The sequence below is a fragment of the Priestia sp. ST2 genome, from assembly GCF_055810735.1.
In genome coordinates this window covers 230,686-346,028 of sequence record NZ_JBVVNT010000001.1, presented here as the reverse complement: position 1 = coordinate 346,028, position 115,343 = coordinate 230,686, and the positions used below count along the sequence as shown (strand labels likewise).

General features: G+C 38.9%; 120 protein-coding genes, 1 other RNA gene and 2 other annotated features (2 of these 123 only partly in view). Of the genes, 14 read left to right on the top strand and 107 right to left on the bottom strand.

The features are described from left to right. From floA to gpr, 15 genes are all read right to left on the bottom strand, one after another. Window positions 1-867, bottom strand: partial view of a flotillin-like protein FloA gene (gene floA, locus AC0KUU_RS01725; protein ID WP_237074124.1) — the 5' portion only. The gene continues 117 nt to the left of window position 1, outside the view; 867 of the gene's 984 nt are visible here — the first part of the coding sequence; its start codon is at window positions 865-867; its stop codon lies off the left edge, out of view. Next, entirely contained in the window at window positions 867-2,198 is a 1,332-nt protein-coding gene (locus AC0KUU_RS01720; RefSeq protein WP_162214976.1) for an NfeD family protein, read from the bottom strand. The genes floA and AC0KUU_RS01720 overlap by 1 nt, the downstream gene beginning before the upstream one ends. 178 nt (window positions 2,199-2,376) lie before the next feature. After that, window positions 2,377-2,820, bottom strand: coding sequence for a GatB/YqeY domain-containing protein (locus AC0KUU_RS01715; protein ID WP_013059236.1), 444 nt, complete (start codon window positions 2,818-2,820; stop codon window positions 2,377-2,379). A gap of 15 nt (window positions 2,821-2,835) precedes the next feature. Then, window positions 2,836-3,009: a 30S ribosomal protein S21 gene (rpsU, locus tag AC0KUU_RS01710; RefSeq protein WP_013059237.1), complete on the bottom strand. Its 174-nt coding sequence runs from the start codon at window positions 3,007-3,009 to the stop codon at window positions 2,836-2,838. A 226-nt stretch (window positions 3,010-3,235) separates the two neighbouring features. Then, entirely contained in the window at window positions 3,236-4,594 is a 1,359-nt protein-coding gene (gene mtaB, locus AC0KUU_RS01705) for a tRNA (N(6)-L-threonylcarbamoyladenosine(37)-C(2))-methylthiotransferase MtaB (RefSeq protein ID WP_025750549.1), read from the bottom strand. Between the two features lie 5 nt (window positions 4,595-4,599). Further along, window positions 4,600-5,352: a 16S rRNA (uracil(1498)-N(3))-methyltransferase gene (locus AC0KUU_RS01700; protein WP_473451237.1), complete on the bottom strand. Its 753-nt coding sequence runs from the start codon at window positions 5,350-5,352 to the stop codon at window positions 4,600-4,602. 19 nt (window positions 5,353-5,371) lie between these two features. Further along, window positions 5,372-6,313 carry a 50S ribosomal protein L11 methyltransferase gene (gene prmA, locus AC0KUU_RS01695; protein WP_043976702.1) on the bottom strand — a complete coding sequence of 314 codons (942 nt, stop codon included), beginning with the start codon at window positions 6,311-6,313 and terminating at the stop codon, window positions 5,372-5,374. A 117-nt stretch (window positions 6,314-6,430) separates the two neighbouring features. Further along, window positions 6,431-7,561, bottom strand: a complete 1,131-nt coding sequence (dnaJ, locus tag AC0KUU_RS01690) for a molecular chaperone DnaJ (RefSeq protein ID WP_013059241.1) — start codon at window positions 7,559-7,561, stop codon at window positions 6,431-6,433. 235 nt (window positions 7,562-7,796) lie between these two features. Beyond that, a complete protein-coding gene (gene dnaK, locus AC0KUU_RS01685) occupies window positions 7,797-9,614 on the bottom strand; it encodes a molecular chaperone DnaK (RefSeq protein ID WP_013059242.1) in 1,818 nt (605 codons plus the stop codon). Window positions 9,615-9,644: 30 nt separating this feature from the next. Continuing rightward, window positions 9,645-10,205 (bottom strand): nucleotide exchange factor GrpE, encoded by a 561-nt coding sequence (gene grpE / locus AC0KUU_RS01680; protein ID WP_013059243.1) that lies wholly within the window; start codon window positions 10,203-10,205, stop codon window positions 9,645-9,647. A 105-nt stretch (window positions 10,206-10,310) separates the two neighbouring features. Further along, window positions 10,311-11,339: a heat-inducible transcriptional repressor HrcA gene (hrcA, locus tag AC0KUU_RS01675; protein WP_043976185.1), complete on the bottom strand. Its 1,029-nt coding sequence runs from the start codon at window positions 11,337-11,339 to the stop codon at window positions 10,311-10,313. 91 nt (window positions 11,340-11,430) lie between these two features. Further along, window positions 11,431-12,570, bottom strand: a complete 1,140-nt coding sequence (hemW, locus tag AC0KUU_RS01670) for a radical SAM family heme chaperone HemW (RefSeq protein ID WP_025750551.1) — start codon at window positions 12,568-12,570, stop codon at window positions 11,431-11,433. A gap of 175 nt (window positions 12,571-12,745) precedes the next feature. After that, on the bottom strand, window positions 12,746-14,569 hold the full coding sequence (lepA, locus tag AC0KUU_RS01665; RefSeq protein ID WP_013059246.1) for a translation elongation factor 4: 1,824 nt from the start codon (window positions 14,567-14,569) through the stop codon (window positions 12,746-12,748). A 128-nt stretch (window positions 14,570-14,697) separates the two neighbouring features. Continuing rightward, the gene (locus tag AC0KUU_RS01660; protein WP_013085063.1) at window positions 14,698-15,033 is read right to left on the bottom strand and encodes a DUF3679 domain-containing protein; all 336 of its coding nucleotides are present in this window, start codon (window positions 15,031-15,033) and stop codon (window positions 14,698-14,700) included. A gap of 84 nt (window positions 15,034-15,117) precedes the next feature. Next, window positions 15,118-16,230, bottom strand: coding sequence for a GPR endopeptidase (gene gpr / locus AC0KUU_RS01655; protein WP_237074123.1), 1,113 nt, complete (start codon window positions 16,228-16,230; stop codon window positions 15,118-15,120). 256 nt (window positions 16,231-16,486) lie between these two features. On the opposite strand from gpr, the gene rpsT reads away from it, so the two are divergent. Beyond that, complete coding sequence (rpsT, locus tag AC0KUU_RS01650) at window positions 16,487-16,753, top strand: 30S ribosomal protein S20 (RefSeq protein WP_013059249.1); 267 nt, start codon at window positions 16,487-16,489, stop codon at window positions 16,751-16,753. A 34-nt stretch (window positions 16,754-16,787) separates the two neighbouring features. On the opposite strand, the gene holA is transcribed toward rpsT, so the two are convergent. Continuing rightward, the gene (holA, locus tag AC0KUU_RS01645; RefSeq protein ID WP_043976175.1) at window positions 16,788-17,804 is read right to left on the bottom strand and encodes a DNA polymerase III subunit delta; all 1,017 of its coding nucleotides are present in this window, start codon (window positions 17,802-17,804) and stop codon (window positions 16,788-16,790) included. 326 nt (window positions 17,805-18,130) lie between these two features. Here holA and AC0KUU_RS01640 point away from each other — a divergent pair, with 326 nt between their 5' ends. Next, the gene (locus tag AC0KUU_RS01640; protein ID WP_013059251.1) at window positions 18,131-18,265 is read left to right on the top strand and encodes a YqzM family protein; all 135 of its coding nucleotides are present in this window, start codon (window positions 18,131-18,133) and stop codon (window positions 18,263-18,265) included. Between the two features lie 57 nt (window positions 18,266-18,322). Here the strand turns inward: AC0KUU_RS01640 and AC0KUU_RS01635 are convergent, their stop codons facing one another. The 3 genes from AC0KUU_RS01635 to AC0KUU_RS01625 all read right to left on the bottom strand — a co-directional run bounded on the left by AC0KUU_RS01635 (window position 18,323) and on the right by AC0KUU_RS01625 (window position 21,981). Continuing rightward, window positions 18,323-20,614 (bottom strand): DNA internalization-related competence protein ComEC/Rec2, encoded by a 2,292-nt coding sequence (locus AC0KUU_RS01635; protein WP_237074121.1) that lies wholly within the window; start codon window positions 20,612-20,614, stop codon window positions 18,323-18,325. Window positions 20,615-20,682: 68 nt separating this feature from the next. Further along, window positions 20,683-21,249 carry a ComE operon protein 2 gene (locus AC0KUU_RS01630; protein WP_025750557.1) on the bottom strand — a complete coding sequence of 189 codons (567 nt, stop codon included), beginning with the start codon at window positions 21,247-21,249 and terminating at the stop codon, window positions 20,683-20,685. Window positions 21,250-21,345: 96 nt separating this feature from the next. Next, window positions 21,346-21,981: a helix-hairpin-helix domain-containing protein gene (locus AC0KUU_RS01625; RefSeq protein WP_043976171.1), complete on the bottom strand. Its 636-nt coding sequence runs from the start codon at window positions 21,979-21,981 to the stop codon at window positions 21,346-21,348. A gap of 96 nt (window positions 21,982-22,077) precedes the next feature. On the opposite strand from AC0KUU_RS01625, the gene comER reads away from it, so the two are divergent. Further along, complete coding sequence (gene comER / locus AC0KUU_RS01620) at window positions 22,078-22,908, top strand: late competence protein ComER (protein ID WP_025750559.1); 831 nt, start codon at window positions 22,078-22,080, stop codon at window positions 22,906-22,908. Between the two features lie 40 nt (window positions 22,909-22,948). On the opposite strand, the gene AC0KUU_RS01615 is transcribed toward comER, so the two are convergent. From AC0KUU_RS01615 to AC0KUU_RS01580, 8 genes are read right to left on the bottom strand one after another with little or no spacing between them, the layout of a single operon-like run. Beyond that, on the bottom strand, window positions 22,949-23,707 hold the full coding sequence (locus AC0KUU_RS01615) for a class I SAM-dependent DNA methyltransferase (RefSeq protein ID WP_322552436.1): 759 nt from the start codon (window positions 23,705-23,707) through the stop codon (window positions 22,949-22,951). Further along, on the bottom strand, window positions 23,704-24,057 hold the full coding sequence (gene rsfS / locus AC0KUU_RS01610) for a ribosome silencing factor (RefSeq protein WP_013085071.1): 354 nt from the start codon (window positions 24,055-24,057) through the stop codon (window positions 23,704-23,706). Before rsfS ends, AC0KUU_RS01615 begins: the two co-directional genes overlap by 4 nt. Further along, window positions 24,050-24,622 carry a bis(5'-nucleosyl)-tetraphosphatase (symmetrical) YqeK gene (gene yqeK, locus AC0KUU_RS01605; RefSeq protein WP_034648849.1) on the bottom strand — a complete coding sequence of 191 codons (573 nt, stop codon included), beginning with the start codon at window positions 24,620-24,622 and terminating at the stop codon, window positions 24,050-24,052. The genes rsfS and yqeK overlap by 8 nt, the downstream gene beginning before the upstream one ends. Then, window positions 24,609-25,181 (bottom strand): nicotinate-nucleotide adenylyltransferase, encoded by a 573-nt coding sequence (locus AC0KUU_RS01600; protein WP_162214982.1) that lies wholly within the window; start codon window positions 25,179-25,181, stop codon window positions 24,609-24,611. Before AC0KUU_RS01600 ends, yqeK begins: the two co-directional genes overlap by 14 nt. Before the next feature lie 60 nt (window positions 25,182-25,241). Beyond that, window positions 25,242-25,541 carry a ribosome assembly RNA-binding protein YhbY gene (gene yhbY / locus AC0KUU_RS01595; RefSeq protein WP_043976166.1) on the bottom strand — a complete coding sequence of 100 codons (300 nt, stop codon included), beginning with the start codon at window positions 25,539-25,541 and terminating at the stop codon, window positions 25,242-25,244. An 18-nt stretch (window positions 25,542-25,559) separates the two neighbouring features. Beyond that, window positions 25,560-26,399: a shikimate dehydrogenase gene (aroE, locus tag AC0KUU_RS01590; RefSeq protein ID WP_080781554.1), complete on the bottom strand. Its 840-nt coding sequence runs from the start codon at window positions 26,397-26,399 to the stop codon at window positions 25,560-25,562. 19 nt (window positions 26,400-26,418) lie between these two features. Continuing rightward, entirely contained in the window at window positions 26,419-27,525 is a 1,107-nt protein-coding gene (yqeH, locus tag AC0KUU_RS01585) for a ribosome biogenesis GTPase YqeH (RefSeq protein ID WP_043976164.1), read from the bottom strand. 3 nt (window positions 27,526-27,528) lie between these two features. Next, complete coding sequence (locus tag AC0KUU_RS01580) at window positions 27,529-28,041, bottom strand: YqeG family HAD IIIA-type phosphatase (RefSeq protein WP_322552479.1); 513 nt, start codon at window positions 28,039-28,041, stop codon at window positions 27,529-27,531. 549 nt (window positions 28,042-28,590) lie between these two features. Between AC0KUU_RS01580 and AC0KUU_RS01575 the strand changes: the two genes are divergently transcribed. Then, the gene (locus AC0KUU_RS01575; RefSeq protein WP_013059264.1) at window positions 28,591-28,731 is read left to right on the top strand and encodes a sporulation histidine kinase inhibitor Sda; all 141 of its coding nucleotides are present in this window, start codon (window positions 28,591-28,593) and stop codon (window positions 28,729-28,731) included. A 73-nt stretch (window positions 28,732-28,804) separates the two neighbouring features. Here the strand turns inward: AC0KUU_RS01575 and AC0KUU_RS01570 are convergent, their stop codons facing one another. Then, complete coding sequence (locus tag AC0KUU_RS01570; RefSeq protein ID WP_028410606.1) at window positions 28,805-29,587, bottom strand: phosphatidylserine decarboxylase; 783 nt, start codon at window positions 29,585-29,587, stop codon at window positions 28,805-28,807. A gap of 114 nt (window positions 29,588-29,701) precedes the next feature. Between AC0KUU_RS01570 and pssA the strand changes: the two genes are divergently transcribed. Beyond that, window positions 29,702-30,241, top strand: a complete 540-nt coding sequence (gene pssA, locus AC0KUU_RS01565; RefSeq protein ID WP_013059266.1) for a CDP-diacylglycerol--serine O-phosphatidyltransferase — start codon at window positions 29,702-29,704, stop codon at window positions 30,239-30,241. A 175-nt stretch (window positions 30,242-30,416) separates the two neighbouring features. On the opposite strand, the gene AC0KUU_RS01560 is transcribed toward pssA, so the two are convergent. Continuing rightward, complete coding sequence (locus tag AC0KUU_RS01560) at window positions 30,417-30,566, bottom strand: hypothetical protein (protein WP_014458166.1); 150 nt, start codon at window positions 30,564-30,566, stop codon at window positions 30,417-30,419. A gap of 216 nt (window positions 30,567-30,782) precedes the next feature. Between AC0KUU_RS01560 and sigK the strand changes: the two genes are divergently transcribed. Then, window positions 30,783-31,511, top strand: coding sequence for an RNA polymerase sporulation sigma factor SigK (gene sigK / locus AC0KUU_RS01555; protein ID WP_013059268.1), 729 nt, complete (start codon window positions 30,783-30,785; stop codon window positions 31,509-31,511). Window positions 31,512-31,681: 170 nt separating this feature from the next. On the opposite strand, the gene AC0KUU_RS01550 is transcribed toward sigK, so the two are convergent. The 6 genes from AC0KUU_RS01550 to AC0KUU_RS01525 all read right to left on the bottom strand — a co-directional run bounded on the left by AC0KUU_RS01550 (window position 31,682) and on the right by AC0KUU_RS01525 (window position 36,080). Beyond that, window positions 31,682-31,822 carry a YrzI family small protein gene (locus AC0KUU_RS01550; RefSeq protein WP_013059269.1) on the bottom strand — a complete coding sequence of 47 codons (141 nt, stop codon included), beginning with the start codon at window positions 31,820-31,822 and terminating at the stop codon, window positions 31,682-31,684. Window positions 31,823-32,212: 390 nt separating this feature from the next. Next, on the bottom strand, window positions 32,213-32,443 hold the full coding sequence (locus AC0KUU_RS01545; RefSeq protein ID WP_043976163.1) for a YrhC family protein: 231 nt from the start codon (window positions 32,441-32,443) through the stop codon (window positions 32,213-32,215). An 81-nt stretch (window positions 32,444-32,524) separates the two neighbouring features. Continuing rightward, window positions 32,525-33,658: a bifunctional cystathionine gamma-lyase/homocysteine desulfhydrase gene (locus tag AC0KUU_RS01540; protein ID WP_043976162.1), complete on the bottom strand. Its 1,134-nt coding sequence runs from the start codon at window positions 33,656-33,658 to the stop codon at window positions 32,525-32,527. A gap of 1 nt (window position 33,659) precedes the next feature. Beyond that, window positions 33,660-34,583 carry a PLP-dependent cysteine synthase family protein gene (locus AC0KUU_RS01535; protein WP_043976161.1) on the bottom strand — a complete coding sequence of 308 codons (924 nt, stop codon included), beginning with the start codon at window positions 34,581-34,583 and terminating at the stop codon, window positions 33,660-33,662. Window positions 34,584-34,725: 142 nt separating this feature from the next. Then, complete coding sequence (mtnN, locus tag AC0KUU_RS01530; protein WP_028411671.1) at window positions 34,726-35,421, bottom strand: 5'-methylthioadenosine/S-adenosylhomocysteine nucleosidase; 696 nt, start codon at window positions 35,419-35,421, stop codon at window positions 34,726-34,728. 17 nt (window positions 35,422-35,438) lie between these two features. Then, entirely contained in the window at window positions 35,439-36,080 is a 642-nt protein-coding gene (locus AC0KUU_RS01525) for a class I SAM-dependent methyltransferase (protein ID WP_013059274.1), read from the bottom strand. 139 nt (window positions 36,081-36,219) lie between these two features. Between AC0KUU_RS01525 and AC0KUU_RS01520 the strand changes: the two genes are divergently transcribed. Beyond that, the gene (locus AC0KUU_RS01520) at window positions 36,220-36,435 is read left to right on the top strand and encodes a DUF2536 family protein (RefSeq protein WP_013085082.1); all 216 of its coding nucleotides are present in this window, start codon (window positions 36,220-36,222) and stop codon (window positions 36,433-36,435) included. Window positions 36,436-36,448: 13 nt separating this feature from the next. Here the strand turns inward: AC0KUU_RS01520 and AC0KUU_RS01515 are convergent, their stop codons facing one another. The 21 genes from AC0KUU_RS01515 to cymR all read right to left on the bottom strand — a co-directional run bounded on the left by AC0KUU_RS01515 (window position 36,449) and on the right by cymR (window position 57,619). After that, window positions 36,449-37,114 carry a YrrS family protein gene (locus tag AC0KUU_RS01515; RefSeq protein ID WP_013059276.1) on the bottom strand — a complete coding sequence of 222 codons (666 nt, stop codon included), beginning with the start codon at window positions 37,112-37,114 and terminating at the stop codon, window positions 36,449-36,451. 117 nt (window positions 37,115-37,231) lie between these two features. After that, a complete protein-coding gene (locus AC0KUU_RS01510; RefSeq protein WP_043976159.1) occupies window positions 37,232-38,998 on the bottom strand; it encodes a peptidoglycan D,D-transpeptidase FtsI family protein in 1,767 nt (588 codons plus the stop codon). 122 nt (window positions 38,999-39,120) lie between these two features. Next, on the bottom strand, window positions 39,121-39,678 hold the full coding sequence (locus tag AC0KUU_RS01505) for an isochorismatase family protein (RefSeq protein WP_026106703.1): 558 nt from the start codon (window positions 39,676-39,678) through the stop codon (window positions 39,121-39,123). Window positions 39,679-39,797: 119 nt separating this feature from the next. Next, on the bottom strand, window positions 39,798-40,274 hold the full coding sequence (gene greA / locus AC0KUU_RS01500) for a transcription elongation factor GreA (protein WP_013059279.1): 477 nt from the start codon (window positions 40,272-40,274) through the stop codon (window positions 39,798-39,800). A 218-nt stretch (window positions 40,275-40,492) separates the two neighbouring features. Then, complete coding sequence (gene udk / locus AC0KUU_RS01495; protein WP_013059280.1) at window positions 40,493-41,128, bottom strand: uridine kinase; 636 nt, start codon at window positions 41,126-41,128, stop codon at window positions 40,493-40,495. 7 nt (window positions 41,129-41,135) lie between these two features. Next, window positions 41,136-42,398 carry a peptidase U32 family protein gene (locus tag AC0KUU_RS01490; protein ID WP_013059281.1) on the bottom strand — a complete coding sequence of 421 codons (1,263 nt, stop codon included), beginning with the start codon at window positions 42,396-42,398 and terminating at the stop codon, window positions 41,136-41,138. Between the two features lie 39 nt (window positions 42,399-42,437). After that, window positions 42,438-43,367, bottom strand: a complete 930-nt coding sequence (locus AC0KUU_RS01485; protein ID WP_028410597.1) for a peptidase U32 family protein — start codon at window positions 43,365-43,367, stop codon at window positions 42,438-42,440. After that, the gene (locus AC0KUU_RS01480; RefSeq protein WP_013059283.1) at window positions 43,364-44,020 is read right to left on the bottom strand and encodes an O-methyltransferase; all 657 of its coding nucleotides are present in this window, start codon (window positions 44,018-44,020) and stop codon (window positions 43,364-43,366) included. Before AC0KUU_RS01480 ends, AC0KUU_RS01485 begins: the two co-directional genes overlap by 4 nt. Before the next feature lie 181 nt (window positions 44,021-44,201). Next, window positions 44,202-45,305 carry an endolytic transglycosylase MltG gene (gene mltG, locus AC0KUU_RS01475; RefSeq protein ID WP_013085087.1) on the bottom strand — a complete coding sequence of 368 codons (1,104 nt, stop codon included), beginning with the start codon at window positions 45,303-45,305 and terminating at the stop codon, window positions 44,202-44,204. A gap of 412 nt (window positions 45,306-45,717) precedes the next feature. Beyond that, window positions 45,718-46,002 (bottom strand): DUF1292 domain-containing protein, encoded by a 285-nt coding sequence (locus tag AC0KUU_RS01470; protein ID WP_013059285.1) that lies wholly within the window; start codon window positions 46,000-46,002, stop codon window positions 45,718-45,720. A 154-nt stretch (window positions 46,003-46,156) separates the two neighbouring features. After that, entirely contained in the window at window positions 46,157-46,573 is a 417-nt protein-coding gene (gene ruvX, locus AC0KUU_RS01465) for a Holliday junction resolvase RuvX (protein WP_013059286.1), read from the bottom strand. After that, a complete protein-coding gene (locus tag AC0KUU_RS01460; RefSeq protein WP_013059287.1) occupies window positions 46,574-46,843 on the bottom strand; it encodes an IreB family regulatory phosphoprotein in 270 nt (89 codons plus the stop codon). It abuts the gene before it with no gap. 84 nt (window positions 46,844-46,927) lie between these two features. After that, window positions 46,928-49,561, bottom strand: coding sequence for an alanine--tRNA ligase (alaS, locus tag AC0KUU_RS01455; protein ID WP_097824621.1), 2,634 nt, complete (start codon window positions 49,559-49,561; stop codon window positions 46,928-46,930). Window positions 49,562-49,949: 388 nt separating this feature from the next. Continuing rightward, window positions 49,950-51,011, bottom strand: a complete 1,062-nt coding sequence (locus AC0KUU_RS01450; protein ID WP_013059290.1) for an AI-2E family transporter — start codon at window positions 51,009-51,011, stop codon at window positions 49,950-49,952. Window positions 51,012-51,125: 114 nt separating this feature from the next. Continuing rightward, window positions 51,126-51,260, bottom strand: coding sequence for a YrzQ family protein (locus tag AC0KUU_RS01445; RefSeq protein ID WP_013059291.1), 135 nt, complete (start codon window positions 51,258-51,260; stop codon window positions 51,126-51,128). Between the two features lie 25 nt (window positions 51,261-51,285). Continuing rightward, the gene (locus AC0KUU_RS01440; protein WP_013059292.1) at window positions 51,286-51,477 is read right to left on the bottom strand and encodes a hypothetical protein; all 192 of its coding nucleotides are present in this window, start codon (window positions 51,475-51,477) and stop codon (window positions 51,286-51,288) included. Window positions 51,478-51,618: 141 nt separating this feature from the next. Then, the gene (recD2, locus tag AC0KUU_RS01435; protein ID WP_013059293.1) at window positions 51,619-53,976 is read right to left on the bottom strand and encodes an SF1B family DNA helicase RecD2; all 2,358 of its coding nucleotides are present in this window, start codon (window positions 53,974-53,976) and stop codon (window positions 51,619-51,621) included. 24 nt (window positions 53,977-54,000) lie between these two features. Further along, window positions 54,001-54,660, bottom strand: coding sequence for a tetratricopeptide repeat protein (locus AC0KUU_RS01430; protein ID WP_013085089.1), 660 nt, complete (start codon window positions 54,658-54,660; stop codon window positions 54,001-54,003). Window positions 54,661-54,817: 157 nt separating this feature from the next. After that, a complete protein-coding gene (mnmA, locus tag AC0KUU_RS01425; protein WP_043976151.1) occupies window positions 54,818-55,930 on the bottom strand; it encodes a tRNA 2-thiouridine(34) synthase MnmA in 1,113 nt (370 codons plus the stop codon). A 106-nt stretch (window positions 55,931-56,036) separates the two neighbouring features. Continuing rightward, window positions 56,037-57,179, bottom strand: a complete 1,143-nt coding sequence (locus tag AC0KUU_RS01420) for a cysteine desulfurase family protein (protein WP_165575794.1) — start codon at window positions 57,177-57,179, stop codon at window positions 56,037-56,039. A gap of 23 nt (window positions 57,180-57,202) precedes the next feature. After that, a complete protein-coding gene (cymR, locus tag AC0KUU_RS01415) occupies window positions 57,203-57,619 on the bottom strand; it encodes a cysteine metabolism transcriptional regulator CymR (RefSeq protein WP_013059297.1) in 417 nt (138 codons plus the stop codon). Window positions 57,620-57,845: 226 nt separating this feature from the next. Here cymR and AC0KUU_RS01410 point away from each other — a divergent pair, with 226 nt between their 5' ends. Next, window positions 57,846-59,123 carry a replication-associated recombination protein A gene (locus AC0KUU_RS01410; protein WP_013085092.1) on the top strand — a complete coding sequence of 426 codons (1,278 nt, stop codon included), beginning with the start codon at window positions 57,846-57,848 and terminating at the stop codon, window positions 59,121-59,123. A gap of 46 nt (window positions 59,124-59,169) precedes the next feature. Here AC0KUU_RS01410 and pstA read toward each other — a convergent pair whose 3' ends face one another. The 8 genes from pstA to AC0KUU_RS01370 form a co-directional block, all read right to left on the bottom strand. Continuing rightward, the gene (gene pstA, locus AC0KUU_RS01405; protein ID WP_043976149.1) at window positions 59,170-60,099 is read right to left on the bottom strand and encodes a phosphate ABC transporter permease PstA; all 930 of its coding nucleotides are present in this window, start codon (window positions 60,097-60,099) and stop codon (window positions 59,170-59,172) included. Then, window positions 60,096-60,983, bottom strand: a complete 888-nt coding sequence (gene pstC / locus AC0KUU_RS01400) for a phosphate ABC transporter permease subunit PstC (RefSeq protein ID WP_165575793.1) — start codon at window positions 60,981-60,983, stop codon at window positions 60,096-60,098. Before pstC ends, pstA begins: the two co-directional genes overlap by 4 nt. A gap of 124 nt (window positions 60,984-61,107) precedes the next feature. After that, window positions 61,108-61,992: a phosphate ABC transporter substrate-binding protein PstS family protein gene (locus AC0KUU_RS01395; protein ID WP_043976147.1), complete on the bottom strand. Its 885-nt coding sequence runs from the start codon at window positions 61,990-61,992 to the stop codon at window positions 61,108-61,110. Between the two features lie 423 nt (window positions 61,993-62,415). Beyond that, window positions 62,416-63,180, bottom strand: coding sequence for a tRNA threonylcarbamoyladenosine dehydratase (locus tag AC0KUU_RS01390; RefSeq protein WP_043976145.1), 765 nt, complete (start codon window positions 63,178-63,180; stop codon window positions 62,416-62,418). Between the two features lie 162 nt (window positions 63,181-63,342). Further along, window positions 63,343-63,524, bottom strand: a non-coding RNA gene (gene ssrS / locus AC0KUU_RS01385) — 6S RNA. A 118-nt stretch (window positions 63,525-63,642) separates the two neighbouring features. Beyond that, window positions 63,643-65,421 carry an aspartate--tRNA ligase gene (aspS, locus tag AC0KUU_RS01380; RefSeq protein WP_043976143.1) on the bottom strand — a complete coding sequence of 593 codons (1,779 nt, stop codon included), beginning with the start codon at window positions 65,419-65,421 and terminating at the stop codon, window positions 63,643-63,645. Window positions 65,422-65,433: 12 nt separating this feature from the next. After that, window positions 65,434-66,702 carry a histidine--tRNA ligase gene (hisS, locus tag AC0KUU_RS01375; RefSeq protein ID WP_280560332.1) on the bottom strand — a complete coding sequence of 423 codons (1,269 nt, stop codon included), beginning with the start codon at window positions 66,700-66,702 and terminating at the stop codon, window positions 65,434-65,436. Between the two features lie 68 nt (window positions 66,703-66,770). Beyond that, window positions 66,771-67,003 (bottom strand) — a binding site (T-box leader). An 87-nt stretch (window positions 67,004-67,090) separates the two neighbouring features. Continuing rightward, on the bottom strand, window positions 67,091-67,267 hold the full coding sequence (locus tag AC0KUU_RS01370) for a hypothetical protein (RefSeq protein ID WP_013059305.1): 177 nt from the start codon (window positions 67,265-67,267) through the stop codon (window positions 67,091-67,093). 166 nt (window positions 67,268-67,433) lie between these two features. On the opposite strand from AC0KUU_RS01370, the gene AC0KUU_RS01365 reads away from it, so the two are divergent. Further along, entirely contained in the window at window positions 67,434-68,318 is an 885-nt protein-coding gene (locus tag AC0KUU_RS01365) for an N-acetylmuramoyl-L-alanine amidase (RefSeq protein WP_322552437.1), read from the top strand. Here the strand turns inward: AC0KUU_RS01365 and dtd are convergent. The 6 genes from dtd to AC0KUU_RS01335 all read right to left on the bottom strand — a co-directional run bounded on the left by dtd (window position 68,309) and on the right by AC0KUU_RS01335 (window position 76,849). Continuing rightward, the gene (gene dtd / locus AC0KUU_RS01360; protein WP_043976137.1) at window positions 68,309-68,770 is read right to left on the bottom strand and encodes a D-aminoacyl-tRNA deacylase; all 462 of its coding nucleotides are present in this window, start codon (window positions 68,768-68,770) and stop codon (window positions 68,309-68,311) included. The genes AC0KUU_RS01365 and dtd overlap by 10 nt on opposite strands. 15 nt (window positions 68,771-68,785) lie before the next feature. After that, window positions 68,786-70,984: a RelA/SpoT family protein gene (locus AC0KUU_RS01355; RefSeq protein ID WP_013059308.1), complete on the bottom strand. Its 2,199-nt coding sequence runs from the start codon at window positions 70,982-70,984 to the stop codon at window positions 68,786-68,788. 185 nt (window positions 70,985-71,169) lie between these two features. Continuing rightward, entirely contained in the window at window positions 71,170-71,682 is a 513-nt protein-coding gene (locus AC0KUU_RS01350) for an adenine phosphoribosyltransferase (protein WP_013059309.1), read from the bottom strand. Window positions 71,683-71,697: 15 nt separating this feature from the next. After that, window positions 71,698-74,040: a single-stranded-DNA-specific exonuclease RecJ gene (recJ, locus tag AC0KUU_RS01345; protein ID WP_237074118.1), complete on the bottom strand. Its 2,343-nt coding sequence runs from the start codon at window positions 74,038-74,040 to the stop codon at window positions 71,698-71,700. A 140-nt stretch (window positions 74,041-74,180) separates the two neighbouring features. Next, complete coding sequence (secDF, locus tag AC0KUU_RS01340) at window positions 74,181-76,418, bottom strand: protein translocase subunit SecDF (protein WP_237074117.1); 2,238 nt, start codon at window positions 76,416-76,418, stop codon at window positions 74,181-74,183. 137 nt (window positions 76,419-76,555) lie between these two features. Continuing rightward, complete coding sequence (locus AC0KUU_RS01335; RefSeq protein ID WP_025750585.1) at window positions 76,556-76,849, bottom strand: post-transcriptional regulator; 294 nt, start codon at window positions 76,847-76,849, stop codon at window positions 76,556-76,558. A 64-nt stretch (window positions 76,850-76,913) separates the two neighbouring features. Here AC0KUU_RS01335 and spoVB point away from each other — a divergent pair, with 64 nt between their 5' ends. Continuing rightward, window positions 76,914-78,524 carry a stage V sporulation protein B gene (gene spoVB / locus AC0KUU_RS01330; protein ID WP_162214989.1) on the top strand — a complete coding sequence of 537 codons (1,611 nt, stop codon included), beginning with the start codon at window positions 76,914-76,916 and terminating at the stop codon, window positions 78,522-78,524. A gap of 20 nt (window positions 78,525-78,544) precedes the next feature. Here the strand turns inward: spoVB and AC0KUU_RS01325 are convergent, their stop codons facing one another. Continuing rightward, window positions 78,545-79,198, bottom strand: coding sequence for a DUF421 domain-containing protein (locus AC0KUU_RS01325; RefSeq protein ID WP_405105263.1), 654 nt, complete (start codon window positions 79,196-79,198; stop codon window positions 78,545-78,547). 146 nt (window positions 79,199-79,344) lie between these two features. Here AC0KUU_RS01325 and AC0KUU_RS01320 point away from each other — a divergent pair, with 146 nt between their 5' ends. Further along, window positions 79,345-79,728, top strand: coding sequence for a TIGR04086 family membrane protein (locus AC0KUU_RS01320; protein WP_014458132.1), 384 nt, complete (start codon window positions 79,345-79,347; stop codon window positions 79,726-79,728). Window positions 79,729-79,763: 35 nt separating this feature from the next. On the opposite strand, the gene yajC is transcribed toward AC0KUU_RS01320, so the two are convergent. From yajC to AC0KUU_RS01285, 7 genes are all read right to left on the bottom strand, one after another. After that, window positions 79,764-80,027, bottom strand: coding sequence for a preprotein translocase subunit YajC (gene yajC, locus AC0KUU_RS01315; protein ID WP_013059316.1), 264 nt, complete (start codon window positions 80,025-80,027; stop codon window positions 79,764-79,766). Window positions 80,028-80,099: 72 nt separating this feature from the next. After that, window positions 80,100-81,239, bottom strand: a complete 1,140-nt coding sequence (tgt, locus tag AC0KUU_RS01310; protein WP_013059317.1) for a tRNA guanosine(34) transglycosylase Tgt — start codon at window positions 81,237-81,239, stop codon at window positions 80,100-80,102. A gap of 23 nt (window positions 81,240-81,262) precedes the next feature. Further along, the gene (gene queA / locus AC0KUU_RS01305; protein ID WP_043976128.1) at window positions 81,263-82,291 is read right to left on the bottom strand and encodes a tRNA preQ1(34) S-adenosylmethionine ribosyltransferase-isomerase QueA; all 1,029 of its coding nucleotides are present in this window, start codon (window positions 82,289-82,291) and stop codon (window positions 81,263-81,265) included. A 23-nt stretch (window positions 82,292-82,314) separates the two neighbouring features. Next, window positions 82,315-82,515, bottom strand: a complete 201-nt coding sequence (locus tag AC0KUU_RS01300; protein WP_013059319.1) for a DUF2905 domain-containing protein — start codon at window positions 82,513-82,515, stop codon at window positions 82,315-82,317. After that, window positions 82,512-83,513, bottom strand: coding sequence for a Holliday junction branch migration DNA helicase RuvB (gene ruvB, locus AC0KUU_RS01295; RefSeq protein WP_013059320.1), 1,002 nt, complete (start codon window positions 83,511-83,513; stop codon window positions 82,512-82,514). The genes AC0KUU_RS01300 and ruvB overlap by 4 nt, the downstream gene beginning before the upstream one ends. Window positions 83,514-83,529: 16 nt before the next feature. Further along, a complete protein-coding gene (gene ruvA / locus AC0KUU_RS01290) occupies window positions 83,530-84,141 on the bottom strand; it encodes a Holliday junction branch migration protein RuvA (RefSeq protein WP_013059321.1) in 612 nt (203 codons plus the stop codon). A 297-nt stretch (window positions 84,142-84,438) separates the two neighbouring features. Beyond that, entirely contained in the window at window positions 84,439-84,975 is a 537-nt protein-coding gene (locus AC0KUU_RS01285) for a BofC C-terminal domain-containing protein (RefSeq protein ID WP_052500271.1), read from the bottom strand. Between the two features lie 291 nt (window positions 84,976-85,266). Between AC0KUU_RS01285 and AC0KUU_RS01280 the strand changes: the two genes are divergently transcribed. Beyond that, a complete protein-coding gene (locus tag AC0KUU_RS01280; protein ID WP_013085108.1) occupies window positions 85,267-86,346 on the top strand; it encodes a YsnF/AvaK domain-containing protein in 1,080 nt (359 codons plus the stop codon). A gap of 104 nt (window positions 86,347-86,450) precedes the next feature. Here AC0KUU_RS01280 and AC0KUU_RS01275 read toward each other — a convergent pair whose 3' ends face one another. From AC0KUU_RS01275 to nadB, 6 genes are all read right to left on the bottom strand, one after another. Then, a complete protein-coding gene (locus AC0KUU_RS01275; RefSeq protein WP_013059324.1) occupies window positions 86,451-87,110 on the bottom strand; it encodes a YhcN/YlaJ family sporulation lipoprotein in 660 nt (219 codons plus the stop codon). A 94-nt stretch (window positions 87,111-87,204) separates the two neighbouring features. Then, window positions 87,205-88,170: a phosphotransferase gene (locus tag AC0KUU_RS01270; protein WP_241771328.1), complete on the bottom strand. Its 966-nt coding sequence runs from the start codon at window positions 88,168-88,170 to the stop codon at window positions 87,205-87,207. Continuing rightward, entirely contained in the window at window positions 88,160-89,440 is a 1,281-nt protein-coding gene (gene safA / locus AC0KUU_RS01265) for a SafA/ExsA family spore coat assembly protein (RefSeq protein WP_043976124.1), read from the bottom strand. The genes AC0KUU_RS01270 and safA overlap by 11 nt, the downstream gene beginning before the upstream one ends. 214 nt (window positions 89,441-89,654) lie before the next feature. Beyond that, on the bottom strand, window positions 89,655-90,755 hold the full coding sequence (gene nadA, locus AC0KUU_RS01260) for a quinolinate synthase NadA (RefSeq protein WP_165575785.1): 1,101 nt from the start codon (window positions 90,753-90,755) through the stop codon (window positions 89,655-89,657). Next, a complete protein-coding gene (nadC, locus tag AC0KUU_RS01255) occupies window positions 90,712-91,605 on the bottom strand; it encodes a carboxylating nicotinate-nucleotide diphosphorylase (RefSeq protein WP_237074115.1) in 894 nt (297 codons plus the stop codon). The genes nadA and nadC overlap by 44 nt, the downstream gene beginning before the upstream one ends. A 36-nt stretch (window positions 91,606-91,641) precedes the next feature. Next, complete coding sequence (gene nadB, locus AC0KUU_RS01250) at window positions 91,642-93,186, bottom strand: L-aspartate oxidase (RefSeq protein WP_043976120.1); 1,545 nt, start codon at window positions 93,184-93,186, stop codon at window positions 91,642-91,644. Window positions 93,187-93,275: 89 nt separating this feature from the next. On the opposite strand from nadB, the gene AC0KUU_RS01245 reads away from it, so the two are divergent. Beyond that, complete coding sequence (locus tag AC0KUU_RS01245; RefSeq protein WP_322552439.1) at window positions 93,276-94,412, top strand: IscS subfamily cysteine desulfurase; 1,137 nt, start codon at window positions 93,276-93,278, stop codon at window positions 94,410-94,412. A 15-nt stretch (window positions 94,413-94,427) separates the two neighbouring features. Further along, a complete protein-coding gene (locus tag AC0KUU_RS01240; RefSeq protein ID WP_043976116.1) occupies window positions 94,428-94,973 on the top strand; it encodes a transcription repressor NadR in 546 nt (181 codons plus the stop codon). Between the two features lie 28 nt (window positions 94,974-95,001). On the opposite strand, the gene pheA is transcribed toward AC0KUU_RS01240, so the two are convergent. From pheA to AC0KUU_RS01125, 23 genes are all read right to left on the bottom strand, one after another. Next, on the bottom strand, window positions 95,002-95,874 hold the full coding sequence (gene pheA, locus AC0KUU_RS01235; RefSeq protein ID WP_280560349.1) for a prephenate dehydratase: 873 nt from the start codon (window positions 95,872-95,874) through the stop codon (window positions 95,002-95,004). Window positions 95,875-95,902: 28 nt separating this feature from the next. Next, a complete protein-coding gene (locus AC0KUU_RS01230; RefSeq protein WP_013059332.1) occupies window positions 95,903-96,352 on the bottom strand; it encodes an ACT domain-containing protein in 450 nt (149 codons plus the stop codon). A gap of 33 nt (window positions 96,353-96,385) precedes the next feature. Next, window positions 96,386-97,672 carry a GTPase ObgE gene (obgE, locus tag AC0KUU_RS01225; RefSeq protein ID WP_013085117.1) on the bottom strand — a complete coding sequence of 429 codons (1,287 nt, stop codon included), beginning with the start codon at window positions 97,670-97,672 and terminating at the stop codon, window positions 96,386-96,388. Between the two features lie 51 nt (window positions 97,673-97,723). After that, entirely contained in the window at window positions 97,724-98,260 is a 537-nt protein-coding gene (locus AC0KUU_RS01220; protein ID WP_013085118.1) for a Spo0B C-terminal domain-containing protein, read from the bottom strand. 171 nt (window positions 98,261-98,431) lie between these two features. Further along, window positions 98,432-98,725 carry a 50S ribosomal protein L27 gene (gene rpmA / locus AC0KUU_RS01215; protein ID WP_013059335.1) on the bottom strand — a complete coding sequence of 98 codons (294 nt, stop codon included), beginning with the start codon at window positions 98,723-98,725 and terminating at the stop codon, window positions 98,432-98,434. 16 nt (window positions 98,726-98,741) lie between these two features. Further along, the gene (locus tag AC0KUU_RS01210) at window positions 98,742-99,074 is read right to left on the bottom strand and encodes a ribosomal-processing cysteine protease Prp (RefSeq protein ID WP_013059336.1); all 333 of its coding nucleotides are present in this window, start codon (window positions 99,072-99,074) and stop codon (window positions 98,742-98,744) included. Window positions 99,075-99,083: 9 nt separating this feature from the next. After that, window positions 99,084-99,392: a 50S ribosomal protein L21 gene (rplU, locus tag AC0KUU_RS01205; RefSeq protein WP_013059337.1), complete on the bottom strand. Its 309-nt coding sequence runs from the start codon at window positions 99,390-99,392 to the stop codon at window positions 99,084-99,086. A 14-nt stretch (window positions 99,393-99,406) separates the two neighbouring features. Beyond that, window positions 99,407-99,478, bottom strand: a sequence feature (ribosomal protein L21 leader region). A gap of 78 nt (window positions 99,479-99,556) precedes the next feature. Next, a complete protein-coding gene (locus AC0KUU_RS01200) occupies window positions 99,557-101,026 on the bottom strand; it encodes an Rne/Rng family ribonuclease (RefSeq protein WP_280560353.1) in 1,470 nt (489 codons plus the stop codon). Between the two features lie 81 nt (window positions 101,027-101,107). After that, complete coding sequence (locus tag AC0KUU_RS01195) at window positions 101,108-101,974, bottom strand: M50 family metallopeptidase (protein ID WP_280560354.1); 867 nt, start codon at window positions 101,972-101,974, stop codon at window positions 101,108-101,110. Then, on the bottom strand, window positions 101,967-102,749 hold the full coding sequence (locus AC0KUU_RS01190; protein ID WP_043976110.1) for a M23 family metallopeptidase: 783 nt from the start codon (window positions 102,747-102,749) through the stop codon (window positions 101,967-101,969). Before AC0KUU_RS01190 ends, AC0KUU_RS01195 begins: the two co-directional genes overlap by 8 nt. A gap of 120 nt (window positions 102,750-102,869) precedes the next feature. Then, entirely contained in the window at window positions 102,870-103,670 is an 801-nt protein-coding gene (gene minD, locus AC0KUU_RS01185) for a septum site-determining protein MinD (RefSeq protein WP_013059341.1), read from the bottom strand. Between the two features lie 2 nt (window positions 103,671-103,672). Beyond that, on the bottom strand, window positions 103,673-104,356 hold the full coding sequence (gene minC, locus AC0KUU_RS01180; protein WP_013059342.1) for a septum site-determining protein MinC: 684 nt from the start codon (window positions 104,354-104,356) through the stop codon (window positions 103,673-103,675). Window positions 104,357-104,472: 116 nt separating this feature from the next. Next, a complete protein-coding gene (gene mreD, locus AC0KUU_RS01175; protein WP_013059343.1) occupies window positions 104,473-104,991 on the bottom strand; it encodes a rod shape-determining protein MreD in 519 nt (172 codons plus the stop codon). Further along, window positions 104,991-105,872 (bottom strand): rod shape-determining protein MreC, encoded by an 882-nt coding sequence (gene mreC / locus AC0KUU_RS01170; protein ID WP_013059344.1) that lies wholly within the window; start codon window positions 105,870-105,872, stop codon window positions 104,991-104,993. The genes mreD and mreC overlap by 1 nt, the downstream gene beginning before the upstream one ends. A gap of 19 nt (window positions 105,873-105,891) precedes the next feature. After that, complete coding sequence (locus AC0KUU_RS01165; protein ID WP_013059345.1) at window positions 105,892-106,917, bottom strand: rod shape-determining protein; 1,026 nt, start codon at window positions 106,915-106,917, stop codon at window positions 105,892-105,894. 229 nt (window positions 106,918-107,146) lie between these two features. Further along, window positions 107,147-107,833: a RadC family protein gene (gene radC, locus AC0KUU_RS01160; RefSeq protein ID WP_013059346.1), complete on the bottom strand. Its 687-nt coding sequence runs from the start codon at window positions 107,831-107,833 to the stop codon at window positions 107,147-107,149. A gap of 15 nt (window positions 107,834-107,848) precedes the next feature. Next, a complete protein-coding gene (locus tag AC0KUU_RS01155) occupies window positions 107,849-108,418 on the bottom strand; it encodes a Maf family protein (protein ID WP_043976108.1) in 570 nt (189 codons plus the stop codon). Between the two features lie 110 nt (window positions 108,419-108,528). Beyond that, window positions 108,529-109,602, bottom strand: a complete 1,074-nt coding sequence (locus AC0KUU_RS01150) for an SPOR domain-containing protein (RefSeq protein ID WP_322552440.1) — start codon at window positions 109,600-109,602, stop codon at window positions 108,529-108,531. A gap of 118 nt (window positions 109,603-109,720) precedes the next feature. After that, window positions 109,721-110,476 carry a prepilin peptidase gene (locus AC0KUU_RS01145; RefSeq protein ID WP_340596358.1) on the bottom strand — a complete coding sequence of 252 codons (756 nt, stop codon included), beginning with the start codon at window positions 110,474-110,476 and terminating at the stop codon, window positions 109,721-109,723. Then, window positions 110,473-110,664 (bottom strand): hypothetical protein, encoded by a 192-nt coding sequence (locus AC0KUU_RS01140; protein WP_097824636.1) that lies wholly within the window; start codon window positions 110,662-110,664, stop codon window positions 110,473-110,475. Before AC0KUU_RS01140 ends, AC0KUU_RS01145 begins: the two co-directional genes overlap by 4 nt. 185 nt (window positions 110,665-110,849) lie before the next feature. Beyond that, window positions 110,850-111,407, bottom strand: a complete 558-nt coding sequence (locus tag AC0KUU_RS01135; RefSeq protein WP_013059351.1) for a DUF420 domain-containing protein — start codon at window positions 111,405-111,407, stop codon at window positions 110,850-110,852. Window positions 111,408-111,563: 156 nt separating this feature from the next. Beyond that, window positions 111,564-112,862 (bottom strand): bifunctional folylpolyglutamate synthase/dihydrofolate synthase, encoded by a 1,299-nt coding sequence (locus tag AC0KUU_RS01130; protein ID WP_322552443.1) that lies wholly within the window; start codon window positions 112,860-112,862, stop codon window positions 111,564-111,566. A gap of 96 nt (window positions 112,863-112,958) precedes the next feature. Then, on the bottom strand, window positions 112,959-115,343 hold the 3' portion of the coding sequence (locus tag AC0KUU_RS01125; protein WP_013059353.1) for a valine--tRNA ligase. The gene runs 258 nt beyond the window's last position; the window shows 2,385 of its 2,643 coding nt (coding positions 259-2,643); its start codon lies off the right edge, out of view; the stop codon is at window positions 112,959-112,961.

Here is a 115,343-nt window from a genome sequence, read left to right as displayed (position 1 = left end):
TTCTGCCATCGCTAACGGTACTTCTGCTTCTGCTTCTACTACTTTTGCACGCATTTCTTCTACTTTTGCACGCATTTCTTGTTCTTGAGCAACGGCCATAGCACGACGTTCTTCGGCTTTTGCTTGTGCAATATTTTTATCTGCTTCCGCTTGGTCTGTTTGAAGAACTGCCCCAATATTTTTACCAATATCGATGTCAGCAATATCAATGGATAAGATTTCAAACGCTGTTCCTGAATCCAGTCCTTTTCCTAACACCGTTTGAGAAATCATATCGGGATTTTCCAATACTTTTTTGTGATCTTTTTGCGAACCGATTGTAGAAACAATCCCCTCGCCAACACGGGCAATAATCGTTTCTTCTCCAGCTCCCCCTACTAGTCGATCAATGTTTGCACGAACAGTAATTCGAGCTTTTGCTTTGACTTCGATTCCATCCATAGCCACCCCTGCAATAAAAGGTGTTTCAATAACTTTTGGATTAACGCTCATTTGTACAGCTTCTAGCACATCACGGCCCGCTAAGTCGATAGCTGCTCCGCGCTCAAATGTTAACTCAATATTTGCTCGGTGCGCTGCAATCAGCGCATTTACCACACGGTCAACGTTACCGCCTGCTAAATAGTGGCTTTCTAATTGATTAATGGTAATACCTAAACCTGCTTTACTTGCTTTAATTAACGGGTTCACAACGCGAGATGGTATCACTCGACGAAGTCTCATTCCGACCAGTGTGAAAATACTAATACGAACACCTGCTGCTAATGCTGAAATCCATAGCATAATCGGTACAAAAGTGAAAAAAACAGCTAAAGCAACAATTGCTAGACCAATAACTACAAAAAACAATACGCTACCTACTTCCATTAATTAAGGTCCTCCTTTTTCAAAGGCTCTGTAAGCTTCCGCACCACAACCCTTGATCCCTCTACTTTTATAATATTTACTAACACATCTTTGTCTAAATATCCGCCTTCAGTGACTACATCCACATACTCTTCATCGATGAGCACGGTACCTGAAGGACGAAGAGGTGTTGTTGTTTTACCTTGTTTTCCTATTAATTCATAACGATTTTGATTCGACACGTAGCCAGATTCAGTATTAAGTGAATCATTAAGCACCATTTTTTTGAAAGGTGTAAGCTTCCTTTTAAAAAATTTCATCATCACCAACGCACCTCCCAGTGCCACCACTATTGCAATTACAAGAGAAATTCCCATTTCGACATTATTATCTGTTGACATAAAAAAACTTAAAATGATAGCTCCAAGTCCTAGTAGTCCTAAAACTCCGCCTGGTACTACAATCTCTAACAGAAGCAATATAATTCCTGCTATAAATAAAACGAGCGCTTCCATGCCAGCTAATCCTGCTACCATATGACCATAGAAAAATAAAAGAAGTGAAGCTATTCCAATAGAGCCCGCAATACCAAATGAAGGCGTAAACAATTCAATTACAATTCCTAAAGCACCAATGGATAATAAAATGGGAACAACAAGCGGATGGGTAAGAAAACGAGCAATTTGTTCACTTACACTCATTTTCGCATACGTCAGTTTAGCATCTTCATAGCCAAATACGCTTAGGAGACCGTCTAAATTTTTTACAGTCCCTTCTGAATAACCAACTTGCTCGGCTTGCTTCGGAGTGAGCGTCAGCAATTCATTTCCTTTTAAGTTGAGCTCAGGTATTACCATCTTGGTATTTGCCATCGCTTCTGCATATTTAGGGTTTCGGTTATTTTGTTCTGCTGCGCTCTTCATAGCCGATAACCAGTAGGACTGAGCTTTTTTTCCTGCGGCATTTCCCTGTTGGTCAATCACTGCTGCCGATCCCATTGTAGAACCGGGTGTCATATAAATTTGATCGGCGTTAAGTGCAATATACGCTCCGGCTGATAATGCTTTTTTATCGACAAAAGCAGCGGTAGGAATAGGTGTTGAGGTTAAGCTTTTAGCTATTTCAGAAGCTGCATCTACAGCTCCTCCAGGAGTATCTATGTCCAATATAATCAAATCTGCACCGTCATTTTCCGCATCTTTAATGGATCTGTTTAGAAAAGAAAGCAGTCCATTTTCTACCGTTTTATTTACAGGAATAACGTGTACACGCTTCACGTCAGCGGTGCTAATAGTGGGGAATAACCCAGTGGCTAAGATAAGAAAGCACACGAAAGAAAATAAGGTTTTCACCGAATACACTTCCCTCCTTCCATAGATAGTATGAGCATGTATCTGTATATACGAATAACTTTAACAATAGTTTCAAATTTTTTAAAATTTATCTATTTTATTCTTTGCACAAGAAAAATAAAACATACGTTCGATTATTATCCATATAAAAAACACCTTACACAAGGTAAGGTGTTTTTTATGATAAGTGTTGAAGGACAAGCTTATTAACAAGAGAGCCATCCGCTTTGCCTTTTACTTTCGGCATAAGCGCTCCCATAACTTTCCCCATATCAGCTTTAGAGGAAGACTGCGTTTCTTCAATCGTCGTTTTAATAATTTCAGATAACTCTTCTTCAGTTAGCTGTTTAGGAGCGTAAACTTCTAAAACCGCTAATTCAGAATGAATTTTATCAACAAGATCTTGACGACCTGCTTTCTCAAATTCATGGAGGGAGTCTTTACGTTGTTTGAATTCGCGAGAAATAACCGTCAACTCGTCTGCTTCAGTTAGGTCGGTTCCTAACTTAATGGCTTCGTTTTGAAGAGATGCTTTGACCATACGAATGACCCCAAGCTTCTCTTTCTCTTTGTTTTTCATCGCTTGTTTCATATCACTATTTAAACGCTCGAGAAGACTCATAAATCCACCCTCTTATTAGAACTTGCGTTTTCTAGCAGCTTCAGATTTCTTCTTACGCTTTACGCTAGGCTTTTCATAGAATTCGCGCTTTCTTGCTTCTTGTAACGTACCAGTTTTTGAAACTGAACGTTTGAAGCGACGAAGAGCATCTTCAAGCGATTCGTTTTTACGAACAACTGTTCTTGACATTCTAATTCCCTCCCTCCGAACAAAACCACTAACATCATAATGAAATGACATGTTAGACATGTCTTTTGCAATTATAATATAATGATTCCTTAAGGTCAACCGCTTTACATAAAGTAATGCAGTTATTCCCCCTTTATTTTATGAACTTTCTTGATAAAACATTACTCGTTCAGCTTTTTTACACGTATGAAAAAAGCTGCGTATACACGCAGCTTTCCAATAAGTGTTATGAGCTCATTTTCACCTGATCTTGAAGATGAACCTCATCTAGCACGCGAACAAACTCACCTTCATTATAAGGATATCCAGCTTTTGAAATTTTCACTTTTACAAGCTTTCCAACCATTTCTTCAGACGCTTTAAACACAACCTTTAAGTAGTTATCAGTATATCCTACATATAAACCACTTTCAGGATCTTCTTTATATTTTTCTTCCGGAATTACTTCTAGTACTTCTCCTTCAAACGTTGAAGCATATTCTTTTGCCAATTGATTCGAAAGTTCGATTAAACGATGCACACGTTGATTTTTTACTTCTTCATCAATTTGGTCGGTCATACGAGCCGCTGGCGTACCTGTACGTTTAGAATACGGGAATACATGAAGCTCTGAAAAACCGTGCTCTTTAATAAAGTTATACGTCTCCATAAACTCTTCTTCTGTTTCACCTGGGAAGCCAACAATAACATCTGATGTAATCGCTAATCCAGGAAGAGCTTCTTTCAGACGGTTTAAGCGCTCACCAAAGAACTCCATTGTATACTTACGACGCATGCGCTTCAATACCGTATTTGAACCTGATTGAAGAGGAATATGCAAATGACGTACAACCATTTCTGATTGATCTAGTACCTCAATCACTTCGTCCGTAATTTGACTTGCTTCAATTGACGAAATACGAATGCGTTTTAATCCTTTTACTTGAGACTCTAAATCACGAAGAAGCTGGGCAAGATTGTAATCTTTCATGTCTTCTCCGTATCCGCCAGTGTGAATACCTGTTAACACGATTTCTTTATAGCCCGCATCCACTAGCTGCTGTGCTTGTGCTACTACTTCTTTAGGATCACGAGATCGCATTAAACCGCGCGCCCATGGAATAATACAGAATGTACAGAAGTTGTTACAGCCTTCTTGAATCTTTAACGAAGCACGCGTACGGTCTGTAAAAGCCGGTACATCTAGCTCTTCATATACGCGTGTTTTCATAATGTTTCCTACGCCGTTAATCGGCTGACGCTCTTTTTTAAATTGTTCAATATAATCAAGCATCTTAACGCGGTCTTGTGTACCTACTACGATATCAACACCAGGAATGGCCATAATTTCAGCTGGCGAAGTTTGAGCATAACACCCAGTTACACAAATAACCGCATCTGGATTTTTCCGCACAGCTCTACGAATAACTTGACGGCTTTTTTTATCTCCTGTATTTGTTACCGTACATGTATTAATTACATATACATCGGCAGTTTGTTCATATTCAACACGCTCATAGCCTTGGCCTTTGAACAATTGCCAAATTGCTTCTGTTTCATAGTGATTTACTTTACACCCTAGCGTGTGAAAAGCAACTGTTGACATAATCGTCACCTCATTAACTCAGTTTGATAAGATATAGCAGACAGCGCATATAAAGGAGCTGTTTCTGCTCGTAAAATCCGCGGACCAAATCCGCTTATTGTAAATTCATTTTCTTCTAATACTTCTACTTCCTGCTCGGTCAAACCACCCTCGGGGCCTACAACCACAAGCACGGAATGGCCCGGTTTTAAAGCCGAAAGAACAGCGTGCAGATGAGATGTTTCTCCTTGCTTTGCTCTTTCTTCATAGGCTACAACTTTATGAGTATAGTCACCGCTAATTTCTACTAGCTTTTTAAAAGAAATTGGGGCTTCTACTGCTGGTACAATCGTACGATGAGATTGTTCTGCAGCCTCTTTAGCAATCTTGTTCCAGCGATCTACTTTTTTTTGACTCTTTTTATCATCCCATTTAACAACTGAACGAGCCGCAATAAAAGGGATAAACTTATACGCCCCAAGTTCTGTCCCTTTTTGGATAATAAGCTCGAGCTTATCCCCTTTAGGCAGACCGTTCACAATTGTAACATGGACTGGAAGCTCTTTTTCTTCGCTTATCCATTCTATAATAGATGCTTTCACTTCGTTAGCGGAAATATTTTCAATTTCACACAAAGCAGCTTGCCCCTGTTCATTACAGGCAATAAACTGTGGTCCTTCATTCATTCTCATGACGCGTGAGATATGATGGGCATCATCCTGTGTCACTATGACACTTTGCTCTTGAAATTGATCATTTGGCAGAAAATAACGTTGCATCTTGACACCTTCTCACTTGTTAAGCTTGTTTTTGCGCAATAATTGCTACCCAGTCTTCCATAAGCGTTACTTCTTGAATAACAAAGCCCGCTCCCGTTAGCGCTTTTTTGACATCTTCTTTTTTCGCACTAATAATACCTGATGTAATGAACATGCCTCCTGGCTTTAATACCTTTGCAGCATCGTCTACAAAACGAACGATTACTTCAGCTAGAATATTCGCCACAACAATGTCAACAGGTCCTTCTATACCTTGCAATAAGTTGTTTTGACCTACTGTTACGACGTTCCCAACTTGATTCAGTTCAATATTTTCGCGAGCAGAACGGACGGCTACTTCATCAAGGTCTAGAGCTTGTACATTACTTGCTCCTAACAGAGCTGCGCCAATGCTTAGCACTCCTGAACCTGTACCCACGTCAATAACAGTATCTCCTGCTTTCACTGTTCTTTCCAATGCTTGAAGAGACATAACCGTTGTTGGATGCGTACCTGTCCCAAAAGCCATTCCGGGATCAAGCTCGATAATCAATTCATCTGTGCTGACTTTTTCATAGTTTTCCCAAGTTGGTACAATCGTAAAACGCTCTGAAATTTTCACGGGATGGTAATATTTTTTCCAAGCAGTGGCCCACTCTTCCTCGTTCACTTCACTGATCGTAACTTTGTTAGCTCCTAAATCAAAGTCGTAAACAAGCAGTCCATTAATTTCTTTTTTGATACCATCCACAGTTTCTGCTAAAAAGCTGTTAACTGGAAGATATGCTTTAATCACTACACCTTCTTCTGGGTAGTCTTCTACGTTTAAATCGTAGATTTCACCAAAAGTTGTATCTCTTTCTTTCACTAAATCAGCAGGATCTTCAATGACTACCCCGCTAGCTCCTGATTCATGTAAAATATGAGAGATGGGTTCAATTGCTTCTTGCGCTGTATGAATACAAATTTCAGACCATTTCATTGCTACCAACTTCATCCTTTCTGCCTTCAGTAATATAGGATTTTAAATATGAACATGACAGATGACAGGTTGGCAAAGTACCTTTACCAACCTGTCTCTGTTTACTATGAAAGACAATTATTCTCCTTTAATTGCTCGTTTTACTTTTGCAAAAAAGGAATCATGCTGCTCATCAACGGCTTCTTGACCGCTCAGTTCAGCGAACTCACGCAATAATTGTTTTTGTTTTTCTGATATTTTTGTGGGAGTTACAACTCGAACGTGAATATGCTGATCTCCTTGACCATATCCTCGTACGTTTGCCACACCTTTTCCTTTTAAACGGAATTTCGTTCCCGTTTGTGTACCAGCAGGAATCTTCAACTTCACCTTGCCGTGTAGAGTTGGTACTTCTACTTCATCACCTAGCGCTGCCTGAGCAAACGTTAAAGGCATTTCGCAGTAGATATCGTCTCCATCACGTTCAAAGAATTCATGAGTGCGCACGTGGAACACTACGTATAAATCTCCCGGAGGACCACCATTTACCCCTGGTTCTCCTTGAGCACTTACGCGCAGCTGTTGACCATCATCTACACCAGCTGGAATTTTAACATTAATTTTACGTCGTTTTGTTACTTTACCGTCACCGTGGCACGTTGCACATTTGTCTTTAATGATTTTTCCTGTACCATTACAATGATGACACGCACGTCGATTTACCACGCGGCCAAACGGCGTGTTTTGTTCAACGTTTAACTGACCTGAACCATTACAGTGCGAACATGTATCGACTTTTGTTCCAGGTTTTGCACCTGAACCGTGACATGTTTCACACGTTTCTTCACGTGGAATTTCAATTGTTGTTTCTTTTCCGAAAACAGCTTCTTCAAAAGAAAGTGTCATCGTGTATTGTAAATCGGCACCTTGTCTCGGAGCATTAGGGTCACGTCTGCGACCACCACCACCAAAGATCGAGCTGAAAATATCTTCAAAGCCGAAGCCGCCAAAGTCTGAGCCGCCTCCACCAAAGCCGCCAAAGCCTTGATTTGGATCAGTATGACCAAATTGATCGTATTGTGCTTTTTTTTGGTCATCACTCAATACTTCATATGCTTCTTTTACTTCTTTAAATTTGTCAGCAGCATCTTCCGCTTTGTTAATATCTGGATGATATTGTTTAGAAAGCTTGCGGTATGCTTTTTTTATTTCATCTTTTGTAGCGCTCTTACTGATACCGAGTACTTCATAGTAATCTCGCTTACTCATCAATACTCACTCCCGAATCGTTTCACATAAACGTAATTGTATCATTATTAATAATTCCATAGCAACATAAAAGTTACTTTCTATTGCTCCCGTGCGCGCAGAGAGCCAAGTGAAAAACTTTCCCTTTCGCTTTTCCACGTTAAAAAAGTCAAAGCCAAGAAATAAGCTTGACTTTGACTTTTTAAAAAGATGTGAATCGCACCATGGCGTCATTCACGTTAGTCGTCAAGATGCATTATTTTTTGTCGTCGTTTACTTCTTCAAACTCTGCATCTACAACATCATCATTTTGAGCGCCTTGTTCACCTGCTTGCTGAGCTTGTTGAGCTTGCTCATACAATTTTACAGTTAACGCTTGAACGATTTCTTGAAGTTCATCTTTTTTCGCTTTGATTTCTTCAAGGTCATTCTTTTCAATCGCTGCTTTTAAAGCATCTTTTGCTTCGTTAGCTTTTGTTACTTCAGCTTCTTCTACTTTTCCTTCAAGATCTTTTAGTGTTTTTTCAGTTGTAAACACTAATTGATCTGCTTCATTGCGTAGTTCCACTTCTTCTTTACGTTGCTTATCAGCATCTGCGTTTTCTTCCGCTTCTTTTACCATGCGGTCGATTTCGTCATCTGATAAACCTGTTGAAGATTTAATTGTAATAGCTTGCTCTTTGTTTGTACCTAAATCTTTTGCACGAACGTTTACGATACCGTTTTTGTCAATATCGAATGATACTTCGATTTGAGGTACTCCGCGTGGTGCAGGTGGAATATCAGTTAACTGGAAACGACCTAGCGTTTTGTTGTCTGCAGACATTGGACGCTCACCTTGAAGAACATGAATATCTACAGCCGTTTGGCTATCTGCAGCCGTTGAGAATACTTGTGATTTACTTGTTGGAATCGTCGTATTACGCTCAATTAGCTTTGTAAATACGCCACCCATTGTTTCGATACCTAGTGATAAAGGCGTTACGTCTAGTAATACAACGTCTTTTACATCACCAGTTAATACGCCACCTTGAATTGCTGCACCAAGTGCAACTACTTCATCAGGGTTTACACCTTTGTGAGGATCTTGACCAGTTTCTTTTTTGATTGCATCTTGTACCGCTGGGATACGAGTTGAACCACCAACTAAGATTACTTTATCAAGTTCGCTTGCAGAAAGGCCTGCATCTTTTAAAGCTTGACGCACAGGAGCCATTGTACGCTCTACAAGGCCTGCTGATAACTCGTCAAATTTAGCACGTGATAAAGATACCTCTAAGTGAAGAGGGCCAGCTTCTCCAGCAGTGATAAATGGTAAAGAAATTTGTGTAGATGTTACGCCTGATAAATCTTTTTTCGCTTTTTCAGCCGCATCTTTTAAACGTTGAAGCGCCATTTTATCTTTGCTTAAATCAACGCCGTTTTCTTTTTTGAATTCAGCGACTAAATAGTCGATGATTACTTGGTCAAAGTCGTCACCACCAAGGCGGTTGTCACCTGCAGTTGCGCGAACTTCAAATACGCCGTCGCCAAGTTCTAGAATAGATACGTCAAACGTACCGCCACCAAGGTCATAAACTAAAACTGTTTGATCTTCATCTGTTTTTTCTAATCCGTATGCAAGTGCTGCTGCAGTAGGCTCGTTAATAATACGCTCTACTTCTAAACCAGCAATTTTACCAGCATCTTTTGTTGCTTGACGCTCAGCATCATTAAAGTAAGCAGGAACTGTGATAACAGCTTTTGTTACAGGCTCACCTAAATACTCTTCAGCATACCCTTTTAAATGTTGAAGAATGATAGCTGACATTTCTTGAGGCGTGTATTGCTTGCCTTCTGCTTCAACCTTATGGTCTGTACCCATATGACGTTTAACTGAAATAATTGTGTTAGGGTTTGTAATAGCTTGACGTTTCGCTACTTCCCCAACTTGACGCTCACCGTTTTTGAATGCCACAACTGATGGCGTTGTACGGTTTCCTTCTGGATTTGGAATTACTTTTGGTTCGCCGCCTTCTAATACAGCGACACAAGAGTTAGTTGTACCTAAATCGATACCAATGATCTTACTCATTGACAATGACCTCCTTCATAATATGTAGTGTTATTGATTCACTTTAACCATCGCAGGGCGGATGATTTTATCTTTTAATTTGTAACCTTTTTGAAGCTCTTCTACTACTGTGTTCGGTTCGTATTCATCGTCTTCTACTTGCATCACTGCTTGATGCTCGTATGGATCGAATGTTTTCCCGACTGATTCAATTGCTTCAACACCTTCTTTTTGAAGTGCCTCTACTAATTGACGGTATACCATTTCTACACCTTGCAGCACGGATTTAGTTTGTTCATCCGCTGTGTTAACTTGTAATGCACGTTCAAAGTTATCAAGTGCTGGTAAAATATCCGAAACTAATGATTGAGCACGGTATTTTTGAGCAGCTTCTGCATCGAGACGTGAACGACGACGGAAATTATCGAAATCAGCTTGTAGACGTAAGTAGCGATTCTCTTCTTCTTCAAGCTGTTGCTTTAATTGATCATTTTCTTGTTGAAGAGGGTTTACTTCCTCAGACACTTCAGCTTCAGTTGCTTCAGCAGAGTCTGTTTGAACTTCTTCAACCACTTCTTCGTTTTGTTCTTCTACTTGCTTTTCGTTTGACAATTCATTCACCTCCCTTAAATGTTTACACACATTTTCACATTTTAAACAACGTTTTTTATTTTATCACAGGGAAAGGATGGAAGTAATATATTCCACCCGATTCCTTTATTCTTTATACAAGTTTGTTAACACTTGAGACATATCTGATGACAGCAGCGTAAGCAAACTAATCACACGCGCATATTCCATGCGGGTCGGTCCCAGTATAGCAATTGTACCAAGCTGTTCGTGACCAAAGGAATAACTAGCTGTAATTAAGCTGCACCCTACCATTTCATTCAATTTATTTTCATGACCGATTTTCACATGTATGCCAGCCTCATTTGGGCTTAACAGCTTATAAAACTGCTGTTCATGTTCAATAATGTTAAACAGCCCGCGAATTTTATTAAGATCATGAAATTCCGGCTGAGCAAACATATTCGTTTTGCCGCCAACTACTAATTTGCCATTCATGTTGAGCTTTAATGCATCATTGAGTATATCCATCGTCTGCTCATATCCTTGAATGTGGCTTTTTAAGAGCGTCGCTACTTCTTTGTACATTTTATCATGTAAATCAGTAATGCGAACGCCGATGAGCTTTTCGTTTAAAATGTTAACCATTTTTTCAATATCGGAAGGTTGAATACTGCTCGGCAGCGTAATCGTCCGACTTTCAACGTGTCCTGTATCGGTCACAATAATGGCAACAGCTGACTGAGCCGTTAAAGGTAAAATCTGCAGCTGTTTTAACTTATGGCTGACCGCTTTTGGTCCTAGCACAATAGACGTTAAACTCGTTAAATCAGATAAAATTTGCGCTGACTTTTGAACGAGCTGCTCCAGTTCTACAATGCGTTCAGCGAATACCGAACGTACCGTGGAAACGTCGCTTGCTTTCAAGTGCTCCGGGGACACTAGATGATCAACATAATAACGATAACCTTTCTCAGACGGAACGCGCCCTGAAGAAGTATGAGTTTTTTCAATAAATCCAAGTTCTTCTAGGTCTGACATCTCATTACGAATCGTAGCCGAACTAAAATTAAACTCTTCTTTCTTAGATAATGTTCGAGAGCCTACCGGCTGCGCAGATCGAATGAAATCATCAATAATGACTTGTAAAATTAATAACTGTCGATCAGTAAGCACGCTTCATCACCTCTGTTAGCACTCTAAAACTCTGAGTGCTAAATCTAATAATAAATTACCAAATCACTATAGCGATGTCAACGATTTGATATTAGATTATCCCAATAAAGGCTTGAAAAACTTCATTCCCCAAAAATCGACCATTGTGTGTTAAAAAGACTGAGCTGTTGTCTTCACCCAAAAGTCCTTTCTCTTTGTATTCTTGAATAGGTTCTCCAAATACATCTTTTAATTCTCGATTGAATTTTTTCTTAAACTCCTCTTTTGAGACTCCCTTCGTTTTACGAAGGCCCAAAAACATTTCTTCTTCCATTTTTTCAGCCTCGGTCACGCTCACTTCATTGAGATATGCATTTCCGTTTTGCTCAACCGAATCAATGTACTTTTTTAATGGTCCAATATTTGCTCGTCTTATTCCGTCTATATAGCTATGTGCGCCTGCGCCAATTCCGTAATAATCGTCGTTGTTCCAATATGTTAAATTATGAATACTCTCGTAGCCTGGCTTTGCGAAATTACTGATTTCATATTGATGAAAACCTTGTTTGTCCATTTCTTTCATGAGCAGCTCATACATAGCTGCTTCTTCTTCTTGAGCAGGCAGAGGCAGCTTCCCTTTGTTCATTAAATTATAAAACACCGTTTTAGGTTCAATAATCAACGAATAGGCAGACATATGCTCCACCTCTAATGAAAAAGCCGTTTGAAGCGTCGAAGAGAAATCAGCTACCGTTTGCTCCGGCAGGCTATAAATTAAGTCTAAGCTTATATTCGACATTCCAATCTTTCTCGCTTGCTCAACACAATCAAATACCTGTCTGTTTGAATGCACACGTCCAATTTTCTCCAATAATCTTTCATTAAACGTTTGTACACCAATGCTTAAACGATTCACACCATAATCATGGAGAAGCTGAAGCTTTTCTTTTGTCAATTCATTCGGATTCGCTTCAAATGTAAACTCACCTTTTTCGTCATAAGGGAGGTACATACGAATCGATTCTAAAAAATACTCCAGCTGCTGTTCATCTAAGGCTGTGGGCGTTCCGCCCCCAACGAATATCGTGTTTAAATTGGTCGTTGGATAACGTTCGACTGTTTGTTTCATTTCTTCTCGCATGCTTTCCAAATACGGCATAACGGGCTGATTTTTGAAAAACACTTTATTAAAGTCACAATAGTGACAAATATGATGACAAAACGGGATATGCAGATATGCTGCCTTCACCATGGACTTCCACCTCAATCACATTTATAAATGATAAAAATACCGCAGAGTCTCTCTGCGGTATTTTTATCTATGTTTGTTCACACTTATTTACAGCGCTCAAAACTCTTTACTATCGTATCAGATTAGCTTGATTTTCAAAACTAATTTGACATGTTAAATAATAGAATTTCAGCTATTAATCTTCGTCCATGCGAAGCACAGCCATGAATGCTTCCTGCGGTACTTCAACAGAACCGACCTGCTTCATACGTTTTTTACCTTCTTTTTGTTTTTCAAGAAGTTTACGTTTACGAGAGATATCTCCTCCGTAACATTTTGCTAAAACGTTTTTACGAATGGCTTTAATTGTTGAGCGCGCGACGATTTTTTGACCGATTGCCGCTTGAATAGGCACTTCGAACTGTTGACGTGGAATAAGCTCTTTAAGCTTTTCTACAATGACTTTACCACGATCGTACGCCGAATCTCTGTGTACGATAAAGGACAGTGCATCGACCGTTTCGCCGTTTAAGAGAATATCCATCTTCACAAGCTTCGAAGGCTGATATCCAATAAGCTCGTAATCAAACGAAGCATAGCCTTTTGTATTTGATTTTAATTGATCAAAGAAATCATATACAATTTCAGCCAGTGGAATTTCATATACAATACTCACGCGATTAGCATCCAAGTACTGCATATCAATAAAGTTGCCTCGCTTCTTCTGACAAAGCTCCATCACAGCACCTACATAATCGTTTGGTACCATCATCGTTGCCTTTACATACGGTTCTTCCACACGTTCAATCTTTTGTGGGTCCGGCATATTAGACGGATTATCTACAGACAGATGAGTCTCGTCTGTTAAATACACGTCATAAATAACGCTTGGAGCTGTTGTAATTAAATCAATTTTAAATTCGCGTTCAATACGCTCTTGGATAATTTCCATGTGAAGCAACCCTAAGAATCCACAGCGGAAACCAAACCCTAAGGCCTGAGACGTCTCTGGTTCAAACTGAAGTGCAGAGTCATTTAGCTCTAACTTTTCTAGTGCTTCACGAAGATCGTTATACTTTGCTGTATCAATTGGATACAGTCCGCAGTATACCATTGGATTCAGACGACGATAACCAGGAAGAGGTTCACTTGCTCCATTTTTAGCAAGTGTAATCGTGTCCCCTACTCGCGTATCTCCAACGTTTTTAATAGCTGCTGTTAAAAACCCTACGTCGCCAACAGAAAGTTCATCTTTAGCAACGGCTTTTGGCGTTAACACACCTAGCTCCGTTACCTCAAACTCTTTTCCTGTTGCCATCATTTTAATTTTGTCGCCTACTTTTACTCGTCCCTGTACGATACGAATAGATGCAACTACACCTCTGTATGCATCATAAAATGAATCAAAGATCAGCGCTTGAAGCGGTGCATCTGGATCCCCTTCAGGAGCAGGAACTTTTTCAACAATTTGTTCTAAAATTTCTTCGATACCAATTCCTGCTTTAGCTGAAGCTAATACAGCTTCCGACGCATCTAATCCAATTACGTCTTCAACTTCTTGACGCACTCGCTCTGGCTCTGCACTCGGCAGGTCAATCTTATTAATAACAGGTAAAATTTCAAGGTTGTTATCAAGTGCTAAATACACGTTTGCTAGTGTTTGAGCTTCAATACCTTGAGCTGCATCTACTACTAGAATTGCACCTTCACACGCGGCTAAACTTCGCGACACTTCATATGTAAAATCGACGTGTCCCGGTGTATCAATTAGATGAAAAGTATACTCTTCTCCATCTTTTGCTTTGTATTGAAGCTGCACAGCATTTAATTTAATGGTAATTCCACGTTCACGTTCCAAATCCATCGAATCTAAAAGCTGAGCTTTCATTTCTCGCTGTGTTAACGCATTTGTTTTTTCTAAAATACGGTCTGCTAATGTTGACTTACCGTGGTCTATATGAGCAATAATCGAAAAGTTTCTGATTTTCGATTGTCGTTTCAATCTTGCTTCTCTATCCATATTTTTTTCACTCCTACTGAAAATCGGCAAAATACACTAAACTAAATTATAACAACACATTCGTCAACATTCAATAAGCATTCCATTGGGGATTTTTCCATACAAAAAAGCAGAAAGAGATTCTGCTTTTAATTAAGAAGATGATGGATAGCCTTAAAAGCTTTTCCTATTGTACTTTTCACGCCTTCCGCTAAACTTTGACCTAGCGAGGAGAAAAAGTTAAAAGCCTTTCGTTTTTCTAGAAACTGCTGTTTTTCGTCAATATTCACGACTTTTTTTGAACCTAAAACAGCCGCTTCCACCTGACCATCTGACGTTTTAGAAACATTAATAACATGTTCAATCGAAGGATCATTATATCCCTTCATTTTAATCAACCCTTGCTGAGCCGTCTGCATCCCTAAAAATACAATGCACAGTAAAAAAATGGTTAGCACTACTGATTTTAAAGTAAATTTAATCATATTATTAGGCCCCTTACTTCTTTATCTTCTGTAGTACTAACCATTATGACTATATTGTGAAGAACTCATTCATCTAAAAGCGTATTAATGAGTATAGGCTCCAAAGTTCTCTTGATCCACTTCATGATGCAAAGCAGCGTTAAGTCCTCCTGCAACTACATTAGCCATATCTTCAATAAACATATCCACTTCTTTTGGCGTAACCATCAAATTATGGCCTAAAGGTGCAAGCACTTCATGAATAAGACGTCTTTTTTCTTCATCGGGAAGGGTGCCAATCATACCGAGATACGTTTGACGCTGCTCTTCATTAGGTAAATCATCCTCCGTGAGCTTCTTTTTTTCTCCAAACGTCATACCAGACGGAAGCAGCGACTTAGACGGCTTTCCCTGCTCTTTCATTTCTCGGCCAAAATGTTTTAAGATAAAGTCAATTGTATCGCTTGTAATGGAAACAGCATCCACCACCGTTGGAATACCTATTGCAATAACTGGAATGCCAAGTGTTTCATAACTGATTTCTTTGCGTTTGTTTCCAACCCCAGACCCCGGATGAATACCTGAATCTGAAATTTGAATGGTCGCATTTACCCGTTCAATCGAACGAGCGGCCAGCGCGTCGATTGCAATGATAAAATTTGGATTCACTTTCTTTACAACGCCAAAGATAATATCACTTGTCTCAATACCCGTCATTCCCATTACTCCCGGGACAATGGCGCTAACGGGTCTAAAGCCATCTTGCACGCTTTCAGGCTGTAGCTCAAACAGATGTCTTGTAATCAACAAATTATCTACTGCCTTTGGTCCAAGCGCATCTGGTGTAACACTTAAGTTTCCAAGACCCACTACAAGACAGCTAGCATCATCTGGAATGTTGAGGCTTTTAATAAAAAAATTCAGCTCTTTAGCAAATACTTCTTCCATGGCCTCTTGCTTTTCAGTATCCTGCTCGCGAATGCCTACCGATTCAAGGGTTACATATCGGCCTTTTTTCTTACCGATTGCTTCTGCGCCTTCTTCCGTAATTTCTACCATTGAAATTTTGACACCTTGTTCTTCTTTTTCTTTTACAATTACGCCTTTGATTTCTGACTGATTATTCGGTTTAGGCTGATTTTCTAACGCTATGTCTTTTGCTTCGACAGCTAAATCCGTGCGCACGCTATAATGACTTAAATCAAGTTCTTTTTCCATTTCTTAACCTCCTAGACAATCTTTGTTGAAATTATTGTCACCGAGGACTGGCAGATTCATGCATTTAAGAAATGAAAAGTGGAAGGAAGGGCGCAATATCAGCTACAAGCTTTTAAAGAGAGCTCTGTCATATAAAATTCCTTGTCAAGGCTATTGCATTCTGTCCTTGTGTTTGATAAAATATCTTTTGTTCTTATTGTGAAGAATGTCGAGTTCTATATAATCTCGATTGTTATCATTTCGGGAGGTGAAACGGATGCCAAACATTAAATCAGCTATCAAACGTGTAAAAACTACTGAAGCTCGCCGTGCTCATAACATTCAAGCTAAATCAGCTATGCGTACTGCAATCAAAAACTTTGAAGCTTTAGTTGAAAACAACGATGTAGATAACGCAAAAGCAGCATTTGCTGTTGCTTCTAAAAAATTAGACAAAGCTGCACAATCTGGTATTATCCACAAAAATGCTGCAGCTCGTCAAAAATCTCGCTTAGCAGTAAAACTTAACGGTTTATCTGCATAATTGAGACAAAAACGATCCCATTAGGATCGTTTTTTTATTGCGCTCTTTTTAATAAAAACAGCTGTAAAATAAGCGCTTTATCCATTTTCCCCGTCTTCATTTCATAATCTGCCTCTGCTAAATCCTTTAAAATTTCTTTAAGCTGCTGTTCCTCAAAACTTCTGCTCTGCTGCAAAGCAATTTTCACACGAAACGGATGAACCTTAATCGTTTGAGCAATTTGCTGCTGACCGTACCCTTGACTAGACAGCTGCTTCGTATGATAAATCAAACGAAACTGCGTCGCTAACAAAGATAAAATTTTAATAGGCTCTTCGTTATTACGCAGTAAATCCTGATACATATTTAAAGCAGTAGAAACCTTTCGCTGAATAACAGCGTCAATAAGTGTAAATACATTTTGTTCAAGCGTTTTTGCCACAAGCTTAAGCACAACTTCTTTTGTAATGACTCCGTCTTGTCCAACGTATAACACCATTTTTTCAATTTCATTTGTCACAAGCGTTACATTAAGACCCACAAGCTGAATAAGCAGCGTCACAGCATCTTCATCCATATTCACTCCATCTTTTGAAAGTAAATTATGAATCCACTGCTTCATTTCTTTTTCACCAAATTCGTTCGCTTCGATGTAAGCTGCTTGTTTTTTTAATAATTTTGTTATTTTTTTTCTTTCATCCAGCTTTTCATAAGGGGCTAGTAGAATTAACGTTGAAAAAGACGGGGGCTGCTCCACATATTGCTGCAGTTTTGCTAGATCATGCTCTACTTTATCTTTCGATTTTTCAGCCGTTAAAAATGCTGCATTTTTCGCAACCACTACACGCTTGTCTCCTAAAAAAGGAAGCGTTTCAGCATCTTCTAGAACTTGATCAATCGATGTTTCTTCTAAATCGTATAGTGACAAGTTAAATTCTTTATCTTCTTCATTTAACGTATAGCCGACGATTTTATCTCTAATCTTTTTGCTCATAAATGCATTGACCCCGTGTATTAAGTAAACGGGGGCTATATTATTTTTGGTAATACTTTTTAAGCTATCAACTGCCAACGTATATACGCTCCTCTTTTTTATTCATCTATATTGATTATGTATAGTTACTGATAAACAAAATACAATTTCTATCGTAAAGGTGTTATGAGTTTTTGGCAACAATACAAAAGGAATTGCCTTAAAACGACAATTCCTCAGTTTATGATAAACATTAACAATATAAGCCCTAGGTTACTTATTTGTTAATGATTAAACCCTTATCTCTATTTTCTCCTCATGTCCATAAAGTATAGTTGTTAACTGTTGTCAGTTTGTGAAAACGCTTTTAAATTGTCTAGATTTTTAAAAAAAGTTAGATTATACTGTAAACAGGAGGGGTGTTAATGAACCAATTTGAAGAAAGTGTCCAAAGTAAACGCAACGACGCTGTCGATTCTGCCGTAGGATTTGGTGTTTCATTTGGCTTTTTCACTGCCTTATTTGTTATTGCAACTGTGATTCACTACTTGGGTTCGTAAAATTGCTTCAAGGCTGCTTCTTAGCAGTCTTTTTTAGTTCGTTTTTCTTACTATAGACTATGGAAGTTGCTGCGAAAACGTTCCTGACTTTTTTGTAAATTCATACATTACCCCACCATCTTCATCCGTTCGATAAATATACACTCCGTAGCTTTTCAGAAGCTCTAATATTTCTTGATGAGGATGACCATAACGATTTTTTTGTCCCGCTGAAACAAGCGCTACTTTAGGATTTAAATGTTGAACAAACTCTTCTGAAGTTGAAGTTTTACTGCCATGATGCCCAACTTTTAATACATCTGCTTTAAGGTTTGGAAAGTCTTTCAATATTCTTTGTTCTCCTTCCCTTTCTAAATCTCCGGTGAATAGCCATCTTAAATTTCCTAACTTAGCGTCTATTACAATTGAGCCGTTGTTGCTCGTTTCTTCGAAACCTGTCGGAGAAATAATCTGAAATAACACACCTCCTTCTTGCCAGCTATCTCCTTGTTGAACAATTTGAACAGGCACGCTTTGTTTTTGAGCAGCGATCACCAAGCCAGTCTCTACATCATTTAATTCAGCTTTTTTCCCAAGCACCAGCTCTCCGACAGCCACTTGTGAAAATAAATGCTGTGCCGCCCCTGCGTGATCATAATCGCCGTGTGTAATAATCATTTTATCTACCCTTGTTATTCCTTTTGAATGCAAAAAGGGAACAAGTACATCTTCTCCCACGTCAAAAGAAGAACGCCGTTTTTGCCATGGTTCTTTTGGAAATGAAACGGTTCCTCCGGTATCGATCATATACACACCTTTTCGATAAGGAAGCTCAATGATAAAGCAGTCTCCTTGTCCTACATCGACCATTGTGACCGTTCCTTTTGGATTCAAATAAGGATACATACATTGTGCGGCTAACAATGCCACGAGAAGAAACATATAGCGAACGAAAAATTCTCCTTCTTCGACCGCCACAAATAAAGCATAAATGCATAAGTACATGCCCAAAAACAGCACAATGTGGGGTTTTCCCGTTACAAAATCAGCGGGAATCCACTCAAAAAAGCCAAGCAATTTTTCACAAAAAAGTAAAAGAATATGAAGAATCTGCTCCAGCAGTTCACTCACTCCCGGCAAGAGGATACGAACAAAAAGAATGAGCAAACAAAGAGGTAATATAACAAGAGAAAACAGCGGTACAAAAACCATATTTAATGGAAAACTGAGGAGAGATACTCCATAAAAATAGTACAACAATAAAGGAAGTGAACTGACTTGTGCAATCGCTGAAACAACCATGAGCTGGCTGAAAGAAGAATGAAAACGAGGTAAAATCGTCTGACTCGATAAAATCAATGCAAAACTAACGGCAAAAGAAAGCTGAAATCCTACATCAAATAAATAGTACGGCTTAAAAAGCAGCATGGCTATAAAAGCAAGGCTGATGCTATCAACCAAAAGAATTTTTCTTTGTATCTTTATCGATATAAGCATCAGCATACTCATAAAAACAGCTCGGACAACTGAAGCGCTGCCACCAGCCAAAACCATGTATACAGGAAGAAGCACAAGTAAAAGCGTAATGGCTCGCTCGCGCGTTATTCCAATCCGAATGAGCAAATAAAAACACATTGCTGTCAGCAGTCCAACATGAAGACCTGATATGGCAAGCAAGTGTATTAAACCAAATTGCTGATAGCGCTTGATACTCTCTTCTTCGATGCCGGTGCGCTCGCCGTAAATTAGTGCCTGCATAAACCCAGCGCCTGGATCCGACATATTTTGTTGAATATAATTAATTCCTTTTTGACGAATAAAGGTAAGGTACGTAAGTGGAGTTAGAGTGGGGAGCTGGCATTTTACCAAATCAAGTCTCTTGACGTTAAGCTGCCAATGAATAGACTGATGGTACAAATATTGCTGATAATCAAATGCATGAAGGTTGCGAGCAGGTGAAGGAGAAGTTAATTGCCCCGCTAGTTGACAAACTTGATGAATCGTTAGCTTTTCGAGCTGCTGTTTCTCTTCCAACGTTTTTAGTTTATAAAAAGCCATGACCTCTTCATTTTGAACCGTAAACTTAAAAGTAAGCTTGTCGCCGTCACTATGCGGCACAGATGAAATTTCGCCTGTAAAAGAAGAAGATTCAGTTAAAAGAACCGTTTTGTTATGCTTATTTGTCTCAGCTAATAGGCAGACGCACAAAACACTCAACAGTGCAGAAGTAATAACCACTTTCCTCGGACATTGTAGCCATTGAAAAATGAAAAGCACGATTAGCAAAAACAGGCTTACAGCGGAATGATTATCATATACATATAAAGCTATCATCATGCTAAAAGCACAGTAAATATAATATCCTTTCACTTTTAGCTCCTTTCTTCTTAAAAGAAAGAGGCTTCTTACTGTTACTAAGTAAAAAACCTCTTTTACCTTTAATTTGCAGTAAACAAAGCGAGAGCTTCACGCTGTAAATTCATCACTTCTGCTTCGTCCGCTCCGCTTTTTTCTAAACGAGCGAGAACATCCGTCACAAATTGAAGCTTCTCTTTACTTTTTAAGTCAATGATTGCTTCATCAAGTTCAACTTTTGCTGTTTTCACTCCCGCCTGTTGAAATAACTCAACAGCATACGGATGATTTTTGTAATCATTAGCGTAATATACTGTTTTAATTCCCGCTTGAATAAGGGCTTTACAGCAGTTTAAACACGGAAAATGCGTGACGTATACTTCCGCATCTTCTGTTTTCACACCAAACTTAGCACACTGCAAGAGTGCATTCACTTCTGCATGAACAGTTCTTACACAGTGTCCATCAATCACATAACAGCCTTCGTCAGCACAATGCACGCCTCCGCTGATCGAGCCGTTGTATCCTCCAGCTATAATACGTTTATCACGCACCACTGTAGCCCCAACAGCCAGACGTTCACAAGTGCTTCTTAAGGCTAGCAAATGGCTTTGTGCCATAAAATATTGATCCCATGAAATCCGGTTCATCTCATTCCCTACCTTTTTATTTAAAACTGAATAATTATAATTATACTTGTCTCTTTCATAGTGTAGCGTTTCTTTTCCTTCTTCGTCAATAAGTCTCTACTGTACCGTAATTTGAGCTTTAATTTTTTCTAGCGACTTCTCGCCAATACCTGATACTTGCCCCAAATCCTCTACTGTTTGAAACAAGCCATTTTCCTCTCGATATGAAACGATGGCACTCGCTTTTGAAGGTCCAATGCCATTTAGTGTTTGCAGTTCATCAGTGTTCGCTGTATTGATATTAACAAGGGGCTGATCATTTGAGGTTCCTGAGGAAGAGATTGAAGAAACTGGAGATGAAGGCGGGATTTCTTCTCCAGCAGCTGGGATGTAAACAGCCATTTCATCTTGTAGCTTGCTAGCTAAGTTGAGCTGTCTTAAGTCCGCTTCTTTTGTAGCGCCTCCGGCTTGTGCTAGAGCATCTTTTACCCTTGCATCTTTCGGAAGCTGGTATACACCGGGCTTCTGAACAGCTCCTTTAATATCCACCATAACAAACGGAGAATCTTGGCTCGAAATTACTTGATCAGACGACTCTCCTTCTTTTTTTACAGCAGAAGATTCTGCCTTTATCATATCTGAGGTTTGAAGAGAACTTTCCGGTTTCTCTCCGCCTGTGCGATAGATATAAAAAGCCAAGCCAACTGCTAAGCAAATACACCCAATTAGCCATTGTTTTTTTGAAAAAGTCAAATTGTACACTCCTTTGAATTTTGAAGTAACGTCATAAATTCCATTACGTCTTCATAGTGTTTAGAAGAAAAGGCTTTTGAAGGAGGGAATGAATCAGTGAACATAGGGTTTATCGGAACAGGAAACATGGGGAAAATATTAATTGATGCGTTTATTGAATCAAAAGCCGTACGTCCTTCTAAAATTACTATTATGAATCGCACAAAAAAAAGAGCCAAAGAGATTCAACAGCAGCATAAAAAAATTCATGTTGCTGATACAGCTGAAGAAGTTGTTCACGCATCCAAAGTCATTTTTATTTGTGTTAAGCCATTGGATATTCACCCCCTTTTAATAAAATTAGAACCACTGCTGACGAAAGATCATTGCATTGTATCCATTACCAGTCCAATTAGCGTAGAACAAATCGAACGCCTCATTCCGAGTCAAGCAGCTAGAATTATCCCCAGCATTACGAATCGGGCATTAGCAGGTGTTTCTCTTTTCACGTTTGGAGAAAGGTGTACGCCTTTTTACCAAAATTATTTACATGAATTATTTTCATCTATGTCAAAGCCTGTGGCTATTGATCAAACGATTACGCGCGTATCATCCGATATCGTAAGCTGCGGTCCTGCATTCTTCAGCTTTTTGCTTCAACGCTTTATTGATGCAGCAGTTCAAGAAACAAATATTTCTGAAGAAGAAGCTACCGTCATGGCCAGTGATATGATTATTGGAATGGGAAAACTGTTGGAAAAAGAAATATTTACGCTTCCTACCTTGCAGGATAAAGTATGCGTAAAAGGCGGTGTAACCGGAGAAGGTATTAAAGTTTTAGAAGCTGAACTCGGAGAGATGTTTGTGCACGTATTTCAAAAAACACATGAAAAATTTGACGAAGACATTGAGCTTGTTCACAATCAGTTTGATAGTCTTATTCCATAATTTCTGTAGAAATCCTGCTTTGAAACAAAAAAAGAAGCCTCTACTCGGCTTCTTTTTTTTGCGCAGAGAAAAAGATGCGCTCACTGTTTGAAGTAGGCTCACTCATTTTGAAATCTGCACTTACTGCTATATTTATAAAACCAGCTTCGCTCAGCCATGATTGATAATGGTCAATCGACCAAGTGCGCTGAGCATGCACCTCATCAAAGCGATGATATGCATCCATTTCTTCATTATAAGCAAAAAACGTAATATCATGCTCTACGCGCGTGTCTGTATCGTCATAGGTGCAGTTCCAAATGTATGACACGTCTTCATCTACGTAAGAAAAAGATTGATTTCCAAATACGTCTTTCATCTTGTGCACTGAATGAACATCAAATATAAAGAGCCCACCTGGTTTTAAGTGCTTATATACACGTTGAATGGTTTCTTGAACTTCTTTATCACTTTGCAAATAGTTCAAAGAATCACAAAAGATTACTACACAGTCGAACTCTTTCAATAACTCAAGTTCCGCCATGTTTTGCTGAAAAAGAGATAGCGTTAACCCTGCTTCTGCCGCCTTTTCCTGGGCTACCATAAGCATATCATCAGACAAATCAACGCCTACTACGGAGAAACCTTCTTGTGCAAATCGAACGGAGAGTTCTCCCGTGCCGCAGGCAAGGTCTAATATACTGTCAGGCTTTGTTTTCGCTTTTGCCACCTGCTGATTAAAAAATTCAGCCCAATCGTCATACGGAACGTCTGCCATTAGCTGATCATATACGTAGGCAAATTCTCCATACCTGCTCATAGCTGTAGCTCTTCTGAACTTACAAATGGTGCATCTCCCCATAAGCGTTCTAAGTTATAATATCCGCGCTCATCTTTATGGAAAATGTGAACCACAACATCTCCAAGATCAACAAGAACCCACTTAGCCTGCTCAAATCCTTCTAAACGCTTCACAGAAATGCCTTGTTCGTGTGCTTTTTCTTTAATTTCACGAGCGATTGCCTGCACTTGTTTATCTGAGTTACCGTGACAAATAACAAAATAATCTGCCACAAGTGAGATTCCTTCCATATTTAACGCTACGATATCGATTGCTTTTTTATCGTCTGCTGCTTCTACAACAAGAGATAGCAATTCACGTTCAGTCATGTGTTTGACCTCCTAAGATTAAATCATTATATGTCATCATCGTATCGGGATAAACGGCCTGATGTTTAGTCATTAAAAAAGAAATGGTGTTTTTCAGTGATTGAATAAGTGCTGCATTTAAGTCCGTTTTAGCTAACTCCCGCACTTCATCAACACCTGGAAATCTCCTTCCGGGTTCAATGTAATCAGCAACGTACACAATTTTTTCAAGTAACGTCATGCCAGGTCTTCCAGATGTATGGTAAGCAATCGCATCCAATACTTCCTTATCCGTAATCCCTACTTCATTTCTCACTAAAAACGCGCCTACTGGAGCATGCCATAATTCTGTATTGTATTCCAATAAAGAAGGGCTCATGTTTTGATCAATAATAATTTGCTTCATCTCTTCCTTTGGACGAAACTTGGCGTAGTCATGAAAAATAGCAGCCAATTCTGCTTTTTTTTCGTCTGCTTCAAAACGCTTAGCTAATTCAATTGCTGTTTCCATTACCCCGACAGTATGAATATAACGGCGTTCTGTTAACTGTTTCTTTACGATTTCTAATGCCTCAGTTCGATTCATATAATTGATTCTCCTCGATATATTGTTTAACACCAGCAGGTATAAAATAACGAATGGTTTCTTTCTTTACTACTCGTTCGCGAATAAAGGAAGAGGAGACATCAAACTGCGGAACTTCTACTTCTTTTATCGGGTAAGGGGACGTAATGGTATACCCCGGGCGTTTTACACCTACAAATGTAACCAAATTGACTAATTCATCAATTTCATACCACTTCGGCAAATATTCTACCATATCAGCACCAACGATGAAATAAAACTGATATGTTGGATATTTCTCCGTTAGTATTCTCATCGTATCATATGTATATGAAGGCTCTTTGCGCTCAAATTCGATGGGCTGCAGGGTAAATTGATCATGTTCTTCAATAGCTAGCTTTAGCATGTGTAAACGATGATATGGCTCAATAGGCTCTTTGATTGTTTTATGAGGTGGAATATACGACGGCATGAACCATATCTCATCTAATTTCAAGGCATGCAAAACCTCATTTGCCATCATTAAATGCCCCAAATGAGGCGGATTGAATGTTCCACCTAAAATTCCAATACTCTTCAACAATCCCCGACTCCTTTAATTTACTTCATTTTTAAATAGAGCGGGTTTCCCCGCTCTATTTCATTTCACTTTTGGAAGCATTAACTGCTTATTTTCGCGTGATTCTTTATATAATACAATTGTATTTCCAATCACTTGTACAAGCTCTGCTTTTGCTCCTTTTGTTAATCGAGCAGCAACCGTGTCACGGTCTTCGTCACAGTTTTGCAGAATGCTTACTTTTAATAATTCTCTTGCTTCTAATGCATCAGCAATTTGACCAATCATATTTTCATTGACTCCACCTTTTCCTACTTGGAAAATTGGATTTAAATGATGTGCTTTTGAACGTAAAAAACGTTTTTGTTTACCTGTTAACATAAAAACCTCCGTTGTATCTTATCTCTTAGTTAGTGTTGAAAGAACAATGTGTTCCATTGCCTCTTCGTCAGGACGGACGTTCGTCCACTTTTCAAATGCAAGTGCACCTTGCAGTACAAACATACCGACACCGTTATGAGTGCCTGCCCCTTTTGCTTCAGCCTCTTTTAAAAGCTTTGTTTTTAAAGGGTTGTAAATAATATCGCTGACTACGGCTTCTTTTTGCAATAAAGTAAGTGCTAATGGCAGCTCATCCACGTTAGGGTACATTCCCACTGAAGTGGTATTAATAATAATATCGAATGTATCTAATTGTTTTTCTGCATCAGAAATAGACATCGCCGCTGTTTTCGTCGAAAAAGGCAGCTCGTTAGCTAATACAGCTGCTTTTTCGGCGGTACGATTGCATATCGCAATTACCTCAGGAGCATGCTGAGCTGCAATTGTATAAAAAATAGCTTTTGCAGCTCCTCCAGCTCCAATAATTAAAATTCTTTTTTGGGATAAGCTTCCTTCTACTGCTTTGAGCAAAGACGTCACATACCCCTCACCGTCGGTATTGTATCCAATATAACGGCCATCTTGATTAACAACTGTATTTACAGCGCCAATTGCCTTTGCTAATGGATCGACTTCATCCAAATGCTTCATAATATCAACTTTATAAGGAATCGTGACATTAAATCCTTGAATGTTTTTATCTTTTAGCTCTCCAATGGCTGACTCAAAATGAACAGGTTCAATTGGAAAAGCTTCATAATGAGCATCCATATTCAGACGTTTAAAGGCATCATTTTGCATCAATGGCGATAGTGAATGCCCAAGCGGATAACCAACTAGCCCATATAATGTACTCAAGATTTTTTCCCCTTTTTGTTTAAATTAAAGAATCGCGCACAAATACGCCGACTCCTTTTGGTGCATGCGCCACAACTTTTGAACCTGACTCATTAACCGTCACCCAGCCCAGCCCTGAAAAAACAATATCCGTTTTTTCATTTTTTATTGTAAATTCATGTGCAACCAGTTCAGGAAACTCATCCATTTGCTCTGGGCGCGGCGGCTGAAGCAGTTCACCTGCTTGCTTTTCATACAACTCATCTGCTTTTTCAAGCTTCGTACGATGGATATGCAAATCGTTCGATACATAACATGTTAATGACTTGCGGCCCCCCTGTACATAATCTAAGCGCGCCAGTCCTCCGAAGTATAACGTTTGCCCTTCATTTAGCTGATAAACCTTCGGCTTTATTTCTTTTTTAGGAGAAATCAGCTTTAAGTCTCGTTTATCTACATAGTGAGCCATTTGATGGTGATTAATAATACCAGGCGTATCATATAGAGATGCGCCGTTATCAAGCGGGATATCAATCATATCCAGCGTTGTGCCCGGATATTGAGATGTAGTAATAATATCTTTTTCTCCCGTTACTTCTTTAATAATGGCATTAATAAATGTTGATTTACCAACGTTTGTACATCCCACAACATATACATCTTTACCTTCGCGATAATGTTCAATGGCTTCGGCAATTTCTCGAATTCCTTGTCCTTTTTGCGCACTCATGAGGAACACATCCACTGATTTTAGCCCAAGCTCTTTCGCTTCTCGCTTCATCCAATGAATTAGTTTATTTTTCTTTATAGACTTTGGCAGTAAATCTGCCTTATTTCCCACTAAAAGGACCTTGTTATTTCCAACAAATCGATGCAAACCAGGTAACCAGCTGCCGTTAAAGTCAAAGATATCTACAACTTTTACAACTAAACCGTCCGTTTGACCAATTCCATTTAAGATTTTTAAAAAATCATCATCTGTTAAGGAAACATCTTGTACTTCATTATAATGCTTCAAGCGAAAGCATCGCTGGCAAATAATAGCTTCTTTTTCTAGTGCTGATTTTGGAGCATAACCAAGTTCATTTGGTCGTTCTGTTTGAATCTCCACTCCGCATCCTACGCACTGTAATTTTTCTTCACTCACGTTTTAATCCTCCCAGTTAATCATACCTTTTCGTTTCATCCAACCTAGAATTCTTCGTTCCATTTTACGGTTAAATTTCGTTACAAATCCATCTGTTTGCGCAACTGGTACAACCAAAACCGTATATACGCCGAGACGATTTCCTCCTAATACATCCGTTAAAAGCTGGTCACCAATCACTACAACCTCATCTTTTTGCAGCTCCATATCACGAAGAGCTCTTCTAAATGCTTTACGCATCGGTTTGCGTGCTTTATATACAAATGGAAGTCCAACTGGATCTGAAAACAGCTTGACTCGTTTCTCCACATTATTCGATACAATCGTAATTTTAATTCCACTATCTTTCATTAACTGAAACCACTCAATTAATTCCGGAGTGGCATCAGGGCGATCCCATTCCACCAACGTGTTATCTAAGTCGGTAATAATTCCTTTTATTCTGCGCTCTTTCAAATCGTCTGGCTTAATTTGAAACACGTTTTTCACATGTTCATTTGGTAAAAAAAGTTTCAACACGTATCATGCACCTCGAATATATAGTTACATACTAAAATTAACGCCGTCTATCATTATAACGACTTCTTGTTATTTTCCAACCTAAAATTTTATTCTCTTCAAAAACAGGCCTTTTCTTAGTATAAAGGATATGCCTTGTGAATGCTTTAACTTTATACAGAAAGTTATTGACAAAAGGTAGCAAACCTCTATTTGTTCGTAGGCTTACGATATATTCACCCTCTGCAAACTTAAAATAAAAAATAGTGCAGAAAACGTTTATTACTGATCAAATAGGGTAAGTGGTAAACAAATTCTGTTAAAAGTTTTCGACAAAAAATGATAAGCCTAATTATGTGGATAAGTTTATACACATTATCCTCTGTTATAGTTCAGCAATTAATGGTAATTATAAACAACATACCCACATTTTATCCACCGAAAGCTGTGGATAACAGAACGATTGTTCCTTTATTTGATTCATGTTAGATTATAAATAAGGAATTTATTAGCATTTAAATATAACTTTTTAGGATATTTATTTTAGTAGGAGGTGGCGGCAATCTTATGAGAAAATTATCAGATGAGCTGCTTATTGAATCATACAGCAAAGCAACCGAACTGCAATTAAGCCCTGATTTTATAAAATTAATTGAAGAGGAAATTGAAAGAAGATCATTAAAGATTAGCATACAAATTCCTTCTTAACGAATAAAAGAGCCTTCTTAATAAAAGAAAGCTGCATCTTCATTTATCTATCTACTCTTTTATTATATAGGCTCTATTTTTTCAAATGAGCAATTGGTTCTCCATACTTTACATAAGAACCTGAGTGGACGTTAGAATCAAAAGTGATTGAGTTCTTCTCAAATAATAAAATGACAGTCGAACCAAACGTGAAGTAAGCCATTTCTTCCCCTTTTTCGACTACTTCTTTTTTAGAAACCGCTTCAATGCTGTTGATAAACATGGCTCCTACTTTTACCATCAGCATGTGACCATTTTCAAATGTTAACTCCGTGAGCTTCCGGAAATTTTTCACCAGCGGTTCTTTTCCGTACTTGATTCCTAATGAATTTACTGGATAAGACTTTTGTCCAACGGTCCACGTATTCCCCACTTGGGCTTTAAGAGGACTGTGAATACGATGATAGTCTTTCGGACTAAGATAGAGAATAATAAACTGTCCCTCTATATATTTTTCAAGAATGAGATCATTTGAAACCATTTCCTGTATAGAATAAGGTTTGTTTTTTACAATCATTTCTTTTTGAGGCGTAATGACTCCATATGCTTCTATCTTTGCATCTACAGGACTGACAACGCTGTCTTTCTGCTGGTCGACCGGACGGGCAGAAGGATTCAAACGGCGAATAAATAGCTCGTGTAAGTTTTGATAGTGATGCAGAGGCTTGTCCATTTCTTCTTTATTTACTTTAAAAACTTTTGTATAGGAGGGTATAACAAACCGACTCCATTTAGAAAAAGTGAATTTCCGAATGAGCTTCGATGATCCTTGATGATTCGTAAGCTCAATAAACGTTCGATACAGGTGCTGCAACAATAATTTTACCTCCACATACTGAATAGTTCTTTACTAGAATAAGGTTTGCGTCTACAATGAAATTACCATTATTTTTACCTTTAGTTCATTCCATCCTTTAAAGGAGTGAGGAAATTGTTTTTATTAGACTATCTAGATCATACAATTAAAAAGCTGAGATCCCAAGCGGCAAACTCCTTAACGATTGTTAATTTAAGTTTAGGAAGCTTTGCTATTTTATTTGTCATGAAAAATGAATTGAACTTAAGTTTATTACTGATTTTTTTAGCAGCGTTAGCAGACCGATTCGACGGCATGGTAGCCAGAAAGCTGCAAATTGAATCTGAACTTGGAAAACAACTGGACTCCATGTGCGATATTATATCATTTGGCATCGCTCCAGCTCTACTACTTTATCAAAGTATTTTGTCTCACTTTGGTGCTGCAGGTTCAATTGTTACCATCTGTTACATTGCTTGCGGAGCACTTCGTCTTGCTCGCTTTAACATCACAGAAAATACTGGGTATTTTACAGGGCTCCCTATTACCGCAGCAGGTTGTTTATTAACTCTTAGCTACTTGGGCGTCCCTTATTTGCCTTCACACTTTTATATGTTTTTAATTATCGTACTCGCTTGCTTGATGATTAGTACTTTCAAGCTAAAAAAAGTGTAGAGCTCCATTTACTTTTGCAGAGGAATATTATCGTCTTGCTTCTTTTCTTAATTATAGAATAAATCATCTTCTTTAAGAAACAAAGCGAAAATTCCTTAAGAATTCTTAAGAATGAATGGTTCTATTCGGTAGGATATGTCATCTAAAAAAACTCATGCACATGCATGAGTTTTTTTTAACACCAGCAGCTAAAAAACCAATAGAAGCTTCCGAAAATTAATAACAGGACAAACAGAACAATCAACAATCCAAGTCCCCAGCCGAAGCCTCCTCCACATGGGTAAGCTGGATAATTAGGATAACAGCAGCCTCCGTAACCGTACATATTTTCCCTCCTTACACTATGAACTACTACTAGCGTATGTACATACTTTTTCTCTGTATAGGCTGGTAACTATCTATAAAGAAAAATCTGTGGACTTTTTCAAACTCTCTTGTCCCCGGGGGGAATTTTAAACGTACAGGCAAAGACATCCTTCTTTTTACATATAGTGTAATGTTAGTCTCTCACAAGTTGATATCCCCTTATGGAGGTGAAGAGATGTCTGCATTATTTACCGCACTAGGCTATTTCTTTAAAGAATTGGTTTTCCTTGTTTCCTACGTAAAAAACAATGCCTTTCCTCAACCCTTGTCTGCTGCTGAAGAAAAGAGATATTTATCTTTAATGGAACAAGGAGATCAAGAAGCGCGAAACCTTCTTATCGAACACAATCTCCGGCTCGTTGCGCATATTGTTAAAAAGTTTGAAAACACGGGAGAGGATGCGGAAGATTTAATTTCAATTGGGACAATCGGTTTAATTAAAGCAATCGAAAGTTATTCGCAAGGAAAAGGAACAAAATTAGCTACTTATGCCGCACGATGTATTGAAAATGAAATATTGATGCACTTGCGAGCGCTCAAAAAAACAAAAAAAGATGTGTCTCTGCATGATCCAATTGGCCAGGATAAAGAAGGAAATGAAATCAGTTTGATTGATGTATTAAAATCAGAATCAGACGATGTAATTGATATGATTCAACTAAATATGGAATTAGAAAAAATAAAAGAATACATCGATATTCTCGATGATCGGGAAAAGGAAGTAATTGTTGGTCGCTTCGGTTTGGATCTGCAGGATGAAAAAACCCAGCGAGAAATTGCAAAAGAATTAAATATTTCAAGAAGTTATGTTTCGCGAATTGAAAAGCGAGCGCTGATGAAAATGTTTCACGAATTTTACAGAGCCGAAAAAGAGAAAAAAAAGAGCGGAAAGAAGGAGAATTAATCCTTCTTTCCGCTCTTTTTTTAAAATAATTTCCAAATAATAATCCGTAGCAAACACATCATTACTCCCCCTACTAATCATTTAGGTGGAATCTTTCTCCACAAGCAGCCATACAACGATATATCCTTTTTGATTAATCATCATTCATCCACTCCTTTCCACTGTTCAAATTAGAAATGACGGTAAAACTCATACTTGCGGTCTTTTATTTCTTCTTCTAATTGTCTTACATACTGTTCATGCTTAATTTCTGCCTCAGAGTATTGACGAGACTTTATGGTAATAGTTAAAAAGAAAATGTTCAGTGTCATTACAATCACCTCCTTATACACAAAAAAGCCACAGTAATGCATAAGCATCCTGTGGCTGAAAAATAATAAAAACCACAGGGCTACTATTCGCACCTGTGGTGAATTAACGTGTTTTAATGATCAAAGTAAGAAAGTTACTTGATACAGGAACACGGCCGAATAGTATACGTATATAGACGATTTTTGAACATAGTTGAAACTGGATGACCCATAACTGATAAACGTCTTAACATATGACTCGACCTCCTTTTAATAAAGTATTTTCCTTACAATGGTAATTATATCCACGGACTCATAAAAAGTAAACTGTTTTTTTGAAAAATAGGGAATTTTTTTATTTTTTCAACCCTCATAAAAAAAAGACGATGTATGATCGTCTTTTTATATCTATTATTCTTTTTCTTTCATTAGTTCTTTTTTCAGTTTTTTAGTTTGATAACTAAAATAAAAGGCAAGGGCGGCAAAAAGAATAACGATGGCTTCCATTATTCCAAGCTGCATATCACTTTTTTCACCTTGGCCAATCATAACACCAATGTACAAGAATGTACTTACGGCTAGAAGGACGTAAATAAAGCGGCTGTAATCTTCAATTTTTGCTTTGATGCTTTGAGCTTTCATACAATCACCTTCTCAGTAGAATGTTATAACTCTACTCTATCATAGATCTATAGGTCTATAAAAATCCTATTTTTACCACCCTCATTTCAATGCCTCTTCTAAGTCTTCAATTAAATCTTCTACATCTTCAAGGCCTACAGAAATACGAATTAATCCATCTGTAATTCCTAGCTCTTTACGTCGGTCGCTCGGTATAGAAGCATGAGTCATTTTAGAAGGAATGGAAATAAGGCTTTCAATGGCTCCTAAACTTTCTGCTAATGTAAAATACTTCACTTTGCTCAGTACTTGTTCCGCTTTCTCTTCGCTTCCCACATCAAAAGAAACCATTCCTCCAAAACCTCTTGCCTGCTTTTTAGCAATGAGGTGGTTTGGATGGGTTTTTAATCCTGGATAATATACTTTTGTAACAGCAGGATGAGCAAGTAAAAACTCTACTATTTTCCCAGTGTTGAATTCATGTTCTTCCATTCGTATTCCTAATGTTTTAATCCCCCTCATCAAAAGCCAAGAATCTTGGGGCCCTAAAACGCCTCCAGTCGCATTTTGAATAAAATGAAGGTCTTCTGCCAATTTAGACGAATTCACAACGGCTAGCCCTGCTACAACGTCACTGTGGCCGCCTAGATACTTAGTTGCACTGTGCAGAACGATATCCGCACCTTTTTCGATAGGGTTTTGCCAATACGGGGTACTGAATGTGTTATCAACGATGGTAAGTAAATGATGCTGTTTAGCTACTGAAGAAGCCTGCTGCAAGTCAGTAATTTTTAGGAGAGGATTCGTGGGAGTCTCGATATAAATAGCTTTTGTGTTGGGGCGAATTTCTTTCTTAATATTTTCGATGTCGCTTGTATCAATAAAAGTAGCTTCAATGCCAATACGGCTCAGCACTTTTGTAATCACTCGGTACGTTCCTCCGTAAACGTCATCTGTAATTAGCACATGATCTCCGCTGTTAAACAGCATGAATACAGCAGTAGTAGCTGCCATACCAGATCCAAACGCAAACCCAGCATATCCTCCTTCAATTTCTTTGATAAGTTCTTCTAAGGCGTGTCGTGTAGGGTTACCGGTTCTAGAATATTCGTATCCCGTATGTTTCCCAGCTCCCTCTTGTTTATAAGTGCTCACTTGATAAATAGGAACAGAGACAGCACCCGTCTGTTCATCGCCAACAATTCCACCATGAATTAACTGTGTTTTACGTTTCATCTTATCTTCCTCCACTGTAAATATTTTTACTTAAGTACCGTTCGCTGCTATCGGGAAAAATAGTGACAATATGAGCGCCTTTTTCTGCATTTTTTGCTTCGAGCAGGGCTGCTTCGAAGGCTGCTCCTGAAGAGCTCCCTACTAGTAACCCTTCTTTTAAAGCCAGCTCTTTCACTCTTTGAAAAGCATAAACATCTTCAACAGTATGAATAGCATTAAAATAAGACCGCTCCATATAATCAGGGATGAACTCCATTCCAATTCCTTCAGTTAAGTGAGGGCCGGATTTCCCTCCGTTTAAAATCGAACCTTCTGGCTCAACAATGACTGTTTTTAGAGAAGGATTTTTTTCTTTCAAAAATTTTGCTGTACCCATAAATGTTCCACCTGTACCTGCTCCAGCTACAAACACGTCGATTTTTCCATCAAGCTGTTCATATATTTCTGGCCCTAAGGTTTTGTAATAAGTCATAGGATTGGCCGGATTAGCAAACTGCTGAGGACAATAAGAACCAGGTATTTCACGCAGCAGCTCTTGAGCCTTGTTTATAGCACCTTTCATACCAGCTTCAGTAGGTGTTTGAACCACCGTTGCCCCCAAAGCCTTCATAAGCTGCTGTTTTTCAATACTGAATTTTTCTGGAACACATAGTATAACGTTTATTTCGTGCTGAAGAGCAGCTAAAGCCAGCCCAATCCCCGTATTTCCAGCAGTAGGCTCAACCACCGTTCCGCCTCGATTCAGTCTTCCAGAGCTAAGAGCTTCTTTCAGCAGTTCTTTTCCTAAACGATCTTTTACACTTCCTCCTGGATTAACATATTCCAGTTTAGCAAATATCCTGATTTCTCTGGGTAAATCAAATTGTGTAATCTCAATCATAGGTGTGTTTCCAATCAATTCATGAACGTTTTTGGCTACCTTCATAAGCTTGAACACCTCGCTATCGAATAATATAACTTAACCTATAAATAAAGTCGGAATTAAGGTAAAAATATAGTCTACACCCCATGTTATGATAAACGATGCAGAGTGTAGACGAAAACAAACTCTATATTTTACGAACAGCTTATTTTAATTTTGTAATAAAATTCAATACTAATTTCGTTGAATTAACAGCTGCTTTTTCTAAAAATTGCTCAAAAGAAACATTTGATTCTTTGCCGGCGATGTCAGAAAGAGCACGAAGAATAACAAACGGTACGCCAAATTGATAGCATACTTGAGCAACAGCCGCCGCTTCCATTTCAGCTGCATACAGGTCTGGAAACTTAGAGCGAACAAACTCTACGCGCACAGGATCGTTCATGAACGAATCACCTGTAGCAATTAGCCCTTTTACAATTTTCATATCCGTTACTTCAAGAGCGCTTTCTTCAGCAAGACGAACTAGTTTTTCATCTGCTTTAAAAGCTGCAGGCAAGTTTGGTACTTGACCGTATTCATAGTTGAATACCGTTACATCTACATCATGATGACGAACTTCTGTTGAAATAACCGCATCTCCTACGTTTAACTCCGGATGGAAGCCGCCTGCTGATCCTGTATTAATAACGTAATCAGGTTTGAACTTCTCTAGTAAGATGGCTGTAGATAACGCAGCATTTACTTTTCCAATACCTGATTTTAATAATACAACCTCCACACCGCTGATTGTTCCTGTCGAGTATTCACATCCTGCGATTACTGTTTCTTGACGATTTTCAATTTTATCGCGTAAAATCGTCACTTCTTCTTCCATTGCTCCAATGATTGCTACTTTCATTTTAAAACCTCTTTCTACTATTGTTTCGTTGCCTCCAATACCCACACAAAGTGATTAAATTGTGTAAAGGTTATGTGAAAACCATTGCTTTCAAAGATTTGCTTTAAGACGGGAATCGTTGTATAGTATTCCCTCTCTAGATCTTCTGCTAGTTGCGTATACCCTTTTTGTTTTGCCTGAACAATGGTATCAGCAAATGAATCCGCTGTTTCAAACATTGTATCAGCAAACACTATTTTACCACCGGTTTGAAGTAACTTTCCATAGTTTATCACAGCTTCTTCTTTTTCTTTATCTGTTAAATGATGAAAAGCATACGTACTAACTAAGCTCTCTGCTGGAAACAATGATGTATCAAATTGTAAAAAGTCTCCTGGTGTGACTAAAACATCTGCCCCTAATTTCTGGTGTGCCAATTGTCTCATTGGTACTGAAGGTTCAATTCCTACTACAGTCAGTTCTTTTTCTAACAGTTTTTTTGTTAAGTTTCCAGTCCCTGTTCCAAATTCTATCACATGCCCTATTGAACGGTCTGCTACATACTCTAAGATTTCATTATAATTGCGAAACACTTCTCTATACTGTTCATCTTTCCCGCTTACCGATGCATCATACTCATTCGCCCACTTTTCAAAGATATCTAAAAACTCTAACCCCATAAAAAACGCCTCCTTATAACTAATAATTCTTATGGATATAGTATGTTTTTAGCTATCGTTTGTTCTTCATTTACAAATTATTTTAAGCTTTTAACTTTCTATTTGCTATACTATAGTAATGAGGTAAGGAGGTCGTAAGATGAATTTTGAATTTGAAATGATTGAAGATAAAATAGAATTTTTTGAAGCGCCTGATGTTAAAATGCTTGAGAAACAAATTGCGGAAAAAATTGATCAAAATAAAGCGATTTTGCTTGAGGTTCATAGCGTATCTCATCAAATGTCTGTGGACTATGAACAAGGTAAAAAACTGTACTCTGCGGTTGTTCATTTCAAATTAAAAAAGCAGCGCTAGCGCGCTGCTTTTCTTATTGAAGCTTATCCACTACTGCGGGCTTCCAGCCTTCTCCATCTACCCATTCAATTTGAACGCGGTATTTTGTTGATGAGTTGCCTTTAGGACTAACCGTAGCTACCGCTTTACCTACGCCACCGTTATTCCCTAAACGCCATACGGTCATATTGCTTGGGCTAATGCCTGACCCTTCGCCTACAGCTTTTAGCATTTCGTTCCAATCCGTTGATCCTTTTTTATAAGTTGCTGCAGGTGCATCTTGTGACGTACCTACTGAATCCCATGAAGGATCTACCTTGCGTTCTGCCACGCCAGGCTCTGGATTTTTCTCTACTTCAGCCTGTGAATCTGAGTCATTTGATTCTTCATCTGTTGCTTGATCATCTTCAGAGCTTTGGTCATCTTCAGAACTTTGATCGTCCGTTGCTTGATCATCTGTTGCTTGATCATCTTTCGAAGAATCATCGTCTTTTTTAGCCGTCTTGTCCGTTTTTTGGTCATTTGTTTGCGGATTGTTTTGAGTTGTTTCCGCTTGGTTATCCGATTTATCCTTGTTTCCAAGAATCATCGTACCACCGACAAATACAATTAAAACTGCTACGACAGCAATTAACAGATTATATAATCGGTTTACTTTTTTTTCTTTGTTTTCGTGTCTTGAAGAACGATTGTTATTCATTGCTACAATTTCCTCCAACTTTTATAATGCTTTATTCTAACATGTGTTTTCTTATACATGAAGCATCAAAATTTATTTGAAGTATATTTGTAATATTTTTTACAAATTCTTCTTGTTTTAACGTGTATTTAAGTCATACATCCCTTTAACAATATCATAAAATACGCTGTTTGTGGGAGATATCGCACTTTTTGTATTTAAATCCACTACTACCATTGCATATTTTGGATCATCTGCAGGAAAGTAACCCGCAAACCATTTATTGACGATATCTTCTTTCACATTGATTTCAGCAGTTCCTGACTTTCCTGCCACTTCATAAGGAAGCGTTTGAAATCTTCTTCCTGTTCCTTTTTCGCTCTGTACGACACCTTTTAAAAGCTGTTGCATAGAAGCAGCTGTGGCTTTATTAATGGTATCTCCTTTTAGCTCGTGCTCTTTAAACGTATACAATGACGTGTTGTTTTTATACTCTAGTGCATCTACAGCTTTTACCTGTTTCTTTTCTCCTCCGCGTGCAATTGTCGCCATCATATTTGCTACTGCAAGCGGGGTCACTTTTACATCAAGCTGTCCAATTGCCGTTTGAGCTACAGCATTTGGTACTTTCTTTTCTCTTTCATTTGTCCAAACTCTTCCCGATTTTTCTCCTAAAAACTGCTTAAAATGTTCAAAGTGAAACACATCACCCGTCCATCCTACAGGCTGAATAAGCCCTAACTTATCGGCATATTGTTCAAGGATATTCGGATTAGATATTATCATTTCTTTTGCTAGCTGTGCAAACGTTGCATTACAACTTTGCGCGAAGCTTTCTTCAAACGTCAGCTGCCCTTTTTGATGATCTTCTTCTACATTATTGCCATAAATACTTTTATCACAGTTATAGGTAAAAGAAGGCTGAATTTTATTTTGTTCAAGCGCTGCAGCTGCTGTTATGGTTTTAAATATAGATCCAGGAGTTTGTGGCGTCAGCAAACGATTTTCTACGCTGTCTGAACCATTTTGCTTTTTAAATGGATCTTTCTTATTAATCGAAGGCCTGCTGGCCATCGCAATTACTTTATTGTTTTTTATATCAATTAAGACGGCTCCTCCGTCTTTTAACTTATAATGATTTAATGTATTCTCTACTAGCTCCTGAGCAGACAAATCAAGCGTCGTACGCACACTGACTGGATAATACGGGTTAGCTGTGCCCGTGTATTTTACATCGATGCCAAACATAGGCCCACCTAGGCGATCAACATGATAAAGGAGCTTAGACTCCTGTTCCGGCAGCAAAAACTCGTCAAAAGCCCTCTGCATCCCTGAGATACCTACAGGCGTAGTTGATTTAATTGCTCCATTTTTTAATTTGTCACTATACTTCTCTTCAATTATTTGTTTGCTTTGTGCCTCTAGTCCGATTAAATGTTCAGCAAGAGGAACTGGACGCTCATCTTTTAGAGGAATTCCAAATACGCCAGGTACCTTTAATGCATTTATTTTTTCGACTTGTGCATGGGATAATTCTTTTGTAATAACAACCGGTGTTTTAGCATTCGCTAGTCTGTTCGTTAGTTCCTTTGGTTGCATTCCCACGATTTCACTTACTTGCTGAACAGGCCACTTCATTTTTTCTAAAAATGGAAACAGGACTAAGCGATTATGGGTGATAGATGTTAAAGACTGTCCATTTTTATCTTCAAATTTCCCTCGCCCGTCATCTACCACCATTTCCTGCGTACGCTGTTTTACGCTTCCTTCAATTAAGTTAATCTTTTTGTCAGTAAAAGATTCTGTGCTGACAAGCTGAAGTTGAACAAGCCGTGCTCCCAGTCCACTAATTAATAATAAAATAAAAATAAGAGTAATATAAATTCGCTTGTGAATTATTTTCATGACTACACCTCACTCTTTACAAGTGTCGACGTTGCCATTACTTTTAAAACCATTATCTTAAGAAATATTCATTCTTTTTTTCGTTTCACAAAAAAACTTGCTGATTCAGCAAGTTTTTATTATTAATTTTCTGTTAAAAATTGTTGAGTTGTTCTTAGCTTTCCTATTTTCGGAAAGATGTAAGAAAGAGTTGCTTCATGCTCTTCTTTTGTAAATGTCGCCATGGCATCCGTGATAAAAATTTGGTTATACCCATACTGAAATGCTTCACGAGCTGTGCTTTCCACACCAATATTTGTTGCAATCCCGCAAAGGACAATTGTATCAATTCCTCTTCGGCGAAGCTGAAGGTCTAAATCTGTCCCAAAAAAGGCTCCCCACTGACGTTTTGTCACAATATAATCATTCTCTTGAACATTAAGTCTTGGATCGAATTCCGCCCAGTCTGCAGGTCTTTCTTGAGGAGCAGATGGCTTTTGATCCGTTTCTGGCGTTAACGCATCTTTTCCATCTTGAAAATCTACTCGTACAAAACTAATAAATCCATTTTGTTCGCGGAAACGATTCACAAGCTGAACAGATTTCTCCACAATTTCGTCTCCTCCAATTGGAACAATCCCTTTTTGTAAATCAATTAAAACAAGCGCTGTTTTAGCAAAATCGATATCTTTCATTTTCATCTTTCCTTTCTTACATATCTTTTCTATTCACTCCGCTTTTTAAAATCATATAAAAAAAGCTGACGCGTGTCAGCTTTTTTACTTACGAGCATTCAGTAGAACGCTTCCAACCAAATGTTTTACTTAACAGATACAATTTTCACTGACATATCTCCACCAGGAGTTTGAACAGTTACTTGATCTCCAATTTGTTTGCCCATTAGACTTTTAGCAATTGGCGAATCATTTGAAATTTTCCCTTCAAACGGATCTGCTTCTGCACTACCTACAATTGTATACGTTTCTTCGTCACCATCTGGCAGCTCTACAAATGTTACAGATTTACCTAATGATACAATAGAAGAGTTTTCTACATCTTCTTCAATAATTTTCGCATTGCGAATCATATTTTCAAGCGTTGTAATACGGCCTTCTACGAAAGCCTGCTCGTCTTTTGCAGAATCGTACTCAGAGTTCTCCGATAAATCTCCAAAACTGCGGGCGATTTTGATACGCTCTACAACTTCTTTACGTTTTACTGTTTTTAAATATTCTAGCTCTTGCTCTAGCTTTAGCTTTCCTTCTTCTGTCATTGGAAATACTTTTTCTTGTGCCATAATCCCTTCACTCCTTCTTGAACTCAAAATCTCTAGTGTATACAGTCCATTTCTGTATGTACAAAAAATTTTCCACTCTGTGGAAAAATCAGTTAATAGAGAAATGACAGCTTCAAAACAGAAGCTGCTCGTTTCTCTATTCTTTATAATGTTTGTGTTTAGTTAGCAGAATATGTCTGCATTGTCTTCAAAAAAATTCCTGCATCTATGCTATGTTATTATAAAATGGCATTTTGTTCAAGAATTGTTTGAATTTTAGTGACCATCAAGTCAATCGCTACGTGGTTTTGACCGCCTTCAGGAATGATAATATCTGCATAACGTTTTGTTGGTTCAACAAACTGATTATGCATCGGGCGAACGACAGATACGTATTGATCAACAACTGACTCAAGCGTACGCTCTCGTTCTTTAATATCACGAAGCATACGACGAATGATACGAAGATCCGCATCTGTATCTACGTATAGCTTGATATCCATTAAATTACGCAAGCGCTGATCTTCTAGTACAAGAATACCTTCTAAGATAATAACATCTTTTGGTTCTTCTCTAATTACCTTTTCAGAGCGCGTATGAATTGCGTAATCATATACCGGTTTGTCAATGCTCTCATAATTTAATAAGTTTTGCAAGTGTTCAATCAGCAAATCATTATCAAATGCTAAAGGATGATCGTAGTTTGTTTGCAAACGCTGTTCAAACGGTACATCGCTTTGATCTTTATAATAATAGTCTTGCTCAAGAAGCATAATAGAATGCCCTTTAAAATATTCATAAATAGCTTTGGTTACAGTTGTTTTACCAGAACCGGATCCACCAGCGATACCGATTACAACGGGCTTTTTCCCCATTTTATATTTAAATCCCCTTTCGCATCATGTTATATGAAAATAGAGGTTGGTCCACTTTAAATTTCACAATTTGCAGCGGATGACGCGCAGCATCTAGTTCATTGCCATCTTCGTCCCAAATTTTATCTATTTTTTGCGTAAAGTTTTTAATTTCCGGACCGAAAAATTCCACTTCTTCTCCCGGTTTAAAATAGTTACGCTGTTGCAATGTCACGATGCTTGTTTCTTCATCATAATTCAATACTAAACCAGCAAAATCAAATTTTGTTTTCTTGCCGTGTACGCCAAACATTTGCTCATCTACTCCAGGAACTCCTTCAAAAAAGGCAGGAGCCGTATCGCGGTTTGCACATTTGTCTAGCTCATCAAGCCATTCTTTTTGAATCACAAAATTCTCAGGATCTGCACAGTATGCGTCAATCACCTTGCGATACACGCTCACCACTGTTGCGATATAGTGAATCGACTTCATACGTCCTTCAATTTTTAAGCTATCAATACCCAGCTCAATCATTTGAGGGATAGATTGAATTAAATTTAAGTCTTTTGGACTCATTGCAAACGGATCGTCTTGCTCATCAAATAAAGCCGTTTCCGTTTTACCGTCTTCTACTTTAAATAAATCATAGTCCCAACGGCATGATTGACAGCAGCCTCCGCGGTTTGAATCACGCGCTGTCATATGGTTACTTAGCACGCAGCGGCCTGAATAGGCAATACACATCGCTCCGTGAATAAAAGCTTCAATTTCAATATCCACTTTTTCTTTCATTTCGCGCATTTCTTCAGCACCCGTTTCACGAGCAAGTACAACACGTTCTAATCCTTCTTCTTTCCAGAACTGAACGGCTTTCCAGTTTGAAAGTGATTGCTGCGTACTTAAATGTACTTCAAGCTTAGGTGCAACGCGTCGACAGGTTTCGATAATTAACGGATCAGCGACGATGATTCCAGAAACACCAGCGCGCTCTAATCCCATTAAATAATCTTCAAGTCCGTCCATATTTTCATTATGAGCAAAAATGTTTGTTGTAACATAAATACGTGCGCCGTATTTGTTTGCAAACTGAACACCTTCTGCCATTTCTTCAAATGTAAAGTTATCTGCATTTGAACGAAGGCCAAACTCTTTTCCTCCGATAAACACAGCATCTGCTCCATAGTGTACGGCAACTTTTAATTTTTCAAGGTTACCGGCTGGAGCTAACAACTCAGGCTTCTTAGTAATCACTCGTTTACCTTCTACTACAGTATCGATTTGAACAGCCATCGTTTGTACCTCCTTTGTTTATCTTTCTTTGCATGCTTTTTAATATACCGTTTCTTTAAAGAAAAACCCTGTGTCTAACGGACGGTTAATCGGCTGCAAGCTTTCAATTTCTTCTAACAAATCGTCTTTAACGTTTTCGTATTCTTCACGGTCATCTACACATAAATCAATCGCTTGACGATATTTTTTTGTTACTTCTAAAATATATTGCGGTGACTTTAATACGCCGTCAATTTTGAATACATCTACTTCAGCATCAATCATTTCGGAAAGCTCATCGATAATGCACATATCATTTGGACTCATAATGTGCGTTCCATTTTCATCTTCGAAAATTGGATACTTATTGTTTCGCTCATTATCAAGTAAAAACATATCTTTTTCCACTTTACGATTTTCAATTTCCATGACTTTTCCTTGATACTCAAAGTAGTTGCCAAGAAGTGAACGTTTTGATTGGAACATGCACGTCATGCCATGCACCTGAACTTCAATTTCTACTTCGGCTTTTTCTTTGATATCAATGATGCTATCCATGCTTAGCTCACGAGCAAGAACTGCGCGCTTAGCTCCTTTACGCCCCCAGTAGTTACATGAATACCAGTTTGTGCCCGTTGTTTCAGTACTCCAGTGCATCTTCATTTCTGGAGCTGTTTCACGCACTGCCATCAATACAGCAGGATCTCCAAATACAATCGCATCCACGCTTGCTTCTTTTAAGAATAAAATATATTCATTTAGTTCGGCGATTTTATCATTGTGAAATAATCCGTTCATCGCTACGTAGACTTTTGCATTATGCTGATGAGAAATATTTACAGCTTCTACGATATCTTCACGTTTGAATTCACCTGCTAAACGCAAACCGTAGCGCTGTTCACCAACCATAATAGCTGTTGCTCCAGCTTGTAGTAATGATTCGATTTCTGAAACTGCAGTTGGTGTCACTAATAGTTCTGGTTTTTTCATTCTTGGTCACCTCTTTTAATACTAATCGCGATTCCGTCTCCAATAGGGAGAATAGTTGTATAATAATCGGGATGATTCATCAGCCACGTATTGTATGCCTGAATTTTTTTAATTAAGCTGCGACGTCGACGTGTTTCTACTTCGGCCAAATCGGTCGCTACGTGACCTTTAAATAGTACGTTATCCGAAATAATCATTCCTTTAGAAGACAGCATCGGCTCATAATGTTCAAAAAAACGCTGATACTGACCTTTAGCTGCATCAATAAACACTGCATCATAAGGACCATGACGTTCAATCTCATCTCTAAGCTCTAGTGCATCTCCAAACAACGACACAATTTTATCTTGTTTTCCCGCCCGTTCAATAAATTCTTGCGCTTTTTGGTAACGCTCTTCATTTCGTTCTACCGTAACCACTCGTGCCTCTGGAAGCGCATGGGTCATTCGAATAGACGAATATGCAATCGCTGTTCCAATTTCTAATATATGTTTTGGCTGATGAAGACGAAGAATTTGCAATAGCGTTTCAACACCAATCAATTCCATAATCGGAACGTGATGTTCTTTTGCATAAGCTTCCATTTCTTCAATAAGCTCCTGGCGCTTAGGAATAAGCTTTTCCACATACTGCTCTACGTTTTGTAAAAGCAAAACACTTCCTCCGTTCTCAGAAGTACATTTTACATTATGTTTTCATAACGTTTTATTACTGCAAAATAGTAAGACAACTAGTCTATTATAAGTTTTTTTCGTTTTTACGTAAACCCGATATATTTTAACATAAAAGATGGGGAATGCGAAGTATCGCGATTCCCCAATTTTAAATTTCCACTTATTTTTCGGTATTTTGCTTTTCTTTACCTGTAATATGCTTGGCTTTTTCTTTGTTATGTTCTTCTAACGTTTTGGTAAAAATAACTTTTCCTTCAGGTGTGGCCAAGAAGTATAAATAATCTGTATTGGCTGGATGTAACGCAGCTTTGATTGACATCAAACCAGAGCTGGCAATTGGTCCTGGAGGCAACCCTTTCACTTTATAAGTATTGTAAGGGGAGTCCACTTCTAAATGCTTATAGAACACGCGGTCTTTATGCTCTCCTAAGGCATATAAGACGGTTGGATCCGTTTGAAGAGGCATATTTTTTTCAAGGCGATTATAAAAGACGCTGGCAATTTTTTCTCGGTCGACTTTTGCAGTTGCTTCCTCTTCAATCAGAGAAGACATGGTTAACAATTTATGTGCACTGAATTTTTTCTTCTCCATTTGCCCACTGTACTGACCTAATACATTATTTGTTTTCCCTACCATTTTATCCAATATTTCATCTAACGACACATTTTTATCATAAAAATCATACGTAACGGGATATAAATAACCTTCTAGCGGATGTTTAATATCTTTTTGCATCACTTCATCCGTTACTAAATCTGGATATTTTTCTTTCATTTTATTGACGAATGCCTTATCGTCTAGCTTTTTCATGACTTCGTCTTTTGTAAACTTTGTATTTTTAGCAATGATATCAGCAATTTCGACAAGCTGACGTCCTTCTGGAATGGTGACACGAATATCCGGTTGTTTTGAAACCTCGCCTTTTTCCATTTTTTCAACCATTTCCCCTAAGCTCATGGAAGGAGAAAATAAATACGTTCCAGCTTGAAATCCAGACACATGGGTTAATTTTACGTAATAGCGAAATGCACTTTTACTTTTAATTAAATCTTCTTTTTGCAATACCGTACCAATCGATTGGACGGAAGAACCTTGTGGAATGGTCACATTTACTTTTTTATTGCTGTTTCGATCCACGGGCGTTAAGCGGGATTGAGCATAGAAAAATGCACCGCCAACTAGTAAAAGAAGTACGATAATTGTAATAAAAATAACTCGTTTTTTTCTTGAACGATTAGGTGGTAAAAATGTTTGTTGCGACAAGCAGCTTCCTGGTTAAATCTACTTCTGTAAAAGAAGATACAACCAGTTTCACCTCTTTTCTTCTTGATTTTTTATAAGTATGAACAGAGAGGAGACATGAGATTGCGATTCATTCGTATCGCCTATAGGTGTGAGATGGTATCGCTTCCTTAAACTCTCGCCTCTTCTAAAATTTTTCCATGATTTATGTTATTGTCTGCCCAAAGTCTAGTTTCATCCGTTCAAACAATGAATTCTTTTATTAAAATGCACTCTCACACGCAGGAATTATTATACTACAATTTATCTTATTTTTCGTCATTATCATACAATCTGCCCTAAGAATGCAAGGAAAAACCTTTTTATATCTAAAAAGAACAGCCGCTATGTAAAAAAAAGCTGATAACGATTGTCATCAGCTTTTTCACTATAATTATTCGCCTTCTTCGTCAAGGAATGTATTAACCATTTCCTCAACCATGTCCCACTCTTCTTCTGTTTCAATCGGTTGAAGCTCACCGTCTTGACCGTCTTCACTTGGTGTGAAAGCAGATGCATGAATTTCAATTTCCTCTTCATCATCTTGGTCTGCTCCGATTGGATAGTAAATTACATATGATTTGTTATATTGATCAGAATCAAATGTGAATAAAATTTCGCATAGCTGCTCATTTCCATTCTCATCGACGATTGTAATTTTATTTTCTTCTACGCTCATGTTTGCACCTCATTTTATATTGTAAGCTCTTAGCTTAACTTTTTCTTCAGCGAAAAGCAAGCCGTTCAGTTATTTCACTTCCCTTTTACGTACAAAAGAATATGCAAAAGGGAAATTCATAACTTTTCAGCTGAGGCAAAGCCTGCTGCTTTTCTTACTGCTTGCTGTCTAAGTATCCTTGAAGAATCATAACAGCTGCCATTTTATCGATTACTTTTTTGCGTTTCTTGCGGCTTACATCGGCAGACAGCAGTACTCGCTCTGCTGCCATCGTCGACAAGCGCTCGTCCCACATCATCGTTTCAATGTTAAGTTTTTCTTTGACGTTGTCAGCAAACTCAATGCACGCTTCGCCTCGAGGGCCAATCGTACCATTCATATTTTTAGGAAGACCCACTACGATTTTCTCTACGGAATATTCGTCAATTAGTTGCTGTAAACGAGGATATGATTGCTCCATCTGCTCATCTGCAATTTTAATTGTTTCAATTCCTTGCGCTGTCCATCCCATTTCATCACTAACTGCCACACCAATTGTTTTGGTTCCTACATCTAATCCTAATACGCGCATTTATGAATCCTTTCGATGCTGTTGTAAATAAGATTTAACAAGTTCTTCAATGAGCTCGTCTCGCTCTAACTGGCGAATTGTGTTTCTCGCATCGTTATGACGAGGAATGTAAGCAGGGTCTCCTGATAACAAATACCCAACGATTTGGTTGATCGGGTTGTAGCCTTTTTCTTGCAGTGCGTCATAAACCGTAAACAATACTTCATGTACGTTTGTTTCAGCTGGCTCATCTTGAAAATTAAATTGCATGGTTTTATCAAATGAACTCACGGTCCCACCTCACTCTCTTAATTTGTGAACACATTGTGCACTATGCTAAGTCTTATTTATATTGTACACCAAGAAAGAGGAGAATTAAACGGATTTAACCCATTCTTCTACAGTGCCAAGTGCTTTTTCAATTTGGCTAGCGTCTTTTCCTCCAGCTTGCGCCATGTCAGGACGTCCGCCTCCGCCTCCGCCGCAAATCGTCGCTACTTCTTTAACAAGTTTGCCTGCATGATGGCCCTTAGCAATTAAATCTTTTGTTACACCTGCAATAATATTTACCTTTTCACCTTGTGGAGAAGCTAATACGATCACAGCGGATTCTAATTTTTGTTTTAAATCGTCAACCATTGCGCGAAGGTTATTCATATCCGTTGCATTCACTTTCGCTGCTAGTACATTCACACCATTAATGTTTTGCACGCGGTCAACGAGATTGCCAGCTTCAATATTGCCAAGCTTTGTAGATAGTGAATCATTTTCACGCTGAAGGTTACGAATTTCTTCTAGTAATCCTTCAACTCGCCCTACTAAATCACGCGGGTTGGATTTTACTTTTGCCGCAGCTTCTTTTAGTAAGCCTACTTGATCGTTCATTAACTGATAGGCAGCTTTTCCAGTTACAGCTTCAATGCGTCGAGTACCTGCACCGATTCCCGATTCTGATACAATTTTAAATAAACCGATAACAGACGTATTTGGCACGTGACATCCACCACATAATTCTAAGCTGTAGTCGCCTACTTGTACTACGCGCACGATATCTCCGTATTTCTCACCAAATAGCGCCATTGCACCCATCGCTTTTGCTTCGTCAATTGCTTTGTTTTCAATTTGTACAGAGATGCTGTCCCAAATCTTTTCATTAACGATTTGTTCAATTTTCTCGAGCTCTTCTTGTGTCACTTGACCAAAGTGAGAGAAGTCAAAGCGCAAGCGATCCGCTGTTACTAAAGAACCCGCTTGATTAACATGCGTTCCTAACGTATCTTTTAATGCTTGATGCAATAAATGCGTTGCCGTATGGTTTTTCACAATCGCACTGCGGTTTTCTTCATCAAGCGTCGCCGTATATGTTTCACCTTTTACAAGCTCACCGTTTGTTACAGCTACCGTTTGGACATTTTGGCCGTTTGGCGCTTTTTGAACGTCTTTTACTTGCGCTGTTCCTGCAGCACTTTGGATCGTACCTTGGTCCGCAATTTGACCGCCGCTTTCTGCATAGAATGGCGTGTGGCTTAAGATGACTTGCGCTTCTGTTCCAGCTTCAGCGCGGTCAACAAGCTCACCGTCTACAATAATTGCTTCAACAACTGTTTCTACTTCATTTTTATCATAGCCAACAAACTCACTTGCAACGGTTACTTCACCAAGTACGCCGCCTTGAACTTGCATAGAACTAGAATCTTGACGAGCAGCACGCGCACGCTCACGCTGTGCTTCCATTTCACGTTCAAAACCTGCATGATCAATTTTCATGTTCTCATCTTCTGCATATTCTTCCGTTAATTCAACAGGGAATCCATACGTGTCATATAAACGGAAAACATCTTCGCCTTGTACCGTATCACTGTTTTGCGCTTTTTCTTTTTTAATAACGGTTGCCAAAATAGCTAGTCCGTCATTTAACGTTTCGTGAAAACGCTCTTCTTCATTTTTTACTACGCGCTGGATAAAATCCGTTTTTTCCTTTACTTCCGGATAGAAATCAACCATGATTTCACCTACTACCGGCACTAGCTCGTACATGAACGGACGATTAATGTTTAACTTTTTAGCATAGCGAACTGCTCGGCGTAACAAACGGCGCAGCACATACCCACGGCCTTCATTTGAAGGAAGCGCACCATCACCTACAGCAAATGTTACCGTACGAATATGGTCAGCAATGACTTTAAATGCCGTATCTTGCTCATCATTTGTACGATATTTAGCGCCTGAAATGTTTTCTGTTGCTTCAATAATTGGCATAAACAAATCTGTATCAAAGTTTGTTTGCACGTCTTGAATAACAGAAACCATACGCTCTAAGCCCATTCCCGTATCGATGTTTTTCTTTGGAAGCGGCGTGTACGTGCCATCAGGATTGTGATTAAATTGAGAAAATACAAGGTTCCAAATTTCTAAATAGCGCTCATTTTCTCCACCTGGATATAATTCGGGATCAGTTAGGTCATTTCCATATGCTTCTCCGCGATCATAAAAGATCTCTGTATTTGGACCACTCGGACCTTCTCCGATATCCCAGAAATTACCTTCTAAACGAATGATGCGCTCTTTAGGCACGCCCATTTTTTCATTCCAAATCTTAAATGCTTCTTCATCTTCAGGGTGAACTGTTACAGATAGCTTATCTGCGTCGAATCCAATCCATTTATCGCTCGTTAAGAATTCCCATGCCCATTGGATGGCTTCTTCTTTGAAATAATCACCGATAGAGAAATTGCCAAGCATTTCAAAAAACGTATGATGGCGAGCCGTTTTACCTACGTTTTCGATATCGTTTGTACGAATGGATTTTTGTGCGTTACAAATACGCGGATTTTGAGGAATAACACGACCATCAAAATATTTTTTTAATGTAGCTACTCCACTGTTAATCCATAATAAAGATGGATCTTCATGCGGAACTAAAGATGCGCTTGGTTCTACATCATGGCCTTTTTCTTTAAAGAAATCTAAATACATTTGACGAACTTGTGCTGACGTCAGTTTTTTCATGATTGGTCCTCCTTTAATACTCTTCTTATTTATAGACAAAAAAATGATGACATAAAAGCATCTATTTTCTCCGTGTACAAAAGCAATTGCTAGTTATTTGCACACAAAAAAACTCTCATCCCTGTAGCAGGGACGAGAGTTGAACTCGCGGTACCACCCTGATTATAAATGCCAAAAGCATTTATCACCTTCATAGCGTTAACGTTGCTGACACGGCAGGTTTTAGCCTGCACTCTGGACTAGCGTTCAGCTGCTCTTTGTTTAGCGCTTCTTTCAGCCAAGGAAGCCCTTCTCTAAAAACCAGTGTGCAACGTACTCGATCCATCATTGTGTTTAAAATATGTAGCGTTTTCTTATGGCGATATTATGACAAATTAACCGCTCTTTGTCAATGTTTGAGCGTATAAGAGCGGATATGCAAAATAGATATTTTAATGACTGCTAAAATTGGCACAGCCAAAATGAGACCCAATACTCCTCCAAATTCTCCTCCTAAAAGGAGCGCAAGCATGATAAACAAAGGATGAATATGAAGACTCTTTCCTACGATAAGCGGAGACAGCACATTTCCCTCTAGAAACTGCAGCACAAAGATTATAATGACAATGGTAATAACCAACTTTATCGAGATTGTGGCTGCAATAATAGCCGCTGGAACTGCACCAATAATCGGGCCAAAATAAGGAATGATATTCGTTACACCAATAATGAAGCCTAAAAGAAGTGCATAAGGTACATGAAAGAACCACAGTGCTGCCGTGGCAATCACACCAATAATGAGACAAACAAAAAACTGCCCTCTAATATAATTGCCGAGCGATTCATTCACATCCGATAAAAAACGTTCGCCTGGTTTGTGCCACTTTTTAGGCGTGACATAAGCCGTTGCTTTCTTAATAGAGGAAAAATCCTTCAGCATATAAAAAACAATAAATGGAATAATGATTAAAATTAAAAAAGAGGTAATCAATGACTTTAATCCTTCGGCCACTTTTGTAAGCCACACGTTGAGCGTAGCCTCTACATCATCAATGCTGCCTTCAATTTTCTCATGTACACCGTTTGGAAGTGAAGTTGTACGATCATGAATCGATTCTACCCAATGTCTATATGTATTCGTAAAATGAGGCAGCTGTTCGTTTAAATCTTTTACTTGTTCCACAAAAATAGGATACGACTTATAGGCTCCAAACCCAATTCCTCCAAAAAAGATGATGTAGATCAGTAAAATAGCTAGAGGACGAGGCACGCCTTTATCATGCGTTTTTTCAATAAGCGGATGAAGTAAATATGTAATGAATGCTGCAATAAAAAAAGGCAGCAGTGCTTTTAAAAACATGTAAATAACAGGAAGCCATAAAAACTGGACTTTAAAAAAGACTAATATGCACAGCAGCGCTAATAACAGCAGTCCGAATCTATAGAACCATTTGAATGAACTATCTTTCAACGTAAACTCCTCCTCTCTTCTATTTTTTGATAAAGGAAGGAGTTTATACATGCTGTTGTCTCTTCTGCCTGCAAAAAAGCACTATTGCAGCTCAGTGCAATAGTGCTTTTTTTATTAGTGAATAGCTTTCATCATACGTTTACGCATTTTTTTCATATTTCTTTTTGTAAACATCTCTCGATCATCTGCCATTTTAAATGCATAAGCTCCAAGACCGAAAGCGACTACTGACGGAATAATTCTGCCCATTGCTCTTCCTCCCGGTAAAAAAGAATTAGAAATTAATTGTGCGCTCGTCGTCTGAGAACAAATCATCAAGCGAGCTCAATGTTCCATCTTCTTCTACTTGGTGAGTATTAATTTGTCCTTTTGAAATAGTCATTTCAATAAAACAATTCCAACAGTAATACTGATTTACACCAATTTTGCCAACGTCAATACTTTTACAGTTTGGACATTTAAACAAAGTCGACACCTCTTTATACGTTCTACTTATATAAACGCATTATGTCCACTTCTTTCCATGTCCATACTTTATTTTCTGACAATTAGCAAAGAAGGATGGCAACAAAGGAGTTTATTTAACTCTTTGTTAGCATACGAAAGGTTACATGAAATCATACGGCGTAACGTTTTCCATCCCAATATTTGCATCTTTCATAAATGGAATTTCGGGATCTTCTATGTCGTTATCCAAGCTTTCTCGAAGCAACGGCTGTAAATTCGTTTGGCGAACGCTGTCTTCATTTCGGCTAACTCCCAGCTGAAACGCTTCGTCTTCTCCGCATAAAATTAAAAACTGTTTGCTTCGCGTAACGGCGGTATAAAGTAAATTACGTCGCAGCATCCGGTAATAGCTTTTAACAATTGGAAGCACAACAATTGGAAATTCACTTCCCTGTGATTTATGAATGGAACAGCAGTATGCATGAGTTATTTGATTAAAGTCTTGCTTTGTGTAAGTTACTTCATTTCCTTCATATGAAATAACCAGCATATCCTGTTTTTCCGTATTTTCTTTGGCAAAGAAAACCGAGACGATTTCTCCCATATCTCCGTTAAATACGTTGCTATCCGGCTGATTTACAAGCTGCAGCACTTTATCTCCGACTCGGTACGTAATATCTCCGTGCTTAAGCTCTCTTCTTTGTTCAGAAGCCGGGTTGAATAATTCCTGAAGAACTTCATTCAGCTTATCAATACCTGCAGGACCTTTATACATAGGAGCTAAAACTTGAATATCTTTAGCCGTATAGCCTTTTTTTAACGCATTCCCGCAAACTTGTTGCACGACGTTCGTGATGTGCTGTCCTTGACAACGGATAAAAGAACGATCTCCTTGCTGCCTTGATAAGTCTTCCGGAAGCTTTCCTTTTTTTATTTCATGAGCCAAATCAATAATTGACGATCCTTCCGCTTGCCGGTATACATCTGTCAGCCGGACGGTAGGAACTACTTCTGAACTCAGTAAATCTTTTAACACCTGTCCCGGCCCTACTGAAGGAAGCTGGTCTTCGTCTCCAACTAAAATAACCTGTAAATTAGCAGGAAGAGATTTAAACAGCTGATGAGCAAGCCACAAATCTACCATTGATACTTCATCCACAATCAGTAATTTTCCGTCAATTGGATTTTCCTCATTATGATCAAATCCTTCTTGTCCGTTCCATTTTAATAATCTGTGAATGGTAACTGCCGGAAGTCCCGTCGCTTCGCTCATTCGTTTAGCAGCGCGTCCAGTAGGTGCCACAAGTAAAACAGGAAAAGCTTCATCTTTTTTATAATCCCCTGGATTTAACGAACATCCGTGAAGTTCTGCATAGAGTTCGACTATTCCTTTAATAACCGTTGTTTTCCCTGTACCTGGTCCACCTGTTAAGAGAAGCATCGGAGACATTAAAGCGGTTTGTATGCCCTTGCGCTGAGAAGGTGCATATTGCACGTCTAATCGCTCTTCTAGTTCACCCAGTGCCAATAAGAATTCTGATTCTGGAAACTGCTCTTCGTACTGTGTTTGAGCCATAATTTTTTGAATAGCTTTAACCAGCCCTTTTTCAGCATAGAAAAGGGGAGGAAAATAAATTTTTTCGTCTTGAATGATAAGCTTTTTGTCTGCTTTTAATGCGTCCACTTCTCTTGTAAGATCCATTTCAGACAGGTTCTCATGCCTGCTTTTTCGAAGAAGCTCTGCTGTTTTTCCATACAGTTGATCTGCCGTGACGTATACATGTCCCATTTGATTGCATTCTTGCTCAATGACATATAAAATACCTGCACGCAAACGATCAGGATGATTGGTTGCCATACCAAGCCTCTTTCCAAGTTCATCGGCCCTGCTAAAGCCAATACCTTGAATATCTTCTACGAGCTGATAAGGATTATTTTGAACAATTTCAAGCGCTTCTTGTTTGTACGCTTGGAAAATCTTCATCGAAAGCTGCGGTCCAAACCCAAGGTCTGTCAGCTTTACCATTACTTCTTCTAACCCTTGATGTTCACGAAGCTGCGTGACTAAAGCTTCTGCCTTGTCGGCTGAAAGCCTCGGAACCTCTTTTAGCACAGACTCATTTTGCAAAATACGAAAAATAGCGCGTTCTCCTAGAGCGTCCACAATGTTTTCAGCAGTTTTTTTACCGATTCCGTGAAATAAATCGCTAGACAGGTACTGAACAACCCCTTGCCTTGATTGCGGAAGTTCTTTTTTAAACTGTTCAACATGAAACTGCAGACCAAACTTTGGATGCTCTTTGAAGTCTCCGTAAAACGTGTATACTTCATCTTCATTCAGCTTAGGAAAATAGCCTGTAACGACCGTTTCTTTATCTTCAATCTCTAAATTTGTTTTTTTGATCCGTATCCGCGTAACGTTATATAAGTTTTCTTCGTTATGAAAGACCGTTACAATCGACGTGCCGCTTATATAATGACGTTCTGGCTGTGAAGGGTTCACTTGTTCTTCGTTCATGTTATCCTTCCTTTACCCGCTTTCTTAATGTTCTAATGTAGACAGAACTTGTTTGGCATTTGCTGCCATTACGTGATCTGGCTGCACGTTTAAAGCTTCATCTAACATCTCAATCGCCTTGTCTTTGTCATCTTTCATAGCATACGCTACGCCTAAATTATAAAAAGCATCGGCGTGTTCTGGCTCTTGATTGACTACCTTAAGAAATTCAGCAATCGCTTCATCTACCATTTCGAGCTGTGCTAAACAAAGACCGTACTGAAATTTTGCTTCTACATCATGTTCGTTTAGTTCTACCGCCCGCTGAAGATAAGGCATCGCAAAACGAATTTCTTCCATATGAAACAGCGTTAAACCAAGCATAAAGTACGCATCGGATGAATCTAAGCCTTTTTTGATTGCTAAATCAAAGTAGTGCTTTGCCTGCTCAAGCTGCTCTGCATTAAAATAAATATTTCCTGCTCCGTAATACGCTGTTGCCGTTTCTTCATCTAATTCAATCGCACGTTCATAAAATTTCAAAGCACGATCCATCTCACTAACAGCCGCTAACAAATTGCCAAAATTCACATACACAATTGGATCTTTTGGATTATCTTCAATTGCTTCTGAAAATGTTTTAGCAGCCTCTTCAAATTTCCCTTCCTGCATATACTGAATTCCTAGCTGATTTTTATCTGTCATTTTTTCGTTCACTCCACTGTTTTAGTTATGATTTAAGAGATTTTCACATCATGAAAATCTACAATATGTAAGTTATTAGTTTACCCAGTAAGTAAAGTATATCATAGAAAAACCTCAGCTATATACGGCCGAGGTTTTTCGTTCTTGCTTATATGAATTATACGTACCAGATTTGCTCTTCTTCTTGAAATACTTTGTCAATTGTTGCTCCGCCAAGACATTCATCGTCTTTGTAAAACACAACTGCTTGACCTGGCGTAATTGCGCGAACAGGTTCAGCAAAAATAACCTTAATTGTATCATCATCGACTTTTTCAACGGTTACTGCTGAATCAGTTTGACGATAGCGGAATTTTGCTGTGCACGTCATTGGTGACGACCAGTCACGTTCGCTTACCCAGCTGACATTGGTTGCTGTAAGAGATGTAGAATAAAGAAGCTCATTGTGAAAGCCTTGATCGACGTATAAAACATTTTTTTCTAAATCTTTTCCGACTACAAACCAAGGTTCACCGCTGCCTCCAATACCTAAACCGTGGCGTTGACCAATCGTGTAGTACATAAGACCGTCGTGCTTGCCTTTTACTTCGCCGTCAAGCGTTTGCATTACACCTGGCTGAGCAGGAAGATACTGACTTAAAAATTCTTTGAAGTTGCGTTCACCGATAAAGCAAATACCTGTGCTGTCTTTTTTCGTTGCTGTAGCAAGGCCTGCTTCTTTCGCAATTTCACGCACTTTTGATTTCTCAATTTCACCAATCGGGAACATTACTTTTGAAAGCTGATCTTGTCCTAATTGATTTAAGAAATACGTTTGATCTTTATTTCCATCTACGCCTCTAAGCATTTTATACTCCCCGTCGCGGTACGCAACGCGTGCATAATGTCCTGTCGCTAGATAATCTGCTCCTAGCGTCATTGCATGCTCTAAAAAGGCTTTGAATTTAATTTCTTTATTACACATTACATCAGGATTCGGTGTACGACCTGCTTTATATTCCTCTAAAAAGTAGGTAAATACTTTATCCCAATATTGTTTTTCAAAGTTGACTGCATAGTAGGGAATACCAATTTGATTACATACGCGAATAACATCGTTATAATCTTCAGTCGCAGTACAAACGCCGTTTTCATCCGTATCGTCCCAGTTCTTCATAAAGATTCCGATCACATCGTATCCTTGTTGTTTTAATAAAAGAGCTGCTACGGATGAATCAACGCCTCCGCTCATTCCGACTACTACACGTGTATCTTTAGGTGATTTTGTCAACTTCGCCACCTCCGTTTTCTTCATTTTAATTAAATTGTTCGCTAAAAAGCGAAAGAAACGACACAAACCATCAGTGAGGGATGAAGACCCTACTGATGGCTGCTATTTACATCGTTAGTCGCTTAACGATGTTTGCTGTTTGACGTGCGGTTTTTTCAATTTGCTCAGCTGAGTTTCCTAAGCCAAAGCTAAATCGAATAGAAGTTGTTAAACGTTCAGAACCTTTTCCAAACATAGCAACAAGCACATGAGAAGGATCGATTGCTCCCGCTGTGCAAGCTGAACCGCTCGATGCCGCAATTCCTGCTAAGTCTAAATTCACGAGCATCGATTCAACATTTGTTTTTGGAAATGATAAATTTAACACATGTGGCAGAGAATTTTCAAGATGTCCGTTAATTTCAAATGAAATACCTTCTTCTTTCAACACAGCTACCATTATTTCTTTGTATCTTCTATATTCATCTGCACGTGTTTGCAGCGTTTGTTGCGAAATTTTCACAGCTTCTTCAAACCCGACAATACTTGTCATGTTCTCAGTTCCAGCTCGTCGTTTGCGCTCTTGTTCTCCTCCAAATAGCAAAGGAGACAGTGAAACATGAGCAGCTGCATATAAAAAGCCCATCCCTTTTGGTCCGTTAATTTTATGAGCAGAAACGGATAAAAGATCGACACCTAATTGTTGCACATTTAACGGAATTAATCCATAAGCTTGCACTGCATCCGTGTGGAAATATGCTCCATGCTCTTTTAATAGAACTCCAATTTCTCCAATTGGCTGAATAGCACCTACTTCATTATTTCCAAACATCACCGACACAAGAATTGTTTGATCGGTTAGGGCTGATTTTATTTCATCCACAGATACTTGTCCGTACTCATTAACTGGTAAGTAAGTCACTTCAAAGCCCTGTGTTTCTAAATATTCACACGTATGAAGCACAGCGTGGTGTTCAATTTGCGTGGTAATAATATGATTTCCTTTATGGTGGTTTGCAAGAGCTACTCCGATCAGTGCCATATTATCTGCTTCTGTCCCACCACTTGTAAAAATCAGTTCATTTTCGTGTGCTCCAATACTTGCTGCAATCGTTTGGCGAGCTTCGTCTAAATAGCGTCGACTTTCCCGCCCGTAGTGATGAATACTAGACGGATTTCCAAAGTACTCATGCATAAAAGTCGTCATTTTCTCAACGACTGCTGGATGTATTGGAGACGTTGCTGCATGATCAACATAAATACGTTCCAAAATAAACGCCTCCTAGCTCATTATTAAATATAAAACATATAAGACGCTTGATCATCATCAGAATGATTTGCTAAATCTTCAAGCGTTGTACTATCTAGCACTTCTTTAACCGCATCTCGAATACGAATCCACAGCTCGCGTTTTGCAGGCTCTTCATCTTCAATTCCTTCTACAGGACTAATAGGACCTTCTAAAACAGAAATAATATCACCAGAAGTAATGTTAGCAGGTTCATGTGCTAAGATGTAACCTCCATAAGCTCCGCGCACGCTTTTTACAAGCCCAGCGTTACGCAGCGGTGAAATAAGCTGCTCTAAATAATGTTCAGATAAGTCATGCGTTTGAGCAATAGTTTTAAGCGAGATAGGACCTTCGCCAAAGCGCTTCGCAAGCTCAATCATAATCGTTAAACCGTAGCGTCCTTTTGTTGAAATTTTCATACGATACACTCCTTCAATACACTTTTTTTATTTATGAAAAAAATAAGACCCTCACGTTGTCACTGAATGCTGTGATGAGTCGTTTTTTACTAAGCTATATGAACTTCTCTATATGCATTTCTTGCAAATGTAACTGTTGATATTATAACATACTATGCCTATAAGATAAATTTCCACCACCTATTCACCGCTTGTGATACAGTGAAAGAAAAGAAAGGAGAAAAACATGGCTACAAAACCTCTCGCATTTCGAATGCGTCCGACTCATTTAGATGACGTTATCGGACAGCAGCATTTAGTTGGCAAAGATAAAATGATTTATCGAATGGTAAAAGCAAATCACTTAAGCTCGATGATTTTATATGGACCTCCAGGCGTTGGAAAAACAACAATTGCCACGGCTATTGCAAAAACAACCAACACGGCGTTTCGTCAGTTGAATGCCGTTGTAAACAATAAAAAGGATATGGAAATTGTCGCCGAAGAAGCCAAAATGTCAGGCAAAGTAATTCTCCTGTTAGATGAAGTTCATCGCCTTGACAAAGCTAAGCAAGACTTTTTGCTTCCTTACTTAGAAAACGGCATGATCATTCTAATCGGAGCGACAACAAGCAATCCTTATCACGCAATTAATCCTGCTATTCGAAGCAGATGCCAAATCTTCGAATTAAAATCTCTTACGCCAGATGATATCAAAATGGCGCTAACAAGGGCGCTCAACGACTCATCAAACGGATTTGGGGATAGAAAAATTATCGTAGAAGATGACGCCATGAACCACTTTGCCAACAGCTGTAACGGTGACGTGCGCTCGGCTTTGAATGCTCTGGAACTGGCTGTTTTATCAACAGGTGAAAGCGATGGTAAAATCGTTATTACCTTACAAACGGCAGAAGAATGTCTGCAGCAAAAATATTTTTCACATGATAAAAATGGTGACGCTCACTATGATGTATTATCAGCTTTTCAAAAATCGATTCGCGGCAGCGACGTAAATGCCGCTCTTCATTATTTGGGACGGCTAATTGAAGCAGGAGACTTGATCAGCATCAATCGTCGCCTTTTAGTCATTGCCTATGAAGACATTGGACTAGCTGATCCGGATGCCGGCATGAGAACTCTCGCAGCTATTCAAGCAACTGAGCGATTAGGACTCCCAGAAGCACGTATCCCGCTTGCAAACGCCGTTATTGAGCTTTGTCTATCACCGAAGTCCAACGCTGCTTACAAAGCATTAGATGAAGCGATAAGCGATATTAAAAAAGGGCTTTCCGGCGACGTTCCCCCTCATTTGAAGGATGCTCATTACAAAGGAGCAGAGAACCTTGGCCGAGGCGTTGAATATCAATACCCGCATGATTTTGATAACGGATGGGTCCTTCAACAGTATTTACCGGATCGCATCAAAAACAAACAATATTTTCATCCTAAACAAAATGGACAAGAAAAATACTTTTCAAAAGTTTTCAATCGTTTAGAGACATTAAAAAAAGAAAATGGCTGAAACTGTTGCTCAGTTTCAAAGCCATTTTCTTTTTTATCTTTATCTATTAAGCTGCACTTTTAACGTCTTTGCGTTTTTTCGTTTTTGTTGAACCTTTAAAGTAGCTGTCTAAAAGTTTAGCGACTAAACGAGCGATTATGTTAAACAACAGAACCATAATGATTAAAATAGCAGCTGACTTTGTTGCAATCAATCTTGCATCAGGTACGATTCCTTCAGAGTTTAATTTCCAAATGTGAACGGCAAGCGTCTCTGCTGGTCGAAAAATATTAAACGGGTTTACAGGACTCGTTAAGTCAGCATTTGAATTTAACATCGGCGTCGTTAAGCCAGCCGTATAAATCAACGCAGCTGCCTCTCCAAAGATTCGTCCCGCTGTTAAAATAACGCCTGTGATAATTTGTTGAATCGCTGATGGAATGACGACTTTGACAATCGTTTGCCATTTAGTCGCACCCAACCCTAAACTCGCTTCTTTTACACTCGCAGGAACAGATGCAATCGCACTTTCACATACGCGTGTTAAACCCGGTAAATTTAAAATTGTAATCACAAGTGCTCCGCCGATAAGCGTATAGCCCCAGCCTGAAAATGTGACAAAAATTAATAATCCAAATAAACCAACTACAATGGACGGTAATGACGCCATTGTTTCGATACATAAGCGGACGAAATTTAAGAAACGACCTTGCTTCGCGTACTCCGCTAAGTAAATTCCGGCTCCTAAACCAAGAGGAATAGAAATGATCAGCGTTAAAACAAGCATGTAGAACGAGTTAAACAGTTGGGGTCCGATACCGCCTCCTGCCATCGTATTGCTTGGCTTTCCAAATAAAAAGTTCGGATCCCAAAATCCCCAACCTTTAGCGATAATTTCAACAACTAAATACACTAATAGCAACACAACTAGAGCGGCAATGCCATAAAAAATACCTGTCCATATATTATTTACTGTGCGTGCATTTTTGTTTCTCATTGATGAGCACCTCGTTTCCCAATTGCTCGGATAATTAAAATGAACACGAAAGAAATAAGCAGTAAAATCATGGCTAACGTCCACAGTGCGTTATTCCATGCCGTTCCGTTTAACGTATTAGACATATCCATTGTTAAAATACCTGTTAATGTTGCCGTTGGGCTATATAAGCTTTCAGGAATCTTAACCGTGTTTCCGATAACCATTTGAACAGCTAGCGCTTCTCCGAATGCGCGGGCAAGCCCTAACACGATACCTGTTAAAATACCTGTTTTAGCAGATGGAATAATGACTCGGCTAATTGCCTGCCATCTTGTTGAACCTAGTCCATAAGAAGCTTCTAAATATTCAGGTGCTACGCTTCGAATTGCATCGTCAGCAATACTTGCAATTGTCGGAAGAATCATGACGCTTAAGACAATAATTCCGGCAATCAAACTAAAGCCCACTCCGCCGAAGTTATCGCGAAGAAGCGGCACTAAAATTGTAACCCCTAAAAGACCGTATACCACTGAAGGAACTCCTACTAAGAGTTCTAAAACGGGTCGTAAAACCGTTGAACCAAATTTAGGCGAAATATAGTTGTTAAAAATGGCGATAGCAATTCCAATTGGAGCACTTATAATAACGGCTCCGATTGATACAAGCATGGAACCTAGAATAAACACAAGTGCACCGTATTCTTTATTGTTTGGACTCCATTTTGTTGAAGTCAACATTTCACCGATTGATATATTACTCTGTAAAAATGACTGTATGCCTTTTTCACAAATAAATACGATAATAGCTAACGTAACAAGTACAATTAAAATACCGCAAAATGTAGAAAGCGTACGGCCAATGTATTCGCTTTTTACATAATTAATGGATTTTTTCCCCTTCATCGCTCTGTCTCCTTACATATTCAGTATATATTCGCTTTTCTTTTTATTCGCTATATACTTTATTAACATTCAAATAGAATAAGACTGACTGTGTTAGTCAGCCCTATTCTTTTTAAAAACACTCTTATTTTTTGAACTCAGTCATTGGGATATATCCCATATCTTTTACTTGCTTAGCAAAGTCTTTACCAGCTACGTAGTCAATGTACTCTTTTGCACCATCTTTTGGCTCACCGTTTGTAATCATGTACTCATAAGACCAAAACGGATATTTTTTAGAAACAATGTTTTCTGTTGTTGGCTCTACACCATCAATATTAAGCATTTTTAAACTTTCTTTTTTATCGCCAATTAAATACGACATAGCAAGGTAACTTACTGCTCCTGGCGTTGAGTTTACTGATTGCTCAACCGCTCCGTTTGAATCTTGAGCTGTACCAACGCTGTCATTTACTTTTGCGTCACCCATTAATGTTTTCTCGAATGTAGCACGTGTACCAGATGATGCTGGACGGTTGATTACGTTAATTTTCTCGTCGTTTCCGCCAACTTCTTTCCAGTTTTTAATTTCACCAGAGAAAATCTTTTGAATTTGCTCTTTTGTTAACGATTCTACTTTTACATCTTTATTTACAACAAGTGCGAACCCAATGCCCGCTACTTTCGTATCGACAAGTTTATCTGCTTTTGATTTATCTTCGATTTTATCGGCTGCTGGAACGTCAGAGTTTCCAATGTCAACTGCTCCTGATGCTACTTGGTTAACACCCGTTCCACTACCTCCACCTTGTACCGTTACTGAAAGGTTTGGATATTTTTCAGTAATTCCATTGGCTGCTTCTTCTGCAAGTGGTTGTAAAGCTGTAGATCCCGCCGCTGTTAACGTACCTGAAACTTCTTCTTTGCTGCCCGAACCACTGTCGTTGCTTGCTCCGTCTTTACCACATGCTGCTAGTGCTCCTACCATTAAAAAAGCTGCTAATGTTACTTTAAAACCCTTTGTTTTCATTACATTACCCTCCAATAAATATATGTGTAATTAGTACTAGTCCTTTGTACTCGAACAACAGGTACAAGACACATTATACGAGTAGATTGTTGTCTTTATATGAAGTGAATTTTAAGTTACTGTAAACTTACTTATTTGGGGTTTATTTTTTCTTATTTCTATCAAAACCCTTGATACATAAGACTTTCTGAATATTGCTGTAGAAGATATAAAAGAAAGAAAGCCAAAACGTAAATTTTATGTAAATAAAGCGTTAAATAAATTTACATAAATCTCTTTTTTTTAATACAGTGTAAATTCACCATCAAGCCATATTTTTCAATTTATTAGTACTTTTTATACATATCAAACAGAAGATTCCATCCAAAGCATAAATAGAACAGATATTTCCATAAAAAAAAGAAGGCTGCGATAGCCTTCTTTTTATTCATCACCTACGCGGCGAATCTTAATATCACTTAATAATTCATTGATAACATGGCCGCCCATAATTAATCCTGCTACAGATGGAACAAAAGCATTAGAAGATGGGGGCATTTTCGCTTTGCGAATTTGCGCTTGATCGTTTCCTACTTCTTTGCGAACTTCTTCGCGAATAACGATTGGACGTTCATCAGAAAAAACGACGTTAATTCCTTTGCGAATTCCTTCTTTACGCAGACGAGTACGAACCACTTTTGCAATCGGATCTGTATGTGTCTTTGAAATGTCTGCAATTTTGAAACGTGTTGGATCCATTTTATTCGCAGCACCCATACTTGAAATAATCGGAATATCACGTTTTAAACATTCTTTCATTAAATGAATTTTATACGAAATCGTATCGGATGCATCCACTACGAAGTCCGGTTTGTAACTAAAGAACTCTTCATACGTTTCTTCCGTATAAAACATTTGAAGAGAAACGACGTCACATTCTGGGTTAATATCCAAAATACGCTGTTTCATTAATTCTGTCTTGGGCTGACCTACCGTAGAAAGCAGCGCGTGAATTTGACGATTTACGTTTGTAATATCAACATCGTCTTTATCTACAAGAATTAAACGCCCTACTCCTGACCGAGCCAAAGCCTCAGCAGAAAACGACCCTACTCCTCCTATCCCTAAAATAGCAACTGTGCTACCTTTTAAAGTAGCTAGCCCTTCTTTTCCTATCGCCAGTTCATTACGCGAAAACTGATGCAACATGTTAAAACACTCCTCTATTAAATACACCAACGTGTATGATTAATTCAAATAAACAACGAAATTGACTATATCATATTTTTAGCAAAACGAACATGAGCATTCGTTATTTATCCATAAAAAAACTCTATGCAAATAATTACATAGAGGATTTTTTATATGTATGCTAGTCCCGATCGTGCCGTCTCGAGTGCCTTCGTTTTGAACCCGCTCTCGGCAGGTGGGTGCTCTGCTTTAACCATTGTAAGTCCTCGAGATGAGGCATGTACGCTCGTTAAAAACTCCGAGCTCCCAAGCAAAAAATTGTTCGGTCAAAACTGGATTAAGGACGAACACATCAGGACTATTTAGTTCTTGAAAGTATCTTATCACAGAAAAAATCACTTTGCAATTAATAAGTAAAACAAAAAAATCGAGCCTGTCACGTTCCAGTGACAGGCTCGATTTAACAGACGGTTCAATCGATTACGCTTCTGTTTTTTGCTTTTTCACCTGCAAATGCAGCTCGTCTAATTGCGCTTCACTTACTTCACCAGGTGCGTTTGTTAATAGACAGCTTGCACTTGCTGTTTTAGGGAAGGCAATTGTATCACGCAAGTTTGTGCGTCCTGCTAGAAGCATAACCAAACGATCAAGACCTAATGCAATTCCGCCGTGAGGAGGAGTACCGTATTCAAATGCTTCAAGTAAGAAACCGAACTGCTCATATGCTTCTTCTAATGTAAATCCAAGCGTTTTAAACATTTTTTCTTGAATATCACGCTCGTAAATACGTAAAGATCCTCCGCCAAGTTCGTAACCATTCAATACTAAGTCATATGCTTGTGCACGGACTTGTCCAGGATCGCTTTCTAACATTGGTAAATCTTCACGAACTGGCATTGTGAATGGATGATGAGCCGCGTAGTAACGGTTGTCTTCTTCATCATGCTCAAGAAGAGGCCAATCTGTTACCCATAGGAAGTTAAATTTCGTTTCATCAATAATTCCTTGTTCTTTTGCAAGCTTTAGACGAAGAGCGCCAAGTGCATCTGCTACAACTGACTTTTTATCAGCTACAAATAAAAGTAAATCTCCTTCTTCCGTTTGAAGAGCTTCAGCAAATTGCTTTTGCTCATCTTCATTGAAGAATTTTGCGATCGGTCCTTTTAAGCCGTCAGCTTCAACTTTCAGCCATGCTAACCCTTTAGCACCGTAAATTTTCACGAACTCTGTTAGAGCATCGATATCTTTACGTGAATAGCTAGAAGCGCCACCTTTCACGTTAATTGCTTTTACTTCTCCGCCGTTTTCAACTGCTGCGCTAAATACTTTGAACCCGCAGTCTTTCACAAGCTCTGATAAGTTGACTAGCTCCATTTCAAAACGTGTATCCGGCTTATCTGAACCGTAGCGACTCATCGCTTCATCATATGACATGCGCGGGAAAGGCGTCGTTATATCTAAATCTTTTACTCGCTTCATTACTTTAGACATCATTTCTTCCGTCATTGTCATGATGTCCTCTTGAGATAAAAATGATGTTTCAATATCGATTTGAGTAAATTCAGGCTGACGATCTGCACGCAAGTCTTCATCGCGGAAGCAGCGAGCGATTTGATAATAACGCTCAACTCCGCTTACCATTAGCAGCTGCTTAAAGATTTGCGGTGATTGAGGAAGAGCATAAAACTCCCCTTCGTGCACGCGGCTTGGCACAAGATAATCACGTGCGCCTTCTGGCGTACTTTTCGTTAAAATAGGTGTTTCAACATCTAAAAAGTCATTTTGATCCAAGAAGTCACGAATTGTTTTTGTAATGTCATTGCGCATTTTAAGCGTGTTAAACATCTCAGAACGTCGAAGGTCTAAATAACGATATTTTAATCGAACATCTTCTGATACTTCCGTTTGATCTGCAATGGCAAAAGGAGGTGTTTTGGCTTTGTTTAATACCGTAATCTGCTCAGCGTGAACTTCAATTTTACCTGTTTTTAAGTTCGAGTTAACGGTTCCCTCTTCACGAGCTACAACAGTTCCTTGCACTTCCAGTACGAATTCATTACGTACATCTTCAGCAATTTTTAGCGCTTCAGCAGATTTTTCAGGATTAAATACAACCTGTACAACTCCGCCGCGGTCGCGTAAATCAATAAAGATTAATCCCCCTAAATCACGGCGTTTTTGAACCCATCCTTTTAATAGAACTGTTTCGCCAGTTGCTTGTTCTGTTACATCTCCACAGTAGTATGAACGTTTTGTCATCATGGTTCCCCCTTATACTTGTTTTTGCAAATAGCTGACCAATTGATCAATTGATACTTCTTGCTGTTCGCCAGATTCCATATTCTTTACATTTACAACTTGTTTTGCTAGCTCATCTTCACCTAGAACAACAACAAATTTTGCTTGTACACGATCAGCTGCTTTGAACTGAGCTTTCATTTTTTTATCTTGATAATCTTTATCGGCTACAAAGCCTGCGCGTCGAAGCGTATTTACAATTGAAACGGATTTTTCTTTTGCTTCATCGCCCATGGTTACTACATAGCAATCTACGCCTGTTTCTACCGGAAGCTCAATTCCTTCTGCTTCCAATGCAGATAATAAGCGTTCGATACTTAAAGCGAATCCGATACCCGGTGTTTCAGGTCCGCCGATTTCTTGAATCAGCCCATTATAACGGCCTCCGCCACAAAGAGTTGTAATGGCGCCAAATCCTTCTGCTTCACTCATTAGTTCAAATGCTGTGTGATTATAATAATCTAACCCGCGTACCAGCGTCGGATCTACAGCATAGTCAATGTCTAAATCGGTTAAGTACTGCTGTACTTTTTCAAAATATTCTTTTGAATAGTCGTTTAAATAATCAAGAATAGACGGCGCTGTAGCCATCAGTTCATGGTCACGATCTTTTTTACAGTCTAAAATACGAAGAGGATTTTTCTCCAATCTGCTTTGGCAGTCGCTGCAAAACTCTCCAATGCGAGGTGCAAAGTGGTCGATAAGCGCTTGACGGTGAGCTTGACGACTTTCTGTATCTCCTAAACTGTTAACAACCAACTTTAATTTTTTTAATCCAAGCGATTGGTAAAAGCTCATTAACAGGGCAAGAACTTCAGCATCAATAGCTGGATCATTTACTCCTAATGCTTCTACGCCAAACTGAACGAATTGACGGAAACGTCCCGCTTGAGGTCGTTCATAGCGAAACATAGGGCCAATATAAAACAGTTTGGTTGGCTGCGTTGGATTTCCAAACATTTTATTTGAAACAAATGATCGTCCAACTGCAGCTGTTCCTTCTGGGCGAAGCGTTAAGCTGCGGTCACCTCGATCTTTAAATGTGTACATTTCTTTTTGCACGATATCTGTTGTTTCTCCCACTCCGCGCAAAAATAATTCAGTGTGTTCAAACATTGGTGTACGAATTTCTTGGTAGTTGAACGCACGGCAGATCTCTCTTGCTCGCTGTTCAACAAACTGCCAATATTCTACTTTGCCCGGTAAAATATCTTGTGTGCCTCTAGGTATTTGAACTGACATAACGTGATATGCCTCCTATTTTTAAAATTTACAATACAAAAAAACTCTCGCCTCTACTATTTTTCCATAGTAGGGACGAGAGTTAATCTCACGTGGTACCACCCTAATTGAAACATATGACATGTTTCCACTCATTTCGTTAACGCACGAACACGTTCATCTCCTACTAAGTTTCCCTTTTCAGAGTGAAGCCTCCTGAGTGTTCTTTCATAAAGTCATCATGTAGAAATGCTTTCAGCCTAAGACATTTCCTCTCTAGCCATGTGTCATCTTTACTACTTTTCTCGATCTTTGGCTTATCAATATAAAAATGTTATACATTCATTTTAATTTAGCAATTGCTTTCTATATTACGAATGAAATGAGCAGTTGTCAAGCACCTTTCATGTTAAGAGCGGTCTAATTGTTTTCTTAGTTTCTGAATATCTCGAAGCGTTAAACCAAATTCAGAAGCCAATTCAAGGGATGAAGCTTCACTTTCTCTGTCAATAAAATCATGAAAATGAATGCCAAATACCGGATTTACCTGCTGAAATGATTGTTCACCTTTTTCACTAAACTTCATCGTTTCTTCCTCCCTGCCTACACTTACTTATCCTTTTATTAGCATTGCCCAAAAAAGATGTTTTTACATAAGAGAAAGGATTTTTTTTATTTTCATCGAATACTCTATTTTGTTATAAAAAGGAGGTCTATCTATTCGCCATCTAAACATGAAGTCTGTATCTGTTTTGGCTGCAAGTATCCTTTTATTACTGTGCTCTTCCTCATTTGAGCGCCCAAATGTACCGGTGCATCAACCCATTATTGTAACAGCTGACTCTCTTCATGTACGGAGCGGTCCAGGACGTTCATTTTCAATTACAAATAAATTGACGAAGAATACAAGACTATCCGTTTCAGACCGTCAAGGAGATTGGTATTATGTAGAAAGTTCGGGTATTCAAGGCTGGGTGTTTAAAAAATTCACGAAAACCGTAGCGCTTCGCAGCGTTCAGCCTAGCATGCAGGTAGCACAGCGTCAGCCTGTCTATACGCTGAGTAAAAGCTTGCGGCACCTAAAGGGCAAAACAATTATTATTGATGCAGGCCATGGTGGAAGAGACAAAGGAGCCATCGGCACACAGGGCACATATGAAAAAGACCTCACTCTCCGAACAGCACTTATTTTACAAAACAAACTTCAAAAAGAAGGCGCACACGTCATTTTAACCCGCACCCATGATGAGTACCTTCTACTTTCACAGCGCACGCTGCAATCGACTAAAGCAGATGCTTTTATAAGCATTCACTACAACAGTACGAACAGCTCACAGCTAACTGGCCTTATGACGTATTATTACCATCAGCATCAGGACAGTCCACTCACACATTCTATTCATCAGTCCCTTATTAATCATGCAAAATTGAAAGACAAAGGAGAACGTTTTGGAAACTATTATGTTCTTCGCGAAAATACACGTCCGAGTACATTAATTGAACTGGGCTTTTTAAGCAACGAAAGGGAAGAAACGTATATTAATTCCATCAGTTATCAGCAAATGATTACGTCCGCTATCGCTGAAGGATTAAATCAATACTTTCAAAGCAAAGAAAAAACGCAGGCTCATCTGTGAGTCTGCGTTTTTTCTTTGCTTTCTACAATAAGTGTGACCGGTCCGTCATTTGTAAATGATACGTCCATCATTTCACCAAATGCGCCGGTCTCTACTCGAACATTTTTTTCTGATAATACTTTATTAAAATAGTTGTAAAGCGTTACAGCATGATCTGGCCTAGCAGCTCCCATAAAGTTTGGTCTTCTGCCTTTTCGGCAATCTCCGTACAGCGTAAATTGAGATACCGATAAAATTTCTCCTTCTACATCTAGAAGCGACAAATTCATTTTGCCAGACTCATCATCAAACACTCGCAAATTCACAATTTTATCTGCTACATACTCTGCATCAGCTTCAGTATCGTCATGGGTAATGCCCACTAAAAGCATATATCCGTGCTTAATCTCACCGACCGTCTCTCCTGCAACAGTTACTTTTGCATTCTTTGCTCTTTGTACGACTACTCTCATGTATAACTACCTTTCTTAATGCATAATTCGGCGAACTGAATAAATGTCTCGAAGCTGCTTAATGCGCTCAACCACTTTATGAAGGTGACTGATGTTATGAATAGAAATTGACATATGAATCGTAGCCATTTTGTTTCGGTCCGATTTTCCTGAAACGGCTGAAATATTCGTTTTAGTCTCGTTTACAACCTGCAGAACTTCATTTAGTAAGCCTCTGCGGTCGTATCCGGAAATTTCAATTTCCACGTTAAACTCTTTGCCTTCTTTAATATGTGTTTCCCACTCTACAGGAATAAGGCGGCTTTCAGCATCATCTGTGTGAACGTTTAAACAATCTGCTCTATGAACAGATACTCCTCGCCCCTTTGTAATAAAACCAACAATCTCATCTCCAGGAACTGGATTACAGCATTTAGACAAGCGAATCAGCATGTTCTCTACACCCGGTACGATAACCCCGGAATCTTTTCGTTTATGCTGGCGAACACGCTTGGCTGCAGTGTCGCGTGCAATATCATCAATTTGGATCTCTTGTTCTTGATCACGCTGCTTTCTCCACTTCTCGGTTAAACGATTAGCTACTTGAGCCGCAGTTAATCCGTTATACCCAATAGCTGCATACATATCATCTTCGTTTGAGAAATTAAACTTCTCCGCTACTCGTTTGATATTATCAGCTGTTAATACTTCTTTTAAGTCAAACTCCATTTGACGAATTTCTTTTTCAACCAGCTCTTTGCCTTTTTCAATATTTTCATCGCGGCTTTGCTTTTTAAAGAATTGGCGAATTTTATTTTTGGCTTGAGACGTTTGAGCAAGCTTTAACCAGTCCTTGCTTGGACCATACGAATGCTTAGACGTCAAAATTTCGATAATGTCCCCCGTTTTCAAACGGTAATCAAGTGTAACCATCTTGCCGTTGACTTTTGCTCCAATGGTTTTATTTCCGATTTCAGAATGAATACGATAGGAAAAATCAATTGGAACAGAACCCGAAGGAAGCTCAATGACGTCGCCTTTTGGCGTAAAAATGTAAACCATGTCAGAAAACAAATCAACTTTTAGAGATTCCATAAATTCTTCTGCATCGTTTGCGTCATTTTGAAATTCTAAAATTTCTCTGAACCACGTCAACTTTTCTTCAAATGAAGCATGCTCAGCTGTTTTTCCTTCTTTGTAAGCCCAGTGAGCAGCAATTCCATACTCAGCAATTTGGTGCATGTCAAACGTTCGAATTTGAACTTCTAACGGATCACCTTTTGGTCCGATAACCGTCGTATGAAGAGACTGGTACATATTTTGCTTTGGCATTGCAATATAATCTTTGAAACGTCCCGGCATTGGCTTCCAGCACGTGTGAATAATTCCTAACACCGCATAGCAGTCTTTAATGCTATTTACAATAATGCGCACAGCTAGTAAATCGTAAATTTCATTAAACTGCTTGTTTTGCAGTGCCATTTTACGATAGATGGAATAAATATGTTTTGGACGTCCTGAAATTTCAACTTTAATCGACACTTCATCTACTTGCTCTCGAACTTCATCAATAACTTCAGCCAAATACTGCTCGCGTTCCGCACGCTTTTTCTTCATCAAATTTACAATGCGATAATATTGCTGAGGATTTAAGTAACGTAAAGCTGTATCTTCAAGCTCCCACTTAATTTTTGAAATACCAAGACGATGAGCAAGAGGAGCAAAAATTTCAAGCGTTTCATTTGAAATGCGTCGCTGTTTTTCCTGCGGTAAATGCTTTAGCGTACGCATGTTATGAAGACGATCCGCAAGTTTGATCAGTATGACTCGAATATCTTGAGCCATTGCTACAAACATCTTGCGGTGATTTTCAGCCTGCTGCTCTTCTTTAGACTTATATTTAATTTTTCCCAGTTTTGTTACGCCGTCTACTAACATTGCTACTTCTTCATTAAAAGCTTTTTCTAAATCTTTTAGTGTTATCTCTGTATCTTCAACCACATCATGTAGAAATCCAGCTGCAATTGTTGCTGGATCCATATCTAGATCAACTAAAATTCCTGCGACTTGAATCGGGTGGATAATATATGGTTCACCCGACTTGCGATATTGTTCTTTGTGAGCTTCTTTTGCAAAATCATATGCTTTTTGTACAAAAGCCACATCTTCTTCATTTAAATATCGCTTCGTATTGTCAATGACCTGTTCCGCTGTTAGGACTTGCTCATTTGCCATGAAATCACCTTTTATCAACTAGCATTTTTAATTCATATTGTAACTATTATCTTGAAAAAATCCAAGGATGTAAAGCCTTTGCGTTTAATTTATCAAATTTACATCATTTCCATTTTACGTATTAACGTTTTTTAACGAAAAAAGAGCACCTGTATCAGGTACTCTTCTTTATGTGATCGTTCTTCTTAATACGTCATTAATGTGAATACATCATAACCGTCTAGTTTGTCACGGCCATCAAGGTAAGAAAGTTCAATTAAGAACGCAGCTCCAACAACAATTCCGCCTAATTCTTCGACAAGCTTAATTGTCGCTTCAATTGTACCGCCTGTTGCTAATAAATCATCTGTAATCAACACGCGCTGACCTGGCTTAATTGCATCTTTGTGAATCGTTAATACGTCTTTACCGTATTCTAAACCGTAATCTACTTTGATTACTTCACGCGGTAATTTTCCTTCTTTACGAACAGGTGCAAAACCGATACCTAACGCATATGCTACTGGACAACCAACGATAAATCCGCGAGCTTCCGGTCCTACGATAATATCAACTTGTTTATCATTCGCATATTTTACAATCTCATCCGTTGCGGCACGGTATGCATCACCATTGTCCATTAATGTTGAGATATCTTTAAATGTAATACCTGGTTTTGGCCAGTCAGGTACAATTGTAATATAATCTTTAAAATTCATTCTAATGTTGCCTCCTCATTCCATCGAACGCTTAAAAATATCTTGAAATTGATTTTTAAGCTGTACATATGACGTATAAATAAAGTTTTTTTCTATTTCAATCTGCTGCTGCTTTTGGCGATAAGTCGCAGATTCTATTAAATCACGTTTCGCAGAATTTTTCACTAACGAAATTAAGCCATTGTTTATTGTAACAAATTCTAACTCAAAAAACACCTTTGCCATAAAATCAATCGTTTCTTTTGACCAGCCCTTATGAATCGCTAAATCTTCTTTGTAGCGTTTTAAATCAAATGGACCCTTTTTCGCTAAAAAGCCGTAAAACCATTTAAAATGATCGCGAGTTGGGATTGTATCAAAATAATGGTCTTCTTCCGTTAAGAAAATAGCGTATAGTCTAGAAGGGATACCTTGGACAAACAAACATTCAAGCCATTTCTGTGAAGGAGGCAAATCTAATAAAACGATTTGTTCCCTTGCAAACATACATGCTTTTGCCTGTTCTTCATCTTGAATAAGAACAACATGCTCCATCGGCAGCAACGACTTGTATTTATCAATTGTTGAAGCGTGGAAAGCAACAACTTTCATTTGATCCGTAAATACCTGCTGAAAGAAACGTTTGACATCAACTGCACTGCGATAATCAAACATCTGCCATTCATCTACAGAAATATCTTCCACCATCAGCTGCGGCTTGCGCATATTATTCCACTCATTAATAGATAGTTCACCTACTAATGATACTTTAGCTATAGGAGATACTTCATCTAATATATAGCCTAACCCAAATCCTACTGCATCAACCGATACACCGCTGTCTTCAAACACGAGTTTTAAATGATTTTTATTAGCACCAATTTTCCGCATAGATGTTGTATGAACATCTTTAATGAGAACTTTTGGCTTCGGGTTATGCATACCAAATGGAGCAAGCGCACTCATTTGTTCAATGTTTTCCAGCGTAATTTCCTCTGTTGTGCATACTGTATCAACTGATGTAATTGGAATAAAATCCTGTTCGGTTAACACGTTGCTTGCTTGTTCATTAAGACGTCTGCGCAGCTCTTCTACATCATCGCTGTTTAATGTCATGCCGGCTGCCATTGGGTGCCCTCCAAAATGTGGCAAAATGTCACGGCACTTAGATAAGTTCGCGAATAAGTCAAAACCTTCGATACTTCTTGCTGAACCCTTGGCAATACGGTTTTCAGAGTCAATACTTAGTACAATTGTTGGTCTGTAGAATTTTTCTACGAGCCTAGAAGCGACAATTCCAACAACGCCTGCATTCCATCCTTCTCCCTCTACAATAAGAACGCTGTTTTCACCCGGAGGATACATACTCTCAACAAATTCAACGGCTTCTTCTGTAATATCGTTTACGATTTGCTGCCTTTCCTTGTTTAACGCATCAATTTCTTTAGCTAAACCTTTTGCCTCTTCAGCATTTGTCGTCATAAGCAAATGAACAGCTGGATCCGCATCTTGAAGACGTCCTACTGCATTAATGCGAGGAGCCATCGCAAATCCAATTGTATCCTCATTAATTTCTTCACGTTTTACTCCACATACGCTCAGCAGCGCTTCAATTCCGGTGCGCTTCGTGAGCTTGAGATAATCAAGACCTTTGCGAGCAATTAAGCGGTTTTCGTCGACTAAAGGAACTAAGTCAGCAATTGTCCCAATTACTGCTAGTTCTAACAAATGTTCTGGAAGCTCCCCTAACAGCGCATGAGCGAGTTTAAAAGCCACCCCTACACCTGCCAGTTCTTTAAATGGATATGTACTTCCCGGCAGCTTTGGATGAATAATTGCATAAGCATCCGGTAAAACTGGCCCTGGCTCGTGGTGATCGGTAATAATTAAATCAAAATTTAATTCACGTGCATACGCAGTTTCTTCGACTGCCGAAATACCTGTGTCGACCGTAATCACCAGCTGATAGCCGCCCGCGTTTATTTTATCAAATGCCGCCTTATTCGGCCCATAACCTTCTGTAAAGCGATTAGGAATATAAAAATCAACATCAGCTCCAAGCTGCTGTAAAGCAGATAACATAACAGAAGTGCTGCTGACGCCGTCAGCATCGTAATCTCCATAGATCATAATTTTTTCATTATGATCAATTGCTTGCTGAATACGAGCTACTGCTTTGTCCATATCGTGCAACAAAAACGGATCGTGGAACGTTTGTGCATCAACGTGTAAAAACTCACGCGCCGCTTCTACTGTTGTCATGCCTCTATTAAGTAATAACGAAGCTACTAGAGGTGTAATATTGAGGTTTTCTACAAATTCATTAACAAGTTGTTCATCACATTCTTGAACATTCCAACGTTTTTTTGACTGTAACATGTCTCTTCACCCCTTAACCCACATTATTATACTAGAGTGGATGAAATGGAGCAACGAAAGAAAATAAGCACATTTTTCTGACAGTACGTCTTGAATTTTCACGCACAAAAAAACGTGCGAATACTTCGCACGTTTTTGAATTACTTGCTTTCTACTTCTTTTTGTTCCTCACGCTTCAACTGTTTTCCTTTCCACACAAGCCATAGCTGAGCAGCAATAAACACAGATGAATATGCACCAAGGATTAAACCTACTAACAGAGCAATTGAGAAGTTTTGAATCGATTCACTTCCGAATAGAAGAAGTGCTACAACTGCAATCACAACTGTTAACACGGTATTCATCGAACGAGTAAACGTTTCACGCAAACTTAGATTTACGATAAACGCTAAGTCGTCAAACGTTTTGGATTTAAATTTCTGCATATTTTCACGAATGCGGTCAAACGTAACAATCGTATCGTTAATTGAGTAACCAACAATCGTCAAGACAGCGGCAATAAACGTTAAATCAACCTCTAACTTCGTTAAGCTGAAGACCGTAACGATAAAGAACGCATCATGCAACAGGGCAAGCACGGCTGCAAGTGCCATGTAAAACTCAAACCGTATCGTTACATAGATGATAATTCCAATTGAAGCAATGGCAATTGCCATCATTGCATTTTTCGCCAGTTCTTTTCCAACCGTCGGCGAAACGGTGCTTACATTTGGTTCAGAACCATATTTATCTTTAAAATGATCTTTTAAATTGGCAATTTCTTTTTTATTCAAGACCCCAACTACACGTACGACACCCGTGTCATTACCTTTTCCTGTAATGACTACGTCATCCGTTTTGATATTAAGGGACTTCATTTCACCCTGTATCTCAGACTGTGTAACGGTATGATTTGCTGGAATCTCTATACGAGTTCCGCTCGTAAAGTCAATACCAAGGTTCAATCTGAACACAACAACCGAGATAATACCGATAATAACAAGCACGCTTGAGAACGTGAAGAATGCTTTACGGTATTTAACAAAATCAAGTTTATCCCATGCTGTAGGCAAAACGGTTGTGCCGTCGTCTTTACTTAGGTCGTGAATTTGTTCTTTCTTTACGCCAAAGTAGCCTGGTTTTTTATCAAACCAGCGGCTGTTTACTAAAAGACTCATTAATAACCGCGTACCGTATACGGCCGTAATAAAGCTTAGTACAATCCCGATCATTAACGTTGTAGCAAATCCTTTTACTGAACTTTGACCATAAAAGAACAATACAAGAGCCGCTAGCATCGTTGTAATATTGGCATCAAAAATGGTCGCAAGAGAGCGACGATTTCCTGCCCGGTATGCAGATATAACAGACCTTCCTGTTTTGAGTTCATCTTTAATCCGCTCGTAGGTAATGATATTCGCATCTACTGCCATACCTACGCCGAGAATAAGAGCCGCGATACCTGGAAGCGTCATAACCACGTGCATCAAGTCAAATACAACTAAGTTCAAGTAGATATAGAAACTGAGTGTAATAATAGCAATAAGCCCCGGTAAACGGTAGAAAAACAGCATGTAAAGGAAGATAATTCCGATGCCGATAATACCCGCTAATATAGTCGTGTGAAGAGCTTCTTCTCCAAACTGTGCTCCAACGGATGTAGAGTATAGCTCATCCAATTTAACCGGCAGCGACCCGGCGTTTAGTAATTCCGCCAGCTGTGTTGCACTTTTCACTGTGAAGTTTCCACCTGAAATCTCAACATCTGGCTGTGTTAACACGCTGCTAACAGAGGCTGCAGATAGATACTTCGGATTTTGTTTTGTCGCTTCTTTTTGGTACGAGTCTTTTCCTTCTTCATAGTCCAGCCAAATGACAATTAAATTGTTAGGTGCTGGTTTTTGAGAAAGCTCTCGCGTGATCTTTTCAAATTTTTTCGCATTTTTTAACTTTAGTGAGACGCTAGGCTGATTGCTTTGGTCAAACGATTGCTTTGCTCCGCCTTGCGCTAAGTCTGTACCATCCATCAACACCTTATCGTTCACGTCACGGAACGTTAAGTTTGCTTGAGTTGATAACAGATCCCTGGCTTGCTTTTGATTCGTGACACCAGCTAGCTGAACGCGGATACGGTCATTCCCTTCAATTTGAATGCTAGGCTCACTAACTCCCAGTACATCGACACGTTGACGCAGCGCTTCAACCGTGCTGTTAAGTGCCTTTTTGTCAATGACATCGCCTTTTTTAGCTGGACTGACTTTATATAAAATTTCAAATCCACCTTGAAGGTCGAGGCCAAGTTTAATATCTTTTGTAATTCCAGTCATCGTTGTTCCGATTGTACTAAACACAAGCAGTACTAAGAGGAAAAAGGCAACGATACGTCCTCTTTTAACCATCGACAGAAAATCCTCCTTCTTATGTAAAAAACATGAAATGATAACAATAGATAAATGACCAATCTAATTATCATTCATAACCTAATGTCTGTCAAATAAAGACCTTATCAAATTTTAATACATGTATTTTACAAACTCTACTTTAATAATTCTTTCCAGTCTTCTCCATTATTAACACTTGAGAACATATCAGATTTATAAGATTCAATTGTTACATAGCTCATCACCTGCGTGATCTTAACAGATAAAATATCATTTACCACTTGATGGAGAGATAGCTCCTTTTCTTTTTTCCATTTTTTCATTTCTAAATAACTCAATAAATCGTTCTCCGTTACTTCTTCATATCCAAGCATATGAAATTCTTCCATTTTGCTGGATAAGACAGGCTGTATAAGTTCTTTCGAAGCTGAAATAAATGGATGTGTCATATCGATCCTCCTTTCTGTTTGACATTTCGCGTAAAATTTCTTTCTCGTATGAGGAATACTTGTCATGCTTGGACACCGGGGGCGCATATATTCACTGTATAAACCTCAAGAAAGCAGTGAGTATATGTCTAAATTTTTACAGGGAACTATTATTTTAATAATTGCTGGCTTAATTACACGTGTACTCGGGTTTGTCAATCGAATTGTGGTGGCTCGGATGATTGGAGACGAAGGTGTGGGACTTTATATGATGGCGGTCCCCACGCTGGTATTAGTAATCACCTTAACACAGCTTGGGCTACCGGTTGCCATATCCAAGTTAGTGGCAGAAGCAGAAGCTTTAGGTGACAGGCATAAAATAAAAAAAATACTTGTCGTCTCTTTAAGTATTACGTGTACGCTGAGCGTTTTATTTACGCTCGGACTAATATTATTCGCTCCCGTTGTAGCAAAAACCTTCTTTACAGATTCACGTACGATCTATCCGCTGCTTGCGATTATTCCAGTTATTCCAATCATCGCCGTCTCGTCTGTCATCCGTGGATATTTTCAAGGAAAGCAGCAAATGAAGCCTGCTGCTTATTCTCAAATTATCGAACAAGTGGTGCGCATTACGTTAATTGCCGTATGTACAAAAGCATTTTTGCCCTATGGAATTGAGTACGCTGCGGCTGGTGCTATGCTATCTTCCGTATTTGGAGAACTAGCTTCACTGTTTTATATGATGTTTATGTTCAAGCGAAAGAAGAAAATAACGGTAAGACGAAAATTTTTTGCTTCTTTACATGCGGGCAAAGATACGTTCTTTGACTTAATGCGAATTGCTCTTCCCACGACAGGAAGCCGCATGATTGGGTCAATTTCTTGGTTTTTAGAACCGATTGTAGTAGCTCAAAGTTTAGCAATTGCAGGAGTAGCGACAGCTGTAGCAACTAAGCAGTACGGAGAATTAACAGGCTTTGCACTCCCTCTCCTGATGCTGCCTTCTTTTGTAACGGTGTCTCTATCCACGTCTTTGGTTCCCGCAATCAGTGAATCTCTTGCACAGAATCAAATGAAGCAAATCGAATATCGGCTTCATCAAGCTCTCCGCTTGTCGTTTGTAACAGGCGGGCTAGCCGTTGTTGTTCTTTATGTATTTGCTAATCCGGTAATGGAATTGATGTATGGTTCTGACAAAGCTGCTATTTTTGTCAAAGTCATGGCGCCTTTTTTTATCTTTTATTACTTTCAAGGGCCGCTTCAAGCTGTTCTGCAGGCGCTAGACCTTGCAAAAGCCGCCATGATTAACAGTTTTATAGGAGCAGCGGTCAAAACATCTCTTATCTTCTTACTCGCAACTCAGCCAAACCTAGGCATTATGGGAGCTGGTCTTGCAATTGTTGTGGGAATGATGCTTGTCACTCTTTTACACCTGTCTACCGTCATGAAAAAAATCACGTATAAGATTCATGTGTTTGAGTATCTTCGCAGTTTTTCTGTAATGGGAATATCAGGTTTTACCGGACACTTCGCTTATATGAACCTTTTTATTTCCATCCCTTTGAGCTTACGAACCGTTTTATCGATTGCACTTACAAGCGTTGTATACGTACTGTTTTTGCTGCTTTTTAGACTGATAACAAAAGAAGAATTAAACCGTTTTTCTTTTTTACGCTATTTTAAACGAAAATAAAACGCGGAGCAATCCGCGTTTTATTGTTTCACATCTACCAAATCTATAAAAAATTTTCCGTTGTCGTAGCTGCAATATGAAATCTTATCTAAGTTTGAATACCCTCGCTTTTCCAGCTCTGTCCTTAACCATTCCGTCGTTTTATGTTCATGCAGCAGATGCTCTTCTTGAATAATGCCGTCAATGATAAAAGGCAAATTCAAATTGCCTTTTTCGCCTGATTGCTGATCTTTCTCAAATACGGATAGCCTTCCTGAAGATTCTAAAATAGCAAATTCAACATCAGCTACATTTTTTATATTTTTATCACGCAGCTGCACGAGCAAGTCATTGAAGTTATATCGCTGCCTTTTCATTTCATGTTCGTTTATTTTTCCGTTTTCAATGATAATACTAGGTTTGCCATCAATAAAATTTCGCATTCGATTGCTTTTAAGAGACCATATAGCTAAGCCGATTTGAATAATAAGAAGCGTTAACATCGGAAGAATTGAATACAGCAAAGGATCTTTTGGGTTTTCAATAGCCATTACTGCCATTTCAGCAATCATAATAAAGACAACTAAATCCAAAATGCTCAGCTCTCCTATTTCCCTTTTACCCATGACGCGAAAAATAATTAAAACTACTACGTATAAAAGCACGGTTCGCGCAACCATGATCAATAGTTCCACTGCAAAGACCTCCTTTATGTATTCCCTTGTAGTTTGTACCATTTATTTTAAAATAGCCTTACTTTTATGCGTCTATTTTGAAGTCATCCCGAATATGCTCGTACTAAGGGTTCACCTATCTTTTTATTTCATGAGGGGGAAACAAGTTGGGTGCAAAACGAATGAGCAACGCTGTATTTGCAGGAGTAGCAACAATCTTAGTGATGGCTTTAGCGATTAGCATTATCTTTTCGCTTATTTTAAAGTTTACATCGCTTGAAGAACAGTCGGTCCGTTTATTTTTACTTATTCTCTCATTTATTACACTGTTTATCGGAGGATTTATCGCGGGAGGACGAAACGGTTCAAAAGGACTTCTCGTTGGAGGAGCCACTGGTATTTCTTATTCTTTTTTAATGTTTTTACTACAATTTCTCGGCTATAGTCACCTGTTTTCTGCACAGCAGCTTTTATTTCACGCTGGATTTATTGGAGTCGCTATTCTAGGGGGAATTGTTGGCGTAAACATTGCCGGTTCACGAGAAGCATAAAAAAACGTCACGTACATGTACGTGACGTTTTTTTATTAATCTACGCTTCTTACTTCACGAATAGCATTGCGGTCAAACGTTAATTTTGAACCGTCAGTGCTGCGAACCACAACTTGTGACTCATCGATTGCGTCTACCAAACCGTGCATACCGCCAATCGTTACAACTTTATCGCCTTTTTTAAGTGCTGATTGCATTTGCTGTACGTTTTTTTGACGTTTTTGCTGTGGACGGATTAACAAGAAATAGAAAATGACAAACATTAAAAGTAATGGCCAAATATTTTGTAAAACACCCATGAAAACTCCTCCTTTTATTTATATTATCAACAGGTACTCATTCATAAATTTGATGAAAATTCCTGTAGTGACCTAGAAATTCTTTGCGTCTGGACCGTTAAACCCATATTTTTCAAAGAACTCATCACGGAAATCGCCAAGTCGGTCTTCGCGAATGGCTTCACGGACTTGCTCCATTAAGTTTAGCAGAAAATATAAGTTATGGTAAGATGTTAAACGAATTCCAAACGTTTCATTACAACGAATTAAGTGGCGAATATACGCTCTTGAATAATTTTGACACGTGTAGCAGTCACAGTTTGGATCAATCGGACCGAAGTCTTCTGCATATTTTGCATTTTTAACAACAAGACGGCCTTCGCTTGTCATAAGCGTTCCGTTACGTGCAATACGCGTTGGTAATACGCAATCAAACATATCGATCCCGCGAATCGCTCCATCAATTAACGAGTCAGGTGATCCTACTCCCATTAAATAACGTGGTTTATCGGTTGGTAAGTATGGCGTCGTAAACTCAAGCACACGATTCATCACATCTTTTGGTTCTCCAACCGACAGCCCTCCCACAGCATAACCTGGGAAGTCCATTGAAACTAAATCAGCTGCACTTTGACGGCGTAAATCTTCAAACTCTCCGCCTTGAACAATTCCAAAAAGACCTTGGTCTTGAGGGCGGCTGTGAGCCTCAAGGCATCGCTCTGCCCAGCGGCTTGTGCGTTCAACTGAACGTTTTAAGTAGTCATATTCTGCTGGATAAGGTGGGCATTCATCAAATGCCATCATAATATCAGACCCAAGCGCATTTTGAATGTCCATCGCTTTTTCTGGAGATAAGAAAAGCTTGTCTCCATTCAAATGGTTGCGGAAATGGACGCCTTCTTCTTCAATACGGCGCAAATCACTTAAGCTAAAAACTTGGAAGCCGCCTGAATCCGTTAAGATGGGACGATCCCAGTTCATAAATTTATGAAGGCCTCCCGCTTTTTTAACAATTTCATGACCAGGACGAAGCCATAAATGATACGTATTACTTAAAATAATGCCTGCTCCCATTGCTTTTAAATCTTCCGGAGACATTGTTTTTACTGTAGCTAATGTGCCTACCGGCATAAAAATAGGTGTTTCAAATGAGCCGTGAGGCGTATGGACAATCCCTAAACGCGCTCCTGTTTGTTTACAAGTTTTTATATGTTCGTAACGAATTGCTGTCATTGATGTATTCCTTTCATGTTAAATTACAAAATTAGCATCGCGTCGCCGAAGCTGAAAAAGCGATACCTCTCTGCTACAGCTTGTTCATAGGCAGAAATGACGTTTTCTCTTCCTGCTAAGGCACTTACAAGCATAATGAGCGTAGATTTTGGAAGGTGGAAATTTGTAATCATTCCATCAATTGCTTTAAATTCATACCCTGGGAAGATAAAAATGTTGGTCCAGCCTGAAGAAGCAACAAATTTGCCGTTATGCTCAGTTGCAATCGTTTCAAGGGTACGGGTAGAAGTTGTGCCTACTGAAATAATGCGACCGCCTTTTTCACGTACGCTGTTTAGTAAAGCAGCGGTTCCTTCACTCACTTGATAAAACTCTGAGTGCATATCGTGCTCTTCTAAGTCGTCAACGCTGACTGGACGGAATGTACCCAATCCGACATGAAGCGTTAAAAATGCAATATGCACACCTTTTTCTTTTAACTGTTCAAGCATCTCTTCTGTAAAGTGAAGACCTGCTGTTGGCGCTGCTGCAGAACCTTGTTCGCGAGCAAAAACCGTTTGGTAGCGCTCTTGATCATCCAAGCGTTCTTTAATATAAGGCGGCAGCGGCATTTCTCCCAGTTGTTCCAGAACCTCATAAAAGATGCCTTCATAGTTGAATTCCAACAAACGTCCGCCTTGGTCGCTCGTTTCTTTACATACAGCTGTCAGACGTCCGTCCCCAAACGAAATAACCGTGCCTTCTTTTACTCGCTTAGCCGGTTTTACAAGCGTCTCCCACGTATCGCCTTGTGTTTGTTTTAAAAGCAATACTTCAATATTAGCACCTGTATCTTCTTTTGTCCCAAATAATCGTGCAGGAAGAACACGCGTGTCGTTTAACACTAAACAATCTCCTTCTTGCACATAATCAAGAAGGTCATGAAACATATGATGCTTCACACTTCCTGTTTCCTTGTTTAATACCATGAGTCTTGACGCATCTCGCTGCTCAAGCGGCGTTTGGGCAATCAATTCTTCTGGTAAATGAAAATCAAATAAATCTACTTTCAAAATGTTCACCTGTTTCTACTTAATTATTTAAATTTGCCAATTACATAAAAAATAAGTGATAACACAACGCTTACTAGAATACATGTCACAATCGGGAAATAAAAGGTTGTATTTCCTTTTTTGATAAAAATATCGCCAGGAAGCTTGCCAACGAACTGCCATAACAGCCCAATGACGACTAAAATGCCCCCTAATGTGATAAGCATCTTAGGCATATCATTCACTGATCAGGCACCTCCAGCTGAAAATGATCATAAACCAAAGGCGTCACAATTCGTCCTCGCGGCGTTCGCTGCAAAAAGCCGATTTGTAATAGATACGGCTCGTATACGTCTTCAATTGTGTGAGACTCTTCACCAATAGTAGCCGATATGGTGTCTAACCCTACAGGTCCGCCCCTAAATTTTTCGATAATCCCTCTTAATAATTTATGGTCAATATGATCAAGACCTAAACGGTCCACCTGCAACATTTCTAATGCTTCGTTGGCAAGCCTTTCGGTTATGGCTCCGTCTCCTTTGACCTGAGCAAAATCTCTGACTCTTCGAAGCAAGCGATTCGCAATACGCGGGGTTCCCCTAGCACGCCTAGCCATCTCAAACGTAGCTTTCTCATCAATCTCTACATCTAAAATAGCGGCTGTCCTTTCCACTATCGAAGCAAGATCTTCTTCTTGGTAATATTCTAAACGGCTTAAAACGCCGAATCGATCACGCAAAGGAGAAGATAAAAGCCCTGCTCTTGTCGTTGCACCTACTAGCGTAAACGGAGGCAAATCCAGACGGACGGAACGTGCACTCGGTCCTTTTCCAATAACAATATCTAAACAGAAATCTTCCATTGCTGGGTACAGTACTTCTTCAACCGAACGATTTAATCGATGAATTTCATCAATAAAAAGCACATCTCCAGGCTCTAAGCTGGTTAAAACTGCGGCTAAATCGCCTGGACGCTCAATAGCTGGTCCTGAGGTCGTTCGGATTTGCACGCCCATTTCATTAGCGATAATAGTAGCAAGAGTTGTTTTCCCCAATCCTGGAGGACCATATAAAAGCACGTGATCTAACGTTTCGCTTCGCATTTTGGCAGCTTTAATAAAAATGTCCAGATGGGATTTTACTTTATGCTGACCAATATACTGCTGTAAGGTTTGCGGCCGCAAACTTTGCTCGATGATTTCTTCTTCACCAAGAACATCTCCCGTTACAATACGATCGTCCATTTTACTCCTCCCTTACTTATTGTTTCAATAATCGCTTTAACGCTTCTTTAATATACTGATCCGTTGTCATCGTTTCCTTCATTAAAGCCGGAACAATTTTTTTGATTTCTCTTTCTGCATAACCTAATACTTTAAGTGCTTCAATCGCTTCATCCAGTGCTTCTGAACTTTGAGATTTGACTTCTTGTGCGTCCAAATCTGCGAATAAAGAAGGAACGGCATCTGGTACAATATCATGCAGCTTTCCTTTTAAATCTAGAATCATCTGTCGAGCTGTTTTTTTACCTACTCCTGGAAACTTAACTAAAAACTTCTCATCTTCCTCTTCCACAGCTTGGACAACCTGCGCTGGATTACCTGACGCTAAAATAGCTAAACCGCCTTTTGGGCCAATTCCTGACACGCTAATTAACTTCATAAATAAATCCTTTTGTTCTCGGGAAGCAAACCCGTAAAGTGCAATTACGTCTTCTCTTACATATTGATAGGTGTAAACCGTCTTTGGTTGTTCATCAATTGAAAATACATATGGATTCGGCGTAAAGACTTGATAGCCTATCCCATTGTTTTCGATTACTACATACTCAGGATTTATATATGTAACAGTACCTTTGATATAATCAAACAATAAGCTCTCTCCTTAATCACGTACGCGCGGGCAGTGACCTTCCACTTTGCCTACGAAGAATCCTGCCCGCATCGTTCTCTATTTTCCTTTAAAGCTGCTTTTTAAAAAGACGTTCAAGAGAACGTTTGCCTCTTTTCATCTTTGCCAACCTATTTTTACAATAGCTATAAAAAATAGAACCGCACACTTTTATTGATGAATGACCTTTTAAAATATATACAATACTAGACTGCTGAATACCATTTTAACATATCGCCAAAAGCAAATAGAAGCAATTTAGAATGTTGCATTCAATAATTATTTTACCATACTAAAAAACGGCTGCTTGATTGAAAGCGGCCGCTGCTGGAGCTGATAGATTTTATAGAAATTAATGAGGGAAAGATATTCATCTTTTGATTGAACGCGAATACCTTTCTTTAATTGTTCATGCTGATAGCTCTCAAGCCTTTTGATGTCAATTTGAAAAAACGATTGTATAATGTGCTGCGACGAAGCTGGTTTGCCTTCAAATGCTGAGAGAATACCGTTAACAGAAAGCCCTACATAACCGTTCTCTTTTAAAATAGGTGAAATATCGTCTATGCTTGTTCTAAAAACTAGCTCTTGATCCGTTTCTTTAAGCAGTCGCCAATTTTTATATTTTTTCATTAATTGTTTTTTCGTCATAGAAGGGCTTTTGATCATCTCTTGACTTACAACTCCATCCACATACACGCGCTCAAGAAATAATGTCATCGGCTCCTTTTCATTCGCATCTGCACGGTATGGCATTATACAAAGCACAATACTTACTAGCATTAAAAAAGCTGCTTGATGAATGACTTTCTTCACTCACCTTCACCTCACACGTTAATCATACTCTTTTTAGTATTATCTAAAAAGGTTTTGTGAAAATCTACACTAATAGTTTGACCTACTTATTTTCTTTTATCCTCTTATTTTATGAAGCAAATCCCTTTTACGATATTATGTTAAGAAAACATGGCGTATTTGTTACATTTGCACACTTTTTGTAAAATTTTCTCTTGAACGTTTTAATTAAATTTTCGCAGGGTATGTACATAGTGGAAGTAATTGTAAGGACTTCTATTATCTATTTTCATAAAAAAGGGAGCTGAAGTAATGAGAATGAATAAACGTGTAGTCGGAACTTTTTTTTCAGAGAAAGAAGCTTTAGATGTTATCCATAATTTAAAGCGTCAAGGTTATCGAGAAACAGACATTATGGTTATTTCTAACAGTAAAAGCAATACATTTCAAATAGGTCACGATACAAATGTAATTATTGAAGCTGGTTCACCTGCCGTAAGTTCATTAGCTGGCGTCATGATGGATAACTTTTTTACCATGATGACAGGCGGCATGGGGCTCAAACAAGGAAACGGCTTGAAATCAAAATTAATCCGCATGGGCATACCAGACTTCTCAGCCGTGCAGTGCGAAACAGATGTAGCTGCTGGTAAAATTCTAATCTTGATAGATGCCGTAAGCTCTGAACAAACTCCAGCGTACGGAACCTATACGGAACACAACGAGCATAGAGCCGTCCAACTACGTGAAGAAAAATTAGATGTCTTAAAAGAACGCGTCCAAGTGGGTGAAGTAAAACTCCACAAAAAAGTAATAGAGGAAGAAAGAACTGTACACGTTCCTGTTACGAGAGAAGAGTTTTATATTGAACGTCGCCCTGTAGTTGATGGAGACTATAACGCTGGGCCACTTACAGAAGATGAAATTATTCGTGTTCCAATCATGGAAGAACGAGTGGAAATAACCAAAAGACCAGTTATTGTTGAAGAAGTAATTATAGGAAAAAAACTTATTCAAGAAACAAAAGAATGGACTGAAACAATTAAAAAAGAAGAAGCAAGCGTAGAACCTGATGGACTCGCGAGCCCTGAAGTATACGAAAATATGATGAACTATACAGACCATACTTACGCTCAAGTTTCTGCAGCTCTAGCAAGCGACGTGGAAGCTGAATACGAAAATAGTCAGACAACTAACAACGAGAAGCCAAACACACAAGCTAATGAGACAAGCTCTTCTGCAAAAAATGTAAAAAATACAAAGAGTGTCGCTACGGCACCAGCAGATACGAAAAAAAGAGAAGGTCGCCTCAAACAAAATGAAACTAACGCTCAAAAGGAAGAAGCGGAATCCAAAACAACAAACAAATCTGCTTCTAACAAGAAAAATTAATAGTTACATGTTCGAGGAATAGCTGCCTGGCTTCAATGGCAGCTTTTTTATATGTCTTCTCATCAAAAAAAACAGCCGTCCTTCACAGACAGCTGCTTCTTCATTTAACGATGTTTATGATTGACATTCTCATCGACTGATTCAAATAGACCATTGAAATTAGTTTGAATCGTATTTCGGTCTTTTCCATTTCGAATATCGTCATCAAGAGAGCGAGCGTTCATAAATACATCATGATCTACTTTTACTTGAACATTGTAGTCCTTTGCAATAGGCTTTACTTTATCGAGCACGTTTTGTTTTAAACGGCCGTTATTTATGTCTTTGGCCGGATCCACAGCAACTAATAGCTGATCTCCACGGACAACGGCGCGACTATTTTCTACACCTTTAACGCTTGCAGCCCGATCAGCCACTTTTTCCGTAAAGTCTCTTGGATAATCTTCACCATAATACATATTAGCAACGCCATTTGTACGATCATTTGTATTATTGATGTTTCCATAAGGGTTTGTCGGATTGTCAAAACGTCCATCACTTACGTTTAACGGATAATTAGGTGTTCCATTCCCATCTAAAACTTCAGTCATTGGACCTTTCGGATTATCTACGCGATGTTCATTCGCTTTTTCATTTGTATGATACCCAACAGGCTGTGTCGTATCTGTATAGCGCTGTTCCATACCTTGGTCTTTGTTATTGCAAGCGCCAAGTCCCATCATACATGCAAAAGCTAAAGAAGTTGCTACATACCTATTCAACATAATCGCCCCCTATTTTAAGCTCTATTTACTCTGAGCTTACTATTAGGATTAAAAGACGAGCCGTTTCTTATTCGATGAAGTGTTTATAAACTCTTTACATGTCATGTAGGTTTTGTAAGTGCTGGTAAATCACTCGATAAAAATGTGTACGCTGTGACCATTCTTCGACTGATTGTTGCATTAACCTTTGGCGATTTGCCCATGATAAAGCAGAGGCATTTATATTCCAGTTTCTCATCAGCATCGATGGAAATAGTAAAGAAGCAAGAAAAAAACGCTGCTTGCTTAATTCTTTTATTTTCGAGTGTTGAAGTAGTTCTTTCATCGACCACTGGACGTAAGGCAAAAAGCGCTGCACAAGCTGAACATAGTCATAAAGAGCAGGAGCTTTAGCCGATAAGTCAAAATCAATCATAACAATACCCAAGTGGTTTGTTTTCAAGAAATTATGTGAAGCAACGTCACCGTGAATAATGGAACAGTTCAACTCACTATCTTTGAAACGTTCCATTAAGACTAAAGCTTTTTCTCCCCAATTCACAATGTCTTTATATACATGAAATTGATTAAATTCCCTAAATATATGTGAGGTTTCTCGAAAAGAGGAAAGCCGCTTTTTCCATTTTAAAATAAGATCATACTCAGAAAGCTTGGTATACGCGGCTAGTTTCTTTTTATGAACTTCTCCATGATAGCGGATCAATGCTTGTAATACTTCTTCGCGATCCTGAAAACTTTCATACGTTACCTCTTTTACTTGCTTAACAAAAGGCATCATCGCCCAATACAAATGACGGTCCTTTATATAAAGTTCACCTTCTGGGTAAGCTTCGAAATTAACAGCGTACCCTTGTTGAATCTGAGATAAAAAATGATAAACATGTTCAATTTTACTTTTGTCTCTGTATGCTTTTATTACTTTTTTTCCTTTATTCGTATCCGCTATGATGACATGAGGCTTTTTCATACGATAGGTCTCAACGTGAATATCTCTTTTTTTCAAATAGAGAAAGAGACGATTTAAATTAAAATCGTCTCGTGTATAATAATCAATCTTCATCTTCGTCGTACTCATCATATTCTGGAATACTAAATGCATTTGGGTCAAACGCAGGATACGGAGGTACACCAATCATGCCATATGGGGCTGGATAGGGTGCCCTTGGGTCCTGAAAGCCATAAGGTACCTGCTGTTGGTACTGTGGATAAGGCTGCTGTGGTGCATAGTCTTCAGGTCTTGGTTCACCGCAGCCGCAGTCTCCTTGCTGCTGTGGCGCATAGTGCTGCCCATAATGGTAAGGCGCGTTTCCATAACCATCGGAAGAACTTTCATAATGGCCACCTGTCATAGCTCCTTGTACTTGTGGATACATCGGTGCTTGATGATAGGCCGGATAAACGGGCTGCTGATATCCCCATGGAGGCGGACAAGGAGAACATTGTACCGGTCCATAGCAGCTGTGTGGCATCATTGGATACATTGGCATCGGTGCCATGTGAGCGCCCATCGCATGTTCTTCGAACGACTCGTTTTCATAACCGTGATGATACATTGGAGCCTGTTGATACATTGGCATTGGATATGGCTGCGGTGCATACATTGGCGGATGACACGGCATATAATTAAATCCGCAGCCTGGCATTACAGGCGATATCGGCATGATTGGGTAACATGGCATTTGAGGAGGCATTTCTATACTCTCCATCTCTGGACTTTCTGGCGATTCATGCTTAGGTAGTTCTTTTGGTGCTTCTTTTTTTGGAGCCTGCATCGCCATATTAACGGTGTAATAATTGTTAATATCAATCTCAGGTGCAATTGGCTTTAATTTAGGAAGCTTTGGCGCAACTGGCATTTCTTTTTTAGGCTGCGCAATGGGTGCTTCTTTTTTAGGCTGCGCGACCGGCGCTTCTTTCTTTGGCTGCGCAATCGGCGCTTCCTTTTTCGGTTGAGCAATCGGTGCTTCTTTCTTTGGCTGTGCGATTGGTGCTTCTTTTATCGGTTGCATAAACGGTGTTTGAGCAGGCTGATTAGCTGACTTTTTCTCATCCGGACTTTCATCAATTTCCGTTACTGGATAAGCTTTTGTGGATTGGTCACTATAAGGGTGTTGAACTTTAGGCATTTCTTTTATACCAGGTGAAGGAGCTCCTTCTTTTTGAACAGGCACTCCGCTTGTCGGCACTTTAATTTTCATTCCAGGCATGATCATGTCTGGATTGCTTAATTGAGAATTCGCTTTTTTTAACTCTTCAAAATTAACCCCATACTTTTCAGCGATTTTCCAAAGGGTATCCCCTTTTTGAACGATATGGATTTTCAACGTCATTCCCCTCCCGAGTAGAGTCTCTGCCATCTATATGTGCAAAATCAAAGTAAGTTCTGTTTGTTCATCACAAGATATGCCTTGAACCATTTTTTTATTCATTTTGCCCACAGTTTGGTTCAAGTTTTTATGATAAAGAAAAAAAGACTTATCAACACAAACAATATGTCAATAAGTCTTCTTTTAGACCTTCTCTTTTTAATTGTCTTAAAAATCTTTATGCTCGTTCTAACATATTCGTTAGGGCTTTGATCGCCCCTTGTGCTGTATGTTTATCCACCTTGATTTGATTCACTTCTGTTCCTTCTTCGATGCTTTCTAAAGCCCAAAGCAAGTGAGGCAAATCAATTCGGTTCATCGTCAAACAAGGACACATATAGGGATTAAGCGAAACAATTTCTTTATCCGGATGACTGTTGATAATCCGTTTTACTAAGTTCATTTCCGTGCCAATGGCCCATTTAGAGCCTGAAGGGGCTTTTTCAATTGTATCAATAATATATTTTGTAGAACCTGCATAATCTGATTTTTGCACCACTTCATAAGAACATTCCGGATGAACAATAATATTCATCTCAGGCTGCTTCTCGCGTAAATAATCAATATTTTTAACCGTGAAATTTTCGTGCACAGAACAGTGACCTTTCCACAGAATCACCTTGATATTGTTTATATCCCCTTCATATTCAAGCATTTCTTCAATAGGATCCCAAATGGCCATTTCATCTAGTCCAACACCTAAATCATAAGCTGTGTTTCTGCCCAAATGCTGATCTGGTAAAAAGAGAATGCGCTCTTTTTTAGAAAATGCCCACTCCACCATATTTTTTGCATTTGAAGATGTTACAGTTGCCCCATCATGTTCGCCCACAAAAGATTTAATTGCAGCTGTAGAATTCACATACGTAAGCGGAATAATCGTATCTCCGAAAAGATCCTGTAAGACAGGCCATGCCTTTTCTGTTTGCTGAATAGTAGCCATATCAGCCATTGAACAGCCAGCTCGCATATCGGGTAAAATGACTTTTTGATTTTCAGCTGTTAAAATATCAGCTGTTTCTGCCATGAAGTGAACGCCGCAAAACACAATATGCTCAGCTTCTCTATTTTCAGCTGCTATTTGAGCCAGCTGTAAGGAGTCTCCTACCGCATCTGCAAATTCGTACACTTCATCTTTTTGATAATGATGGCCGAGCAGAAACAATTTGCTTCCGAGCTTTTTCTTGATTTCTAGTACTCTTCTTTTCATTTCATTTTCTGTGAGCTCTATATATTTAGCGGGCAGCGTTTGCTGCTGAAGCGTTTGTAATAAACTCATGATTTCCTGTTCCCCTTTCTGTTAATAAGTCCAAGCTGATATCGATAGCCCCTGCTGAATGCGTTAAAGCTCCAAGTGAAATATAGTCCACTCCGCTGTCCCTAAAAGAATGGAGCGTGCCAAGCGTAATTCCACCGGATGCTTCTGTGACAATATGAGCGGGAACCAGTGGTATCCAATCTTTAATGACTTCTGGAGAACAGTTATCGAACATAATGACATCTGCTCCTGCCTCTATTGCTTCTAGCAACTGACTTTTGTTTTCAATTTCTACTTCCACCTTAACCATATGTCCAACCTGCTCTCTTACTTTCACAACAGCGTCTAGAATAGATCCTGCATGTGCAATATGGTTATCTTTTAACATGACGCCATCGTACAATCCAAAACGATGATTATAACCTCCTCCAGCACGAACGGCATACTTCTCTAACATTCGCATACCAGGCGTTGTTTTTCGCGTGTCACATATACGCGTATGTGAGCTGCCAAGCAGCGCTACGGCTTTGTGCGTCATCGTGGCAATGCCACTCATTCTTTGAAGTAAGTTTAAGATTACCCGTTCACCGGTCAAAATAGATCGCACGGGTCCTGAAACGGTAGCTATTTTATCTCCAGGATTAAGAACATCTCCATCTTTTTTCTCCAAATTCACTTTCACGTCAGGGTCTATTAAATGAAATCCTTCTTTAATCAATTCCACACCTGCGATAATACCTGATTGCTTTGCCGTGAACCCAGCTTCCCCTTGGTCAGACGGAGAAAAAATAGCTTCACAGGTTATATCTCCATCTCCAATGTCTTCTATAAAAAAAGACTGCAATAGTTTTTGTAATTTCAACGTGTTCATTGTGCTACCTTCACCTTTCTTTTTAGATTTTCTTGCTTATAAAATCAATGATTGTTTTGTTGAAGCAGCAGACTGCTTAATAATTCGCTTATGCTCCCATTCTTGGTTTTCATGCGGAAAGTCACTTCGGTAATGACCTCCTCTACTTTCTTTTCTTGCAAGAGAGGACTCGGCAATAAGCAGACCTGTAGCTAGCATATTGCAGATGGTCGCAGCTTTCCTCGAATATATAACTTCTTGGTCAAGAGGTATTCCATCTAGATAATTTGTGAATTCATGCACAATAGTAGACAATTCGTTTTCATGACGAATGATTCCTACACAATCCATCATTTTATGCTGAATTTGTCTTGTGGCAGGCAGTGTTTTAGGCATGTCTTTATAGACGTAACGGACGGGGGGATAACGAGATATCGTTCTCGCTTTATGTAAAATATGACGCCCTGTCCGTTTTCCAAATACAAGACACTCTAACAATGAATTGCTTGCTAGACGATTTGCTCCATGAACGCCTGTAGAAGAAGCTTCCCCCACGGCATACAATCCTTCAACACTTGTTTGTCCGTAACCATCTACTTCAATTCCACCCATTAAAAAATGTGCGCCGGGAGTAACAGGTATTCGTTTTTTGTCCAGTTGAATTTTATACTTCCGACACAGTGACGTAATCGTAGGAAATTTTTGTTGGAAATGAGCCACTTTTTCAATGTCTAAAAATACGGATCTTCCTTTTTTCATTTCATTAAAAATTGTCCTTGCTACAACATCTCGCGGTGCTAAATCCTTAAAGGGATGAACGCCTTCCATTATGCGTTCATTCCATTCATTTACCAGCACGCCACCTTCGCCTCGAACTGCTTCGGATACTAGACCTTTCGCTTCCTTTTGATACAAAAGCGTCGGATGAAACTGAACAAATTCTAAGTCCGCTAATTTTGCTCCAGCCCTGTACGCAAGCGCTAGCCCATCTCCTGTCGCCAGCGGCTGGTTGGATGTATGCTTGTACAAAGCGCCGATTCCTCCGGTAGCAATAACCGTTTGACGAGCATGATATATAGTAATTTTGTTGTTTTCACCTTGTCCGATAGCACCTCTGCACGTTCCATCTACAGTTATTAAATGCTGAATCATTTCGTTTTCAATGACTGTAATATATGGCAGTACTTCTTTTTTCAAAAAAGCGAACAGCGCTTGTCCTGTTGCATCCCCACCTGCATGGAGAATACGATTCGTACGATGGGCTCCTTCTTTTCCAAAATGCAGCGTACCATCTGGATTTTTATCAAACTTCATTCCTTTATGAATCAATTCATTTACTACAGCCGCACCTTCTTCCACTAAAGTGCGTACCGCTTGTTCATTGCAATGCTTATTGCCCGCAACCAACGTATCATAGAGATGTTCACTCCAGTGATCGCTGCTTCCAATAGCAGCTGCTACTCCGCCTTGAGCAAGAACTGAGTTATTGCGGTCAAGTTTCCCTTTCGTTACCATTACAACTCTGTTATGACGACACAGTTCATAAGCTGCAGAAAACGCTGCTAATCCGCTTCCAATAATTAAAACATCCGCCTCTAACATTTTACACCTCTTTATTTACATGTGTCTTGACACCTATATTTACATATTATTAAATGAAAGACAAGAAGTTTTTTTATCGGAGGGAGAAAATGATTTATCTGGACTATGCAGCAACAACGCCAATGAGACAAGAAGCAATTGAGGTATATACTGAAGCGGCAACAAGCTATTATGGAAACTCCAGCAGTCTTCACACACTTGGAACACAAGCAGAAAATTTACTGACGCTATGCAGAAAAAAATTAAGCCTGTTAGTAAATTGCCGAGAGGATGATCTTTTTTTTACAAGCGGGGGAACAGAAGCTAATTACTTAGCTATTCATTCTCTTTTAAAAGGAAAAAATGATGAAAGAAAACATATAGTGACAACGAAGCTTGAACATTCTTCAGTCCTTCATACGTTGCAGCAGCTTGAAAAAGAAGGATTTTCCCTATCTTATGTACCTGTAGATCAAAGCGGAGTTGTGTCTGTAGACGACTTAAAGAAGACGATTCGACCTGACACTGTGCTAGTAGCCATTCAGCATATCAATCATGAGCTCGGTACAATTCAGCCAGTTGAGGATATTGGCCATTTTTTATCTAAAAAAGAAATTCTCTTTCACTGTGATTGTGTTCAATCTTTTGGTAAGCTTCCTATTGATGTTAAAAAGCTGAAAGCTGATAGCATCTCAGTCTCTAGTCATAAAATTTACGGACCAAAAGGTGTAGGAATGGTATACATGAATTCAAGTTCTTCTTGGAAGCCTATTTACCATAAAGCAACTCATGAAAAAGGCTTTCGCCCTGGGACTGTAAATACAACGGGCATTGCTGCCTTTACTGCAGCAGCTGAATGCGCATATGCAGAAATGAAGACCGCCCGAAGCCATTATGAACGCTTAAAATCGTACTTACTGGAAAACCTAGAGCCTCTTGCTCCTTTTATAGAAGTAGAAGGCCTTGGGAACTCTCATTTTCCTGGAATTATTGGACTGACGTTTTCAAACATACAGGGTCAATATGTTATGTTACAATGTAATCGTCACGGAATTGCTATATCTACGGGAAGTGCCTGTCATGTAAATCAGCAGGAACCATTAGCTTCTCTGCTTGCGATTGGCAAATCGACTGAGAATGCTAAGAACTTTGTACGTATTTCATTCAGTCAACATTCAACGTTTAAGCATATTGATCGACTCATATCCGTTTTTCATTTATTACAGCAAGAATTTATGACAGTGTAAAAGGAGGGATTAAAGGTGCCAGGAACTCAAAAGAAAATTCTTGGAGAAGAAAGAAGAGAACTTATTCTACAATGGTTACAAACAGAGAATAAACCAATGACAGGCAGTGAGCTTTCGAAACGAACGAACGTTAGCCGCCAAGTCATTGTACAAGATATTTCGCTGCTTAAAGCTAAAAATGAGCCCATTATCGCAACAAGCCAAGGATATATTTACATTCAAAATCCATCTCAAACTACCGTGCATCAGCGAATTATTGCCTGTCAGCATACGCCAGAAGATGCTAAAAAGGAGCTTCTCCTGCTTGTTGACCACGGCGTTCTCGTAAAAGATGTAACCGTTGAACATCCTGTGTATGGTGAATTAACTGCTTCCGTTATGATTCAAACCCGAAAAGAAGTAGAAACGTTTATAGAAAAAATTCAAGAAACAAACGCAACTTATTTATCTCAGCTAACAGATGGGATTCACCTTCATACGATTGAAGCAGATACAATTGAAAAACTGAATGCTGCCTGCTTAGCTCTTGAAGCGGAAGGCTATTTAGTTTCGAATGAATAAAAAGGTGTTATAACAAAAAAATCCCGCTTTAAAGCGGGATTTCTGTTTCAAGTAGTGTATGGGGATAGCTTCCTAAAAGCACTACGCTACAGCCTAGTGCCTCAAGTTCAGCCATAGCCCCAGGGATTAATACTTCATCCATTTTTTGTTCAATATCAACGATAAAGAAATAGTTTCCAAGCCCTGTTTTCATAGGACGGGATTCTATTTTAGACAGATTTAGCTTACGCCAGGAGAAGGCTGAAAGCACTTGATGAAGTGCTCCTGCCTGATCAGATGGAAGTGTAATCATTAACGTGGTCTTGCACCCATTTCCAGCTAAAAATGGCACCTCTTGCGCTCCATCTTTATGCAAAATAACAAACCTCGTTGTATTATGATCATAATCATGAATGTTCGGGCAGGCAATATGTAATCCATATTCATGGGCTGCTAACCCATTCGCAATAGCTCCAATATTAAGCTCAGGGTGTTCGCTTACATACTTAGCAGCAAACGCCGTTGATGTCATCTCTTCTACTGCAGTTGACGTACATTCTCCGTGTAAAAATTTATGACACTGCGCAATTGCATGAGGATGAGAATAAATCGTTTCAATGTTTTTCCACTGTTCTGCACGAGATGGATGAACCATTAAATGCTGACGAATTGGAAGCACAATTTCTCCAACAATCGGCAGACGACGTTCATGAATAAGATAATCAAGTGTTAAATTTACAGATCCTTCAAGTGCATTTTCTAACGGTACAATTCCATACTCAATTTCTCCGTTATCCACTGCATCAATGCATGCTGGAATTGTTTTGTATGGAATATGGTCTTGCTGTTTAAATACGCCTTGGACGGCTACATGTGTAAATGTTGCCTTTGGTCCTAAATATCCTACTTTCCCCACAATCATGCCTCTCCTTATCTATATCTGTTTGCCATTATGCCCCTGAACCAAGCACGTCCACTTTATCTACAAACTCTAAGCTTTTCAGTCTTCGCAGCATTTCATTTAATTCAACATTCATGCTTGCTGTATCTAATGAAAGAGTTACGTTGGCACGCCCTTGTAAAGGGATGGTTTGGTGAATCGTTAACACATTGCATCCTGATGATGCAACGGTGCTTAATAAATGTGATAAAGTTCCTGATCGATCTTCAATATGAAAAAATAATGAAATAATTCGCTGTTTGACAACCGTCTGAAACGGAAAGACCGTGTCGCGGTACTTATAAAAAGCACTGCGACTCAAGTCTACGGCTTGTACAGCATCTGCTACCGATTCAGCTTTTCCCCGTTCAATTAACAGCTTCGCATCCAATGTTTTTTTCATCGCTTCTGGTAATACATCTTCGCGAACTAAATAAAACTGCTTATCGCTCTTATGCAAGTAAAGCCCCTCCCCTTATCCTATGAACAACAATTAGTCAATAAATTCAAATTCATATTCAAACAGCTTTACAATATCGCCATCTTTTGCTCCTCGTTCACGAAGGGCTTCATCGACGCCCATGCCTCGAAGCTGACGCGCAAATCGACGAACGGATTCTTCACGTGAGAAGTCAGTCATCTTGAATAATTTTTCGATTTTTTCACCGCTTAATACGTATGAGCCATCGCTATCACGCGTAATAACAAATTCCACTTCTTTCTTTTCATGCTTGTACAGTACGCGGTGCATAGATAGATCTTCCTCTTCTTGCATTGGGAATTCCGGCGTAGTTTCTACAAGATCAGCTACTGTAAATAACAGTTCGCGGATTCCATTACGCGTTGCTGCAGAAATTGGAAAGACTTTCACTTCGTCTCCTACTTTTTCTTTGAATGCAGCTAGATTCTCTTCAGCTTGCGGGATATCCATTTTATTTGCTACCACTACTTGCGGACGTTCTGTTAAACGCATATTATATTGACGCAGCTCTTCATTGATGGTTAAGTAATCTTCATATGGATCACGGCCTTCTAAACCTGACATATCGATTACATGGACAATAACGCGGGTACGTTCAATGTGACGTAAAAACTGATGACCTAATCCTACACCTTCATGTGCACCTTCGATTAGCCCTGGTAAATCTGCCATCACAAAACTGCGATTATCTTCTGTTTCAACTACTCCTAAATTCGGATTAATTGTTGTAAAATGATATTCAGCAATTTTTGGCTTTGCAGCAGACGTTACGGATAATAACGTTGACTTTCCAACACTTGGAAAACCAACTAATCCTACATCGGCTAATACTTTTAATTCAAGAATTACATTTCTCTCTTTACCTGGCTCTCCATTTTCTGAAAGCTCCGGTGCTGGATTTGCAGGTGTAGCAAAACGCGTATTCCCACGCCCTCCGCGTCCACCTTTAGCAATCACTGCGCGCTGGCCGTGCTCAACTAAATCAGCAATCGTTTCGTTCGTATCTTCATCTAACACAACCGTACCTGGTGGAACTTTTACAACCATCGGCTCAGCGTTACGTCCGTGCTGTCCTTTTGACATTCCATGTTCACCGCGGCTTGCTTTAAAGTGACGCTTATAGCGGAAATCCATCAGCGTACGCAATCCTTCTTCTACTTCAAAGATGACATCTGCACCGTGACCACCGTCACCACCTGCAGGACCTCCTTTTGGTACGTACTTTTCGCGACGAAAGGCAACCATTCCATTTCCTCCGTCGCCACCTTTTACATATACCTTGACCTGATCTACAAACATTTCTTTTTCACTCCGTTCTATATCTTAGCTCCTGCAATAGCAAAAGCGCTGTTAACTTATTGTGAGCATAAGGCTAAATTCATCTTCAGACATATGCTGTTCAACCAATGCAACTCCTTGAGCGCACTCATAACATTGTAGCTTGTTTTGTAGCTTCTGTATATCTGTTAGTATTCCACTAAAGTCAAAAAAGAAACGAATTCCCTGTTCTTCAATGCATACTGAAATACTCAAATAGTTTTCTGCATGATAATCAACATATTTTTCGAGTGCTTCTGTCAAATAGCAACACCAGTTGTATACGAACTCATCGTATTGTGATAAATCCTTCAATTCTCCGAGCACTTCCACATCTAAGCGAACAGCATGGTTATTCCAATGATAGGTCATAACAAAGCCCGCAAACAGTCGCATATTGATGTTTGTTAACTTGGATTCATGTTTGGATTCATTTACAATTTCTTCAATGATTTCATTCGCTCGATCAAGCCGATTCAACGCTAGATTGCCTTTGATTAATTGCAGCTTATTTAACCAATCATGCCGCGCGTATCTTAATACTTCTACGACATCCCATTCTTTTTCCATCTTAGCACTCCTAACTTTGACTCGAGCATAAGTATTTCACAACGCTGACAAACATCTCGTATCAATCTTCTTAGATATGTTCGATTATAACAAATTCCAATGGGTAATAGGTGAAATATTCTACAAAAAGAAAACTCTAACCTACTTGGGTTAGAGTTTTCTTTTTGTATCTTATGCTTCTTGAGCAACAGGGTATACAGATACTTTTTTACGGTCACGACCGAAACGTTCAAATTTAACGATACCGTCGATTTGAGCGAATAAAGTATCATCTCCACCACGACCTACGTTTGCACCTGGGTAAATTTTAGTACCGCGTTGACGGTATAAAATTGAACCACCAGATACGAATTGGCCATCAGCACGTTTAGCACCAAGACGTTTCGAGATTGAATCACGACCGTTTTTAGTACTACCTACTCCTTTTTTAGAAGCGAAGAATTGAAGGTCTAATCTTACTAACATGACATCCACCTCCTGTTTAGTTGTCGTTAATTTTTATATAATTACTGTAATCTAATTCGATCGTTTTCAGTGAAACAACCATACCTTCTAATAGCAATTGAATCTGTTCCAATGTGAACGAATCCACATCTTTTGGAATCTCACAACGGAGATACCCACCATCTCCACCTTGCTCTAAGTGCGGTTCAACCCCACTTATTGAAAAGATAGCATTAATTGTCCCAAATGAAACTGCAGATGCTCCCGCACAAACAAGATCTTTTCCGTGTTCGGAAAAGTCAGCATGTCCACTCATCGTGAACCCGTCAACTTTCTTATTTGCATCACGAGAAATCGTCACCTTAATCATTTGTTATAATTACGCGTTGATAGCGTCGATTACAACTTTTGTGTAAGGTTGACGGTGACCTTGCTTACGACGATAGTTTTTCTTTGCTTTGTATTTAAATACAGTGATCTTTTTAGCGCGACCTTGTTTTTCAACTTTAGCCGTAACTGTTGCACCTTCTACGAAAGGAACACCAACTTTCACGCTGTCGCCACCTACAAATAATACTTTGTCAAAAGTAACTGTTTCGCCTTGTTCACCAGCAAGTTTTTCAACGTAGATTGCTTGACCAGCCTCTACTTTAATTTGCTTACCACCAGTTTCAATAATTGCGTACATTCTCTGCACCTCCTCTAAAAACTAAGACTCGCCATCACAGGTGTTCAAGTGAACTTAAAACCTGTTCTGAGCGGTTGTAGCACGGGTGCTACAAACCAACATATTAAATCTTACTACAAATCAAAGGTTAGTGTCAATTGGAATTCATGTTTTCTTCTAAAATTTTATATAGAAGCAGAGACCCTTTTTTGGATCTGCTCATTCGACCCCAATTGACGCAAAACAAATGCGTTTGTATAATCATTGCTTGGCGTAAGATATACGGTTTTTTTTACCATTTTCTCTAAAGCGTTGAGAAATCCTTGAGCCTTCATTTCATTTATAACATCACTTCGCGCCTCAATCCAAATAGCCTCTTCTTCCGCGCCGCGATGTTCCCAAATTACACGTTCAATTTGAAAAGCAGCCGTTTTGGAATCAATCATTTTACCGGTTCCTTCACATACTTCACAAGGCATAGTTAATGTTGATCCAATACTATTGCGCACTTTCTTCCGCGTTAATTGCAATATGCCAAGCTCTGTAAAGCCAACTACATTCGTCCGCACTTCATCTTGTTCACATAGCTTTTTCATGTATCTTTCTACTTCTGTCCGATCTTCTTTATGAGGCATATTTATAAAATCAATTAAGATCATGCCGCCTAAGTGACGTAATTGCATCTGTTTGGACAGTTCATACGCAGCTTCCATATTTGTTTGAAGCATTGTCTTTCGAATATTATCTTTTCCTGAAAACTTCCCCGTGTTCACATCCACGACCGTCATCGCTTCCGTTTCGTCAATAACGATATAGCCTCCGCTTTTGAGCCACACGATTCGCTTTAAAAGCTTCTCTATTTGCCGTTCCACATCGTAAAAAGAGAAAATATTTTCATTTCCTTTATAGTACTCTATTGACGAGTTAGGGTAGGTAGTTTGAAGATGCTGATATAGCTCGAAGTCATCTACTACTATCCCATCAATTCCTTGTTGAAGTGCAGCTTCCACTCTTGTTTCGAGAAAATCTTGTCCTTTGCTGACTAGGGCAGGAGCTTTCATTCCCTGTGTCTGTCGTTCAAGGCGCTCATATTTTTTCTGTAGCTCTTTTATTTTATGTTGGACCGCGGCTTCTGATTTTTCTGCAATCGCTGTTCGAAATAAAAAGCCTTCCATCCCTTGTTTTAACCGCTCACCAAGCTGTTTCCACTGTTGTCGTTTTGGCTCAGCTATTTTTTTGGATACAGCGACATAGTTTCCGTGCGGTAAATATACAAGCTCATCAGAAGAAAATTCAATGATACCCGTCAGCTTGGGCCCTTTTGTCCCAATGCCTTCTTTTACAACTTGAACCAATACTTTTTCTCCTTCACGGATAAAAGCAGACATCGGCTGCTGATCTTTGTGAGGATTCTCTGACTGCTGATAGGATACAAGTTCATTTCGATGAATAAATCCGTTCATTGATAAACCGATATCGATAAAGGCTGCTTGCATATGCGGTAGTACTTTTACTACTTTACCCCAATATATATCACCAATAATCTGATTCTCGCTTTGTTCTTGTAAATAGATTTTTTCTAGTGCTTTATCGTTTATCACGGCTATACGTTTTGAAGAAGTAGCCGCGTTAATAATACATGCCTTCACATACATTGCCTCACTTTAATCTAAATTCATAGGAAAAAGTTCGGTCAGTGCACCGAACTTTTTCATTCTATTCTATGTTACTAGAAATCAATAAACTGTTACAAGTTCGTCTAGTTGGCTATTTGTTCTTTTTTCTACAAAGTAAGCGTGTAAAAGTTCATTTTCATCAATTTGTACATGCTCGCCTGTTTGAGATGTAGCAATAATCATATGCTTACAACCTCTTTGGAATTTTTGCAGAACTTGATGGAGCGTCTCACTGGTTGATACACTTAGTGTTTTTAAAGCTCCAATTTGATGCTCTTTGCCATGATATCTCTCCAACAAAAAGCGCATGTAGACAAATTGCCTGCTCTTCCATTCTAAATATCCGGATATAATTAAAAATGAAATAACAATCCATAAGTGCAGCTGAAAAGGATGCATAATGACGGCATAAATAATACCAACAGCTAAAAAAAACGTTGATAACCGGAGCGCAAGCTTATGCGCTTCTAAAAATGGTAAAGACCGACTGCAAATTAAAAAAAGCAGCTTCCCTCCGTCCAATGGCCAAATGGGCAAAAGATTAAACAGTAAAATCACCGTGCATTGAAACATAAATTGCTCATACGTTTCCAAAGACAACACATTTATTTTCATTAATAAGAAAGCAGCTCCAAACATCCAGAGATGCTGAAGAGGTCCACTTATTATCACAATAAACTCTTCTCGAAATGGACGATTCCCATGTTCATCTACTTCTGCTACTCCCCCAAAAGGTAAGAGCATAATTCTGCGAATCCGCCAAGAAAAACACTGAGCCGCTACGGCGTGGCCCAGTTCATGAATAATTACAATAATAAATAACAAAAAAAGCTGCTTTACCGTAGCCGTTAAGATACCAATTACGAAAATCCCCCAAAACAATGGATGAATGTGAATTTTCATCAATAACGAAAAAGCACTATTCAAATTGAATCACCTGACTAGGATCAACAAACTTATCGCCTTTTTTAATAGCAAAATAGAATGTTCCAGCATCGCCTTTTTTACTGTTTTCCACAATTCCTACTTCTTTGCCTTTATTCACAAAATCATACATACTAACATTGATTTTTTTGAGCTGTCCATACCAAGTTTCGGTTCCATCGGCATGTTGAATAATAACGGTATTCCCAGTATCATCACGTTTCCCTACATACCTTACGATACCTTCACTCATTGCTTCTACAACCGAATCCACTCCTGTTTGAACCGTCACGCCTTGCTTACTTTGAGCAAATGTTTCCGTTACTTTCCCTGAAGCTGGAGTAGCATATTCTCCGCTTACACTTTGCTCCGTTTTGCTAGACTGTTTATTCGGCAATAGCGTTAACGGCTTCCCAAACTTATCTTCGTACCAGGAGGAAACAGCTGCAAACTGAAATTCTTTATCCATTGTTTGTTGAACCACCACTCTGGCATGTTCAAAAGTAGGAGAAGCGTTCTTGAACATAATCCCTACAATTAACACTAAGCAGGCTGAAGCTAAAATTTTAAATAAAAAGCGTTCTTTTCGAAATAACGGGTGATATTCCTTTGCTGATGGTGTGTATTCAACCGCAGAATAATCCATCGATCCATATTTTTCTTCTTCACTCATTAAGGACGTATGAAGAGGTTCTTGAGGAAGACGCTTTGTTGTATTTAATTGTTTTCGCTTACGCTCAGCAATTCGTTTACGGATTTCATCAGCACGTCGATTCATGATTCATCATTCTCCTTGTTCTTATCGTATAATCAACTATATGACTTGTCCGTGGAGCTTATGACAGCTTGACTCTACAAAATCAAACAAATAAAAAAAGCTTCCTCTATCGGAAGCTTTTTAAGAACGAACACCAAAGAATCGTTTAATACGTGCAAACATTCCCTTATCTTCTTCATCTAACGATTGAAGAGGAACCGTTTCACCTAGAATACGTCTTGCAATATTACGATATGCAATTGATGCTTTGCTTGATGGGTCCATGACAATTGGTTCACCGTTGTTAGAAGCACGAATAACATTTTCATCGTCAGCAACGATTCCAATTAAATCAACAGCTAGAAGCTGAGAAATTTCTTCCACGTCCAGCATGTCTCCATTTTTCATCATATGACTACGGATTCGGTTAATAACAAGTTTTGGAGACTCGATATCCTCTTGCTCCAATAATCCAATAATACGGTCAGCATCACGAACAGCTGAAACTTCCGGTGTTGTCACAACGAGTGCCTTATCAGCGCCAGCTACGGCGTTCTTATAGCCTTGTTCAATACCAGCTGGGCAATCAATAACCACATAGTCATAGTCTTGCTTTAACTGAAGAACTAACTCTCGCATTTGTTCTGGTTGAACAGCTGTTTTGTCACTCGTTTGAGCAGCAGGAAGTAAGTACAAACATTCAAAACGCTTGTCCTTAATCAAGGCTTTTTGCGGTTGGCATCGACCTTCTACCACGTCTACAAGATCATAAATAATACGATTTTCAAGCCCCATTACAACATCCAAGTTGCGTAAGCCGATATCAGTGTCTACTAGACACACCCGCTTTCCAGCTAATGCTAGAGCAGTACCTAAATTGGCTGATGTCGTTGTTTTTCCAACTCCACCTTTACCAGACGTAACAACAATAGCCTCTCCCACTGTCAAATTCTCCTTTCTACCCTGGTCAAATTCGGTCTTAGATGCGGTAAAGTTTGCACGCGATCTATTACCATTTGATCATTATCATCTAAGTATGCACATTCCATTATATTCTCTTCCTTCTCACTGCGCTCTTCTTCTGATCGGGTAATAATATCAGCAATGCGCAGCTGTGAAGGTTTCATTAACGATGCAGCAATAACGGCGTTTTTATTGCCGCGATATCCTGCATGAGCAATCCCTTTTAAAGCACCTAATACAAATAAATTTCCTCCAGCTACAACGGTTCCTCCGGGATTTACGTCTCCGACTAGAAGCAAATCGCCTTCTACATGGAGAACCTGTCCTGAACGAACTACCTTTGTAACAGATACTAATTCACTTTCTTCTCTTACGCGGACTGCATCTTGCTTTAAAATAACGTTACTATCAATTTGTTTAACTACTAAATACTGATTTTCTTCTATGAGCGCCTTCAATTCGGTTTCCTGCTCTGTAGTTAAATAACGATTTCCGATTTTGACATACACTGTGACGATCTGATCGGCATCGCCATGCTTATTTGTCAAAAGCTTCGTCTTAAGTTCCGTCAAAAGCTCTGCAAATGAACATGTATCATTGAGATGCAACGTTAATCCATCTTTTGTTCCTTTAATTGTCACATTTTGTTGCTTTTGTTTATTCAAGACGCTCACCTCAACGAATATATAATTTCGACAGAGACTTACTCAATTCCTTTTTTTCGTTTCTTCAATCAGCATTTTTATCCTATCATGAACGAGAAGCGTAATGTATGTTCCGATCAGCGTTCATCGATAAATTTAGCAAAATATTGAAAACATCTTTGAAGCGGAAATGCAAAAATGAGTGCAAATATGGCATTTAAAATGATGGTTGCGTAAAATCGCTCTTGCAAGAAGCGACCAATGGTCATATCGGATATATTAATAATGCTATTAATTCCATATACATAAAACTCAATAATGGCTACAGCTAATAGCGACATGCAGATTACGATAAGCGTATTTTGCTGAAAAATCTTCATTAGTTTTGATACGATATAGCATACGGCCGGCAATCCAAGCGCGTATACTCCTAAGACATCCGTAAAGGCAATATCATACATGAATCCAAGGATTACCCCATATAGCATCGCTTGCTTTGGGTGATAATACACTGACATAAAAGCCAGTACCACTACAACAAAGTGAGGCGATAGAATCCAGTCTCGCCATGGTGATGCCATGGCGACAAAATTAACAAAGATACTTTCAAACATAAAAACGACAAGCACGAGAATAGGAAGGACAAACCGCTTCATCAGTTAGCCTCCTCCGCCCCTAAATCGTCTTCAGCAGCGGGGGCACTTCTTTTAGCTACAACTACGTTATCTAAGTCATACAAGTCAGCAGCAGGTTTGATATAAGCTTTTTTCGTTAATCCATATTCATCAGGCTCAATTTTTGTGATAACGCCAATTGGAAGATTGCTAGGGAAAATGCCGTCTTCTTGTCCTAAACCAGACGTTACTACTTTTTGCTTTTCTTTAATATCAGCATCAAATGGAATACGACGCATAACAAGCGCCTGTTCTTTATCATCATAGCCTTCAATTAAACCAAACACTTCTTTTTTAGCCTGAATTTTAGCAGATACACGGTTTGTACGATCTGATGAACTAATTAACTGCACAGTAGATGTGAACTTAGATGCATGCTTCACTTTACCAATCAGCCCTTCAGGAGTCATAACAGCCATATTTTCCTGCACATTATGAACCGTCCCTTTATCAATGGCAATTACCTCATGCCAACGGTCTGGATTACGAGCAATAACTGTTGCTTCGATTGGGTTGTATTGACTTAAATCCGTTTTTTTGTCGAGCTGTGCTCTTAATTTTTTATTTTCTTGCTGCAAAGCGTTGGCTTTCGTTTCTAATTGCATGCGTTCGTCTAAACGGGCTTTTAATACCTCGTTTTCTTCGTATGTACGCTTTAAGTCACCTACATTCTGAAAGAAACCCGCTACAAATTGTGCGGGTTCATTAAAGGTAGCCTGAACAAGACCAACCGTATCTTTGACAAACTGTTCAGGCCACGTTACATTTTTACGACCATTTAACGAAAAACCAATCAATGCCACTAATACAATAATACTGACTAATAAAATAACTAAACGTTTATTTAAGAAAAATTGTGGCACGATCTACACCTCTTAATATTTAGCGATATGAATCGCTTGTACGATTTTTAAATAAATCAATGTGTTCTAACGCTTTACCAGTTCCAATTGCAACACAGTCAAGCGGATCTTCTGCGATGACAACCGGCATATTTGTTTCTTCACTAATAACTTTATCTAAATTACGTAGCAATGCGCCACCGCCTGTTAATACAATACCGCGATCCATAATATCTGCCGCAAGTTCAGGTGGTGTTTTTTCTAATGTACTTTTTACTGAATCTACAATAGAAGCCACTGTATCTTTTAGCGCTTCTGCAATTTCTTCTGCTGAAATTTCGATTGTTTTCGGTAGACCTGTTAGTAAGTCACGTCCGCGAATTTCCATGTTTTCAATACCTTCTGGAATTCCGGCAGAACCGACTTCTACTTTTAATGCTTCTGACGTACGCTCACCGATCATTAAATTGTAATTCTTGCGAATATATTGAATAATCGCTTCATCCATCTCGTCCCCAGCGATACGGATTGACTGACATGTTACGATTCCTCCTAAGGAAATAATCGCAACTTCTGTTGTTCCTCCGCCAATATCTACTACCATACTTCCCGTTGGCTCCCAAACCGGTAGATTGGCGCCGATTGCTGCAGCAAACGGTTCTTCAATTGTATACGCATCACGCGCGCCAGCCTGACGAGTCGCATCAATAACGGCACGTTTCTCAACAGCTGTAATGCCAGAAGGTACACAAACCATTACATACGGCTTACCCGCAAACAAACTTTTTGTTTTTTGAGCTTGATTGATGTAATATTTCATCATCGTCGCAGTTGTTTCGTAATCTGCAATAACTCCATCTTTCATTGGACGAAGGGCTACTACGTTCCCAGGTGTACGACCAATCATATTTTTTGCATCGTTACCTACCGCAACGATTTGTTTTGTATCAGTTTGCAAAGCCACAACAGACGGCTCACGCACAACAATTCCTTTTCCTTTTACATAAACGAGCGTATTTGCAGTACCCAAATCTATTCCAAGGTCTCTAGTACCGATTCCAAACATGTGTCTCTTCCTTTCTCTTACCAAAATGCAAAGGTAAAAATTCCATAATTCAATTTCTTCATTTCATAAGTAACATTTTTTATTTTCTATACTTTTTTCATAGATGTCAACGCCAAATATTGTATGATAAAAAGTCATACTTTGTCTATTAATAACGAATGATTGTAAAGAACTTGTCATTTAAAATCATGACTACTATTATAACCCAAGGATTTTAAAAAGCATAGCCTTACATGTATCCTTTTTCTTTTAAACTAATATATTTTCGATCTCCGATAATTAAATGATCTAACAATTCAATTCCTATGATAAATCCGCACTCTTTTAAGCGCTTCGTTACCTCTATATCTTCTCTGCTGGGAGTAGGGTCGCCGGAGGGATGATTATGAATACAAATAAGGGATGCAGCTGAACGACGAAAGGCTTCTTTAAATACTTCTCTTGGATGGACAATAGATGAATTGAGGCTTCCGATAAAAATGGTTTGCTTGTGGAGAACTTGATTTTTCGTGTTGAGGTATAAACAGACGAAATGCTCTTGAGACAGCACGCGCATTTCTTCCATCACATAATTAGCTCCGTCTTCAGGGCCATGAATGGTATATCGCTGACTAGATTTCCGCTGTACAATCCTCTTACCTATTTCAATAGCCGCTATAATTTGAATTGCTTTTGCAGGTCCGATACCTTTAATATTCATCATTTCATCAAGCGATGCATGCTGCAAAAGTTGAAGACCTTCAAAATGCGTTAATATGCGATTGGACAGCTGAAGAACAGATTCATCTTTGGTTCCAGTACGCAGCAAAATAGCAATAAGCTCGTGGTTAGAAAGACTAGAAGCACCCATTGACACAAGGCGCTCTCGAGGTCTTTCATCTTGAGGAAAATCTTTAATTAACAATGATTGATCCAATTTCGCCACTCCTTTTTAGTAAACGAAACCGTATTTTTTTAGCTCACGTATTGTTCGGGAGAGCGGCAAGCCCACCACGGAGAAATAGTCTCCTTCAATTTTTTTAACTAGCGCAGCACCGAGACCTTGAATTCCATAAGAACCAGCCTTATCCATAGGCTCTCCTGACTCTACGTACTGTACGATTTCATCTTCTTCAATCGGCCAAAACTCTACATCTGTTTGTTCATAAAACGTATGAACTTTTGCATTTGATACGAACGCTACTCCAGTTAACACCTGATGTTTTTGACCTGACAGCATCGTAAGTGTTTCAATCGCTTCTTGGTTCGTTTTTGGCTTTCCTAAAATACGATTGCCATATACGACAACTGTATCGGCACCTAGGACAATATCCTCTTTATGATGCGAAGCGACGTCCACTGCTTTTTGCCTAGCTAAATCCATTACTACCTCGGACGGAGTGTATAATGGATTGATGATTTCTTCAATTGTACTAACGTGAACGGTAAAGGGAATGTGAAGCTGCTGAAGTAATTCTTTTCGACGAGGAGAGCCTGAGGCTAAAATTAATGTTTGTTTCATACATCTCACCTTTGCATTTTGATTTAAAAAAGAAGGACACACCGTTATTTTAGCAATTTCATCCCCAAATGACAATAAACAAGTGAGGCAGCATTACACTACCTCACTTGTTAAGACGTTACAAGGCTTTCATACTGCTGAAGAGCTTTTAACACGTATCGCTGAGCAAGCCAAGCATCTTTACTGCTTTTATTATCTTCATATGAAGAAAGAGAAGCAGCAGCTTTTTGAAGGGTGCTCACCATGGTTTTAATGTCTTCATTTGACGCTTCTTTCTGAACTTTTGTCAGCTCTTTTTTCAGAGATTTGATATCGGCTACCCGCTGTCCTTCAATCGCTTTAACAGATTGATCTAAGAGATTAGCCATAAACGGCTGCGCTGTTGTTATAACCGTTTGATCTTTTTTCACTAATTCGCTAGTGGGCTTAATTTCATAAGACTTTACATATACATCTTTACCTTGTTGTTTATAAGTTTTACTAAGTGCGTTCGCTTTTTCTTCTCCAGTGGCAGCACCAACGACAAGAGAATAGGTTTTAGGTGAAAAGATCTCGCCTGCTTCGTTCTCTTCTTTCCATTTATCCATTGCTTTATTTGCAGCAGTTTTTGATGAAAAAGCACCTGCTTGAACAATGTAAAAGGAAAAAGGTTCTAAAGTAGAAGCAGCAGCTGATGTCCCCTTCGATTCCTGTTCGCTTTTCTTTTCAGCTTTACCAACACTTTCAGTGGTAGACGCTGTTTGAGAAGTTTTTTCTTCTTTCGTTTGCTCACTTGTTTGTGCTTTGCTTACAGGCTGTTCGCTTCCTGTCATCATTTTCACACCAACCATACCGATGCCGCTGCCTATTCCAACTGCTAGCAGTACAATCACAGCTGTTCGTTTGATCACACCGCCGCTTACCGTTTTAATCGAAACATTTTTAGGATGTAATCGCGGCTTTTTCTTTTTTTCATTTCTTACATCTTCAATAAACACCACTTTATTTTCTTCCACATGAGAATCTGTGGATCCCGGTTCCGGAAGAACCCACGTAAACTCGTCTTTTTCTGGCACTTGTTCTTCCTTGGATTGACCGTTGATTTTAATTGAAATTTTTCGTTCCTGCTTGTCCACTGCCCCACCGCCTTTAGTTAACGTAGTCTTAGTACCGGTTGCAAGCTGAGGTAAACCGACATAAAACATACACTTTTTTCCATGCTATCATAGAAGAAAAAAAAAATAACAAGACATTTGTCGTCTTGTTACAAAAGGTTTTCGCTATTTAGTTACAGAAATTTTAAATTTGTCGAAGACTTGAAGCTCAATAAAAATAGTTGCTAACATACCAATCTATCAATTCGTTTCCATGAAAATAAGCAGCGATTGTGCCTATAAAAATAAATGGAACGAAAGGAATTGGTACACCTACCTTTGCCTTTTTCATTAATAACGCTCCTATACTAACGATTCCGCCTATTAATATAGCTAAAAAAAGCGATAGCAAAACAAGCTTTACTCCAAGCACAATACCAATCAAAGCATACAGTTTAATATCTCCTTCTCCAAGCCCTCCTCTGCTGAGAAATGCGATTAGAAAGAGGAGAAAAAATACGATTCCTCCTCCCATTAAGGAATCACTCCACGAATTTAATGGAATGAAAAGACGCTCAAGTAGAAAGATAGGCAAAAAGAAAAGCAGCACCTTATTTGGGACAATCATATAGACTATGTCTGAGACAACTATAATTGTTAAAAAAGAAACAAAGGTTAATATGACAATCAGTTCTAACGTCATATTCAATCTAAAAAAAGCATATACAAATAAACTTCCTGTCGAAAATTCTATGAATGGGTAGATGAAGGAGATTTTTTTGTGACACATACTACATTTTCCTGCATTTTTAATGTAGGAGACTATGGGAATTAATTGTTGTGGAGAAAGAACGTATAAACAGTGTGGACAATGAGATCTTGGAGATAAAATAGATTTTTTCTGAGGTATTCTAAGTCCTGCTACGTTATAAAATGAACCTAACGTGATACCTGAAACAAATGCATAGAGGTAAATTAAACTCATACTATTTCTTCCATCTCAGGCCTGCTGCTTAATTGTAGGTTTTCTTTTGAGTGAAGGAATGTATCTCGTTCCCTTAAATAGCTGCCAAGAAACGGAATGAGAAAAGCTGCAAGAAGACCTATTACGATAACCAGTACGATCACTTTCATTAGAGAAATTCCTTTATTCCTCGTTGACAGTTTATCCATTTCAATATCTCTCCTTTATTGATTAGTATCAAACAGCTCCTTGGTTAATAAACTGAATCATAATACCCACAAAAGTAATATTCTGTATGCCTCCTTCCTTAAAACACACTTTTTATAGGTAATAAGGATTATACCACTAAAAAACAAAAACAGCATAAAAAAACGTCTGCAAAAGCAGACGTCTTTTAATAGTAAGGAGCCATAAATAAGTAGACAATTACACCTGTAAGACTTACATAAAGCCAGATTGGCATTGTCCATCGCACAATTTTTTTGTGTTTTTCAACTTGCATTGTCCAGCCCCACACAAGTGCAAACAGTGCCAGCGGAACAATAATCGCTGCTAGGAAACTGTGTGTGATCAAAATGAAGAAGTAAATGGGACGAACGATTCCTTCTCCACCGAACGTAGCTGTTTCTGTGGAAATGTAATGGAATGTTAAATATGAAACTAAAAAGAGCAGTGTGGAAGTGAATGCTGCTAAAATAAAACCTTTATGAGCATTAATATTTTTCCTAAAAATTGAAATCAACGCTGCAACTAAAAAAATAAACGTAAAACTATTCAAAATAGCATTTAACCGTGGAAAGATAGTCAAATCAAAACTTACTTTTCCTTGATAGCCAATATTCGAAAAGAATAGCAGTAAAATAATAACATTCGCTATCACTGAAAAGGTAAGAATAATACCGGTAAAGTTTTTATTACTTTTTGGTACAATTTTTTCATTATTCTTACTCATGTTAACAATCTCCTTATTTAGTGATGTACATGTTTATTATATATCACTTACCTAGGGGGTGAAAGTGACAATACTTTGAACTTAGTGCTTCCTTATTATCCGTATCCCTTCCTCACATTATGTTAAAAGCAGCAAGATTTCACTTGCTGCTCTTACTCATTTTAGAAGAAAAGCCCTTACTTCTGATATAAAATACAGAGACCCTGTAATCACGACCATGTCTTGTTCACCTGTCGCCTTTTCCTTTACGTAAGCAATTGCTTTTTTCCACTCTTCATCCATATGCTTATTATGATGAGTACTCATCTCATAAAGCTCCCCAGCTGCGCGAGCACGAGGAAAGTCAAACGACGTAAATGTAATACTTGCAGCGATTGTTTCAAGTTCTTGAACCATTCGATCAGCACTTTTATCATTTAAGCAGCTGAAAATTAAATGAATGTTTCGATTTTCATAATGAAGGCGTAAAGTAGATAACAAGCTATCAATGCCTTCTGCATTATGAGCCCCATCAATAATCGTTAAAGGATGCTCATTTACTATCTCAAAGCGGCCGTTCCACTTTGTATGCTGAATCCCTTTTATCATTTGCTCATTGGAGATAGAAAGCTTTTTCTTTTCTTTTAAATAACAAACGGCCATGAGAGCCAAAGCTGCATTTTTCACTTGATGATAGCCAAGCATATTTAATTCTAAATGTTCAAATGTGCCATACGGCGTTTTTAACGCAAAGCCTTCTCCATTTGCTAAGGGCTCATAGTTTTTAATGTCAAAATCTTTTCCTAACACAAATAACGAAGCATGCTTTGACTTTGCTTCTTCAGTAATGACATCAAGCGCCTTCACTTGCTCTGCACCGGTAATAATAGGGACTTCTTTTTTAATAATTCCCGCTTTTTCTGCTGCAATTTCTTCTACCGTATCACCTAATATTGCCATGTGATCAAATCCAATGTTTGTAATAATACTCACCATAGGATTCACAACGTTTGTTGAGTCATATCGTCCTCCAAGACCTGTTTCAAACACAGCATAGTCAACTGACTCATGATAGCCGAAATAAAGAAAAGCCATGACTGTAATCACTTCAAATTCCGTTGCTGATCCTAAGCTTGTATGTTCTAGTCGCTCCACAACAGGCTTTATTTCCTGAACAAGAGCGGTCATTGCTTCATTTGAAATAGGCTGTCCATTCACGCTGATCCGCTCATTAAATGTTTCGATATAAGGAGAAGTAAACGTTCCAACTTTATACCCTGCTTCTTCTAACATGTTTCGCAAATAAGAAACGGTAGAACCTTTACCATTCGTCCCAGCAACATGAATAGCATTTAGATTTTGCTGCGGAAAATCAAGCTGCTCTAGCATCCATTCCATTCGTTCTAACCCCGGCTTGATTCCAAAGCGAAGTCTGTTATGAATCCAATCAAGCGCTTCTTCATATGTCGTTATCATCTTTTATTCACCTTTCTTTTCCATCGCTATTATTATGTAGAGAAAAAGCGTCGCTATACAAGCCACGCTTTTTCTGTTGGTTCATTAACCCGTCGATTATCCGCGTAATTCAGCAATACGAGACTGAACAGCTTCGCGTTTTTCAACATAATCCTGCTCTTTTGCACGCTCTTCTTCTACTACTTTAGCAGGCGCTTTTGCAATAAAGCCTTGGTTGTTTAATTTCTTTTGTACACGTTCTACTTCTTTGTTTAACTTGTCGTATTCTTTTTCTAAACGCGCGATTTCTTCTTCGATATTAATTAAACCTTCAAGAGGTAAAATTAATTCTGCGCCTGTTACAACAGCAGTCATCGCTTTTTCATCTAATGAAACATCTGTTGAAATCACAAGCTCACTTGGATTACAGAAACGTTCTACATACGCACGGTTCTTTTCGAGCTGGCTTTGAATATTTTCATCTTTAGCTTTGATAAATAATTTTACTTGTTTGCTCATCGGCGTGTTCACTTCAGCACGAATGTTACGAACAGCGCGGATAATATCTACAAGTAAACGCATATCGTTAGCAGCTTCTTTATCAGAAAGCTCAGGGCGTACTTCCGGCCATTTAGCTACTGTAATCGATTCGCCTTCATGCGGCAAGCTTTGCCAAATTTCTTCGGTAATAAACGGCATGAATGGATGTAAAAGTCGCATTGTGTTATCAAGTACATAAGCTAAAATTGAGCGAGTTGTCTTTTTAGCTGCTTCATCTTCTCCGTAAAGAGGAAGTTTAGCCATTTCAATGTACCAATCGCAGAAATCATCCCAAATAAAGTTATAGAGAATACGTCCAACTTCACCGAATTCATATTTGTCAGCTAATTTTGTTACGTGCTCAATCGTTTCATTTAAGCGCGTTAAAATCCATTTATCAGCAACTGACTTTTCGCCTGATAAATCAAGCTCTTCAAATGTGATGCCGTCCATGTTCATTAATGCAAAACGAGAAGCATTCCAAATTTTATTTGCAAAGTTCCACGTCGCTTCGACTTTTTCAAAGCTGAAGCGTAAATCTTGTCCTGGTGAGCTTCCTGTAGATAAGAAGTAGCGAAGAGAATCTGCACCGTATTTCTCGATTACTTCCATTGGGTCTACACCGTTACCAAGTGATTTACTCATTTTACGACCTTCAGCATCTCGTACAAGACCGTGAATGAGTACATCGTCAAACGGACGTTTACCCGTAAATTCAAGACCTTGGAAAATCATGCGAGATACCCAGAAGAAAATAATATCGTAGCCTGTTACAAGCACGTTTGTTGGGTAGTAGCGTTTGAAATCAGCTGCATCCACATCGGGCCAGCCCATTGTTGAGAATGGCCATAGCGCTGAACTGAACCATGTATCTAATACATCTGAATCTTGTTCCCAGTTTTCGATATCTGCTGGAGCCTCATGATCTACGTATACTTCTCCAGTTTCTTTATGATACCAAGCTGGAATGCGATGTCCCCACCAAAGCTGACGCGAAATACACCAGTCGCGAATATTTTCCATCCAGTGTAAGTATGTCTTTTCAAAACGATCAGGCACGAAGTTTACTTTTTCTTCTTGCTTTTGAAGATCTACTGCTTTATCTGCTAACGGCTGCATTTTTACAAACCATTGAGTTGATAAATAAGGTTCAACAACGGCACCGCTTCGTTCACTGTGACCTACTGAATGCATGTGGTCTTCAATGTTGAACAATACACCGTCTTCTTGAAGGTCTTTAACAATTTGCTTACGGCAAGCAAAACGATCCATTCCTTCATATTTACCTGCTTTGTCATTCATCGTACCGTCCTGATTCATCACTAAAATACGCTCTAAATTATGGCGGTTTCCAATTTCAAAATCGTTCGGGTCATGAGCAGGCGTAATTTTCACCGCACCAGAACCGAATTCCATATCTACATAATCATCGCCTACGATTGGAATTTCACGACCTACAATCGGAAGGACAACCTTTTTGCCGATTAAGTGCTTATAACGATCATCTTCAGGGTGAACAGCTACAGCCGTATCTCCTAGCATTGTTTCAGGACGAGTTGTTGCGATTTCAATATGTCCAGAACCATCTGCCAACGGATAGCGCATATGATAAAACGCACCTTGTACATCTTTGTAAATAACCTCGATGTCTGAAAGAGCTGTTTTTGTAGCTGGATCCCAGTTAATAATATATTCTCCGCGATAGATTAACCCTTTTTTGTAAAGCGTTACGAATACTTCGCGCACTGCTTTAGAAAGGCCTTCATCAAGCGTGAAGCGCTCGCGTGAATAGTCTAAGCCAAGTCCTAGCTTCGACCACTGCTGGCGAATAAAGCTTGCATATTCTTCTTTCCATTTCCATGTTTCGGCTACAAAATTTTCGCGGCCTAGATCGTAGCGGCTTTTCCCTTCGCTGCGAAGCTTTTCTTCTACTTTTGCCTGCGTTGCAATCCCCGCATGGTC

Excerpts from the sequence above, each read along its gene's own strand:
- tgt (WP_013059317.1), bottom strand. The coding sequence starts at position 81,239 with ATGACAGCAATTCGTTACGAACATATAAAAACTTGTAAACAAACAGGA.
- dnaJ (WP_013059241.1), bottom strand. The coding sequence starts at position 7,561 with ATGAGTAAGCGAGATTACTATGAAGTACTCGGTATCAGTAAGAGCGCT.
- AC0KUU_RS01660 (WP_013085063.1), bottom strand. The coding sequence starts at position 15,033 with ATGATTAAATTTACTTTAAAATCAGTAGTGCTAACCATTTTTTTACTG.
- rsfS (WP_013085071.1), bottom strand. The coding sequence starts at position 24,057 with ATGACTGAACGTGAATTGCTATCTCTTGTTGTAGAAGCAGCAGACGAT.
- yajC (WP_013059316.1), bottom strand. The coding sequence starts at position 80,027 with ATGGGTGTTTTACAAAATATTTGGCCATTACTTTTAATGTTTGTCATT.
- AC0KUU_RS01525 (WP_013059274.1), bottom strand. The coding sequence starts at position 36,080 with ATGGGGTTAGAGTTTTTAGATATCTTTGAAAAGTGGGCGAATGAGTAT.
- AC0KUU_RS01200 (WP_280560353.1), bottom strand. The coding sequence starts at position 101,026 with ATGTATGTGAAGGCATGTATTATTAACGCGGCTACTTCTTCAAAACGT.
- secDF (WP_237074117.1), bottom strand. The coding sequence starts at position 76,418 with ATGGTTAAAAGAGGACGTATCGTTGCCTTTTTCCTCTTAGTACTGCTT.
- AC0KUU_RS01510 (WP_043976159.1), bottom strand. The coding sequence starts at position 38,998 with ATGAAAATAATTCACAAGCGAATTTATATTACTCTTATTTTTATTTTA.
- aspS (WP_043976143.1), bottom strand. The coding sequence starts at position 65,421 with ATGACAAAACGTTCATACTACTGTGGAGATGTAACAGAACAAGCAACT.
- ruvX (WP_013059286.1), bottom strand. The coding sequence starts at position 46,573 with ATGCGCGTATTAGGATTAGATGTAGGAACCAAAACAATTGGTGTGGCA.
- rplU (WP_013059337.1), bottom strand. The coding sequence starts at position 99,392 with ATGTACGCAATTATTGAAACTGGTGGTAAGCAAATTAAAGTAGAGGCT.
- nadB (WP_043976120.1), bottom strand. The coding sequence starts at position 93,186 with ATGTTAGAGGCGGATGTTTTAATTATTGGAAGCGGATTAGCAGCGTTT.
- AC0KUU_RS01540 (WP_043976162.1), bottom strand. The coding sequence starts at position 33,658 with ATGAAACGTAAAACACAGTTAATTCATGGTGGAATTGTTGGCGATGAA.
- rpsU (WP_013059237.1), bottom strand. The coding sequence starts at position 3,009 with ATGTCAAGAACAGTTGTTCGTAAAAACGAATCGCTTGAAGATGCTCTT.
- AC0KUU_RS01505 (WP_026106703.1), bottom strand. The coding sequence starts at position 39,678 with ATGAAAATGAAAGATATCGATTTTGCTAAAACAGCGCTTGTTTTAATT.
- AC0KUU_RS01245 (WP_322552439.1), top strand. The coding sequence starts at position 93,276 with ATGATTTATCTGGACTATGCAGCAACAACGCCAATGAGACAAGAAGCA.
- pstA (WP_043976149.1), bottom strand. The coding sequence starts at position 60,099 with ATGAGAAACAAAAATGCACGCACAGTAAATAATATATGGACAGGTATT.
- AC0KUU_RS01445 (WP_013059291.1), bottom strand. The coding sequence starts at position 51,260 with ATGGGCAGAATTATTCCGTCAGTAGTCGCTTTCGGTCTTGGAGCTTAT.
- AC0KUU_RS01560 (WP_014458166.1), bottom strand. The coding sequence starts at position 30,566 with ATGTACGGTTACGGAGGCTGCTGTTATCCTAATTATCCAGCTTACCCA.
- AC0KUU_RS01515 (WP_013059276.1), bottom strand. The coding sequence starts at position 37,114 with ATGAATAACAATCGTTCTTCAAGACACGAAAACAAAGAAAAAAAAGTA.
- yqeK (WP_034648849.1), bottom strand. The coding sequence starts at position 24,622 with ATGAATCGAACTGAGGCATTAGAAATCGTAAAGAAACAGTTAACAGAA.
- spoVB (WP_162214989.1), top strand. The coding sequence starts at position 76,914 with ATGCTTGGACACCGGGGGCGCATATATTCACTGTATAAACCTCAAGAA.
- udk (WP_013059280.1), bottom strand. The coding sequence starts at position 41,128 with ATGGGGAAAAAGCCCGTTGTAATCGGTATCGCTGGTGGATCCGGTTCT.
- dtd (WP_043976137.1), bottom strand. The coding sequence starts at position 68,770 with ATGAGAGTAGTCGTACAAAGAGCAAAGAATGCAAAAGTAACTGTTGCA.
- AC0KUU_RS01575 (WP_013059264.1), top strand. The coding sequence starts at position 28,591 with ATGAGAAAATTATCAGATGAGCTGCTTATTGAATCATACAGCAAAGCA.
- hemW (WP_025750551.1), bottom strand. The coding sequence starts at position 12,570 with ATGGTGAAGGCAGCATATCTGCATATCCCGTTTTGTCATCATATTTGT.
- mreD (WP_013059343.1), bottom strand. The coding sequence starts at position 104,991 with ATGAAGCGGTTTGTCCTTCCTATTCTCGTGCTTGTCGTTTTTATGTTT.
- alaS (WP_097824621.1), bottom strand. The coding sequence starts at position 49,561 with ATGAAAAAACTGACGTCAGCACAAGTTCGTCAAATGTATTTAGATTTC.
- AC0KUU_RS01190 (WP_043976110.1), bottom strand. The coding sequence starts at position 102,749 with ATGAATCGACGTGCTGATGAAATCCGTAAACGAATTGCTGAGCGTAAG.
- AC0KUU_RS01395 (WP_043976147.1), bottom strand. The coding sequence starts at position 61,992 with ATGAAAACAAAGGGTTTTAAAGTAACATTAGCAGCTTTTTTAATGGTA.
- yhbY (WP_043976166.1), bottom strand. The coding sequence starts at position 25,541 with ATGTTAACAGGTAAACAAAAACGTTTTTTACGTTCAAAAGCACATCAT.
- mtaB (WP_025750549.1), bottom strand. The coding sequence starts at position 4,594 with ATGTCAACAGTTGCTTTTCACACGCTAGGGTGTAAAGTAAATCACTAT.
- AC0KUU_RS01700 (WP_473451237.1), bottom strand. The coding sequence starts at position 5,352 with ATGCAACGTTATTTTCTGCCAAATGATCAATTTCAAGAGCAAAGTGTC.
- AC0KUU_RS01135 (WP_013059351.1), bottom strand. The coding sequence starts at position 111,407 with ATGAGTAAGAATAATGAAAAAATTGTACCAAAAAGTAATAAAAACTTT.
- hisS (WP_280560332.1), bottom strand. The coding sequence starts at position 66,702 with ATGTCAGTTCAAATACCTAGAGGCACACAAGATATTTTACCGGGCAAA.
- gpr (WP_237074123.1), bottom strand. The coding sequence starts at position 16,230 with ATGGAAAAAGAACTTGATTTAAGTCATTATAGCGTGCGCACGGATTTA.
- AC0KUU_RS01490 (WP_013059281.1), bottom strand. The coding sequence starts at position 42,398 with ATGGCTGTTCAAATCGATACTGTAGTAGAAGGTAAACGAGTGATTACT.
- pstC (WP_165575793.1), bottom strand. The coding sequence starts at position 60,983 with ATGAAGGGGAAAAAATCCATTAATTATGTAAAAAGCGAATACATTGGC.
- AC0KUU_RS01520 (WP_013085082.1), top strand. The coding sequence starts at position 36,220 with ATGAATTTTGAATTTGAAATGATTGAAGATAAAATAGAATTTTTTGAA.
- AC0KUU_RS01140 (WP_097824636.1), bottom strand. The coding sequence starts at position 110,664 with ATGGATAAACTGTCAACGAGGAATAAAGGAATTTCTCTAATGAAAGTG.
- AC0KUU_RS01630 (WP_025750557.1), bottom strand. The coding sequence starts at position 21,249 with ATGAACCGGATTTCATGGGATCAATATTTTATGGCACAAAGCCATTTG.
- AC0KUU_RS01550 (WP_013059269.1), bottom strand. The coding sequence starts at position 31,822 with ATGACACTGAACATTTTCTTTTTAACTATTACCATAAAGTCTCGTCAA.
- AC0KUU_RS01355 (WP_013059308.1), bottom strand. The coding sequence starts at position 70,984 with ATGGCAAATGAGCAAGTCCTAACAGCGGAACAGGTCATTGACAATACG.
- sigK (WP_013059268.1), top strand. The coding sequence starts at position 30,783 with ATGTCTGCATTATTTACCGCACTAGGCTATTTCTTTAAAGAATTGGTT.
- rpmA (WP_013059335.1), bottom strand. The coding sequence starts at position 98,725 with ATGTTAGTAAGATTAGACCTTCAATTCTTCGCTTCTAAAAAAGGAGTA.
- AC0KUU_RS01485 (WP_028410597.1), bottom strand. The coding sequence starts at position 43,367 with ATGAAAAAACCAGAACTATTAGTGACACCAACTGCAGTTTCAGAAATC.
- AC0KUU_RS01410 (WP_013085092.1), top strand. The coding sequence starts at position 57,846 with ATGGCTACAAAACCTCTCGCATTTCGAATGCGTCCGACTCATTTAGAT.
- AC0KUU_RS01350 (WP_013059309.1), bottom strand. The coding sequence starts at position 71,682 with ATGAATTTTAAAGATTATATTACAATTGTACCTGACTGGCCAAAACCA.
- recD2 (WP_013059293.1), bottom strand. The coding sequence starts at position 53,976 with ATGAACGAAGAACAAGTGAACCCTTCACAGCCAGAACGTCATTATATA.
- rpsT (WP_013059249.1), top strand. The coding sequence starts at position 16,487 with ATGCCAAACATTAAATCAGCTATCAAACGTGTAAAAACTACTGAAGCT.
- pheA (WP_280560349.1), bottom strand. The coding sequence starts at position 95,874 with ATGATTGTGGGGAAAGTAGGATATTTAGGACCAAAGGCAACATTTACA.
- AC0KUU_RS01715 (WP_013059236.1), bottom strand. The coding sequence starts at position 2,820 with ATGAGTCTTCTCGAGCGTTTAAATAGTGATATGAAACAAGCGATGAAA.
- AC0KUU_RS01615 (WP_322552436.1), bottom strand. The coding sequence starts at position 23,707 with ATGAGCAGGTATGGAGAATTTGCCTACGTATATGATCAGCTAATGGCA.
- AC0KUU_RS01470 (WP_013059285.1), bottom strand. The coding sequence starts at position 46,002 with ATGAGCGTAGAAGAAAATAAAATTACAATCGTCGATGAGAATGGAAAT.
- AC0KUU_RS01210 (WP_013059336.1), bottom strand. The coding sequence starts at position 99,074 with ATGATTAAGGTGACGATTTCTCGTGATGCAAATAAGAAAGTTGACGGG.
- nadC (WP_237074115.1), bottom strand. The coding sequence starts at position 91,605 with ATGAACACGTTGAAATTACAAAAACTATTGCAGTCTTTTTTTATAGAA.
- AC0KUU_RS01280 (WP_013085108.1), top strand. The coding sequence starts at position 85,267 with ATGAGAATGAATAAACGTGTAGTCGGAACTTTTTTTTCAGAGAAAGAA.
- AC0KUU_RS01130 (WP_322552443.1), bottom strand. The coding sequence starts at position 112,862 with ATGATAACGACATATGAAGAAGCGCTTGATTGGATTCATAACAGACTT.
- AC0KUU_RS01370 (WP_013059305.1), bottom strand. The coding sequence starts at position 67,267 with ATGAAGTTTAGTGAAAAAGGTGAACAATCATTTCAGCAGGTAAATCCG.
- AC0KUU_RS01640 (WP_013059251.1), top strand. The coding sequence starts at position 18,131 with ATGAACCAATTTGAAGAAAGTGTCCAAAGTAAACGCAACGACGCTGTC.
- ruvB (WP_013059320.1), bottom strand. The coding sequence starts at position 83,513 with ATGGACGATCGTATTGTAACGGGAGATGTTCTTGGTGAAGAAGAAATC.
- AC0KUU_RS01220 (WP_013085118.1), bottom strand. The coding sequence starts at position 98,260 with ATGGAAAAAGAATGGGATGTCGTAGAAGTATTAAGATACGCGCGGCAT.
- AC0KUU_RS01150 (WP_322552440.1), bottom strand. The coding sequence starts at position 109,602 with ATGTTTTATGTCGGTTTACCTCAGCTTGCAACCGGTACTAAGACTACG.
- nadA (WP_165575785.1), bottom strand. The coding sequence starts at position 90,755 with ATGAGTTTATTACAAACGCTTCAGCAGCAAACGCTGCCCGCTAAATAT.
- safA (WP_043976124.1), bottom strand. The coding sequence starts at position 89,440 with ATGACGTTGAAAATCCATATCGTTCAAAAAGGGGATACCCTTTGGAAA.
- cymR (WP_013059297.1), bottom strand. The coding sequence starts at position 57,619 with ATGAAAATTTCAACAAAAGGACGCTACGGTTTAACGATTATGATTGAG.
- greA (WP_013059279.1), bottom strand. The coding sequence starts at position 40,274 with ATGGCACAAGAAAAAGTATTTCCAATGACAGAAGAAGGAAAGCTAAAG.
- dnaK (WP_013059242.1), bottom strand. The coding sequence starts at position 9,614 with ATGAGTAAGATCATTGGTATCGATTTAGGTACAACTAACTCTTGTGTC.
- AC0KUU_RS01335 (WP_025750585.1), bottom strand. The coding sequence starts at position 76,849 with ATGACACATCCATTTATTTCAGCTTCGAAAGAACTTATACAGCCTGTC.
- obgE (WP_013085117.1), bottom strand. The coding sequence starts at position 97,672 with ATGTTTGTAGATCAGGTCAAGGTATATGTAAAAGGTGGCGACGGAGGA.
- AC0KUU_RS01270 (WP_241771328.1), bottom strand. The coding sequence starts at position 88,170 with ATGAAGATTGATTATTATACACGAGACGATTTTAATTTAAATCGTCTC.
- AC0KUU_RS01145 (WP_340596358.1), bottom strand. The coding sequence starts at position 110,476 with ATGAGTTTAATTTACCTCTATGCATTTGTTTCAGGTATCACGTTAGGT.
- AC0KUU_RS01430 (WP_013085089.1), bottom strand. The coding sequence starts at position 54,660 with ATGACAGATAAAAATCAGCTAGGAATTCAGTATATGCAGGAAGGGAAA.
- mtnN (WP_028411671.1), bottom strand. The coding sequence starts at position 35,421 with ATGAAAGTAGCAATCATTGGAGCAATGGAAGAAGAAGTGACGATTTTA.
- prmA (WP_043976702.1), bottom strand. The coding sequence starts at position 6,313 with ATGAAATGGTCTGAAATTTGTATTCATACAGCGCAAGAAGCAATTGAA.
- AC0KUU_RS01275 (WP_013059324.1), bottom strand. The coding sequence starts at position 87,110 with ATGTTGAATAGGTATGTAGCAACTTCTTTAGCTTTTGCATGTATGATG.
- AC0KUU_RS01545 (WP_043976163.1), bottom strand. The coding sequence starts at position 32,443 with ATGAAAGCTCAAAGCATCAAAGCAAAAATTGAAGATTACAGCCGCTTT.
- AC0KUU_RS01165 (WP_013059345.1), bottom strand. The coding sequence starts at position 106,917 with ATGTTTGGAATCGGTACTAGAGACCTTGGAATAGATTTGGGTACTGCA.
- AC0KUU_RS01155 (WP_043976108.1), bottom strand. The coding sequence starts at position 108,418 with ATGAAACAAACATTAATTTTAGCCTCAGGCTCTCCTCGTCGAAAAGAA.
- recJ (WP_237074118.1), bottom strand. The coding sequence starts at position 74,040 with ATGTTACAGTCAAAAAAACGTTGGAATGTTCAAGAATGTGATGAACAA.
- AC0KUU_RS01535 (WP_043976161.1), bottom strand. The coding sequence starts at position 34,583 with ATGAAGGTAGCCAAAAACGTTCATGAATTGATTGGAAACACACCTATG.
- AC0KUU_RS01390 (WP_043976145.1), bottom strand. The coding sequence starts at position 63,180 with ATGTTGCATCAGTTTTCGCGTAATGAACTGGCGATAGGAAAAGAAGGG.
- lepA (WP_013059246.1), bottom strand. The coding sequence starts at position 14,569 with ATGGATAGAGAAGCAAGATTGAAACGACAATCGAAAATCAGAAACTTT.